The sequence below is a fragment of the Halomonas sp. AOP43-D1-4 genome (genome assembly GCF_052446175.1).
Classification (GTDB): Bacteria; Pseudomonadota; Gammaproteobacteria; order Pseudomonadales; family Halomonadaceae; genus Vreelandella; species Vreelandella citrativorans.
The window spans coordinates 1-101,572 of record NZ_JBQSVY010000013.1 but is presented as its reverse complement, the minus strand read 5'-3'; the positions used below and the strand labels follow the sequence as shown (position 1 = coordinate 101,572).

General features: G+C 54.4%; 94 protein-coding genes. 38 read left to right on the top strand and 56 right to left on the bottom strand.

Annotated elements, in window-relative coordinates:
- Positions 1 to 607: TonB-dependent receptor plug domain-containing protein (locus ACT3RQ_RS14590; protein ID WP_444680748.1), on the bottom strand; the 607-nt coding region annotated here is incomplete at its 3' end.
- Positions 608 to 790: 183 nt separating this feature from the next.
- Between ACT3RQ_RS14590 and ACT3RQ_RS14585 the strand changes: the two genes are divergently transcribed.
- The 5 genes from ACT3RQ_RS14585 (at position 791) to ACT3RQ_RS14565 (ending at position 6,922) form a co-directional block, all read left to right on the top strand.
- Complete coding sequence (locus tag ACT3RQ_RS14585; RefSeq protein WP_444638982.1) at positions 791 to 1,705, top strand: LysR family transcriptional regulator; 915 nt, start codon at positions 791 to 793, stop codon at positions 1,703 to 1,705.
- A gap of 78 nt (positions 1,706 to 1,783) precedes the next feature.
- Positions 1,784 to 2,677 carry an AEC family transporter gene (locus ACT3RQ_RS14580; RefSeq protein ID WP_172117536.1) on the top strand — a complete coding sequence of 298 codons (894 nt, stop codon included), beginning with the start codon at positions 1,784 to 1,786 and terminating at the stop codon, positions 2,675 to 2,677.
- Positions 2,678 to 2,776: 99 nt separating this feature from the next.
- Positions 2,777 to 3,955 (top strand): PQQ-dependent sugar dehydrogenase, encoded by a 1,179-nt coding sequence (locus ACT3RQ_RS14575; protein WP_444680747.1) that lies wholly within the window; start codon positions 2,777 to 2,779, stop codon positions 3,953 to 3,955.
- 109 nt (positions 3,956 to 4,064) lie between these two features.
- Complete coding sequence (locus ACT3RQ_RS14570) at positions 4,065 to 5,510, top strand: sensor histidine kinase (protein WP_444680746.1); 1,446 nt, start codon at positions 4,065 to 4,067, stop codon at positions 5,508 to 5,510.
- 11 nt (positions 5,511 to 5,521) lie between these two features.
- Positions 5,522 to 6,922: a sigma-54-dependent transcriptional regulator gene (locus ACT3RQ_RS14565; protein WP_193057013.1), complete on the top strand. Its 1,401-nt coding sequence runs from the start codon at positions 5,522 to 5,524 to the stop codon at positions 6,920 to 6,922.
- A 288-nt stretch (positions 6,923 to 7,210) separates the two neighbouring features.
- On the opposite strand, the gene ACT3RQ_RS14560 is transcribed toward ACT3RQ_RS14565, so the two are convergent.
- A complete protein-coding gene (locus ACT3RQ_RS14560; RefSeq protein WP_172117531.1) occupies positions 7,211 to 7,618 on the bottom strand; it encodes a hypothetical protein in 408 nt (135 codons plus the stop codon).
- Between the two features lie 384 nt (positions 7,619 to 8,002).
- Here ACT3RQ_RS14560 and ACT3RQ_RS14555 point away from each other — a divergent pair, with 384 nt between their 5' ends.
- The 4 genes from ACT3RQ_RS14555 to ACT3RQ_RS14540 all read left to right on the top strand — a co-directional run bounded on the left by ACT3RQ_RS14555 (position 8,003) and on the right by ACT3RQ_RS14540 (position 12,864).
- Positions 8,003 to 9,205, top strand: coding sequence for a quaternary amine ABC transporter ATP-binding protein (locus ACT3RQ_RS14555; RefSeq protein ID WP_444680745.1), 1,203 nt, complete (start codon positions 8,003 to 8,005; stop codon positions 9,203 to 9,205).
- Positions 9,205 to 10,035, top strand: a complete 831-nt coding sequence (locus ACT3RQ_RS14550; protein ID WP_444680744.1) for an ABC transporter permease — start codon at positions 9,205 to 9,207, stop codon at positions 10,033 to 10,035. The genes ACT3RQ_RS14555 and ACT3RQ_RS14550 overlap by 1 nt, the downstream gene beginning before the upstream one ends.
- A gap of 152 nt (positions 10,036 to 10,187) precedes the next feature.
- Positions 10,188 to 11,060 carry a glycine betaine ABC transporter substrate-binding protein gene (locus ACT3RQ_RS14545; RefSeq protein ID WP_172117528.1) on the top strand — a complete coding sequence of 291 codons (873 nt, stop codon included), beginning with the start codon at positions 10,188 to 10,190 and terminating at the stop codon, positions 11,058 to 11,060.
- A 160-nt stretch (positions 11,061 to 11,220) separates the two neighbouring features.
- Positions 11,221 to 12,864 (top strand): BCCT family transporter, encoded by a 1,644-nt coding sequence (locus tag ACT3RQ_RS14540; protein WP_444680743.1) that lies wholly within the window; start codon positions 11,221 to 11,223, stop codon positions 12,862 to 12,864.
- A 63-nt stretch (positions 12,865 to 12,927) separates the two neighbouring features.
- Here the strand turns inward: ACT3RQ_RS14540 and ACT3RQ_RS14535 are convergent, their stop codons facing one another.
- The 6 genes from ACT3RQ_RS14535 to ACT3RQ_RS14510 form a co-directional block, all read right to left on the bottom strand.
- Positions 12,928 to 13,653 (bottom strand): 3'-5' exonuclease, encoded by a 726-nt coding sequence (locus ACT3RQ_RS14535; protein WP_444680742.1) that lies wholly within the window; start codon positions 13,651 to 13,653, stop codon positions 12,928 to 12,930.
- Position 13,654: 1 nt separating this feature from the next.
- On the bottom strand, positions 13,655 to 15,565 hold the full coding sequence (locus ACT3RQ_RS14530) for a DUF294 nucleotidyltransferase-like domain-containing protein (protein ID WP_444622282.1): 1,911 nt from the start codon (positions 15,563 to 15,565) through the stop codon (positions 13,655 to 13,657).
- 128 nt (positions 15,566 to 15,693) lie between these two features.
- The gene (locus ACT3RQ_RS14525; RefSeq protein ID WP_172117524.1) at positions 15,694 to 16,086 is read right to left on the bottom strand and encodes a DUF4168 domain-containing protein; all 393 of its coding nucleotides are present in this window, start codon (positions 16,084 to 16,086) and stop codon (positions 15,694 to 15,696) included.
- Between the two features lie 260 nt (positions 16,087 to 16,346).
- The gene (gene mtgA / locus ACT3RQ_RS14520; protein ID WP_172117523.1) at positions 16,347 to 17,063 is read right to left on the bottom strand and encodes a monofunctional biosynthetic peptidoglycan transglycosylase; all 717 of its coding nucleotides are present in this window, start codon (positions 17,061 to 17,063) and stop codon (positions 16,347 to 16,349) included.
- A gap of 8 nt (positions 17,064 to 17,071) precedes the next feature.
- The gene (gene fghA / locus ACT3RQ_RS14515; RefSeq protein WP_442353459.1) at positions 17,072 to 17,926 is read right to left on the bottom strand and encodes an S-formylglutathione hydrolase; all 855 of its coding nucleotides are present in this window, start codon (positions 17,924 to 17,926) and stop codon (positions 17,072 to 17,074) included.
- Positions 17,927 to 18,016: 90 nt separating this feature from the next.
- Entirely contained in the window at positions 18,017 to 19,126 is a 1,110-nt protein-coding gene (locus ACT3RQ_RS14510; protein ID WP_444680741.1) for an S-(hydroxymethyl)glutathione dehydrogenase/class III alcohol dehydrogenase, read from the bottom strand.
- A gap of 160 nt (positions 19,127 to 19,286) precedes the next feature.
- On the opposite strand from ACT3RQ_RS14510, the gene ACT3RQ_RS14505 reads away from it, so the two are divergent.
- Both ACT3RQ_RS14505 and ACT3RQ_RS14500 read left to right on the top strand, forming a co-directional pair.
- Entirely contained in the window at positions 19,287 to 20,183 is an 897-nt protein-coding gene (locus ACT3RQ_RS14505; protein ID WP_444680740.1) for a LysR family transcriptional regulator, read from the top strand.
- A 176-nt stretch (positions 20,184 to 20,359) separates the two neighbouring features.
- Positions 20,360 to 21,931 (top strand): AbgT family transporter, encoded by a 1,572-nt coding sequence (locus ACT3RQ_RS14500; protein WP_192527424.1) that lies wholly within the window; start codon positions 20,360 to 20,362, stop codon positions 21,929 to 21,931.
- A 125-nt stretch (positions 21,932 to 22,056) separates the two neighbouring features.
- Here the strand turns inward: ACT3RQ_RS14500 and rpoD are convergent, their stop codons facing one another.
- From rpoD to rpsU, 3 genes are all read right to left on the bottom strand, one after another.
- On the bottom strand, positions 22,057 to 23,913 hold the full coding sequence (gene rpoD / locus ACT3RQ_RS14495) for an RNA polymerase sigma factor RpoD (protein WP_172117518.1): 1,857 nt from the start codon (positions 23,911 to 23,913) through the stop codon (positions 22,057 to 22,059).
- 224 nt (positions 23,914 to 24,137) lie between these two features.
- Entirely contained in the window at positions 24,138 to 25,988 is a 1,851-nt protein-coding gene (dnaG, locus tag ACT3RQ_RS14490) for a DNA primase (protein WP_441679245.1), read from the bottom strand.
- A 175-nt stretch (positions 25,989 to 26,163) separates the two neighbouring features.
- Positions 26,164 to 26,379: a 30S ribosomal protein S21 gene (gene rpsU / locus ACT3RQ_RS14485; RefSeq protein WP_008956349.1), complete on the bottom strand. Its 216-nt coding sequence runs from the start codon at positions 26,377 to 26,379 to the stop codon at positions 26,164 to 26,166.
- Positions 26,380 to 26,614: 235 nt separating this feature from the next.
- On the opposite strand from rpsU, the gene tsaD reads away from it, so the two are divergent.
- Entirely contained in the window at positions 26,615 to 27,664 is a 1,050-nt protein-coding gene (gene tsaD / locus ACT3RQ_RS14480; RefSeq protein ID WP_444680739.1) for a tRNA (adenosine(37)-N6)-threonylcarbamoyltransferase complex transferase subunit TsaD, read from the top strand.
- Here the strand turns inward: tsaD and plsY are convergent, their stop codons facing one another.
- A complete protein-coding gene (gene plsY / locus ACT3RQ_RS14475; protein ID WP_172117515.1) occupies positions 27,665 to 28,237 on the bottom strand; it encodes a glycerol-3-phosphate 1-O-acyltransferase PlsY in 573 nt (190 codons plus the stop codon). It lies immediately after the preceding gene.
- 78 nt (positions 28,238 to 28,315) lie between these two features.
- Between plsY and folB the strand changes: the two genes are divergently transcribed.
- Together folB and folK are read left to right on the top strand one after the other, a co-directional pair.
- Positions 28,316 to 28,687 (top strand): dihydroneopterin aldolase, encoded by a 372-nt coding sequence (gene folB / locus ACT3RQ_RS14470; protein WP_444680738.1) that lies wholly within the window; start codon positions 28,316 to 28,318, stop codon positions 28,685 to 28,687.
- A 4-nt stretch (positions 28,688 to 28,691) separates the two neighbouring features.
- A complete protein-coding gene (gene folK / locus ACT3RQ_RS14465) occupies positions 28,692 to 29,237 on the top strand; it encodes a 2-amino-4-hydroxy-6-hydroxymethyldihydropteridine diphosphokinase (protein WP_444680737.1) in 546 nt (181 codons plus the stop codon).
- Positions 29,238 to 29,256: 19 nt separating this feature from the next.
- Here the strand turns inward: folK and ACT3RQ_RS14460 are convergent, their stop codons facing one another.
- The 7 genes from ACT3RQ_RS14460 to ACT3RQ_RS14430 all read right to left on the bottom strand — a co-directional run bounded on the left by ACT3RQ_RS14460 (position 29,257) and on the right by ACT3RQ_RS14430 (position 37,204).
- A complete protein-coding gene (locus tag ACT3RQ_RS14460) occupies positions 29,257 to 30,378 on the bottom strand; it encodes a polynucleotide adenylyltransferase (protein WP_444680736.1) in 1,122 nt (373 codons plus the stop codon).
- A 2-nt stretch (positions 30,379 to 30,380) separates the two neighbouring features.
- Positions 30,381 to 31,199: a symmetrical bis(5'-nucleosyl)-tetraphosphatase gene (locus ACT3RQ_RS14455; RefSeq protein WP_444680735.1), complete on the bottom strand. Its 819-nt coding sequence runs from the start codon at positions 31,197 to 31,199 to the stop codon at positions 30,381 to 30,383.
- A 191-nt stretch (positions 31,200 to 31,390) separates the two neighbouring features.
- Entirely contained in the window at positions 31,391 to 31,768 is a 378-nt protein-coding gene (gene apaG / locus ACT3RQ_RS14450) for a Co2+/Mg2+ efflux protein ApaG (protein ID WP_193057005.1), read from the bottom strand.
- The gene (gene rsmA / locus ACT3RQ_RS14445) at positions 31,765 to 32,595 is read right to left on the bottom strand and encodes a 16S rRNA (adenine(1518)-N(6)/adenine(1519)-N(6))-dimethyltransferase RsmA (protein WP_193057004.1); all 831 of its coding nucleotides are present in this window, start codon (positions 32,593 to 32,595) and stop codon (positions 31,765 to 31,767) included. Before rsmA ends, apaG begins: the two co-directional genes overlap by 4 nt.
- A 41-nt stretch (positions 32,596 to 32,636) precedes the next feature.
- The gene (gene pdxA / locus ACT3RQ_RS14440; RefSeq protein WP_444638998.1) at positions 32,637 to 33,695 is read right to left on the bottom strand and encodes a 4-hydroxythreonine-4-phosphate dehydrogenase PdxA; all 1,059 of its coding nucleotides are present in this window, start codon (positions 33,693 to 33,695) and stop codon (positions 32,637 to 32,639) included.
- Entirely contained in the window at positions 33,696 to 34,721 is a 1,026-nt protein-coding gene (locus ACT3RQ_RS14435; protein ID WP_172117507.1) for a peptidylprolyl isomerase, read from the bottom strand. It abuts the gene before it with no gap.
- Between the two features lie 35 nt (positions 34,722 to 34,756).
- Complete coding sequence (locus ACT3RQ_RS14430; protein WP_444680734.1) at positions 34,757 to 37,204, bottom strand: LPS-assembly protein LptD; 2,448 nt, start codon at positions 37,202 to 37,204, stop codon at positions 34,757 to 34,759.
- Positions 37,205 to 37,274: 70 nt separating this feature from the next.
- Between ACT3RQ_RS14430 and ACT3RQ_RS14425 the strand changes: the two genes are divergently transcribed.
- The 4 genes from ACT3RQ_RS14425 (at position 37,275) to speD (ending at position 40,493) form a co-directional block, all read left to right on the top strand.
- Complete coding sequence (locus tag ACT3RQ_RS14425; RefSeq protein ID WP_444680733.1) at positions 37,275 to 38,285, top strand: aminoglycoside phosphotransferase family protein; 1,011 nt, start codon at positions 37,275 to 37,277, stop codon at positions 38,283 to 38,285.
- Positions 38,282 to 38,941, top strand: a complete 660-nt coding sequence (gene murU / locus ACT3RQ_RS14420; protein WP_444680732.1) for an N-acetylmuramate alpha-1-phosphate uridylyltransferase MurU — start codon at positions 38,282 to 38,284, stop codon at positions 38,939 to 38,941. The genes ACT3RQ_RS14425 and murU overlap by 4 nt, the downstream gene beginning before the upstream one ends.
- Positions 38,942 to 39,048: 107 nt before the next feature.
- A complete protein-coding gene (locus ACT3RQ_RS14415; protein ID WP_087112043.1) occupies positions 39,049 to 39,468 on the top strand; it encodes an OsmC family protein in 420 nt (139 codons plus the stop codon).
- A 230-nt stretch (positions 39,469 to 39,698) separates the two neighbouring features.
- On the top strand, positions 39,699 to 40,493 hold the full coding sequence (gene speD, locus ACT3RQ_RS14410; protein WP_193054468.1) for an adenosylmethionine decarboxylase: 795 nt from the start codon (positions 39,699 to 39,701) through the stop codon (positions 40,491 to 40,493).
- Between the two features lie 87 nt (positions 40,494 to 40,580).
- Here speD and lpxL read toward each other — a convergent pair whose 3' ends face one another.
- The 12 genes from lpxL to ACT3RQ_RS14350 form a co-directional block, all read right to left on the bottom strand.
- Positions 40,581 to 41,495 (bottom strand): LpxL/LpxP family Kdo(2)-lipid IV(A) lauroyl/palmitoleoyl acyltransferase, encoded by a 915-nt coding sequence (gene lpxL / locus ACT3RQ_RS14405; protein ID WP_172117502.1) that lies wholly within the window; start codon positions 41,493 to 41,495, stop codon positions 40,581 to 40,583.
- Positions 41,496 to 41,504: 9 nt separating this feature from the next.
- Positions 41,505 to 42,605 carry an alanine racemase gene (alr, locus tag ACT3RQ_RS14400; protein ID WP_444680731.1) on the bottom strand — a complete coding sequence of 367 codons (1,101 nt, stop codon included), beginning with the start codon at positions 42,603 to 42,605 and terminating at the stop codon, positions 41,505 to 41,507.
- Positions 42,606 to 42,717: 112 nt separating this feature from the next.
- A complete protein-coding gene (gene rpoS / locus ACT3RQ_RS14395) occupies positions 42,718 to 43,692 on the bottom strand; it encodes an RNA polymerase sigma factor RpoS (RefSeq protein ID WP_444628472.1) in 975 nt (324 codons plus the stop codon).
- A 158-nt stretch (positions 43,693 to 43,850) separates the two neighbouring features.
- Positions 43,851 to 44,915 carry a peptidoglycan DD-metalloendopeptidase family protein gene (locus ACT3RQ_RS14390; protein WP_444639003.1) on the bottom strand — a complete coding sequence of 355 codons (1,065 nt, stop codon included), beginning with the start codon at positions 44,913 to 44,915 and terminating at the stop codon, positions 43,851 to 43,853.
- A 17-nt stretch (positions 44,916 to 44,932) separates the two neighbouring features.
- Positions 44,933 to 45,892 (bottom strand): DUF368 domain-containing protein, encoded by a 960-nt coding sequence (locus tag ACT3RQ_RS14385; protein WP_444680730.1) that lies wholly within the window; start codon positions 45,890 to 45,892, stop codon positions 44,933 to 44,935.
- The gene (locus ACT3RQ_RS14380) at positions 45,889 to 46,566 is read right to left on the bottom strand and encodes a protein-L-isoaspartate(D-aspartate) O-methyltransferase (RefSeq protein WP_172117498.1); all 678 of its coding nucleotides are present in this window, start codon (positions 46,564 to 46,566) and stop codon (positions 45,889 to 45,891) included. Before ACT3RQ_RS14380 ends, ACT3RQ_RS14385 begins: the two co-directional genes overlap by 4 nt.
- Positions 46,553 to 47,299 carry a 5'/3'-nucleotidase SurE gene (surE, locus tag ACT3RQ_RS14375; RefSeq protein WP_193054465.1) on the bottom strand — a complete coding sequence of 249 codons (747 nt, stop codon included), beginning with the start codon at positions 47,297 to 47,299 and terminating at the stop codon, positions 46,553 to 46,555. Before surE ends, ACT3RQ_RS14380 begins: the two co-directional genes overlap by 14 nt.
- A 36-nt stretch (positions 47,300 to 47,335) precedes the next feature.
- On the bottom strand, positions 47,336 to 48,376 hold the full coding sequence (gene truD, locus ACT3RQ_RS14370; RefSeq protein ID WP_444680729.1) for a tRNA pseudouridine(13) synthase TruD: 1,041 nt from the start codon (positions 48,374 to 48,376) through the stop codon (positions 47,336 to 47,338).
- Positions 48,369 to 48,857: a 2-C-methyl-D-erythritol 2,4-cyclodiphosphate synthase gene (gene ispF / locus ACT3RQ_RS14365; protein ID WP_444631447.1), complete on the bottom strand. Its 489-nt coding sequence runs from the start codon at positions 48,855 to 48,857 to the stop codon at positions 48,369 to 48,371. Before ispF ends, truD begins: the two co-directional genes overlap by 8 nt.
- Entirely contained in the window at positions 48,857 to 49,564 is a 708-nt protein-coding gene (gene ispD, locus ACT3RQ_RS14360) for a 2-C-methyl-D-erythritol 4-phosphate cytidylyltransferase (RefSeq protein ID WP_192527405.1), read from the bottom strand. Before ispD ends, ispF begins: the two co-directional genes overlap by 1 nt.
- A 34-nt stretch (positions 49,565 to 49,598) precedes the next feature.
- Positions 49,599 to 49,952, bottom strand: coding sequence for a cell division protein FtsB (gene ftsB / locus ACT3RQ_RS14355; protein ID WP_444628463.1), 354 nt, complete (start codon positions 49,950 to 49,952; stop codon positions 49,599 to 49,601).
- A 52-nt stretch (positions 49,953 to 50,004) separates the two neighbouring features.
- Positions 50,005 to 51,168, bottom strand: coding sequence for a GNAT family N-acetyltransferase (locus ACT3RQ_RS14350; protein ID WP_444628462.1), 1,164 nt, complete (start codon positions 51,166 to 51,168; stop codon positions 50,005 to 50,007).
- A 217-nt stretch (positions 51,169 to 51,385) separates the two neighbouring features.
- Between ACT3RQ_RS14350 and ACT3RQ_RS14345 the strand changes: the two genes are divergently transcribed.
- From ACT3RQ_RS14345 to ACT3RQ_RS14335, 3 genes are all read left to right on the top strand, one after another.
- The gene (locus ACT3RQ_RS14345) at positions 51,386 to 52,741 is read left to right on the top strand and encodes an aldehyde dehydrogenase family protein (protein WP_444680728.1); all 1,356 of its coding nucleotides are present in this window, start codon (positions 51,386 to 51,388) and stop codon (positions 52,739 to 52,741) included.
- Between the two features lie 191 nt (positions 52,742 to 52,932).
- Positions 52,933 to 53,142, top strand: a complete 210-nt coding sequence (locus ACT3RQ_RS14340) for an EAL domain-containing protein (RefSeq protein WP_444680727.1) — start codon at positions 52,933 to 52,935, stop codon at positions 53,140 to 53,142.
- Positions 53,142 to 53,993, top strand: coding sequence for a MurR/RpiR family transcriptional regulator (locus ACT3RQ_RS14335; RefSeq protein WP_193054458.1), 852 nt, complete (start codon positions 53,142 to 53,144; stop codon positions 53,991 to 53,993). The genes ACT3RQ_RS14340 and ACT3RQ_RS14335 overlap by 1 nt, the downstream gene beginning before the upstream one ends.
- 26 nt (positions 53,994 to 54,019) lie before the next feature.
- On the opposite strand, the gene ACT3RQ_RS14330 is transcribed toward ACT3RQ_RS14335, so the two are convergent.
- Positions 54,020 to 54,373, bottom strand: a complete 354-nt coding sequence (locus ACT3RQ_RS14330; protein WP_193054457.1) for a RidA family protein — start codon at positions 54,371 to 54,373, stop codon at positions 54,020 to 54,022.
- A gap of 71 nt (positions 54,374 to 54,444) precedes the next feature.
- Positions 54,445 to 54,927 carry an Lrp/AsnC family transcriptional regulator gene (locus ACT3RQ_RS14325; RefSeq protein WP_172117488.1) on the bottom strand — a complete coding sequence of 161 codons (483 nt, stop codon included), beginning with the start codon at positions 54,925 to 54,927 and terminating at the stop codon, positions 54,445 to 54,447.
- Between the two features lie 234 nt (positions 54,928 to 55,161).
- Between ACT3RQ_RS14325 and ACT3RQ_RS14320 the strand changes: the two genes are divergently transcribed.
- The 4 genes from ACT3RQ_RS14320 to ACT3RQ_RS14305 all read left to right on the top strand — a co-directional run bounded on the left by ACT3RQ_RS14320 (position 55,162) and on the right by ACT3RQ_RS14305 (position 58,755).
- On the top strand, positions 55,162 to 56,856 hold the full coding sequence (locus ACT3RQ_RS14320; protein ID WP_444665837.1) for a 2-isopropylmalate synthase: 1,695 nt from the start codon (positions 55,162 to 55,164) through the stop codon (positions 56,854 to 56,856).
- Positions 56,857 to 56,982: 126 nt separating this feature from the next.
- Entirely contained in the window at positions 56,983 to 57,369 is a 387-nt protein-coding gene (crcB, locus tag ACT3RQ_RS14315; protein ID WP_444680726.1) for a fluoride efflux transporter CrcB, read from the top strand.
- On the top strand, positions 57,366 to 57,755 hold the full coding sequence (locus ACT3RQ_RS14310; RefSeq protein WP_444680725.1) for a fluoride efflux transporter FluC: 390 nt from the start codon (positions 57,366 to 57,368) through the stop codon (positions 57,753 to 57,755). Before crcB ends, ACT3RQ_RS14310 begins: the two co-directional genes overlap by 4 nt.
- A gap of 31 nt (positions 57,756 to 57,786) precedes the next feature.
- The gene (locus ACT3RQ_RS14305; RefSeq protein WP_444680724.1) at positions 57,787 to 58,755 is read left to right on the top strand and encodes an arsenic resistance protein; all 969 of its coding nucleotides are present in this window, start codon (positions 57,787 to 57,789) and stop codon (positions 58,753 to 58,755) included.
- Here ACT3RQ_RS14305 and cfa read toward each other — a convergent pair.
- The 3 genes from cfa to ACT3RQ_RS14290 all read right to left on the bottom strand — a co-directional run bounded on the left by cfa (position 58,752) and on the right by ACT3RQ_RS14290 (position 62,451).
- Entirely contained in the window at positions 58,752 to 59,912 is a 1,161-nt protein-coding gene (cfa, locus tag ACT3RQ_RS14300) for a cyclopropane fatty acyl phospholipid synthase (RefSeq protein ID WP_444680723.1), read from the bottom strand. The genes ACT3RQ_RS14305 and cfa overlap by 4 nt on opposite strands.
- A 168-nt stretch (positions 59,913 to 60,080) precedes the next feature.
- On the bottom strand, positions 60,081 to 60,938 hold the full coding sequence (locus tag ACT3RQ_RS14295; RefSeq protein WP_444680722.1) for a universal stress protein: 858 nt from the start codon (positions 60,936 to 60,938) through the stop codon (positions 60,081 to 60,083).
- 22 nt (positions 60,939 to 60,960) lie between these two features.
- On the bottom strand, positions 60,961 to 62,451 hold the full coding sequence (locus ACT3RQ_RS14290; protein WP_444680721.1) for a SulP family inorganic anion transporter: 1,491 nt from the start codon (positions 62,449 to 62,451) through the stop codon (positions 60,961 to 60,963).
- Positions 62,452 to 62,974: 523 nt separating this feature from the next.
- Here ACT3RQ_RS14290 and ACT3RQ_RS14285 point away from each other — a divergent pair.
- On the top strand, positions 62,975 to 63,988 hold the full coding sequence (locus tag ACT3RQ_RS14285; protein ID WP_444680720.1) for an isocitrate dehydrogenase: 1,014 nt from the start codon (positions 62,975 to 62,977) through the stop codon (positions 63,986 to 63,988).
- 263 nt (positions 63,989 to 64,251) lie between these two features.
- On the opposite strand, the gene ACT3RQ_RS14280 is transcribed toward ACT3RQ_RS14285, so the two are convergent.
- Positions 64,252 to 64,902, bottom strand: a complete 651-nt coding sequence (locus ACT3RQ_RS14280; protein ID WP_087111990.1) for a peroxiredoxin — start codon at positions 64,900 to 64,902, stop codon at positions 64,252 to 64,254.
- A gap of 165 nt (positions 64,903 to 65,067) precedes the next feature.
- The gene (locus tag ACT3RQ_RS14275) at positions 65,068 to 66,099 is read right to left on the bottom strand and encodes a CNNM domain-containing protein (RefSeq protein ID WP_193056998.1); all 1,032 of its coding nucleotides are present in this window, start codon (positions 66,097 to 66,099) and stop codon (positions 65,068 to 65,070) included.
- Between the two features lie 476 nt (positions 66,100 to 66,575).
- On the opposite strand from ACT3RQ_RS14275, the gene ACT3RQ_RS14270 reads away from it, so the two are divergent.
- Complete coding sequence (locus ACT3RQ_RS14270) at positions 66,576 to 66,713, top strand: hypothetical protein (RefSeq protein WP_172117478.1); 138 nt, start codon at positions 66,576 to 66,578, stop codon at positions 66,711 to 66,713.
- Between the two features lie 98 nt (positions 66,714 to 66,811).
- Here the strand turns inward: ACT3RQ_RS14270 and ACT3RQ_RS14265 are convergent, their stop codons facing one another.
- The 9 genes from ACT3RQ_RS14265 to ACT3RQ_RS14225 all read right to left on the bottom strand — a co-directional run bounded on the left by ACT3RQ_RS14265 (position 66,812) and on the right by ACT3RQ_RS14225 (position 74,949).
- Entirely contained in the window at positions 66,812 to 67,279 is a 468-nt protein-coding gene (locus ACT3RQ_RS14265) for an S-ribosylhomocysteine lyase (RefSeq protein WP_193054445.1), read from the bottom strand.
- Between the two features lie 48 nt (positions 67,280 to 67,327).
- Complete coding sequence (locus ACT3RQ_RS14260) at positions 67,328 to 67,675, bottom strand: putative quinol monooxygenase (RefSeq protein ID WP_444680719.1); 348 nt, start codon at positions 67,673 to 67,675, stop codon at positions 67,328 to 67,330.
- A 46-nt stretch (positions 67,676 to 67,721) separates the two neighbouring features.
- Positions 67,722 to 68,414, bottom strand: a complete 693-nt coding sequence (locus ACT3RQ_RS14255; protein WP_193054443.1) for a haloacid dehalogenase type II — start codon at positions 68,412 to 68,414, stop codon at positions 67,722 to 67,724.
- Positions 68,415 to 68,532: 118 nt separating this feature from the next.
- Positions 68,533 to 69,966, bottom strand: coding sequence for an aspartate aminotransferase family protein (locus ACT3RQ_RS14250; protein ID WP_444631456.1), 1,434 nt, complete (start codon positions 69,964 to 69,966; stop codon positions 68,533 to 68,535).
- A gap of 185 nt (positions 69,967 to 70,151) precedes the next feature.
- Complete coding sequence (locus tag ACT3RQ_RS14245) at positions 70,152 to 71,648, bottom strand: NAD-dependent succinate-semialdehyde dehydrogenase (protein ID WP_172117475.1); 1,497 nt, start codon at positions 71,646 to 71,648, stop codon at positions 70,152 to 70,154.
- A gap of 220 nt (positions 71,649 to 71,868) precedes the next feature.
- Positions 71,869 to 72,345, bottom strand: a complete 477-nt coding sequence (locus tag ACT3RQ_RS14240) for an Lrp/AsnC family transcriptional regulator (RefSeq protein WP_193057172.1) — start codon at positions 72,343 to 72,345, stop codon at positions 71,869 to 71,871.
- A gap of 8 nt (positions 72,346 to 72,353) precedes the next feature.
- Entirely contained in the window at positions 72,354 to 73,370 is a 1,017-nt protein-coding gene (doeB, locus tag ACT3RQ_RS14235) for a N(2)-acetyl-L-2,4-diaminobutanoate deacetylase DoeB (protein WP_444680718.1), read from the bottom strand.
- 48 nt (positions 73,371 to 73,418) lie between these two features.
- Positions 73,419 to 74,618 (bottom strand): ectoine hydrolase DoeA, encoded by a 1,200-nt coding sequence (gene doeA / locus ACT3RQ_RS14230; protein WP_444680717.1) that lies wholly within the window; start codon positions 74,616 to 74,618, stop codon positions 73,419 to 73,421.
- A gap of 163 nt (positions 74,619 to 74,781) precedes the next feature.
- Positions 74,782 to 74,949 carry a hypothetical protein gene (locus tag ACT3RQ_RS14225; protein ID WP_444639025.1) on the bottom strand — a complete coding sequence of 56 codons (168 nt, stop codon included), beginning with the start codon at positions 74,947 to 74,949 and terminating at the stop codon, positions 74,782 to 74,784.
- A 104-nt stretch (positions 74,950 to 75,053) separates the two neighbouring features.
- Here ACT3RQ_RS14225 and ACT3RQ_RS14220 point away from each other — a divergent pair, with 104 nt between their 5' ends.
- From ACT3RQ_RS14220 to ACT3RQ_RS14210, 3 genes are all read left to right on the top strand, one after another.
- Positions 75,054 to 75,989 carry a 2-hydroxyacid dehydrogenase gene (locus tag ACT3RQ_RS14220; RefSeq protein WP_444639026.1) on the top strand — a complete coding sequence of 312 codons (936 nt, stop codon included), beginning with the start codon at positions 75,054 to 75,056 and terminating at the stop codon, positions 75,987 to 75,989.
- A gap of 255 nt (positions 75,990 to 76,244) precedes the next feature.
- Positions 76,245 to 76,940, top strand: a complete 696-nt coding sequence (locus ACT3RQ_RS14215; RefSeq protein WP_444680716.1) for a hypothetical protein — start codon at positions 76,245 to 76,247, stop codon at positions 76,938 to 76,940.
- A gap of 15 nt (positions 76,941 to 76,955) precedes the next feature.
- Positions 76,956 to 77,882, top strand: a complete 927-nt coding sequence (locus ACT3RQ_RS14210) for a lysine exporter LysO family protein (protein ID WP_444680715.1) — start codon at positions 76,956 to 76,958, stop codon at positions 77,880 to 77,882.
- A gap of 198 nt (positions 77,883 to 78,080) precedes the next feature.
- Here ACT3RQ_RS14210 and ACT3RQ_RS14205 read toward each other — a convergent pair whose 3' ends face one another.
- Positions 78,081 to 80,267: an OsmC domain/YcaO domain-containing protein gene (locus ACT3RQ_RS14205; protein ID WP_444680714.1), complete on the bottom strand. Its 2,187-nt coding sequence runs from the start codon at positions 80,265 to 80,267 to the stop codon at positions 78,081 to 78,083.
- Positions 80,268 to 80,526: 259 nt separating this feature from the next.
- On the bottom strand, positions 80,527 to 81,123 hold the full coding sequence (locus ACT3RQ_RS14200) for a TetR family transcriptional regulator C-terminal domain-containing protein (protein ID WP_444639030.1): 597 nt from the start codon (positions 81,121 to 81,123) through the stop codon (positions 80,527 to 80,529).
- A gap of 241 nt (positions 81,124 to 81,364) precedes the next feature.
- On the opposite strand from ACT3RQ_RS14200, the gene ACT3RQ_RS14195 reads away from it, so the two are divergent.
- Genes ACT3RQ_RS14195 through ACT3RQ_RS14170 form a run of 6 tightly spaced genes read left to right on the top strand, consistent with a single transcriptional unit; the run spans position 81,365 to position 89,867 of the window.
- Complete coding sequence (locus ACT3RQ_RS14195; protein WP_444639089.1) at positions 81,365 to 82,540, top strand: efflux RND transporter periplasmic adaptor subunit; 1,176 nt, start codon at positions 81,365 to 81,367, stop codon at positions 82,538 to 82,540.
- On the top strand, positions 82,540 to 85,635 hold the full coding sequence (locus tag ACT3RQ_RS14190; RefSeq protein ID WP_444639031.1) for an efflux RND transporter permease subunit: 3,096 nt from the start codon (positions 82,540 to 82,542) through the stop codon (positions 85,633 to 85,635). The genes ACT3RQ_RS14195 and ACT3RQ_RS14190 overlap by 1 nt, the downstream gene beginning before the upstream one ends.
- Entirely contained in the window at positions 85,635 to 87,035 is a 1,401-nt protein-coding gene (locus ACT3RQ_RS14185; protein WP_444639033.1) for an ATP-binding protein, read from the top strand. The genes ACT3RQ_RS14190 and ACT3RQ_RS14185 overlap by 1 nt, the downstream gene beginning before the upstream one ends.
- Before the next feature lie 17 nt (positions 87,036 to 87,052).
- Positions 87,053 to 87,757, top strand: a complete 705-nt coding sequence (locus ACT3RQ_RS14180) for a response regulator (RefSeq protein WP_172117464.1) — start codon at positions 87,053 to 87,055, stop codon at positions 87,755 to 87,757.
- Positions 87,758 to 87,772: 15 nt separating this feature from the next.
- Positions 87,773 to 88,462 carry a response regulator transcription factor gene (locus tag ACT3RQ_RS14175; protein WP_444680713.1) on the top strand — a complete coding sequence of 230 codons (690 nt, stop codon included), beginning with the start codon at positions 87,773 to 87,775 and terminating at the stop codon, positions 88,460 to 88,462.
- A gap of 1 nt (position 88,463) precedes the next feature.
- Complete coding sequence (locus ACT3RQ_RS14170) at positions 88,464 to 89,867, top strand: sensor histidine kinase (protein WP_444680712.1); 1,404 nt, start codon at positions 88,464 to 88,466, stop codon at positions 89,865 to 89,867.
- Here ACT3RQ_RS14170 and ACT3RQ_RS14165 read toward each other — a convergent pair.
- Genes ACT3RQ_RS14165 through ACT3RQ_RS14150 form a run of 4 tightly spaced genes read right to left on the bottom strand, consistent with a single transcriptional unit; the run spans position 89,836 to position 93,889 of the window.
- Positions 89,836 to 90,846 carry an AbrB family transcriptional regulator gene (locus ACT3RQ_RS14165; RefSeq protein ID WP_444680711.1) on the bottom strand — a complete coding sequence of 337 codons (1,011 nt, stop codon included), beginning with the start codon at positions 90,844 to 90,846 and terminating at the stop codon, positions 89,836 to 89,838. The two genes, ACT3RQ_RS14170 and ACT3RQ_RS14165, sit on opposite strands and share 32 nt — an antisense overlap.
- 4 nt (positions 90,847 to 90,850) lie before the next feature.
- Positions 90,851 to 92,359, bottom strand: coding sequence for a tripartite tricarboxylate transporter permease (locus ACT3RQ_RS14160; protein ID WP_444680710.1), 1,509 nt, complete (start codon positions 92,357 to 92,359; stop codon positions 90,851 to 90,853).
- 9 nt (positions 92,360 to 92,368) lie between these two features.
- Positions 92,369 to 92,821 (bottom strand): tripartite tricarboxylate transporter TctB family protein, encoded by a 453-nt coding sequence (locus ACT3RQ_RS14155; protein ID WP_172117459.1) that lies wholly within the window; start codon positions 92,819 to 92,821, stop codon positions 92,369 to 92,371.
- A 51-nt stretch (positions 92,822 to 92,872) separates the two neighbouring features.
- Positions 92,873 to 93,889, bottom strand: coding sequence for a Bug family tripartite tricarboxylate transporter substrate binding protein (locus tag ACT3RQ_RS14150; protein ID WP_444639038.1), 1,017 nt, complete (start codon positions 93,887 to 93,889; stop codon positions 92,873 to 92,875).
- 244 nt (positions 93,890 to 94,133) lie between these two features.
- On the opposite strand from ACT3RQ_RS14150, the gene ACT3RQ_RS14145 reads away from it, so the two are divergent.
- Both ACT3RQ_RS14145 and betT read left to right on the top strand, forming a co-directional pair.
- Positions 94,134 to 94,547 (top strand): hypothetical protein, encoded by a 414-nt coding sequence (locus tag ACT3RQ_RS14145; protein ID WP_193054415.1) that lies wholly within the window; start codon positions 94,134 to 94,136, stop codon positions 94,545 to 94,547.
- A 204-nt stretch (positions 94,548 to 94,751) separates the two neighbouring features.
- On the top strand, positions 94,752 to 96,800 hold the full coding sequence (gene betT, locus ACT3RQ_RS14140; RefSeq protein WP_444680709.1) for a choline BCCT transporter BetT: 2,049 nt from the start codon (positions 94,752 to 94,754) through the stop codon (positions 96,798 to 96,800).
- Positions 96,801 to 97,007: 207 nt separating this feature from the next.
- Here the strand turns inward: betT and exaC are convergent, their stop codons facing one another.
- From exaC to ACT3RQ_RS14125, 3 genes are all read right to left on the bottom strand, one after another.
- Positions 97,008 to 98,528, bottom strand: coding sequence for an acetaldehyde dehydrogenase ExaC (gene exaC, locus ACT3RQ_RS14135; RefSeq protein ID WP_444680708.1), 1,521 nt, complete (start codon positions 98,526 to 98,528; stop codon positions 97,008 to 97,010).
- 94 nt (positions 98,529 to 98,622) lie between these two features.
- Positions 98,623 to 100,905, bottom strand: coding sequence for an ATP-binding protein (locus tag ACT3RQ_RS14130; RefSeq protein WP_444680707.1), 2,283 nt, complete (start codon positions 100,903 to 100,905; stop codon positions 98,623 to 98,625).
- On the bottom strand, positions 100,895 to 101,407 hold the full coding sequence (locus ACT3RQ_RS14125) for a molybdopterin-dependent oxidoreductase (RefSeq protein ID WP_444680706.1): 513 nt from the start codon (positions 101,405 to 101,407) through the stop codon (positions 100,895 to 100,897). The genes ACT3RQ_RS14130 and ACT3RQ_RS14125 overlap by 11 nt, the downstream gene beginning before the upstream one ends.
- Positions 101,408 to 101,572 lie beyond the last annotated feature (165 nt).

Here is a 101,572-nt window from a genome sequence, read left to right as displayed (position 1 = left end):
AAGTATCGCCCACCAGCGGCCCACTTAGGTAGAAGTTACCTTGACGGCTATCGCCTGAAGAACTGCTTTCCTGCAGCACGGTATCGACCTGAAGGTTGCCATGCCATTGCTGGGCCACCTTGCGAGTGATCACGTTGATTACCCCACCAATAGCGTCTGATCCATATAGAGTCGACATGGGCCCACGCACGATTTCAATACGTTCAATAGCTTGTAGGGGCGGCAGCCAATCCTGTTCGAAACCAGCGCTACCGTTCGGGCGCGATTCACGCGAGCTCTGCGGACGACCGTCTACCAAAACCAGCGTGTACTGGGCAGGCATACCGCGAATGGAAATGTCGTGCCCGTTATCCCCCCCTCCGCCTCCGGTTACCGTTACCCCCGGTACATCGCGCAGCGCGTCCGTAATATTTTGGTAATGGCCTCGCTCCAACTGCTCGCGAGATAATACGCTAATGGAAGCGGGGGCGTCCTTTATCTGCTGTTCGAAGCCCGAAGCGGTCACCACCATATTGTTTAATGTCTCAGACTGCTGGGCCAGCGCGGTGCTTGTTGCCAACGAGGCAACTGTAGTTGCGAGTAGCGTTAGACGAAATGAGTTAGGCATGTTATTTCCATTGTCTAAAATAATTAAGCTGAATGGTAACTATTAGCATTATCATGTTACCTACAAAGTTCCACCATGGGACGGCACGGGGTGTTCGGTAATACGCAACCTAAATGCCAATTATTTTCATTCCACCTCAAAAGTGGCACAATAGACGCTTCTTAATTGACCTGTGGCGCGACCATGTATGACTTTGACGAACTGGCTGCTTTCGCGGATGTAATGGCGACCGGTAGCGTGACACGCAGTGCGCAAAAGCTGGGGTTAGCAAAATCAACACTGAGTCGTCGTATCAGCCAGTTGGAAGCACGGCTTAATCAGCCACTACTACGCCGCCAGGCCAATCGTTTAATTCCTACCGAGGCTGGCCTGCTCTTTCATACGTACTGTACTGAATTGCTCTCGATGGCAAGCCACAGCCAGGAAGCCTTGGCCGAGCTGCGCGAAGAAATTAGTGGCAAAGTCACGCTGGAAATCCATGGGGCCTTGGCGCGAAGCTGGATGGCCCCTGTGGTCAATGCCTTTTTAAACAGTTACCCAAAAGTAGAGCTAGAGCTTCGAACCCGCGAAACACCGCCCACCAAAATGCATAGCAATAGCGTGCATGTATGGCTGGGCTTTACCAATGAATGCGGGCTTAACCAGGAGTGTCTGGGCCATTTAACCCGCGGGTTATATGCCAGCCCACGCTATCTGGCCGAAAACGGGTCACCAACCCATCCTGATGAGTTACCCCAGTACGCCTGGATCGACTTGCTCAACACGGCATCCAACGGACTAACGCTCCATCACGCCAGTTACGGTGATTATCTTTTCGACCCGCCACGCTCGCGCCTGCGCGTCGATTTGACCGCGCTGCATATCGACGCCATTGCGGGCCATCAAGGGATAGGTCTACTGCCCCACTGGTTAGTTAAACGGCGTGAAGAACATCACCCTGGCGAGCTGGTCCCTTGCCTGGTGGGCTGGGAGCCTACGCCGCTGCCCATTAATTTACTTTACGCTTACGGCCACCAACCTCGGCGAACCAACGCGTTGCTTGATTTTTTACGCCAGCACGTTCCCGTGCAGTGGCAACGCACAGCCGTAAACGCTTAACGAATTTTGCGTATTCGCCTTGCCTATTAGCAGGCTCATTAACGACAATAGGCAACCCACGATTGCCAAGGACCGTTAATGCTTGCCGAACTGTTTGCTGTTATGGCCCCCGTACTTGCCGGTGCGGGGTTAGGTTTTTTGTGGATTCGGCTAGGACACCCTTATCCTGTCGATTTTGTTACTCGACTGGTTTTCAACATCGGCACGCCCGCGCTGGTGTTGGCCTCGCTTGCGGGTGCCGACATAGATGCCGACACCTTTGGTCGCACCATGCTGGCGACTGCGCTGGTGATCATCACCATGGGGCTAGCGACCTTTGCTGTTGCCAAGCTGCTGGGCCGTGACTGGCGCGTTCTGCTGTCTCCCATGATGTACCCCAATACCGGCAACATGGGGCTACCAGTGGTTCTTTATGCATTTGGTAGCGCTGGTTTTGCTTATGGCATCACGGTGATGGTAACGGTCTCGCTGTTCCAGTTCACCCTGGGCTCTGTTCTCAACAGCCAAGGCAACCCGCTAAAAACGCTCGTTAAGACCCCGACGGTATATGCCATTTTAATTTCCATGGTGCTGCTGCTAACCGATACCTCACTACCGCCTTGGCTTGGCAACACCGTGGGCCTTATGTCGGGCTTTACCGTACCGTTGATGCTGATCACCTTGGGTGTTTCCTTGGCGAGTATTCAGGTAAAAAGCCTGCGTTCCGGGTTAGGGTTTAGCCTCGTGCGCATACCGTTGGCGGCGGTGGCGGCCTGGTTCATCGCAGGCTGGGTAGGGCTTCCGCCGCTGGCGCAAGGCATTCTCGTTTTACAAATGTGTATGCCCGTGGCGGTGTTTAACTATTTATTTGCCCAGCGTGCCCGGCGTGAGCCAGCTTATGTGGCCAGCCTGGTATTTTGCTCGACCCTGTTAGCACTGATCTACCTACCGATACTGTTAGCACTCCTAATGCCTTCTCTTGGTGGGGAATGAGCCCAATAGGAAAAGTCCCTGCTAGACTGATGAAAGCCTTATTGCAAGGTTCGCCCCGCTGAGGTTCCCCTTGGGCTCATCACTACAGGAGAATGCGCTATGCATGTGGAACAAAACGCCAGGCCGGTTAATTCATGGCCATCAACCGTTTTGGGCGGACTGCTGCTAACCAGTGCAGTGGGTACGGCGCACGCTGACGTTGTCCATGAATCTATCGAAACCGAGCATCTAGCCGTCGCCATTGAGCGGGTAGCCTCGGGGTTTGAACACCCTTGGGCGGTGGCATTTCTTCCGGATGGCCGCCTCCTGGTGAGCGAGCGCAACGGGCAACTGAATCTGGTAGATTCGCGCAGCGGTGAATACCAGGCGCTGGAGGGCATGCCAACGGTCAATCATCATGGCCAGGGTGGCCTGCTTGACGTGGTACTGCACCCGGATTTTGCAGACGGCAGCGGCGAACACGACTGGATTTACGTTACCTGGAGTAAACCCGACGCTAACAACAGCCGTACAGCACTTTCCCGTGTTTACTGGCAAGATGACCAATTAGGCGATGTAGAGCATCTGTTTGAGCAGGATCGTGCCTCGGCTCCCGGTCGCCATTACGGCTCACGCCTGGCCTGGTTAAACGATGGTACGCTGCTTATGAGCGTTGGCGACCGGGGTTCGGAGCCCTCCAGAGCGCAGGCGCGCGATGACCACGCAGGCTCTACGCTGCGCTTGACCGAAACAGGCGGTGTACCGGAAGACAACCCGTTTGTGAATGATGCCAGCACCCGAGATGAGATTTACTCGCTAGGTAATCGTAATATTCAAGGTATGGCCGTATTGAAAAACGGTGAGCCGTGGGTATCGGAACATGGCCCGCTCACGGGTGATGAGCTGAATCACATCAAGGCAGGTACTAATTACGGCTGGCCTGACGTAACGCTCGGCAACGATTACGCTACCCAACAACCCATGGGCGAAAAGTCGCTGCCAGGCATGGAAGACCCGAATTATGACTTTGAAGGACGTTTTGCACCATCCGGCTTAGCCGAAGTCAGAGGAAGCACGTTTAACGCTTGGGAAGGCAACCTGCTCGCAGGTGGTTTAAGCAGTGAACAGCTGCTACGCCTCACGCTGAATGGCGATGAAGTTACTGAAAGTGAGCGTATTCTTGATGGTCATATTGGCCGTATTCGTGATGTGCGCCAAGGCCCAGACGGCGCCATTTACTTGCTAACCGATGAGCGCCAAGGCAGCCTTTATCGGCTACTGCCTGCAGAATCCCCTTAATCCGGCGATTCTTTGATGGCCCCTATGTTCATAACTCTATTCATCAACCGCCGTTTCTACTGATAATGCTTTTCACTGATGAAACGCTTAATGCCACCATGGAAGCAGCATGCGACTTCGTAATTTAATTATCATCACCGTCATCGTACCGCTGTTTGTTGTATTGGTGGTGTTCAGCTTAGTGGCCATAAAATCGCTGGAAGACAATGTTCGCTCCAAACTGCAAACGGAAGTCGAGATCATTACTCGGGCGCTTAGCACCTCACTGAGTGGTGCGGTTTCCCGAGACAGCCCAACACCGCTAGAAGAAGCACTGCAATCGGCGTTTTCGTTCCATCGAATTTATGGCGCTTACGTCTTTGACCTTCAGGGGCGCGAAGTTTACGGGCTGGGCTTAGGCAAAGACCTTTTCTCTCCCGAAGAGATCCGCCAGGTAATTGAGCAGGATGACCTTTACAGTAATTATCGCCAGTATGATGGCTGGACCTATTACTCGGCCATCATCCCACTACGCACCCAGGATGGCACCGTTCATGGTGCACTTCAGGTTAACCGCTTAAATACCGGCATCGAAAATTACACCGGGTTTATAAGTATTGTGGCGGTTCTGGTGTTTGTCATTGGCGCAGCTGGCATCGTCTTTAGCATTTGGTGGGGGTTTAGGCGCTATATTGAACGTCCGCTTAATCGTTTATTGCACGTTATGCTACTGGTGGAAGACGGTGATCGTAGCCAGCGTGCGACGATAGACGGCCCGGCTGAGTATAGTCGGCTTGCCTCAGGTTTAAATGGCATGCTCGACGCCATGGCTGAAAAAGATCACGATATTGAAGAGCGTCAACAGCGTGAAATTGAGCTCGAAAAGCGCCTGCGTAAATCCAAAAAACTGGCAGAGCTGGGTGTTCTTGCAGCCGGCGTCGCCCACGAAATTGGCGCCCCCCTTACGGTTATTAACGGCCAGGCCCAGCGGCTAGCTCGCCGAAACGTCATTGGCGATGAGGAACGGGCCAAACTTGTCCGCATTCGCGGCGAAGTTGAGCGAATTGTCGAAATAGTTCGTCAATTAATGGAATTAGGCCGACAGCATAATGTCGAAAAAGGCGAGCTGGCGCTAGATCGGTTAATTCAAAATGCCAGCGATTTAGTAGAAGAGGAGCTTGAACCGCGAAATATCCGGTTGGATATCCATCTCCCCTCGCCCACGCCTTATTTACTGGCGAACGAACAGCAAATCGTTCAGGTGCTTACCAATCTACTGCGTAATGCAGCGCAAGCACCTAACGTAAGCCATATTCGCGTACGCGTACGTACGCATGATCATGAATTAACGCTCTATGTAGAAGACGATGGCCCAGGCATCCCTGCTAGCAACCATCAGCACGTTTTTGACCCATTTTTCACTACCAAACCGGTGGGTCAAGGCAGTGGCTTGGGGCTCTCCATGGTGCACCGTATTATTAATGACCACGGCGGTACGATTGGTGTGTTTGACAGCGCTCTTGGTGGCGCTGGATTTGAAATCACACTTCCACTTAGTGAAACCGCATCCGCTTGAGGACAACATTTGTGACCCATCAGGAACATCCTTTACCTTTGCTGGTAGTGGAAGATGACCCCGCTATCCGAGAGCTTTTAGAAGAAGAGTTGAACGATGCGGGCTATCAAACGCTTGGCGTGCCCAGCGCTGAAGAGGCCATTGCCCTACTAAGCCATACCCCTGTGGCCATGATGATTACCGATGTACGCCTGCCGGGGATGACGGGCATTCAGTTGCTGCAGCAAATTCGTCAAAGTGGCAGCGAATTGGGGATCATCGTTATTACCGCTTTTGGCACTATCGATCAGGCCGTTGAAGCGCTCAAGCTTGGCGCCAACGACTTCCTGACCAAGCCACTTGACCTTGATGCTATCCGTGAGGCGGTCTTTCGGGTGCTGGAGCGCCAGCGTCTATCGCTTTCACACGATACAGAGCTCAGCCACTTTCACGGCATTGTGGGCAAAAGTAATGTTATGCAGTCGCTGTTTCATGACGCATCGCGATTGGCTAAAAGTAATGCCCCCATTCTTATTTTGGGAGAAAGCGGTACCGGCAAGGAGCTTTTGGCGCGCGCCATTCATCAGGAAAGCCCTCGCCATGAGGCCCCTTTTATCCCCGTCAACTGCGCCAGCATACCTGCTGAGCTGATGGAAAGTGAGTTTTTCGGCCATGTGAAAGGCGCCTTTACCGGGGCCAATGAAGCGCGCAAAGGGCTTTTTCATACCGCTCAAGGTGGCAGCCTGTTTTTGGATGAGATAGGCGAAATGCCAATCAACCTCCAAGCCAAACTGCTCCGGGCGCTTCAGGAAAAAACCGTGCGCCCGGTCGGCGGCGAGCGAGAAGAAGCTGTGGATGTGCGCATCATCGCGGCGACCCACCGCAACCTGGATAAAGAGATTGAGCAGGAGAGCTTTCGTAGCGACTTGTTTTATCGTCTGGAAACCTTTTCACTGCGCATTCCCCCCCTGCGTGAACGGGGCAGTGACATTGAACATCTGATTTTTGCGTTGATTGATAAACATGCGGAAGCGCAAAACAAGCAGATTGAGCAAATTGAGCCCGAGGCACTCAACAGCCTGCTGAATTACACCTACCCCGGTAACGTCCGCGAATTGGAAAACGCCATTATGCGAGCGGTAACGCTCAGTGAAGAGGGTCTTTTGCAGCACCAGGATTTACCCGAACGCTTGCGCGAGAATTCTCATCCGGAAGCCAGTGCCGAGATCACGCCGACATTAAGCGGAGAAGTACTGCCAGGGGCACAGTTACCGACGCCCTCGCCCACTCGATGGCCTAGCCTGGAGGAAGTGGAAAAGCGCTATATTCGAAAAGTGCTCGAAGCGACAGGAGGCAACAAACGCCGAACAGCGGAGCTTTTGGGTATCGCTCGACGCACACTCTATCGCCGTCTTGAAGATAGCGAAGAGTAGAAGTAGAGCAATAGGACTGGTTCAACGGGACTAGACCAACAGGACTCTGTATGAAAAGGCCAACAACAGTGCCTTGATGCGTGTTTTATCGACATAGCCAGGCGCTTCTACGATGCAAGCGTCTGGCTGCGATAACGCGGGTACACGGCTAGCGACCCTTAGTAGCATCATACTTCAGCGCAAAAAAACCCTCGCAGGCGCGAGGGTAAAGATGATAAACCGTGTGGAGCAGCCGCAGGGAACGAACAGCTGAAGCGGCTTATCATCGTAGGGAACAGTACGTAGGTATTAGCCGTTAGTTAACTCATCATCATTTTCTTCATCGGCGGCTCCTGGCATGGGATCTGTACCTTCACCAAAACCGGGCTCTTCTTCAACATCCTGGGTACGCGCCTCATCTTCAGGCTGTATTGACTCTTGCGGGACAATTGCTTCATCGTTATCTGCTGAACCCGTGCCTGCTGGATCAGCGGGATCTGCGGCTTGATCCGTTGAGGAAGGCTCTTGGGTCATGGTGGCATCCTGCTCAACGTCAGGTGCTGCACTTTGCTCCATGGTTTCAGGCTGTTGGGCAGGCGGCAATTCTTCTTCATTGTCACCACAGCCAGCAAGCAAGAGGACACTGGCAGCAGTTGCGATCATGCACAAAGAAAGTAGACGTGGGCGCTTCGCTTTTACATCCGCGTGCTTATTCATAAAATTCATCTCCTTGAAACCTGCAAAAAACATCCTGAATCACTATCCTAAACCAAGCACACACCAAGCCAACTCAATGAATTATTAAAAATAATAATTAAAATCAACACCTTAAAAGAAACAATCACTATTAACAATCAACCACGCGTGGGCGCAAAATGACACATGTGGCATTTCTTGACCGCGCTTAAAGAGGCGTTGTGACACAACCCTCTCATTTATGTATAATATTTTTTAATAAATATACAACCATATACTGTTTTTTCATTATGAATGCTTTGTGTGGCTGCTTTATACAGAAGGTGGTGCTGCTTTTATGTAAATGGCGGCAAATCAGAAAGAGCAACCATACAAAGCGCCTCATACACATAAAAGGCATCGCCTATGGATGAGCAACGTCCTGTTAAAATTAGAGTCCGAGGCTTAAGTAAGGTCTTTGGTAAACAACCTCGAAAAGCATTAGAGCTACGCGACCAGGGTCTTAAACGTCCAGAAATCCTTGAACAAACAGGCCAGACACTCGGCCTTTCCAACATATCCTTCGATGTTTATGAAGGTGAACTCCTCGTCATCATGGGCCTTTCGGGCTCAGGCAAATCGACACTGATCCGCTGTCTTAATCGCCTGATTGACACAACGGAAGGTGAGATCATCATTGATGATGAAAACATCCCCACCCTGAGTGAAAAAGCGTTACTGGAGTGCCGACGCCGCCATTTCTCGATGGTCTTCCAAAATTTTGCGCTGTTTCCGCATCGCACGGTGCAAAAAAACGCAGAGTTTGGCTTGGAAATACGCGGCATTGATAAAGCCGAGCGTCATAAAATCGCCCATACCGCCCTTAAACAGGTGGGCCTGGATGGCTGGGAGAACGCTTATCCCCACCAGCTTTCAGGGGGAATGCAGCAGCGCGTTGGCTTGGCCCGCGCACTGGCTAACGATGCCAGCGTACTGTTAATGGATGAAGCATTTTCAGCGCTTGACCCCTTGATTCGTAAGGACATGCAACTGGAACTTTTGCAGCTCCAAACCAAAATGCAAAAGACCACGGTCTTCATTACCCACGATTTGGATGAAGCGCTGAATATCGGTGATCGAATCGTGCTGCTTAAAGATGGCGAAGTCGTCCAAATTGGCACTCCTGAAGAAATTCTGACCCAACCTGCGGATGATTATGTGCGTCGGTTTATCGAAGGGGTCGACCGCTCGCGTGTGCTAACGGCCGAGAGCGCTATGCGCCCACTGCGTAGCACCGCGCGTGATAGTGATGGCCCCCGCACGGCACTTCACCGCATGCGGGACCACGCAATTGACTCTATCTACGTAACTGACCGTGACCGCCGTCTGCTCGGGCTACTGGAAGCCGAGTCCGCGAGTACTGCTATCAAGGAAGGCGCCGAAAAAATCGCCGACTACCTGACTCAGGACTTCCGCAAAGTGTCCCCCGACGAGCCGTTGCAGAACCTGTTCGCCATGTTTAGTGAAAAGAGCTTTCCTATTGCCGTGGTAGATGAACAGCAACGCCTACTGGGCGTTGTGGTGAAAGGCGCGGTACTGGATGAATTGGCACGAGCAGGAGAACCGTAATGGACATTCCCCGTATCCCGCTAGGCAGTTGGATCGAAGGTGGCCTCACTTGGCTAACCAGCGAATACTCTGTGGTTACTCGCGGCATTTCACGCTTTACCCAAACCGGGATTAACAGCCTGAATGATGGGCTGATGTGGCTACCGGAGTGGGCACTGCTGGCCATTATTGCCCTGCTTTGCTGGAGGCTTGCAGGCCCGCGCTTGGCACTGGGGGCGGTCCTTGGCTTGGCATTAATCTGGAATATGGGCCTTTGGGAACCCATGATCGAGACGTTAACGCTGGTGGTGATCGCAACCGTCGTTGCCGTTGTCATTGCACTGCCTATCGGCATTACCGCAGCATTATCGGAACGCCTTTATCGCCTGTTCATGCCGCTGCTGGATTTTATGCAGACCATGCCTGCGTTCGTCTATCTGATACCGGCCATTCCCTTTTTCGGCATTGGTTCTGTGTCCGCCATTTTTGCCACGGTTATCTTTTCCATGCCGCCCGCCATTCGCTTTACGACGCTCGGCATTCGTCAGGTACCTACAGAGTTAATAGAAGCTGCGGATGCTTACGGCGCCACTCGAAGCCAAAAACTATTTAAAGTGCAGCTACCGCTCTCGTTACCTACAGTGATGGCGGGCATTAACCAAACGATCATGCTAGCGCTCTCCATGGTGGTTATTGCCGCGATGATAGGTGCCGATGGGTTAGGCAGCGAAGTATGGCGTGCGATACAGCGCCTGCGCCCAGGCGATGGCTTTGAAGCCGGTATTGCCGTTGTTATTCTGGCCATGCTGCTTGACCGTTTAACGCAGTCGTTACGCAAGACCTCAAGGTAAGCTGACTGGAATACCCAACGACAACGAGAAAATGAGAAGTAGCTTGATGGGGTGTTAGCCCCTTTGACTTGATGAGCTTTATTTTCACGACCATGCTGAATTGCCTAATATGATGTTATGTTAAGGCAAACAATACAAAAGGGAGCAAGTGAATGAAAACACGTATGCTAAATCGTCGTATCCGTCTGGCCTCTGCCGCATTGATTGCAGGTACTGGGTTAGTCGTAGGCAGTGCCGCTCAGGCACAGGATCAAGGCACCATCAATCTTGCGTATGTTGAATGGTCATCAGAAGTAGCCTCTACTAACGTCGTTGCTGCGGTGTTGGAGCAGGCTGGCTACGAAGTAGACATGACTTCGCTTTCCGCAGCGGCCATGTTCCAGGCACTTTCAACCGGTGACGCCGATGCGATTGTTGCCGCATGGCTGCCAACAACGCACGCTGAGTATATGGAGCGCATTGGTGACCACGTCGAAGACCTGGGCCCCAACCTGGACGGCACCAAACTGGGGCTCGTCGTACCGTCTTACACAGACGTTGACTCGATTGCCGACCTTAATAGCAACGCAGACCTCTTTAACAGTGAGATCATCGGTATAGACCCTGGTGCAGGCCTGATGGGCTTGACAGAGCAAGTTGTCGATACCTATGACCTTGATCTTCGCCTGCGCAGTGGCAGCGACGCCACGATGGTGGCAGCGCTTAGTAACGCCATTAATAATGAAGAAGATATCGTGATCACCAGCTGGACGCCCCACTGGATGTTTGCACGCTGGGACCTTAAATACCTGGAAGATCCAGAAAACGTATTTGGAGGCGCTGAGCAAATTCATACCGTTGTACGTAACGGTTTTGCCGATGAAATGCCAGAAGCCTACGCGATTCTCAATGCATTCGAATGGACCCCAGAGCAAATGGGTGAAGTAATGCTGATGAATCAGGAAGACGGAAGCGACCCCTACGAGAACGCCAAGAAATGGGTCGAAGAAAACCAGGATGTGGTTGAGCAATGGCTAAATAGCTAATCGCTATCCACCACTGTGCCGACGTCAGTTGATACTGGGGTCGGCACCTTTGTTTGCACTTACAAAACAGTTCCAATAAAACAGCAATATAATGCTTGTTAATATATAGTTAAGCAAAACGACACTACGCGTGTTTTCTAATTAAAACGGAGAGGTACTCGTGGATAAACAAGAGCCCAATAGCTCCCCTGAGGAGCCAAAATCCCCTGAAGGCATACCCGCTCCCGATGGGGCGGCAAATCTGATCGATACCGACTACGTTGTTGGTCAGGACAACATCACGACCAATAAAATGGGCTTTGACCTTGACCTGCACGGCAAGGTGTTTAGCATTTCAGCGATTATTGTACTGCTATTCGTGGTCTTGACGCTGGCGCTGCAAGACACCATTGCGCCGGTATACGATTCCATTTTCAACTTCCTAACCGGCAACCTGTCCTGGTTTTTTATCACGGCTGCCAACATATTCGTTATTTTATGTGTTGGTTTGATTTTCTCCCCGTTGGGTAAAATCCGCCTTGGTGGCGTCGACGCCAAACCGGATTACACCTATATGGGCTGGTTCTCTATGCTGTTTGCCGCTGGCATGGGCATTGGCTTGATGTTCTTTGGCGTAAATGAGCCACTTACCCACTTCGGCACCGCCTTTGATGGCAGTAATTGGGCACCGCTGGGTGGCGCCGAAGGCAACGCTGCAGCAGCCACATCGCTAGCCATGGCAGCCACCATTTACCACTGGGGCCTGCACCCTTGGGCGATTTACGCCATCGTGGCACTTTCGCTGGCCCTGTTCTCGTTCAATAAAGGCTTGCCGCTTTCAATGCGCTCGGTGTTTTACCCCATTTTGGGTGAGCGCGTTTGGGGCTGGCCAGGCCATGTGATCGATATTCTGGCGGTGTTTGCATCGCTGTTTGGTTTGGCTACGTCACTAGGCCTAGGTGCCAGCCAGGCGGCAGCGGGGCTTTCGTATTTGTTTGGCGCGCCTGAAAGCGATGTCACGATGATTCTATTGATCGTCGGCATTACCCTGGTGGCGATTGCATCCATTGTTGCTGGTGTTGATAAGGGCGTGCAACTGCTCTCCAAGATCAACATCGCCATGGCGGCGTTGCTACTGTTCTTTGTGATTGCGGTAGGTCCGACTCTGTTCATCGCGACGGGCTTCTTTGAAAACCTGTGGAGCTATGCGACTCACTTCACCGCGCTTTCAAACCCGTTCGGCCGTGAAGATGCTAACTTCAGCCAGGGCTGGACAGCCTTCTACTGGGCATGGTGGATATCCTGGTCTCCGTACGTCGGCATGTTTATCGCCCGCGTATCACGTGGTCGTACGGTCCGAGAATTTTTGATTTCCGTACTTATTATCCCCTCAGTGGTATCGGTACTTTGGATGACGACCTTTGGCGGTACTGCCATTGATCAATATGTGAGCCAGGGTATTAGCTCCGTGCGCGATGCGGGTGTCGACCTTCAGCTGTTCCTGATGTTGGAGCAACTGCCACTGGCGCAAATTACCTCCTTCATAGCGATCTTGCTGGTCATTGTCTTCTTTGTCACCTCCTCCGACTCAGGCTCGCTGGTGATTGACTCCATCACCGCGGGCGGCAAAGTGGACGCCCCCACACCGCAACGCGTGTTTTGGGCGATTATTGAAGGCGCCATTGCCATTGCGCTACTGCTGGGCGGCGGCCTTACGGCGCTACAAACCATGGCCGTTTCTACCGGGTTCCCGTTTACCATCATCCTACTGGTGGCGTGCTACGCGATCGTCAAAGGTTTGATGAGCGAACCCAAAGCAGTGTAATTAATCGGTACGCATGACCAAAACGGGCAGCCCAAGGGCTGCCCGTTTTTTATTAGTACCGTGCTAACACCAGATATTTTTTAAAGGCGTATCTGGCTGATAATGGGTGGCGATTTGTGCCTGGAGAAGCTCTGCCGTTGCCAATGCATCGACCAGTGCATGATGCCCTTGGTAGGCAGGCAAACCATAGCGGGCACGACTAGCGTTTAAACGTATTGAAACCGGGGGACGTCCCAACCAACGTCGAAAACGTGCCCATAACGTTTGTCGATGTATCCTCGCCTCGAGCGACATCGTATCGATCATCGGGAACATCACCCCCTCGCCACGCCGTGCTTTAATCGCCGTATCCAGGAAGGGCCGCTCAATATTGCGAAAGTGAACCACGACCAAATGGCCCGCGAGCGCGTCCAACAACTCATCCAGCACCACGTCCAAATCCGGGGCATCTGCCACCTCGGAATGGGTAATATGGTGGAAAGCTATCGAGGATTCAGACAGCGTTCTGGTGGGCTTGACGACCCAATAACGGCGCTCCGCGAGCTTGATACGATCCAGTGTAAACGGCACGACGCCCATACTGACAATGGCATGGCGCCGCTCATCCAAACCAGTGGTTTCCAAATCCAGCGCAACCATCGGCACGTCAGCAATGGGGGTATCACCAGAAGGCAGTGGTGTGGCAAAAAACCGCTGGATAGCAGGGTCTTTCGCCTGGCGCTCACGCTGCGCCATATAGTCAGTCCAGTCGGGCTGGGTGATGCGGTGACGCGGGCGAATGTCTAGCATGTTAGTGCCTCTGCCGTTGAGCGGGCACCGGGTAACGGAACTTTAAAAATTTCTGAGCATTGCTAAGCACATGAAAAGCATCCTTCAGCGTATGCCGCTCGCTGTCCTCTACATTTTCAGGCTCAATATTGTTATCTGGCTCTCGGTCTTCCTGAATATCGATCATCTGGTGGCGCAACCGCGTCATACATAAAAACTCAAACGCATAGCTCAGCTTATCGCTAACGCCTGGAGCTAATAGCTGGGTATCGCTTATATCTTTTAGTCGCTGAAACGTATTTTGCGCTTTGGAACCACATGCCAGCGCATGGATACGGATTAGATCAACCATCGGCGCTGTGCCACGGCGTTTCAGGTTAATTGAATTGTTATGCTTGCCATCTTTTTCCATGACAAAGGTACGGAAGAAGCCAAGCGGCGGCGTACGGTTTAACGCGTTACGCGCCATTGCCGCTAAAAACAACGGCGATTCAGCAGCTCTACGCGCAATTAGGTCCTGTAGCGTTTCAACAAAATGTTCTTCGCCATAGATGCTATCAAGGTCAAAGAAGATAGAACTCTGCAGCAGCTTTTTAGGCGTCGGATTGGAAATCCAGTCTTCAAAATAGTCTTTCCAAACGCTCAGCGGCTGACGCCACTCTTGATTGGTGGCCATGATATCGCCTTTGCAGTAGGTATAACCGCAGGCATCCAGCCCATCGCTAACAAACTTGGCCAGCGCATAAAAATAAGCATCATGCTCTTCAGGGATAAAGTCATCAGACAAAATGAGCGCGTTATCCTGGTCAGTCACAATGCTTTGTTCATTGCGTGCCATTGAGCCATTAACCATAAAACAGTAAGGCACCGGCGGTGGCCCAAGCTCAGCTTCGGCCAATTCCAGCAGGCGCCGGAAGAAGCTACGCCCCACCGTTGAAAGCGCGCTGCCCACCATCTGCGAGTTAGCGCCCTCCTGAACCATGCGTACAAACGCCGCACTAACATCAGGCGCCAGCTTGGCAAGCCCTTGTGCGCTGGACTGATTGAAAACATTGCTGACCAGGTAGAGTCCGCTATGCGTTTCATAGCGAATAATATCGGAAAGGTGCACCACGCCAACAGGCCGCTGCCGATACAGCACCGGCAAGTGATGAACATTGTTGCGCAGCATGGTCAGCATGGCCTCATATATCGACGCATCCGACTGTATGGTAATCAAATGAGAGGACGCGACATCGCCAATCGCGGTTTGTGGTGAAAGCCCCTCTGCCACGACCCGGGTTCTAAAGTCACTATCGGTAAAAATACCCACCATTTTCCATTTGGCGCCCTCGCTGTCTTGAAAACTGTAGCGCGGGCTGCCGGTGCATTGGGTGAGCACAATGGCCGCTGATGCCTGGGCATCGTTAATTTGCTGGGCAACCTGCTGAAGGCTGGTGGTGGATGCCACCATGACGGGATAGCGGGTCACCAGTTTGCGAATACGCGTGACCATCATATCGTTCGACTTTTTTTGTTGCTCGGCAACCGTTTCAAGCCGTGGCCGCTCAAGCTCTACAAAGTCAGCGAAGTTATCGTCCTCTTCGCATAAGCGCTGAAAGACATCGTTGGGAATAAAATAGATCAGCGTGTCTTCAATCGCCTGGGCCGGGAAGCGCACTTTGTGATTCCGCAATAAACTAAAGTGGCCAAAAATATCCCCCTCGCCTAATCGGTTATAAAGCTCACCCTGGCGGCGATACACCTCAACGGCGCCACTTCTTATAAAGCACAGCTCACTAACGATATCATTTAGCTCCAGGATCTCGCTGCCCGTTTTGAAATAGCTGACCTCAACGCGCTCGGCAATCGCATCAAGCAGCTCATCCGAGAGACCATCAAAAGGAGGAAACTGGCCCATAAATTGGCGTATTTCAAGTAGCTCTACGTCCATGTGATCTCCCAAGACGTGTCTAATAGATAAGCCGAGTTTGGCTCGGTTCATCACTAGCGTAAACCCTGGACGCAAAAAAAGCCCGACACTGGGTGTCGGGCTTTGATGGTGTATCAACTAGCGATGGCTTAGGACTGGTTTGCCATCTCTTGAACACGCTGCATCATTTCCGGATCTTGCTGGATAGACTGACCGATAGCATTGAAGGTATCGACATCCAAGCCGCTGTCTTCAACCACTTCGATCATACGATCGTTAGCTTCGGCGCGAACTTCCTGTTGGGCTGACTCATCTCCTGCTTCCTGCAGACGCTGTGTATACTCTTGCGAGATCACGGCGATTTCTTGAGAAGCATCGGCGAACTGCTGTAACTGCTGGTCAGAAAAATCCTGGGCGGGTGCTGCTTGCTGAGTAGCCATGGGATCCTGAGCCGGGTCCTGCGCTTGCTGGGCGTTGGCAGTAGATGCCATTAAGCCAGTGGCGAGCAGGGCAGCAGAGAATAGAGCAGTTATACGTTGCATAGTAAGAAACCTCATTGACGCGATATGAATGTGGTAAGTGTGACGCAAGGATTCAGCACAGGTTCAATTTTTTAAGTAAGAGAACGTAACAAAATGAAGTTACGATAATAACAACACACATAAAAATATATCAAAACAGTTTATATTCAATCACTTATACAAAAAAATACCGCTATCATTTTGAATAATATTCGCGCACTTTTTTATAAATAGAAGCGCATCAAGGGAAGAAGCTGGCTTTAGCTCTTTAATCCAGCCTTCTATAGCCGTTCCAGGTACCCTACTCCGCCCAGGTTATGCATCTGCTGGCGTACCCATTGGCTACGCCTTTCCACTTGGGCGTCAGGTCGAGAGGCGCTGCGGGTACGCGGGCTGGGGAGGATGGCCGCGAGCAGGCTTGCCTGGCGCTCCGTCATCGCTCCACCGGAGGCGCCAAAATAGTGTTGCGCTGCGGCTTCCAGGCCAAACACGCCGCTATCCCATTCAGCGATATTCAGATACACCTCAAGAATACGCTGTTTGCTCCAGAAAATTTCAATCAACAGCGTGAACCAGGCCTCTAACGCTTTGCGCGTCCAACTGCGCCCACTCCACAAAAAAACATTTTTGGCTGTTTGCTGACTCAGCGTGCTGGCGCCGCGCAAGCGGCCGCCATCACGACTGGCTTCCCAGGCGCGTCGCAACTCAACAAAGTCAAAGCCTCGATGCAGAGGGAAGCGCTGATCTTCAGCAGCAATCACCGCCAACTTGGCATTGCTGGATAAATTGTCCCAGCTTCGCCACTGATGCTGAATGCGAATAGGTTCGCTGTTTACCCAGCTCTGTATTTTGCGCTCCACCATGATCATGGAGCCTGGCAAGGGCACAAAACGAAACAGAATGACCAGCGCCACAGAAAGGAGCACAAAAACCAGCACGCCGCGCCACACAAGACGCCATAGCTGACGAAGAAAGCGGCTCAGCGTACGTTTAAGCATCGTTATCCTTAAGATTTCATAAGATGTTCCGCATGATAACGTAGATGCTCCTCAATGAACGAGGCAATAAAGAAGTAACTATGGTCGTAACCTGGCTGACGACGCAGTGTCAGCGGATGATCATGCGCGTCACATACAGCTTCAAGCCGCTCGGGCTTGAGCTGCTCTTCTAAAAACTGGTCCGCCTCGCCCTGGTCAATAAACAGCCGTTGACGCGAAGCGCCATTAGCGACCAATTCACAAGCATCGTACTGACGCCAAGTGGACGGATCCTCACCCAAATAGCTGGTAAACGCCTTTTGACCCCAAGGGCAGTTCATCGGGTTCACAATCGGCGAGAATGCTGACACCGAGCTAAAACGCCCTGGGTGACGCAACGCTAAAATTAATGCCCCGTGGCCGCCCATCGAGTGGCCGCTAATCGACTCACGCCCGTTTACCGGGAAGTGCTGGCGTACAACGGAAGGCAACTCTTCCACGATATAGTCGTACATTCGATAGTGTGGCTTCCACGGCGCTTGGGTAGCGTTGACATAAAAACCTGCCCCCGAGCCAAGGTCATAACTATCGTGCTCACCCGGTAAGTCTGTGCCACGCGGGCTGGTATCCGGACAAACGATGGCGATCCCAAGCTCTGCCGCTATCCGCTGGGCGCCCGCTTTCTGCATGAAGTTTTCATCGTTGCAGGTAAGCCCGGACAACCACCATAAAAGCGGTACACGCTCGCTTTCGGCTTGAGGCGGTAAGTACACCGCAAATTCCATATCGCAATCCAGCGCCCGAGAGTAATGGCGGTAGCGTTTGTGCCAGCCACCAAAACTGCGATTGGCAGACACCAGTTCCAGGGTTTCACTCATGCTCATGGGGCAGGCTCCTTGCGAAAAGAGAAGCGCGGCAGTGCTGCCTGCCGCGCTTTATCAGTAAATTAACAATACAGACCTGTTAATAACGACCTAGTAATGCAGAACGGTGCGGATGCTCTTGCCCGCATGCAGCAGTTCAAACGCTTCGTTGATTTTCTCAAACGGCATATCGTGAGTAATGAAATCATCAATATTAATTTCACCGTTCATGTAACGCTCAACGTAGCCTGGCAGTTCACTGCGGCCTTTCACACCACCAAACGCGGAGCCTTTCCAAACGCGCCCGGTCACCAGTTGGAACGGACGTGTGGAAATCTCCTCCCCCGCACCGGCGACGCCAATCACGATCGATTCGCCCCAGCCTTTGTGGCAGCACTCAAGCGCTGAGCGCATCACATTGACGTTACCGATACACTCAAACGAATAGTCCACGCCGCCATCGGTCAAATCAACAATAACCTGCTGAATGGAGTCGCTGTAATCCTTGGGGTTTACAAAGTCAGTCGCGCCAAACTGCTTGGCCAGCTCAAACTTATCCGCATTAACATCAATGGCGATAATTCGACCCGCTTTCGCCATGACCGCGCCCTGGATCACCGCCAGACCAATCGCACCCAAACCAAAGACTGCGACGGTAGCGCCTGGCTCTACTTTTGCAGTGTTGAGTACCGCGCCAATACCGGTAGTCACGCCACAGCCCAGCAAGCAGATTTTATCCATCGGGGCTTCTTTGGAAACCGCTGCTAACGAGACTTCAGGAAGTACGGTGTATTCGCTGAACGTGGACGTTCCCATGTAGTGGTGCAGCATCTTGCCATCCAGCGAGAAGCGCGAGGTGCCGTCGGGCATTACGCCTTTCCCTTGGGTGGCACGCACGCTGCCGCACAGGTTGGTTTTACCTGACAGACAGAATTTGCACTTGCCGCACTCAGCGGTATATAGCGGAATAACATGGTCGCCTGGCTTGAGGCTGGTCACCCCTTCACCTACTTCCTGAACGACACCGGCGCCTTCATGACCCAGCACTGAAGGGAAGAGTCCTTCCGGGTCAGCGCCCGACAACGTATAAGCATCGGTATGACAAACGCTAGTAGCCGCCATTTTTACCAACACTTCGCCCGCTTTTGGACCTTCCACATCAATTTCAACCAGCTCAAGCGGTTTACCCGCCTCTAACGCAACGGCAGCACATGATTTCATAGTGTCACTCCTTAAGACAGTGGCGCAGTAAGTCGCCTGAACAGATAACGTATTGCTCCAATAGCGACAGTGTAAGGTAGCTAGAGGTACTAGAAAAAGCGGGATATACTCATAACATTATTGCTACTGAGCAACAATCACCTACAACGGATGAACCTCCATGCAGCGCTGGGATCGTGTCGAAGCCTTTATTGAAGTGGTCAGACTGGGCACATTTTCTGCGGCCGCAAACCATCTAAAAGTATCAACCTCGCATATTAGCCGCTTGGTGAGCCAGCTTGAAAACCAGCTCGGCATTCAGCTTCTCTACCGTACAACGCGTCAAATACGCTTAACGGATGCAGGCGCTCTGTATATGGAGCATTGTCAGCATCTGTTTGATGGATTGAAAGATGCTGAGCAGGCGCTGAGCGAACTGCAGGCCAAGCCTCGGGGCCTGCTTAAGCTGACCTCAGCCACTACCTTTGGCGAGCGTTATATCGCACCACTGGTGAATGAATTTCAATGCCTACATCCTGATCTTGAAGTGTACATGCATTTTACCAACCGGCCCGTTGAACTCATTGAGGAAGGCTTTGATATCGCCATTCGCATGGGCGTATTAAAGGATTCAAGCCTGATCGCCAGGCGCCTGTGCGACCGACGTGAATATATTGTCGGCTCCCAGGATTACTTTCGCCAGACACCGCCCCCACACACGTTAGCAGAACTTGGCCAACATCGTTGTCTGGTAGGTTCACGGCCTAATTGGCTGTTTGATAGCAACGGCCAACGCCGCGAAGTACGCGTAGAAAGCTGCTGGACAGGTAACTCCGGCCCCGCCCTGCTGGATGCCGCGCTTAAGGGCCTAGGCCTTGCCCAACTGCCCGACTATTACGTGGCGCCTCACCTTGCAAGTGGCGAACTCATCGCCGTACTAGAGCCCTTTCAGCATCATGATACGGCGGTCTGGGCGGTTTACCCCCGCCACCGCCACTTGTCCCCCAAGATTCGTCAATTGGTCGATTATCTGGTGGCCAATATGTCGCGAGTACTGCCGAACACGCCATCACTTTAACGCCAGGGCCGACCTTTCGCTTGCCATAGTCCTTCCTGCGCTTACGGCATTTCATTTTTTAAATCCCGCTATACGTAAAGCCGTTTGCGCCCTTATACACTTCAACGTAGTGTCATCTTTTAGCCCCAATGGGCTTTTTTTTTGCTACAAACCTCCACTCTAACGACATAAAACTTATGACACCCCCTAAAAACCATGAAAAAAACCTAAAGCGTGGCGCGTTTACCCGCTTTCTCGATAGCGTTGAGTGGCTTGGCAACTTGCTCCCTCATCCGGTCACGCTATTTGCCATTTTATGTGTCCTTGTGGTGATAGCCAGCGGTATTGCCGGTGCCTTAGGCGTGTCAGTTGCCGACCCACGCCCCGCTAACGAGGGCGAATGGATTGCGGTTAATTCCCTCCTTAACGCCGAAGGCTTACGCCGACTGGTCACCGAGATGGTGACAAACTTCACAGGCTTTGCGCCTTTAGGCACTGTGCTGGTTGCCATGCTGGGCGTTGGCGTAGCCGAACACTCAGGGCTACTTTCTGCCAGTATGAGAGCGTTGGTGCTTAACCGCTCACCCCGCATCGTTACCTATGCCATTGTGTTTGCGGGCATTATGTCCAACATGGCGGCCGAGCTTGGTTACGTTGTACTTATTCCTCTGGCCGCCATGATCTTCCATTCGCTTGGCCGCCACCCTTTGGCGGGTCTCGCTGCGGCTTTCTGTGGTGTTTCCGGCGGCTACAGCGCCAACCTGCTCATTGGAACCGTCGACCCGTTACTTTCTGGCATTACCCAAGAGGCCGCTCGCCTACTGGACCCGGCTTATGTGGTAGGCGCTGAAGCAAACTGGTTCTTCATGTTTGTCAGCACCTTCTTTGTAACCTTGATCGGCGGCCTGGTTACCGAACGTATCGTGGAGCCGAAGCTTGGCAAATACGATGCCGCTGATGCCGATAGCGACATTGGTCAGCAGTCCATGCAAGGGCTTTCCGCTGAGGAGAAGCGAGCGCTAAAAGGCACGGGGTTAGCCACGCTGGTGCTTATTGGCTTAATTGCCATGACCGTGGTACCTGAAAATGGCATCTTGCGTAATCCAGAAACAGGGCTAATCAGCGGCTCGCCCTTCTTGAGCGGCATTGTGGTCATTGTAGCGGTCTCCTTCTCACTACTGGGCTTCATCTATGGGCGCCTGGCAGGCACGATGCACAATGATCGTGATGTGGTAAATGCCATGGCCAAAAGCATGAGCAGCCTTGGGCTGTATATTGTGCTGGTCTTCTTTGCCGCTCAGTTTGTGGCGCTGTTTAACTGGAGCAATTTTGGTACCGTGACGGCCGTGGCGGGCGCTGATCTGCTGGAGTCGCTTGGGTTACGTGGCCCGGGCCTGTTTGCGCTGTTTATTTTACTGTGTGCGTTCGTCAACCTGTCGCTGGGCAGCGCATCGGCGCAATGGGCGGTGACCGCTCCGATTTTCGTTCCCATGCTGATGCTGATGGGCTACGCGCCAGAGGTAATTCAGGCGGCCTACCGGATCGGTGATTCTGTCACCAACCTGATCACCCCAATGATGAGCTATTTTGGGCTGATACTGGCGGTTGCTACCCGTTATCGCAACGATATGGGCATTGGCACACTGGTCGCCTTAATGTTGCCCTATACGCTATTCATGTTGATCGGCTGGAGTTTACTGTTCTTTGTGTGGGTGTTTTTGCTGGGTCTGCCTGTTGGTCCGGGCTCTGCAACTCACTACACGCTATAACAAAGGCTCAACGGCATCAGGATTCTTGGAGTGCTTGACACTAGATAGCAAAAAGCCCGCCGTTTAAAAAACGGCGGGCTTTTTTTACGCTAGACACTAGCGCCTGAGCACTGACCTAGACTGGCTTACTCGTCCAGGAACGAACGTAGCGGCTCAGAACGGCTAGGGTGGCGAAGCTTGCGCAGCGCCTTGGCCTCAATCTGACGAATCCGTTCACGGGTTACGTCAAACTGCTTGCCCACTTCTTCAAGCGTGTGGTCGGTATTCATATCAATACCGAACCGCATGCGCAGTACCTTGGCTTCACGTGCGGTGAGGCCGCCCAGTACGTTACGCGTCGCTTCAATCAAGCCTTCGCCGGTGGCCATATCGATAGGCAGCAGCATGGTGCCGTCCTCGATAAAGTCGCCCAAGTGCGAGTCATCATCATCACCAATCGGCGTCTCCATGGAGATCGGCTCTTTGGCAATTTTGAGCACCTTACGTACTTTGTCTTCCGGCATTTCAAGACGTTCGCCGAGCTCTTCCGGGGTCGGTTCGCGGCCCATTTCCTGCAGCATCTGGCGCGACACGCGGTTAAGCTTGTTGATCGTCTCGATCATGTGAACCGGAATACGGATCGTCCGTGCCTGGTCGGCAATTGAGCGGGTAATCGCCTGACGAATCCACCAGGTCGCATAAGTAGAGAACTTATAACCCCGACGGTATTCGAACTTATCCACTGCCTTCATCAAACCGATGTTGCCTTCCTGAATCAAATCAAGGAATTGCAGACCACGGTTGGTGTACTTCTTGGCAATCGAGATAACCAGACGCAGGTTGGCCTCAACCATCTCTTTCTTGGCGCGGCGTGCTTTTGCCTCACCAATCGACAGCTTGCGGTTCACCTCTTTCAAATCCGCCACGGTGAGCTGCACCATGTCTTCTTCGAAAGCAATTTTACGCTGCGAACGGGCGATATCAGAACGTAACGGCTCAAGACGGTCAGCGTATTTGGGCTGCGCTTCCTGGAACGCATCCAACCACTTGGGGTTAGATTCGCTACCCGGGAACGATTTGATAAACGTCTTGCGCGGCACTTTGGCTTTTTTAACACAAAGCTGCATGACCGCTTTTTCCTGGGCACGCACTTGCTCAACACTAATACGTACCTGGCCCACCAGGCGTTCAAAGTGTTTTGGCACCAGTTTGATCGGCGAGAACAATTCGGCAAGACGAGCCTGCTCGGCTTTCAGCTCGGCGCTGCCGCGACCGTGCTTGGTAAGCGCCGCTCCGGCTAACGCATTTTGCTCGCGAATTTGCTCAAAACGCGCCCGCGCCTCTTCAGGGTCCGGACCGCCTTCGCTGGCGTTGGAATCTTCGTCATCCTCCTCGCCATCGCTGTCGCCGTCTTCATCGTCGCTTAAGTCGGTGGCTACCTCAGGTTCAGGCACATCCGCTTCGGCAACGCCGGGGATACCTTCATCGGGGTCGATAAACCCTGAGAAAAGATCCGACAGACGGCCAGGCGCTTCTTCATCCTGAGTAGCGTCGTAAGCATCCAGAATGGAGGCGACAGCCCCTGGCAAGTAGGCCAGTGCCGACATGACTTCACGTGTACCCTCTTCGATCCGCTTGGCAATTTCGATTTCGCCTTCACGGGTCAAGAGTTCTACTGTGCCCATTTCACGCATGTACATGCGGACTGGGTCTGTGGTGCGACCCACGTCGCTTTCCACGGCAGCGAGTGCCGCAACGGCCTCTTCCGCAGCGGACTCGTCCGTGGAGTGATCCGACATCATCAAAGTGTCTTCATCAGGCGCTTCTTCAGCGACACGGATACCCATGTCGTTGATCATGCCAATGATGTCTTCCACTTGATCCGGGTCGGCGATATCCTCGGGTAGATGGTCGTTGACCTCGGCATACGTCAGGTAACCCTGCTCTTTGCCGCGCGCGATCAACTCCTTCAGACGTGACTGCTGCTGCGCATTTCCAGCCATAGAAACCCTATCTCGACGAAGAAGAATGAAACACCTGGAGCGCTGAATCGATTAAACTCAACAAGCCGAACAGTATAGCGTAAATAGCTGTATTTTTTCCAGCGAAACGTATTTGCGCGGTCATTCAGGTGTGTTAGGTTGTTCGGTTAGGCCAGCACTTGGTGACTGACCCTATATCTGGTGTTGGTGAGAGAAAAATTCAACCCCCTCTCTCCGAACACCGGTCAAAACCGCTGGGCCAACTCGACTACCAAGCCGGCCAAGCGCTGACGCTGCTGTTTATCCAATTTCTGCCCAGCGCGTTCCTGAGCCAACAACGCCTCGTACTCTTCCTGGGGCGAGCGCTTACGTTGCTTCTGCTGCAAGTGCTCAACCAACCCCCTTAACTCTGCTTCTCGTGCTGCCTTGGGGATCAATAACTCCCGCGCGGCAAACTCTGCCAGCACCGCGCCCTGTGGCGTACCCTGAAAATGCGCCAGCACGACCTGCGGACTGCGATAGCGTCCGGCCTGCAAGAGCACGATCAAATCGCGACAGAGCGGCGTATCCGCATCATCAGGCAGCCACTCCAGATTATCCGGCAAGGCTGACACTACGCTCGGCTCGTGCAGCAGAAGCTGCACGATGCGCCCAACGGGCGTAAGCACCCGGTTACGTGCACGTGACGTAGCTCCAGTAGAGCCCGCCTTTACAGTACTCGTCTGCTCCGCGCTATCTTCGACAACAGGTTCAGCCGCCTCCCAATACGCTTGCCCCTTGGGTGCCGCTGTGCGCTTATCCAACAGCGCTTGCAACTGCTGTTGCGCCAAGCCACTACGCTTGGCAAGCGCTTCAAGCAGTAACGATTTGAGCATGCCATCAGGTACTTTGTTCAACGCTTCAAGTACCTGGCTTGCAAATCGCTCGCGCCCCTCCACCGTGTTTAAATCACGGCCCTGAGCCGCCTGCTCAAACAAAAACTCCGACAGCGGCATCGCACAGGTAACACGATCCTTAAACGCTTCGGCGCCTTCACGACGCACCAGCGTATCCGGGTCATCACCTTCTGCCAGAAATAGAAAACGCGCCTCACGACCGTCAATCATCAACGGCAGCGCGGTTTCCAGTGCTCGGCTGGCGGCCTGGCGGCCAGCGCGGTCGCCGTCAAAGCAGAACACCACTCGGCTGACCAAACGAAACAGACGGCTTAGATGATCTTCGGTCGTCGCGGTTCCCAGCGTAGCCACCGCGTTATGGATGCCGTACTGCGCAAGCGCCACAACGTCCATATAGCCTTCTACCATCACCAGCTGCTCAAGCTTGCTGGATGCCTGGCGCGCTTCATAAAGTCCATAAAGCTCGCGCCCTTTATGAAACACTGGGGTTTCTGGTGAGTTGAGGTATTTGGGCTGCTCGTCGCCCATCACTCGCCCACCAAATGCAATCGTCCGCCCTCGTAGATCGCGGATCGGAAACATCACCCGATCCCGAAAACGATCGTAAGTACGCCCCGTATCTTCACGATGGATCAACAGGCCATACTCAATCTGGACAGGTTCTGATATCTCCCGCTCACCAAGGTGCTGCTTGAGCGCTTCCCAACCGCCAGGCGCGTAGCCTATGCCGTAGGCACTGATCACCTCAGCAGAAAGCCCTCGGTTTTCCAGATATTGCTGGGCGCCTTGCCCTTCGCGCATTTTAAGGCGCTCGCGATAAAAGCTTGCCGCAAGCTCAAGCAGGTTAACGCCCTCTTTGCGCTTTTTTTCACGCTGATGCGCACGCGGGTCGTCAGCGCCTTCGCGCGGCACGTCAAGACCCAGCCGCCCGGCCAACTGCTCCACCGCTTCAGGAAACGGCAATTTGTCGTATTCCATCAAGAAGCGTAGTGCATTCCCATGCACGCCACAGCCAAAGCAGTGATAAAACTGCTTATCAGCACTTACCGTAAACGAAGGCGTTTTTTCCTGATGAAAAGGGCAAAGACCCGAGTAGTTCCGGCCAGCCTTTTTAAGCTGCACACGCTCACCAACCACTTCCACCACGTCAACGCGGCTAAGCAAATCGTCAATAAAACGCTGGGGAATCTGGCCTGCCATTTACAACGGCACCCTCGCGCATGTGCGCTAAACGCTTGCTTAACGTCATCTGGCGGACTGCCCAATCACCTTAAACAGCGTAGAAAACTGAAAAAACAAACGGCCACCTAGTGGCGGCCGCTTGGCATCCCTCTTGAGACAACCAGCTAACCGCTCTGGCTCTCTCGGGTACGGATCAATAGAGCCGTTCGAAACGCTTTTGCTCACGCTGAACTTTCTTGGCGTGGCGTTTTACGGCAGCTGCCGCTTTGCGTTTACGCTCAGCAGTCGGCTTCTCATAGTGCTCGCGACGGCGTACTTCAGAAAGAACACCAGCTTTTTCGCAAGAACGCTTGAAGCGACGCAGGGCGACGTCAAACGGCTCGTTATCACGTACTTTTACAGAAGGCATTAAGCACTCACCTACCTTAAGGAGTCTTGAGTTCGAAAGTACGTACACCATCATCGCATTATTGCGAGGAACATAGCGTACGACCCAGTTTTTACAGCGCACGATAGTTTAGTCGTGGTTGGCAATGATTGCAAACTGCACCCCTGACATTGTGTAATCAATGCCACCTTTATGGGCGTTAGACATGTTAAAATTTTGCCTTATGCAATCTGTTAGCCCTCTGTAGAGACTTCCTATGCGTGTGCTTGGCATCGAAACTTCCTGCGACGAAACCGGCGTTGCTCTTTATGACACCTCCCGCTCAGGGGGCGATGGCCTGCTGGCCGATGCGCTGTATAGCCAAATTGCCATGCACGCCGAGTATGGCGGCGTGGTACCCGAGCTTGCCTCACGGGACCACACGCGCAAGCTGCTCCCTTTGATTGAGCAAGTGTTAAGTGATGCCAAGCTGACAAGAGACGATTTAGAGGGTATTGCCTATACCGCAGGCCCGGGGTTGGTAGGCGCGCTCATGGTGGGTGCCAGTACGGCCCACGGTATGGCCCGTGCACTAGGCATTCCGGTATTGGGCGTGCACCACATGGAAGGTCATCTACTCGCTCCCATGCTGGAAGACGATGCGCCAGCGTTTCCTTTTGTGGCCCTACTGGTATCTGGTGGCCATACCCAGTTGGTGGAAGTCCAAGGACTTGGAAGCTATCAGCTATTGGGTGAATCCGTTGATGATGCGGCCGGTGAAGCGTTTGATAAAGCCGCTAAAATGCTCGGCCTTGCTTATCCCGGCGGCCCGTTGGTGGCCAAGCTTGCCGAACAGGGCGACCCCAAACGGTTTCGTTTTCCACGTCCGATGACTGACCGGCCGGGGCTTAATTTCAGTTTCTCAGGGTTAAAAACGCATACCTTAACGGCCATACGTCAGTTGGAAGCGGCTGACGAGCTTGACGAGCAGGCGCGCGCTGATGTGGCCCGCGCCTTTGAAGAAGCCGTGGTCGATACACTGGTCATCAAATGCCGCCGGGCGCTGGACCAAACGGGGTTAAAACGGCTGGTGGTGGCTGGCGGGGTGAGCGCCAATCACCGATTGCGTGAGCGTCTGGCCCTTGAGTGTCAAAAACGTCAGGCAAAGGCCTACTATCCTCGCGGCCGGTTCTGCACAGATAACGGCGCCATGATCGCGTACGTGGGCGCGCAGCGCCTGGCCGCTGGCGAACAGGACAAGGATGGCGTTATGCAGGCTACGCCGCGCTGGCCGCTTGATCAGTTGACGCCTCCCAACACCGAATAATTAGCGACGCCCCAGGCGCGGCTCATCGCCGCGTCTTAATCTGCGAATATTAAGCCCATGACGCAGCAGCACCAGTAGACTCAAACCGCCCACTACGCCCACATAAGCAGGCGCCAGCCAGATACAGGCAAGCGGCGCCACCAGCGCGCTTAACAAGGAAGCCATTGCCGCGGTTTTTAAGCGCCACGCCAGCAAGGTCCACACCCCCACGCTCACCAGTGCAACACCCGGGGTCAGCACCAGCAACACGCCCAGCGCGCTGGCGACGGCCTTTCCACCACGAAATCCATACCATACCGGGTAGCTATGCCCCAGTAATACCGCCAGCCCAATCAGCCCCTGCCAACTGACCGGTAACGCCATTAATTTACTGGCAAGCACTATGGGTACGCCTTTTAACGCATCCAGCAAAAGCGTGGCGCCCGCCAGGCGCGGCCCATAAAGGCGTAACACGTTAGAAAAACCGGGATTACCGGAGCCACAGCGACGAGGATCGCCCACTCCCGCTATCCGGCAAACACTAATCGCCGCCAGCCAACTGCCACTTAAATAGCCGAACACTAACCACGCCATGGCGCCTTTTCCGTCCTACTGTCGTTTCGTTTCATCCTAACGTACAATCGCCCGCTTGTTGTCGCCGAGGAAGAGCTTGTGGACCGCATTTTGATCGAAGCACTCAAGGTAGACACCGTGATTGGTGTTTACGATTGGGAGCGCACCATTCAACAGTCGCTTAGCCTGGACTTAACCCTGGCGACCGATATTCGCCCGGCTGCCGCTACTGACGATTTAAGCTTAACGCTAGACTATGCGGCTATCTGCCAGCGTATCCAACAATTCGCTGACACGCATCAATTCGCGCTGGTGGAGACCTTCGCGGAACGCCTGGCTGACTGCCTGCGCAGCGAGTTTTCCATTACCTGGTTACGCTTGCGGGTGCGTAAACCCAGCGCGGTGCCGCAAGCGGCGAGCGTAGGCCTTGAAATTACACGTGGCGAGCTACCGGAGGCCACAAGGACATAATCTCATGAGCCTGGTTACCGTCAGTTTAGGCAGCAATATTGATCCTGTGCGTCATATCCGCCTGTGCCTCGATGCACTTTTCGATACCTTCGGGCCTTTAAATGTCTCGCGCGTTTTTGAAAGCGAGCCGGTTGGTTTTAGCGATACCCGTAATTTTTATAACCTGGTAGTGGCCTTCGAAAGTAACTGGTCGCCGAGTGAATTACAGGCATGGGCCAAGGCTTTGGAAATTATTCATGGCCGTAAGCAGGGCTTGGACAAATACAACCCTAAAGCGCTGGATATCGACCTGCTAACGGTGGGCAACCTGCGGGGCGTCGTTGAAGGTGTTGCACTGCCCCGCGCCGAAATGACCGAAAGCGCATTCGTGTTACAGCCCTTGGCGGAGCTGCTACCTAACGAACGGCACCCGGCTTGCAACACGCCTTACGCCACACTTTGGAATAATTTTTCGCTGGGGAGTCAGCGGCTTTGGGCGGTAGATTTTACTTGGGGTAACGCCTGGATATCGCACGCGGAGCCTGCGCTCTGTACGTCCCAGGCTCGCTAAACCTCTTCTGCTTGGCTAATCATTCGCTTAACACATCACTGACCGCTTGCTGGCGCTGTTCACGTAGCGCCTGGCCTAATTCAGCCCCCTTGAATCCCTGGGCGATGAGCCCCTGCGGGCTAACGCTGCGAGCCGCTAGCCAAGCAGCCTGTAGCGGCTGGGCATAATCTTTTTCAATAACACCGACTAACGTGAGCTGTGTGGCGACCTGGTCAGGCTTACGAAAACCATCCAGGCGTTCCAGCCAATGCAGCACGGCTATCGCCTCTAGAGGCTCTTTTAGCAGCGAAAGAGTCAACGCGACATAGCGTGCCAACTGCGCTACAGCATTGGGTAAACGTAGCGCTGACGCCAATGCCTCGCGACCCGCGTCGTCCAGCACGCTCACCAGTAATGCATAGCGCCAATGCGCCAGCGGCGTTGGACTATCGTCAGGTACGTACTGCAGTGCGGCCAAGCCGCTCTGCAGTTTTTCTGCTGAGAACGGCCACCATATTGCCAGCGCTTCACACTGCGCCAACGTCGTGAAGTAAGCTTCGGGGCTGGGTTCACCCAAGGCTTTTTCGGTTTCGACCCATACCCGTTCAGCGGCTAAATGCTCAAGCTCACCACTGCGGCTAACCTCGGTCATCAGTGCCAGGGTTTCAGAGGCGATAGAGAACCCCAGCGACGCATAGCGGGCTAAAAAACGTGCCGTACGCAGCACCCGCAGCGGGTCTTCACCAAACGCAGAAGAAATATGCCGCAGCACGCGTTGTTCGATATCCTTCTGGCCATCAAAGGGGTCAATCAGCGGCCCATCGACCCGTTGTGCAATGGCATTCACGGTCAGGTCGCGACGCAGCAGGTCCTCTTCCAGCGTTACTTCGGGGCTGGCATGCACTTCAAACCCGGAATATCCGTGCCCGGCTTTTCGCTCCGTACGCGCCAGCGCATACTCCTCCGCTGTATCAGGGTGCAAAAACACCGGAAAATCTCGCCCCACGGGCTTAAAGCCGCGCTGGCGCATAGCCTCTGGGGTAGCGCCCACCACCACCCAGTCGTTGTCATACACTGGCCAGCCCAGCAGCGCATCGCGAACAGCGCCTCCCACGCGGTATACGTCCAGCCCGGCAATGCGCGGATCATTTGAGTGCGCCATTACTACCGCCCTCCTCGTTGCTGGCTGGGTACGCTCATTCGCTCACCGGTATCTATATTAAGCGCGGTTAACGTCCCCCCCCACACGCAGCCCGTATCCAACGCGTCTACCCGAACCCTGGCGCCCCGAGTCTTTCCTTCTAACGCGGCCCAGTGCCCAAACAGGAGATGTGGGTCGTCGTCACGGGCATACTGAAACCACGGCGCAAAGCCAGACGGGGTGCTAGCGAGTCCCTCTTTAGCAGCAAACTCCAGCCGCCCTTGGCTGTCAAGAAATCGCATACGTGCCATAGCGTTAACAATAAAGCGCAGCCGGTCCATTCCCTCCAGGTCCTCTCGCCAACAATCAGGCTGATTACCAAAAAGCTCGGTCAAGAAATGCCCTGACTGCTCGCTGGCAAGCGCTTGCTCGACCTCACGGCTATAAGCGACAGCCTGCTCTATGCGCCACTGAGGCAGCAAACCGGCATGCGTCATTAGAGTATTGCCTTGCTGCACTGCAAGCGGCTGGCACTGCAGCCAATCCAGCAGTTGCTCGCGATCTGGCGCATTAAGAATATCGTTGAGGGTGTCGTGCTTTTTTTGCCTGCCACCGCCACGCGCGACCACCAACAGATGAAAGTCGTGGTTGCCCAGCACACAGCGTACCGAGCCGCCCAGTGCGTGCGCTTCGCGTAAACACTCAAGGGAGCCTGGCCCACGGTTGATCACATCGCCCACCAGCCACAAAGTGTCGTGCGAGGGATTAAAGTTCAGGGCTTCAAGTAGCGTCATAAACTCGGCGTAGCAGCCATGCAAATCGCCAATCGCGTAGGTACTCATGCGCGGGCCTTATATAAACGAGGGCATTAAACATGCATATTAAAACGCGCACATTACACATGCTGCGCGGTGTACGATTGCGCTCTGAGCGCCTGTCCTGGCAAGAGCCCCATACTAAACCAGCACTGTCTGGCCGTCAGACTGAACTCAACAATGCTTTAATGCAGTATTCGCGATGGTGATCACTAACGTTAGTGCAACTGGCGCGGCACAGCCAAGCGAAAAGGCGCTACGGGCACTTCAAAGGCACGCTGGGTATAGGTGTTCAACAACGTATAGGCACCTTCCATCACGCCCACCGGTGTTTGCAAAATCGCCCGACTGGTATAGCGAAAGCGCTGACCGGGGCCGATCAATGGCTGCTGCCCGACCACGCCCTTGCCACGCACTTCCTGACTATCGCCGCTGCCCTGGGTGATTTTCCAGTAACGTGCCATCAGCTGTACGCTATGCGGGCTTTGATTATGTACCGTCACGGTATAGCTAAATACGTAGCGTGATTCCACGTCGCTGGATTCTTCGGCACAATATTCAGGCGTTACACTGACGTCGATGGCTAAACCACTCACCCGTTTTCACTCCCATCACTACCTGGCCTTTCATCAGCAGCCACACGGTTAGCAATGGTTACATACTCAGCAACCGTTAGCGTTTGCGGGCGGCGCGTGGGGTCAATACCCAGCGCTTCTAACGTTTCAGGGCTGACGCGTCCTTTAAAGTTATTACGTAAGGTTTTACGGCGTTGGCCAAAGGCTAGCTTTACCAGCTCAAACAGGAGTGCCGGGTCGTCGGCTACGTGCGGCAAACTTGCGTGCGGTGTGAGGCGCACAATGGCAGAGTCGACGTTAGGCCGGGGCACAAAGGCCTCGGGCGGTACGATAAACAGCTGGTCGACGTGGCAGTAGTACTGTGCCATTACAGAAAGCCGCCCCCAATCCGTACCGCCTGGCTGGGCAGCCAGCCGCTCAACGACCTCTTTTTGGAGCATGAAGTGCATGTCGGCAACCGCATTACCGGCCGTGAGCAGATGCACGATCAGAGGTGTTGAGATGTTATAGGGCAGATTGCCGACGACACGCAGGGCGGGGCCATCGCCTTTCAGCGCCGCGAAGTCAAACTTCAGCGCATCGCCTTCATGGATAATAAAGTCGGGGTAGTTGAAGAACTGCACGCGTAGGCCCGGAATCAAATCACGGTCCAGCTCAATCACCTCAAGCTTCCCTGCCGCCTCAAGCAGTGGCGCGGTCAGCGCGCCTTGGCCCGGCCCAATTTCAACAAGACGGTCGCCTTCCCGCGGCCCAATAGAGCGCACAATACGCGAGATGATACCCAGGTCACGTAGAAAGTTTTGACCGAAGCGTTTGCGAGCACGGTGCTGCTGGGGCACTTGAGACATCTAACAGAATTCCTTGGAGGTATTTTTCAATCGTGGAGGCGTTACGCCTGGCGGGCCGTTTGGGCGCGCTGTTCGGCAAGACGCCGCGCAAGCGATAGTGCAACGCGCAGGCTACCAGGGTCAGCCACGCCTTTACCCGCGAGGTCAAGCGCGGTGCCGTGGTCTACCGACGTACGCACTAGCGGCAAGCCCAGCGTGATATTAGCAGCTTGACCAAAGCCAGCATACTTAAGCACGGCCAAGCCCTGGTCATGGTACATCGCCAGCACGGTATCAACACCCGCCAAGTGGCGAGGCGTAAACAGCGTATCGGCAGGAAAAGGGCCTTGAATATCCAGCCCCTGCGCACGCAGGGATTCAAGTGCGGGGATAATCGTCTCTTGCTCTTCATGGCCCAAATGGCCATCTTCGCCCGCGTGAGGATTTAGCCCGCATACGGCAATACGCGGCGAGGCAATGCCAAACTGATGCACTAGATCATCGGCCAACAAGCGGCTAATCCGGGTTACCCGCGCGACGGTAATCGCATCGGCGACCTGGCGCAGCGGCAAGTGTGTGGTGACCAATGCAACGCGAAGATCACCACTGCCTTGCCAGTCCGCTGCGTTGGCGTGTAACGCGGCATCGGTTGCCAGCATCATCACGACCTCGTCAACACCGCAGGCATCACGCAACCACTCTGTATGCCCTGTGAATCCTGGGTAGCCACCTTCAATGATGACGCCTTTATGCAGCGGTGCGGTGACAATGGCGGCCGCCTGGCCTGCCTGACAGGCCGCCACGGCCAGCTCAAGCGTGGCAAGCACATACCCTGCATTGGCCGGGTTAAGCACGCCAGGCGTTGCGGGCTCATTCAACGCTACGGGCCAAACGGGTAACTGCCCCGCGCAGGCGGCCACTTCCTGGCCTGGGCTTGTTTCCACCAGCGCCACATCAAGCCCTAGCGCAGCGGCCCGCTGGCGCAACATATCAACATCACCAATGGCGACGGCCTGCGCCGGCAGATGGCCCTGCGCGGCCAGCATAAGCACTAGCTCAGGCCCAATACCCGCAGGCTCTCCCGTGGTGATCAGCAGCGGAAGGTCAGCGATTTGGCTCATTTAAAGGCGAACATCCACAAAGGCTTCCGCGCGAATTTCCTGCTGCCAGACTTGCAGCTCTTCATTGGCGCGGCGCTGGAAAATGGCCTGACGCACTTGCTCCTGGCGGCTCTCATTGGTCACGTTCTGACGACGACGCTCTTCAACTTCAATTACGTGGTAGCCGAACTGTGAGCGCACTGGCTCGGAGATTTGGTTAACGTTCAGCGTCTGCAATGCTTCCTCAAACGCCGGTACGGTTTGGCCAGGACGCACCCAACCCAGCTCGCCACCGTTAAGCGCACTGCCGCTGTCGTCACTAAACTCACGTGCTACGGAGGCAAAGTCAGCGCCTTGCTGTAAACGCTGACGCACCTCCTGGGCCCGGGCACGCGCCTGCTCTTCACTGCGCGTTGGCGTTAGCTCAACCAATACGTGACGTGCGCGGATCTCTTCGACAAACGCCTGATCGCTATTTTGATTGCCCTGTTGATCAAGCACGCGCTGAACATCACGGTCGCTGACCGATACGCGCTGACCAACCTGGCGCTGCTGCACTTGGCGCATCAACATTTCACGCCGAATGTCTTCACGCACCTCAGCAAGCGTCATGCCATCGGCTTCTACCGCGTTTGCGAACTGATCCAACGTCATGTTGTTGGATTCAGCAATCGTACGCAGCTGACGGTTCAGCTCGGTATCATCGATGCTTAGATTGCTGCGATTTGCCAGCTGTAACTGGATTTCATCCAGTATCATCCGTTCAAGCACTTGCGCCTGAAGCGCAGAGCCTGGCGGAAGCGAGCCTCCCTGAGCTTGCGCTTGCTGCTCTATCTGAGCAACACGATCGTCGAGTTCACTGCGCATAATAACGCCATCGTTAACCACGGCAACGATGCTATCGATCGGCTGGCGCTGGGTGGACTCAAAATTCTGCGCTTGCGTGACCAGTGGAGCGGCAAGCGTGCCTGCGCCCATGCACAGCGCGATAACGCTCGCGGCCGACATCGTTTTTGCATGAGCTAGCAGCATATTTCTGGTTTTCATAAAAAGTCTCTTTCAGTCGCCATTCAAGAACGTCGTTACAAGGGAGTAGGACGGTAACCAGGAATGGTCCGTTCAAAATAGCTGTCAGCCTCTTGGCCAACGCCGCCCAAGCCACGGAATACAAAGCGTAAAAATAGCCCGCGATCGTTGAAGTCATCTGCAACACGCGCAGTGTCGTTATCATCCACCCACTCGCGCCAAACAATCTGCACGCCGTAGCAGCAGTCGTTCCATTGTACCCCTGCCAGTTTTTCAAGCGCACGATCATTGGTTTGGTCGTGAAGATACCGGCCTATCAGATCCACCCTTGGGCTGGTTTTCCAGGCAAATGACACGTCCCACTCTTCGCGGTTGTAATCACGAAAGCCATCATCGCCTGGTAACGTATCAGGGTCGAAGCCTTCGATCTCCCAACGGTAACCCAGGTTCACTACATGGCCTTCAGGGTGCCGATAACGCAGGTCAAAGCGAGTGCGTTCCGTCTTTTCACGGTGATCATCGTAAAGCCATTCGTAGCCGGTACTCCAGCGATCATTGATCTGCCAGTCCAGCCGGGTTACCAGAGGCGAACGATCACGCGTGGCCTGATAGTAACGCTGCGGGTTAACGTAAGGGTCTTCTTCTGGCCGCGCTGGCAGGGTATCCGGGTCTCCGTCACTATCAATACGGCGGTCCGAAAAATAGAGACTTTGCCCGATACCGAATGTTAGCCGATCACGGCCACTGTCATCTTCGATAAAGCGCGTCTGCACACCCACTGACACACGGTTAAGATCGCCGACCCGATCCCCGCCGGAGAAGCGGTGGGGCGACCACAGTTGGTCCCACGAGAAAGCCCGCTCACGACTATCGAAATCGGGTAGCTGGGTCTGGTTCTTGCGGGGTACATAGGCATAGTTAAACCGCGGCTCCAGCGTTTGCCGGTAGCCGCGATTTCCAAGCTCCAGTTCACGCTCAAATACCAGGCCGCCATCCACCGACGTCACCGGCACAGTTCGACTTGGTGAGGTATTGCGCTCCGTTTCACGGTCACCGTAGTCCAACTCGTAGGCGGTATACCAAAGCTCAGCCCGTGGTTCGATATATCCCCAGGGCTTTTCTTCGCGCCAGCCGACGGCCGGCGTTAAGTGTAGACGCGTGCCGGTTGCCGCCTCGCGTTCCGGCACCAGCCGCTCATCCACGTCACGCCAAAAATAGGTCGCGTTGGAGCGCCATTCGCTGAAGAAGCCACTGCCTAGCTGCCAATTGGAATTCGCGGTCAGGCTGGGCAAGCGGTAGAACGGCTTATCGGAGTCGCTAAGCGGGTCTTCAAGGCGCTGAAAGCCTTGCGCCCTGGCATCGAGATACCACTGGTCACCCTGATAATCTATCTGGGCAAGCCGCTCAAGGCTTACGCGGTCGCTCCCTCCAAACTCATCACCGAAGTCGTCGAAATAGCGGCCGTCACTGGAAGCGCCATAGCGCAACCGATAATTGCTGCGGCTGTTGACTCGGCCCGCATGGCGCGCATCGACATACCAACGGGTTTCGCCAGCAAAGCGGTCACTACCACTGTTACCTCCGTCGTCCCTACTTAAGTAGCCCCCCTCAATGGTTCCCTCGCTTTCCGAAAACAGGTAGCGGTATTCGCCGTTGAGCAGCAACCCACGGTCACTCATCCAACGCGGCGTAATGGTGGCGTCGTGATTAGGGGCGATATTCCAGTAAAACGGCTGTGCGTAATTAAATCCATCTGACGAAAACCCGATAGCCGGGGACAACAGCCCCGTGTGACGCTTATCGTCGATAGGGAAGCGCAACCACGGCCAGTAAAAAACAGGCACGTCTTTTACTTTTAAGCGGGCATTCGTCGCGGTACCAAACCCCGATTCCTGATTTAGGCGTATATCACTGCTCACCAGCTCCCAGGTATTGGCGCCGGGCTCACAGGTCGTAAAGGTGGCATCTCGCAAGCGATACTGAGACTCGCCTGTTTGCTCAAGCTGACTTGCCTGGCCACGCAAGCGCTCTTCATACAGCACATAGTGGCTGTTACGCACACTCGCGCGGTCTTCATTGAGCATTAGGGTGGCGCTGTCGCCACGCACCAACGCTTGGCCATCACGCAAAGCGAGATTCCCCTCAGCATCCACCTGCTCACGGTTTGCGGGTAAATAAATGCGTTCGGCTTCTAATTCCGAATTACCACGTCGCAATACCACATCGCCTCGCAGCAATGCCTCGCCATCGGCGGCGTAATCTACGTCCTGGGTTTCAACTGACAGCGTTTCCGGGTTCTGCTCTACAGGCAACCGGTAGCTGGGCATCACGTATCGGCCACGGCACAACTGTTGTGACGCTTCATCTCCTTCCCAGGCCTGCCAGTCAAGCGCTTGTGCGGGCAGCGCTTGATTCTGAGCCACCACCGAGAACGAGGCGCTAGCGAGCAAACTGCCCATCAGCGTATGCGCAACCGGTATGATGCGCGAAAATCGCTTGCCCATGTTCGTTATCCTTGGCATCCAGAATAGGTATTATACAGCCCGCATGATGCCCGACCAGCAAGGAGCTTGCATGTCCTCTTTACGGATTGATGCCCTCACCCGATGGGCCGCAGAACAAAATAGCCTAAATCCGGCGTTGATTACCCTCTCACCAGCGGGCGGCGACGCCAGCTTTCGGGGCTATTTTCGTCTAACACTACCTAATGGCGACACCCAAATAGTCATGGATGCACCGCCTGCTCAAGAGGATTCAGCCCCTTTTGTTACCATTGGCCACCGCTGGTACGCGGCGGGCTTACCCGTTCCCAAAATTTATGCCGCGAATTTAGACGACGGTTTTTTACTGCTGGACGATTTAGGCAGTACCCCCATGCAGGACCGGTTTACCGATAGTGCTGCGGTGATTCAGTATCATGAAAAAGCACTGGGCTTGATTGCCGAGCTGCAAAACAGGGCCAGCCCAACCGCGCTTCCCGACTATGATGCTGCGCTATTGGCTCGTGAACTCGACCTGTTCCCTGAGTGGTGCATGGATAAGTGGCTGACGCTACCTTGCCCATCAAGCTGGGAGGCACTGCGCACAGACCTTATTCACCGGGCGCTTCAACAACCGACGGTTAGCGTTCACCGTGATTTTGATGCCATGAACATCATGATCAACCATGACCGCTTATATATGATCGACTTTCAGGACGCCGTGGCAGGGCCGATTAGCTACGACGTTATTTCCTTGCTGCGAGGCCGCTATTGGCGCTTGAGTGCGGCCCAATTCGCCGAGCTGGCCACCCTGTTCTATCGCCAGGCCCGCAGCGATGGGCGCCTGTCCAGTGTACTAACAGAGGCCGACTTTATTACCCAGTGCCACGCCATGGCCGCTCAGCGTTCGTTAAAAGTGTTGGGGATTTTTTGTCGGTTAACGCTACGTGACCACAAACAGGGCTACCTGGCACGCTTACCCCACTTCCTGGATCACCTTGAAGAAAGCCTGAATGGCCTGCCCGAACACGCCGCCTTTGCCAACTGGGTAAGGCTCACGCTGCGCCCAGCCATTCTGCAACGCCTGGCGGAAGAGCATCCATGAAAGCGATGATATTAGCGGCCGGTTTAGGCAAGCGGATGCGCCCGTTAACCGACCACTGCCCCAAGCCCCTGCTCCCGGTCGCAGGGAAGCCGCTGATCGTTCATCACCTGGAGCGGCTTCAGCGGGCAGGTATTGAAGACGCCATTATTAATGTCAGCTATCGCGCCGAGCAAATCATTCAAGCGATAGGCGATGGCCGGGCCTACGGTGTCAATATTCAGTGGAGCCATGAGGCCACGCCGCTTGAAACGGGCGGAGGCATTCAAAAGGCGCTACCGCTGCTGGGCGAGGAACCCTTTCTGCTGGTCAATGGTGATGTGTGGTGTGACTACCTGCCCGCCAACACTCAGCTAAAAAGGGGCGATCTGGCGCACCTGATACTGGTGAATAACCCTGACCATCATCCTGAAGGCGACTTTGCCCTGGATAAGGGGCGCGTTCTTAATCAAGGTGCACAGCGTTATACCTATGCCGGTGTCAGCATTATTCATCCCAGGCTGTTGGCTGGCCAGCCCACCGAGGCGTTTGCGCTCGCGCCACTATTAAAAAATGCGATGCATGAACAGCAGGTGTCAGGGGAACACTTCGCAGGACACTGGGTTGATGTAGGAACACCCGAACGCCTTGTCGCCCTGGAGCACTTTTTAAGCCAGTAAATCCCCTTGTTATAAGAAGGCCCAGAGTGGGGATTCAAACAGTGCGCCAGGCAAAGAAATGTTATGCTGCGCGACTTACCTGTCGTCGCCAAGATAAGGAGAGCCACGTGAAAGCAAGGGTAAAATGGACGGATGGCCGTCAATTTATCGCCGAGTCGGGCAGCGGGCACAGCGTTGTGATCGATGGCCCACCCGACCACGGCGGCCGCAATACCGGGCCTCGCCCCATGGAAATGCTGCTGATGGGCATGGGCAGCTGCACGGCGTTTGATATCCTGAATATTCTCGATAAAGCCCGTGCCGATGTGACCGACTGTGTTGCCGAACTGGATGCTGAGCGCGCCGATGAAGTGCCTGCCGTATTCACCAAAATTCATGTTCACTTCGTGGTCACAGGCCGAGCGCTAAAAGAGAAGCAAGTTGCACGTGCCGTAGAGCTTTCCGCCGAAAAGTACTGCAGTGCGTCCATTATGCTTGTCAAAGGCGGTGTTGAAATTACGCACTCCTTTGAAATTGTAGAGGCTTGAGACAGAGCGACGACGCTCGCTCCTTCGGCCTACGATGCAGCACAGCGAAAAAAAATGCCCTGCCTGGATGCATCCCCTGCCCCGGCCGGGCATAATACGCCTCCTTGTATTCCCCCTGACTGCCCTGCAAGTGCTTTTAGAACATGCGCACCACGTATGGCATTAGGTTTTTTCTCGGTTCCGGCGCTGGCTCGTCGGGGTGTCTTCATCAGCCATAGGGAGGTTCGGACATGACAGATAGTCTCCGACTCCACGGGTTCAATAACCTGACCAGCTCGCTGAGCTTTAATATTTACGACATCTGCTATGCCAAGACCGAAGAGCAACGTACCGCTTATATCGACTATATCGATGAGCTGTACAACGCCGAACGGCTGACGCAAATTTTGAAGGATGTCACCAATATTATCGGTGCGCATGTGTTGAATATTGCCCGTCAAGATTATGAACCTCACGGGGCAAGCGTCACCATTCTCATTGCTGAACATGAGCTTGATGAAGCCAACCCTGAAAACACAGAACCAGGCCCTGGTCCGCTGCCTGAAACCGTGGTTGCCCATCTGGATAAGAGCCATGTCACCGTACATAGCTACCCGGAATCGCATCCTGACAACGGCATCAGCACCTTCCGTCTGGATATCGACGTATCAACGTGTGGGCATATCAGCCCGCTGAAAGCGCTGAACTATCTGATTCACAGCTTTGATTCTGATATCGTCACCATGGATTACCGTGTGCGCGGCTTCACCCGGGACGTCGACGGTAAAAAGCTGTTCATCGATCACGAGATCGCCTCGATCCAGGATTACCTGGCGGAAGATACCAAGCAGGCGTATCAGATGATGGACGTGAACGTGTATCAGGACAACATGTTCCATACCAAGATGCTGCTGAAAGACTTCGAGCTCGACAATTACCTGTTCGGCAAGTCGCGTCGCGACATTACGTTTGAAGAAGCCCGCGATATCGAAAGCCGCCTGCGCAAAGAGATGCTGGAAATCTTCTACTCACGTAACCTGGAGTAACGCCTGAGTAGCTAACACAGCCATAAAGAAGCCGGCATTGCGCCGGCTTCTTTGTATCTAAAAAAACCGTATCTAAAAGAATCGTATCTAATAGAAACCTTCATCCCCTTCAGGGCGCGTTTTGAAGCGCCGATGCAGCCACAGGTACTGCTCGGGGTGCTTGCGAATGGCACGCTCAATAAACTGATTAACCCGCGTTGCGTCGTTAACTTCATCGTTACTGGGAAAGTTTTCAAACGCTGGCAGGCACTCAATCGTATAGGTGCGGTTATCCGGGTTGCGATGAAACATCAGCGGCACCACTGGCGCGCCCGTCATACGAGCGATTTTAGACGTTAGCCGAATGGTGGCCGCCTGCTGACCAAACAAGGGGGCAAATACACTGACATCCGGCCCAAAATCCTGGTCGGGTGAATACCAGACAATATGCCCTGCCTTGATACGTCGCACCACGCCGCGCAGATCGTGTCGATCAATCGCCTGGCCGAAAATACGTGAACGAGCACGCGTCATAAAGCGCTCGAAAAGCGGGTTATTATGCGGGCGATATACGACATCCGCCGGAAAGAACAGCGAGTGCAGCGCGCCACCCAAATCAAGCGTTGAGAAGTGGATCCCGACGACCAACACCCCTTTGCCTTGGGCCTTGGCATTCGCCAAGTGCTCCTGGCCATGGTACGCCACTCGATGACGGAATCCTTCTGCCTCCCGACACCAGCCAGTCGCGGTTTCCACCAAGCCAATACCGTTAGCAATAAAGGTATCCTTCACCAACTTTCGCTGTTCATCGGCACTCTTTTCCGGGAAGCAAAGCGCCAGGTTGGTGGCCGTAATGTCCCGCCGCCGTTTGGCAAAGCGCCATGCCAAAAGCCCGATGACCTTGCCTACCCAAAGCTTAATACTCCAAGGTAGCCAAGCCGCGATATACATCGCACCGATGGCAAGCCAGGTTCCCCAGTAGCGTGGGTGAGCAAACGACGCTGGATACTCTTTTTTCGACATACGTACCACCTACACTGAAGACTCTTGATAACGTCTGGGTACGCGTGGCAACACCCCGGTAAGCAGGGTATAGCTGATCGTATCGCAGTAGCGTGCAACCTCATCGACGGCTAACACTGCCCCATTGCTGGCCGTTCCCCAGAGCACCACCTCGCAGCCAATGGCAGCATCTTGTATATCGGTCACATCAACGGTCAACATATCCATCGACACTTTGCCGGCGATAGCACAGCGCTGCCCATTGACCAGTACCGGCGTACCGTCCACCGCATGGCGGTCATAACCATCGCCGTAACCTGCGGCCACCACCGCAATACGTGACCGGCGCGGGGCGCGCCAGCGCCCTCCGTAGCCGACGGGTTCACCTTCGTTAATCTCTCGCAAACCGATAATTTCCGAACGCAGACTCATGACCGGACGTAATTGCTGCGTGGTTGGGGTGGCCACTTCCAGTGGGTCACTGCCATAGAGCATGATGCCTGGTCGGTTCCAGTCACCATGGGCATCAGGCCAGGCAAGCGTCGCCGGTGAATTAGCTAAGCACAAAGGCGCATCAAGCGCCTTGGCCAGGGCCTTTAAACTCAACAGCTGCTGATTAAAATAGTGGCCGTCGCTGGCATCAGCGGTCGCAAAATGGCTCATTAAATGCAACGCCGTGACCTGTGGTGCATTGGCCAGGCACTGCCAGACCGCCTCCGCCTCCGCGAGGCCAAACCCCAGCCGATGCATACCCGAATCGACTTTTAACCAAACGGGAATGGGTTGGCTTGGCGAAAATGCCAGCAGCGCGTCTACCTGCCATGCGCTATGAATGGTGGTCCACAGTGTGTAGCGCTCCACCAGCGGTAACTCATCGGCGCTAAAGATACCTTCTAACAGCACAATAGGTTTGCTGATGCCGCTGTTACGTAGCGCAATCGCTTCTTCGATACACGCCACCGCAAACGCCGGGACGTGGCTTTCCAGCGCATGAGCACACGCTACAGCGCCGTGGCCATAGGCATCCGCTTTGATAACCGCCACCGAGCGGCTTTGTGGCGCGCAGCGGCACGCCAGCTGATAGTTGTGACGCAGAGCATCCAAATCGATATGGGCCGCTAGCGGGCGCATTGCGTATCTCTCTTATACATAATAAGTCATCAAAAACAGCCCCTCTAACAACAACGCACCGAGTATAAACTCGGTGCGTTCAGGCCGTGCCTACGTAGCCACGCTGTCTTGGCTAGCTTTCGAAAATCGCCTCTAGCGACAGGCCTTGCTTTTCAAGTGTACGGCGTAGTTTCTTTAATGCCTCGACTTGAATCTGTCGTACGCGCTCGCGGGTCAGGCCAATTTCAGCGCCGACCTCTTCCAGGGTGGCCGCCTCATGGCCGCGCAAACCAAAACGACGCACAACCACTTCGCGCTGTTTATCACTTAGCTCATCAAGCCAAAGATCCACGTGTTCACGCACATCACCATCTACCAGGCAACCTTCTGGGCCTTGAACATCGTCATCGGCCAGGGTATCAATCAACGGTTTATCGCTCTCTCCACCCATGGGGTAGTCTACCGAGGAGACACGTTCATTGAGGCCAAGCATTTTCTTGACCGTAGCAACCGGTTTGTCGAGATGCTCAGCAATCTCTTCAGCGGTCGCTTCATGGTCAAGTTTTTGTGTCAGCTCACGCGCGGCACGCAGATAAATATTAAGCTCTTTCACCACATGTATCGGCAGACGAATGGTGCGCGTTTGGTTCATTAGCGCGCGTTCAATAGTCTGTCGAATCCACCATGTTGCATAGGTTGAAAAGCGAAACCCACGTTCAGGGTCAAACTTTTCAACGGCACGAATAAGCCCTAAATTACCCTCTTCAATAAGATCCAGCAGCGTCAGCCCACGGTTTAGATAGCGCCGGGCAATTTTAACCACCAACCGCAGGTTAGACTCGATCATTCGAGAACGACCAAGCGGATCCCCCTTTCGCGCCAGGCGGCCATAATAGACCTCTTCTTCTGGCGTCAAGAGCGGCGAAAATCCTATTTCATTGAGGTAAATTTGCGTCGCATCCAGGCTTTGAGTCGATTGCCGGTCCTCACGTCCTAGTGCTTTCTCAAAAGCTTCCTCTTCCGCTGCGACATCGTCGTCAACGTTTTCCAACGCTTCTTCGGCAGCATCCAGGTCAACCTCCTGTAGGTCCTTCTCCAGCATACTCATAGCCTTACCCCCGTAGTATCGCCTGCCCGCCTTTTAATATTTAAAGGTAACCACGCTTACGTGTGCGTTACTGGTGTTATTATTGTTATGTGGGCCAGCTCGTAAGGGGCTGGCTCAACAAAACCTTGCCGCTACTCGCTTATCGGGTACTCCACTGATTAGCGTGCAGGTAAAAATTCCATAGGATCCTGAGGCTGACCATCACGGCGCACCTCAAAGTGCAGCCTAACGCTTTCTGCATCACTGTTTCCCATGGTGGCGATCACTTCGCCTGCTTCAACCACGTCATTTTCACTAACGTTTAAGCTGTCATTATGCGCATAGGCACTTAGGAACTGATCGTTGTGTTTAAGAAGAATAAGATTACCGTACCCACGTACGCCACTCCCCGCATAAACGACAATACCCGGGCCTGCGGCTTTGACAGGTTGCCCCTTTTGTCCGGCGATATCAATCCCGGCGGTAATCGAATCACCTTCGCCGAAGCTACCCGCGACTTGCCCATCTGTCGGCCATTGCCAGTTGATCGTCTCTGCGGGCGTGAACGTACGTGATGAGCGATCCGAACGTTCCTCTGGAGCAGCCACAGGTGTTTCGGATTGAGCAACCACCTGTTCCTCAGGCTCCGATGCTGGGACCGTTTCTGGCTCAGGCTCAGGCTCGGGCTCAGGCCTTGGCTCGGTAGCAGGCACCTCGGGTTGAGAGGGAGACTCTTGCGGCGCACTGTTAGTTGACGCTACCTGCTGAGCACTTTCAACCGCTTGTTGTTCAGGGCGCTCAGCGTTTAAACGCTGAGCGCGTTCAATCGCCGATTCATCAGGCAGTAGCCAATCAAGTTCCTGGTCGTTACTGGCTACTGCTGTCGCCTGCGGGTTGAGCCCGGTTGCGACGACGCCGCGCGACTCATTCGGCGTGTTTTGCGCCTGATTTGCGGGCTGGGAATTATTTCCAGCCCCTGCCCCTTCACGTAATGCAATCATCTGTCCGGGATGGATTTGGTAGGGCGCGTCAATATTGTTGATGGTGGCTAGCTGGCGGTAATCCAGATCATGCTGCCAAGCGATGCCATACAGGGTATCGCCTGGTTTGACGGTATATTGAGGCGAGTTTTCCACCACGCGACTCGCTTCACTCAAGTCACGTACTTGCGGGGTATTGTGCTGCTGATTGGCACACCCGCTAATTGCCAACACCAAGGCTGACATCATGAAGACTTTACGCATGCAAACCCTACTCCTTTTCAGCGCTGGGCCGTATTAGTTGAATCTAACGTGGTCGACTTCCCTGCCCGACGGTTCAATAGCATGACCAGCAATATACCAACGGCCATCAGCAGCACCACGCCGATAATCTGCGCGGAAGCGCCGGTCAACGCCGCATAATCACTGGGCAGTAAATAACGATACTCCAAGGGTATCATTTGCCCGCTTGGGCCAACCTGATAACGCAACAGCTCGCGCCATGGCCACAGAACCGGCAACGAGCCAATAATAAACCCTAAAAGCAATTGCATCGTAAAGCCATGATGACGTCTTAACAGCCAGGATAATAGCCGCGAAAACAGCGCAAGGCCTATCACACACCCCATACCAAACAGCATAATAATAGTGATGTCGAAACTGCGAATAGCCCCCATTATCGTGCCGTAGAGCCCCATCGTGAGCAACAAAAAACTGCCCGACACGCCTGGCAACAACATGGCGCTAATCGCAATACATCCCGCCACCATCACAATCGTGGCTTCATTACCGAGCAATAGCACCAAGGGCATTAAGCTCGGCAGCATTCTGGCTAACAGTAAACCGGCCAACAACGGAAATAAATACCAAAATTTCCAACGGTCTCCCGCTTGGGCGACCACCATTCCAGAGGCGGCGACCAGCCCGAAAAAGAAGCCATCAAGCAGCAGGGGGTGCGCTTCCATCAGCCATAGCGCCAAGTGCGCCACGCTGACCAGGCTGATGCCGATACCAGCCAGCAAAGGAATCAAGAAGGCCAGGTTCAAGTGCTTAACGAGGGCACGCCACCCATCACGCTGCCAAACCACCAGCGCGCCAGGACCAAACTGCTTAATGGTATTGATCAGCTCTTCATAAATTCCGGTAACAAAGGCAATCGTGCCCCCGGAAACTCCGGGTATGGCATCTGCGGCCCCCATCCCGGCACCTTTAAAAAAAATCCCCAAGGATTTACGCTTCAATCCACTACTCCTTGCAATAAAGGTACAAAACGCACGGGCTCAAGCCGCCGCTTCTCAAAAGCATTCCCACTGCGCTTTATCTGGGTAAGCCATTGGCTGCCATCAGGCGCTTCCAACGGCGCAATCAACACCCCATCGCGACTTAGCTGCTCGAGCAATATCTCAGGCAGTGTCTGCGCACAAGCCGTCAATAAAATAACATCGAACGGTGCCGCCGTTGACCAACCCTCGCCGCCATCGGCAACGGTTAGCGTTACCTCTGCGCCCAAGCGCCAAAGGCGATCACTCGCTCTCTCATGCAAGGCGTAAATACGCTCAATGGAGTAAAGTTCCTTCACTAAGCGCGACAAAATCAGCGTTTGATACCCGGAACCGGTACCCACTTCCAACACACGGCGTGGCTCAGCTTTCACAACCAGTTCTGTCATCCGCGCCACGGTAAGCGGCTGTGATAACGTCTGCCCAAAGCCGATAGGCAGCGCCGTATCTTCATAGGCACGATGCGCCAAAGCCTCGTCAACAAACAGATGCCTGGGCTCGCCAGCCATCACATCAAGCACATCCGGATGTCGAATCCCCTGTTCGATCAACCGATCAATCATGCGATCCCGGGTACGCTGAGAGGTCATCCCCCGCCCGCGCCGCTCAATGGGCGAAATATCAGGCAAAGGCATCCAACCAGTCCTGTACGTCACGGCACGCAGGGTGGCGCGTCAAGTCAGTTTGCAGCGGCGTAATCGATACATACCCTGCCTCGATAGCGGCAAAATCGGTATCTTCACCGTCATCCGCATTGGCAGCAACCGGCGCAATCCAGTAGCGCGTCCGCCCACGAGGATCTTTGATCGCAAGCGGTTTTTCAGCCGGGCCACGATATCCAAGCCGGGTTACCTTAACGCCTTTGATGGCTTCCCACGGCACATCTGGAACGTTAACGTTGAGCAGCGTTCTGGGCGGCAAGGAGAGTTGATCGGCGGCACCAATCAGGCTGGATGCCACTTTCGCCGCGGTGTCAAAGTAACGATCACCGCATAGCGACATGGCAATCGCGATCATGCCCAGGTTGCGGCCTTCCATGGCCGCGGCCACCGTGCCTGAATAGAGCACGTCATCGCCTAAATTGCCACCGTGGTTAATCCCTGAAATAACCAGATCAGGCCGCTCATCCCACACGCCATTTACGCCCAAGTAAACGCAGTCAGCGGGCGTACCATCCACGCTATAGAAACCATTTTCCAGCGCGGTTAATGAGAGCGGGCGCGATAATGTCAGCGAGTTACTTGCCCCGCTACGGTCACGGTCCGGGGCAACGACACGCAGCTTGGCATGAGCCTCCAGCGCATCATGTAACGCTTTCAGCCCTGGGGCGTAAACACCATCGTCGTTAGAGAGCAGCAGTCGCCGCATTGATGCCTCCTTGTTGATCAAGCGTAATCTGGCGGCTTACGCCATATCCGGGTGATGAATGAGTTCACCGATAACGGCGGTAGCAAAACTGCCTCGGGGTAGCGCAAACGAGAGTAGCACGGCATCAGATTCCCTAGTGAGCTGGGGCGCCGTTAATCGCATACGCAGTGCCCTATGGGAGCGTTTCACACCGCTGGCTTCCAAACCTTTACACAACTCAGGATGCTGACGGGCTAGCTGCGCCTCGTAGCGCCCTGCGTCATCAACGGCGTTTTCACCAATGCCCCAAAGCGCCGCGGTTGGATGCACGTCCAGCTCAGCAGCACGCGTTATCAACGACTCGTCCACCGTGTCGACGCCGAATACGCTTTGGGTGCCGTCAAGCATCACGGTATCGCCTGGGATAGGCTGATGCCAGTTGCCGTCCGCCAAGCGAGCGCTTAGCAGCTCATTAAAAAGAAAGCTTCGCGCAGTAGAGAGCAGCATTCCTTGACGGTCGTCACGTTTGCGCCACCCCCGTGCGAGTAGTGCCTCGGCACGCTGTAAATTACGCGCCTCAGGGCCGAAACGCTGAGGGCCAAAATAGTTGGGCGCCCCGAACTGGCAAAGCGCCTGCCAGCGATGAACGAAATCATCCGCCGTGATCGCGTCGCCACTCAATCGTAACGTAAACGCGTTAGTGCGATGAACGCCACGTTTTAGTTTGCGTGGGTGACGCACGCTTTCAAGCACCGTGATGCCCAACCCACCCAGTGCTGATATCAAGTCAGCAGGCGCGTCACGCCCTGGCAAGTGAATGCTTAACCATTGGCGCGTCACGGCTATTCGGTCCTTCATGCCTGAATAGCCAATATCTCGCGGGGTCACACCGCATAATCGGCTGACACTTTTCACCACATCCAGCGTGGTCTGATTGCGTTTTTCAATCCGCAGCCAAAGATGCTCACCATGCGATTCGGGCGTGAAGTCCAGCTGCTCGTCAACCAAAAAATCCTCAGGTTGGGCCCGATAATGCCCCGGCTTGGGCGGCCCAAACGCAGCATCCAAAGAGCGTGCCCACTGAGGCAGCTTACTCATTCAACGCCTCAGGCTGGCCGAGTAAAACCACCGTTTCAGCAGCAATGCCTTCCCCGCGCCCGGTAAACCCTAGCCGTTCCGTCGTGGTGGCCTTAACGTTTACCTGGCCCAAGGAAACACTCAAGGTGTCAGCAATGGTTTGACGCATTGTCGCAATATGCGGCGCCATTTTGGGCGCTTGAGCCATCAGGGTCGCGTCCAGGTTTACAACTTCATAACCTTCCGCCCGAACCAGGCTCATCACATGGCGCAGCAGCATACGGCTATCAGCGCCTTTCCATTCGGGGTCGGTATCGGGAAAGTGATGGCCAATATCGCCCAGCGCGCAGGCGCCTAACAGCGCATCGCTGACCGCATGAAGCAGCACATCGCCATCGGAGTGTGCGACAAAGCCCTGTGAAAACGGCAGCTTAACGCCACCAATCATTAAGTGGTCGCCGGGGCCGAACCGATGAACATCAAAGCCATGACCAATTCGCATTAAGCCTCCTGAGTAAACGTATCTGATTGTGCTGACAAAATGGCGGCGGCGAGGGCAAGGTCATCCGGATGCGTCACTTTTAAATTATCGCGCCGCCCGCTAACCAGTTGTGGCTGCCTACCCAGCGCCTCGACCGCTGACGCCTCATCGGTCACCATGCGTTTTTGATGCCGGGCACTCTCAAGTGCCTGGCGCAATAGCCCGTAATGAAACCCCTGGGGTGTCAGCGCATGCCAAAGCCCTTCCCGGGGTTCTGTACAGGTACTTTGTTGTTCGGCGTTGGCCCGTTTCATGGTATCTGCTACCGGCATCGCTAATAGCGCCCCGCCGGTGTGATGAGTCACCGCCTGATACAGGGCATGCAGGTCGTCCGTGGTAATACACGGGCGAGCCACATCGTGCACCATCACAATATCGTCATCCTGTGCGGGTATGGCATGTAGCGCATTGAGTACGCTATCCATGCGTTCGATGCCGCCCGTTACGCGCTGCCAGGCCGCAAAAGGAACCCATTCAGCCTGAAACCACTGATCATCGCTGTCCAGGCAGAGCACTAACGACGCCTTGGGAAACGCCTCGTAAAGTCGCGCCAGAGTGTGCACCAGTATTGGGTGTTCACCTAACATCAGGTACTGTTTGGGTTTATCGGCTCCCATACGACGCCCTTGCCCGGCGGCAGGCACGATCAGCCAAAGCGTTTTTTTCAAAGCCGCTTACCTGACATATTCACTGTTTGTTTACTCACTGTGCCGATTGCTCACGATCTAGTCGTGGTTGGACCACCAGTCCTGCGTTAATACCAATCAACTCGGTCGTTATGGCAACACCCGGCACCCAGAAAAACTGTTCATCGCTACGCACCATGCCCATATCACTTCGGGCCCGCTCTTCAATAGCGTCCAGCCCGGTCTTAAGATCGGTGACCTCGGCCGCTAAGCGTGCGTTTCGCTCGCGCATGGGCAAGTTGGCCTCTTCCTGTGCAGCAACGCGCTGCTCGACTATTTGCAGGTCACGCCAGCCACCATTACCTAACCAAAGCGTGTACTGGAGCAAACCCAGTACGACAAGTAACGCTACCACAACCCATTTGTGCATCACCGATCTCCCAAGGCAGTAACGGCGCGCATTATGCCACTATGCAGAACCATCAGCGAGCCGCAGGCACTTTAAAAGGCAGCGCTTGAAAAGCCGCCTCACGATACGCGCTCACTTGGGCGCCCTCCGCTTGGCAAAATTGGGCAACACCCGCCGCCAAGCCGGGATGGTTCATATAGTGCAGCGAACGAACGCGTTGAGGGGCGAAACCGCGTACTAACTTATGTTCCCCCTGGGTACCTGGGTCAAAGCGCGTCAGCCCATTCTGCAAACAGTACTCAATGCCTTGGTAATAGCAGGCTTCAAAATGCAGACAATCGGCCTCCACTTCACTTCCCCAGTAGCGGCCATACAGCGTGTGCTCACCACGAAAATAGAGCGCCGACGCAACCGGTTGGCCATTCAACTGCGCCTGCACCAGCATCAATGTTTCGGGCATGGTCTGGCGTAACCGTTCAAAAAAGGCATGATTTAAATAGGGCGAACGACCGCGCTCCAGATACGTCATTGAATAACAGCGATAGAAGTGCGTCATTGTTTCCTGGGTGATCTCCTGGCCCTCCAGGCGCACCACATTTAGCCCCTGTTCGGCCACCAAGCGCCGTTCACGCTTGATCATTTTTCGCCGTTTGGATGTCAGGCTTGCCAGGAAACCATCAAAGTCGCCAAAACCTGCGTCCTGCCACTGGAATTGAAGCCCTTCGCGGACCGTTAATTGGGGAAACTGCGCCTGCCAGGCCGTCACGTCATGCTCATCGGCAAACAATAAATGCCAGCTGGAGAGCGCCTCCTGGTGACAAAGCGTTTGCCAGGCTGACGCTAACAGAGCACGGATAGCCTCAGCATTTAGATGGCTAGCAAGTAGCGTGCGCACCCCCGGAACGGGAGTAAACGGGATAGCGCTGAGCGCTTTAGGGTAATAGGTGCCACCGGCTCTTTCGAACGCTTCCGCCCACCCCCAATCAAATACATACTCACCGTAAGAGTGATGTTTACGGTACATGGGCAGTGCGCCTACTAATTGGCCTGCTCGCCAAACGCAGGCATGGCAGGGCTCCCATCCTGTCTCACGCCTCACCGAGCCACTCGCCTCCAGCGCATGCAAAAATGCATGGCGCAGAAAAGGCTGATCGTGGCCGACCAAGGCATCCCACTGGCTTGCCTCAATGTTTTCCATGGCGGATAGAGTAGAGAGTTCTAACGAGCACGCAGACATGATATCTCCCAAGAGCAAAGCGTTGGCGCCCTGTTATCCCGTCTTACTTTATCATTAACGCAGCGTTACCCTTACTATCGACTTAGCTATCGTCTTAACTATCACCTTAACTATCGTCTTAACTACCGTCTTAGCCTTACGACACGAGCATTAACGTAGCGCTTACAAGCCACTATTGCGCCCCAAGACATCCAGGTACGGAAGATAAGGAGCGGTTATGCAGCACGATTTAACAGGTATCTTTAATGCCCAACGACACGCTGTTGATCAAACGCCTTTTCCAACGCTAAGTGTTCGTCGCGCACGATTGGCACGTTTAGCGCAAATGACCAAGCGTCATCAGCATGAGATTGTGCGGGCTATTCAAACGGACTTTGGCCAGCGTAGCGACACAGAAATCCACTTGGCGGAAATTAGTGCCGTGCTACAGGCCATACGTTATGCGCGCCGTCACCTCTGGCGCTGGATGCGCCCCTGGCGCGTCGGTGTGCCTTGGCGCCTGTTACCGGCACAAGCACGCATAGCCCCGCAGCCATTGGGCATCGTTGGGGTTATTTCCCCCTGGAATTACCCGTGGAGTCTTGCGCTACTGCCCGTTATTGACGCCTTTGCCGCCGGTAATGTTGTCATGCTAAAGCCCAGTGAGCTAACACCTCACACCAGCACCTTGCTCGCTCGCTTGGCTTGCCAATATTTTACCCAGGATGAACTCGTCGTCATTCAAGGAGATGCATCGACCGCTCAGGCATTTAGCAAGCTTCCCTTTGATCACCTGGTGTTTACCGGTTCGACCAGCATTGGGCGTCACGTAGCTAGTGCTGCGGCAGCCAACCTTACGCCTGTGACCCTAGAGCTAGGCGGTAAATCCCCCGCGCTGGTGGCAGGTGATGCCGACATGGATAAAGCGGCCACGGCCATTATATTCGGCAAGGGACTTAACGGTGGACAAACGTGTTTGGCACCCGACTACGTTCTTGTAGAAAGCCGCCATCTTGAGTCCCTGGTTAGCGCACTAAGCCGTGCTATTGTCCAGCAGCGCCCTGATAGCAGAGAAGCAACCAGCCCGATCAATGATGCCCATCGCGCACGCGTAGAGGGCCTGCTGACAGAAGCCCGTGACCACGGCTGTCGAGTCATTGATCACGGCAACCATGCCCCTGCGCTGGTTATCGACCCCACCCAAACACTTTCTGTGATGCACGAAGAGATTTTTGGCCGCGCGCTTCCCGTTATCGGTGTTAAAAATATGGAGGCGGCGATTGAGTTTGTGAATGCACGTCCGCACGCTCTAGTGGTATATGCGTTTACTAATGATAAAACGCTTCAAACGCGGTTACTGCAACAGACTCGTTCCGGTGCGCTTGTCTTTAATGAAACACTGCTCCATCACGCGGTCCCCACCTTACCGTTTGGCGGCATCGGTGAAAGTGGCATGGGGGCTTATCATGGGCGCCACGGTTTTGAGCGCTTTAGCCATTTACGTGGTGTGTTTTATCAAACGAAACACGCTACCAGCAGGATTCTGCAGCCGCCCTACCGGCGCTGGCTTATGAAACTGCTTCGTTTACGTTAAAGCTTATTCATTAGGGGCTGTTGACGTTTCATTGCAGAGATATTGGCAGGATAAGAGCAACCCCGCAGAGTAGAGGCTCCGGCACTGATTGCCGAGTTACCTTCTGGCGCGGCGCTAGTGGCTGATAAAGGCTATAACAGTGGTGCTATGCAGCCCCTAATAAAAACGCCGTTGATCGCCAACTTGCCGTTATGATTACCCAATTAGCCTACGCGGTGGGTTGTGATATTGTGGCAGAAGGGATTGGAACCGCCGAACAAGCCGCCTATTTACACTCTATCGGTTGCGAAGCAGCGCAAGGGGACTATTATGCTCGACCACTGCCAGCCAATGTATTTGTTGCCTGGTGTAAAGATTGGACATCACAACTTCCGCCCCACACTGCTTTGGAGCCTGCTTAATGGCGCATGACTTGCTTGACCGCTTACGCGAACGCTTAGAAGAATTAAACCGCTCCGAGCGTAAAGTTGCTAACGTGATCCTGGACGATCCGACAGCCGCTACCAGCTTAAGCATCGCAAGCCTGGCCCAAGCCGCCAGTGTCAGCGAGCCAACCGTTAACCGGTTTTGCCGCAATTTTGGCGCCAAGGGATATCCCGACTTTAAAATCAAGCTCGCGCAAAGCCTGGCGGGTGGGACACCCTACGTGACCCGCGCCGTTGAGCCCGGCGATACGGCGGCCCAATACACGCAGAAAATTTTTGGCGCCACCATTGCCGCGCTGGATGAAGCCCAGCGTGATATTGATATGGCGGCCATTGAACGAATGGTCGACTACCTAACCCAGGCAAAACAGATTCACTTTTTTGGGTTAGGCGCATCAGGTGCCGTCGCTCAGGATGCTCAGCATAAGTTTTTTCGGTTCAATCTACCGGTCATGGCCTACGCCGATGTATTGATGCAGCGCATGGTGGCGGCGTCCTGCCATACGGGCGATGTGGTGGTGATTATTTCCTACACCGGACGCACCCGTGAGCTGGTAGATATCGCCCGTGTAGCGCGCGAATCTGGCGCCGTTGTGCTGGGTATTACAGCCCCCGCGTCACCGCTTGCCAACGAGTGCAGCGCCACGCTTAACGTGGCAACCCCTGAAGACACCGACCACTACATGCCCATGACGTCAAGGGTGATTCAGCTTACCTTGATTGACGCCCTGGCCACCGGCGTCACACTACGGCGTGGCGAAGACTTCTTACCGCACTTGAAAAAAATCAAGGACAGCCTGCGCGACACCCGCTTTCCGCTGGACTAGCTCAACCAGCTAGAAAGGCTTCCGTTCTATACAGCGGTGGTCACGGTTATTTCTACTTTTAACTCGTCGGCAGGCATCGGGGCACATACGCAGGTGCGCGCTGGCGCGTAGCCTTCGGGCACCCAGGCATCCCACACCTCATTCATGGCGACGACATCGCTGCCGTCCTTGAGATAAATCGTGGCGCTTAATAGCTGCTCACGGCTTGAGCCGATCTCTTTTAACAGCGCATCGACACGCGCCAGCATGCTTTCTGTCTGCGCCTTAATATCGCCATGACGCGCCTCAGGCCCCGCGACCTGACCACACAAATAAGCAACCCCTTGGTGGATAACGGCGCGACTCATGCGGGCCTTGGTATCGTGACGTTCGATCGTCATAGAGCACTCTCCTAAAAAATGGGAAAAAAACAGTGTAAACGGCGACTCAGTGACTGACCACGCTTTCCTGTTCAGCGCTGTGTGGGTACCGGCCGATGTTCAAAAACCCGGCGTAACACAAAGCTGGTATGCGCCCCTGTGACACCTTCAATACGGTTAATAACGTGCAGCAGTAAATGCTGATAATCATCCATATCCTGGACTAAAATCTTTAGCTGAAAGTCGGCAGCCTGCCCAGTAATGATCAGACATTCGATCACGTTGGGAATTTTTCGGATGTGGCGTTCAAAGTTCTCAAACCGCTCGGAGGTATGCTGGTCCATGGCAATATGCAGCAGTACCATCAGTTGGTAGCCCAACTGGCGAGCATCTACCTCGGCGCGATACTGCATAATCAAGCCGTGCTCTTCCAGCGCACGCACCCGGCGTAAACAGGGCGATGCCGAAAGGCCAATTCGATCAGCCAATTCCTGGTTACTGATCCGCCCTTCTTGTTGCAGAATCGTCAAAATTTGGCGGTCAAAACGGTCAAGCGTCAATGGCGTCACCGACATAAACAGCAGCCTCTGCTAAGAAATTATAAATTATTAAAACATACTGCCAATTAATGCCATTTTTATTCATTTTTAGCAACAACCTAGCGCTATAAACCCGTTACACTATTCACACTGCCAAAAGCAGTTAACGGTTGTGTGCCATACTCTGCATCATGAGTCTGCACCGATGAACAAAGGCCTACCCACAAGCGGCCAGTTTTCCAAGTCATTAACCCCCTTAGGAATCTCATCATGTCTGCTTTCGATCATCGTAAATATCGCCCAGCACCGCGCGTTCCTGCGTTTAACCGCCAATGGCCTGACCGTGACCTTGATCGTGCGCCGATCTGGGTAAGTGAAGACCTGCGTGATGGTAACCAGGCGCTGCTAGAGCCGATGACCGTTGAGCAGAAAAAGCGCTTCTGGCACCAGATCGTTAAGGTGGGCATTAAAGAAGTCATGGTGGGGTTCCCTTCCGCCAGCCAACCCGACTTTGATTTTGTGCGCTGGTTAATTGAAGAAGATCAGATTCCTGAGGATGTCACTATCGCGGTGCTGGTGCAGTGTCGCGAGCATTTGATTGAAAAAACCTTTGAAGCTTTAGTGGGTGCCAAGCGCGCTATTATCCACCTGTATAACTCGACCTCGACCATTCAGCGCGAACGCGTGTTTGAGATGGACCGCGACGGTATTACCGATATTGCCGTTCAGGGCGCTACCTGGGTTAAACAGTATGCCGAGCGCTATCCAGACGTTGCCTGGCGTTTTCAGTATTCACCGGAGAGCTTCTCCAGCACCGAAATCGACTTCTCGCTGGCGATTTGTGAAGCGGTGATGGACGTTTGGCAGCCAACGCCTGAGAACAAGTGTATCCTCAACCTGCCGACGACCGTCGAAGTGGCTGGCCCTCACCACCATGCCGACCAGATCGAATACTTCTGCCAGCACATCAGTCGTCGCGATAGCGTGATTATCTCGGTGCATACCCACAACGACCGAGGCGGTGCAGTAGCCTCAGCCGAACTTGCCTTGCTTGCCGGTGCCGACCGTGTGGAAGGCACGCTGCTGGGTAATGGCGAGCGTACCGGCAACATGGACATCATCACGCTGGCCATGAACCTTTACAGCCAAGGGATTGATCCTAAACTTGATCTTTCCAACCCGGATGAGATCATTCAGGTCGTTCACGAGTGCACCGGCATTACCATGCACCCACGCCACCCTTGGGTAGGTGAAATGGTGTATACCGCCTTCTCTGGTAGCCATCAGGATGCGATTCGTAAATCCCTCAAGCACCAGAAGCCCGACGAACCGTGGCAAGTGGCTTACCTGCCGATTGATCCCCACGACATTGGCCGCGACTACCAGGCCGTGATTCGAGTCAACAGCCAGTCCGGCAAGGGCGGCATGGCCTTTTTGCTTGAGCGCGACTACGGCATCAACCTGCCACGCTGGATGATGCTGGCCTTGGCCCCCTATGTACAAAAAGAGAGCGAAGAGCGCGCCAGCGAACTCTCAAGCGAGATGATTCGCCAAGTGATGTTCGATAACTTCACCCAGGAAACGCCACTGTCGCTGGCAGACTACCAGCTTTCCAAGGGCCAGCACGAAGGGCTTGAAGTGACCTTGTGGCAAGGTAGCGAAACCCTGCGCCTGTCTGGTTCCGGCAACGGTGCCATGTCGGCCTTTACCGATGCCTGGCAGAAGCACTCCGGTGTTAACGTGACGATTATCGACTACAGTGAGCACTCGTTGGGCGGTGGTAGCGAAGCCAACGCAATCGCCTTTGTACAGTTGAGTATTGATGGCCAGCGCATTTGCGCCGTTGCCGAAGATAGCGACACGGTTAGCGCTTCTTTGAAAGCCCTGATCTCGGGCATCAACCGCGTCGCCACTACAAACGCGGAGGCAGCGCCAAGCCATCAGGGCAGCGTCCTGCCAGCCTAACGATCTATAAGTAATACACTAATGCCTTGCGCGGCTACCCACGCAAGGCATTTTTCTGCGCCTTGAAAACGCATGTTAGAATTGGCCGCTTATCGAAGACCCCTTTTGTTAGTCAGTGGAGAAAACATGGGTCCAGGCATCGCAAGCGTACTGCTTATCGCACTGGGCGGCGCACTCGGGGGAATGGCCAGGTTTGCTCTTTCCAACCTGTTAGCGCGCAGGCTGGGCAAGGCGTTTCCTTGGGGCACGCTCGTGGTTAACGCGACCGGCGCGCTGGCCGCAGGCTGGCTACTGGGCCGCCAAGGCCTGCCTGACACACCAACGGCGTTCTGGCTGTTTAGCGTAACTGGCCTACTCGGCGGCTATACCACGGTCTCATCGTTTAGCCTGCAAACTCTTGAACTTTGGCAAGGCGGTCAATCGGGTCGTGCAGCACTCAACGTGGGCGGCACACTGATGCTGGGCATTGGCATGGCAGCGTTGGGCTGGGCGCTGGCAGGGTACCGCGTATGAGGACTTGGAAATGCTACCTTGCCGTCGGGATTGGTAGCGGCCTGGGCAGCGCACTGCGCTACGCCGTATCGCTTGTCTCCCAAGCGGCCTTGGGTAGCTATTTTCCTTGGGGCACGCTGATCGTCAACGTACTGGGGTCAGGTTTGATCGGCTGGATAGCCACCACCGCGCTACGTGCGCCCCATGGCAGGCTAGCCTACTGGCACCCGCTGCTCGTGGCAGGTTTTTGCGGCGGCTTTACGACCTTTTCACTGTTTAGCCTGGAAACGCTGCATTTCCTTCACCATGGGCAAGGCTGGCTAGGAATTTCATACGTGCTGGTGAGCCTGCCGCTATGGCTATTGGCCGCCATGACGGGCGAGCGCTTGGCACTTCGCCGCCAATAGACACTCAAGAAAAACCACTCAGAGAAAACCAATGCGCGAGCAGATGGAAAAACACCAGTGCTGGATTTACCTGGTCTGCATTGGCCTAGGGCTGGCCTTGGGCGTTGTGTCACCGGCGCTGGCTGATGTGCTGGAGCAGTTACTGTGGCCACTGTTAGGCCTTCTGATGTACGCCACCTTTAGCCAGATTCCTTTGCTTAGCGTGGCGCGCGGCCTTACCGACGGCCGCTTTATGACGGCGCTGCTAGTGGGCAACTTTATCGCCATTCCGGCCTTTCTGGGGCTGGTGGTCGCTTGGCTGCCGCTCTCACCTGCGGTATTGGCCGGCGTATTGCTGGTACTGCTGGTGCCCTGCACTGATTGGTTTATCAGCTTTACTCACCTAGGCAAGGGAGATACGCCCCGCGCTGTCGCGGCCGCTCCGCTGCTGTTATTGGTGCAAATGGTGGCTCTCCCTGTCTATCTCTGGCTCTTTCTGGGATCAGAGTGGTTTCATCTGGCACTCTCCACCTCACTAATTGTTGCCTTTGCGGGCCTTATCCTGCTTCCCTTGGCGCTTGCCGGGCTAACGGAATTTGCGGCTACTCGGCATAGGCGCATCAAGCGCGCCATCTATCACCTGGGCATACTGCCCGTGCCACTGCTTGCCTTTGTGGTCTTTATTATTGCAGCGTCACAGGTCAATCACTTGGGCGGGCTGTATCATGTGATGGCTCAGGTCATGTTGGTCTTCATGGTTTTTTTGGTGTTTGCGGGCTGGCTGGGGCGTGCGCTGGGCAGGCTGTTCCGTTTGCCAACCGCCAGTGCCCGCACGCTGGCTTTTAGCTTTGGCACACGCAACTCGTTTGTCATGCTGCCCATCGCCCTGGCTCTGCCTGGCGCATGGCAACCCGCAGTCGTAGTGATTATTTTTCAGTCACTGGTAGAGCTTTTTGGAATGATCTTCTATCTACGCTGGGTGCCCGGTAAATTGCTGCCTGACCGTGAGCGAGGCAGCTAGCTAACCCGCGCGTATCCTCCCGCTACACCCTGTTTGCTGAATACCAGTTGCCACAGCTGAATCTCACGTGCTCTAAAGGCTCCCGCACAACTCAACAGGTAGTAGCGCCACATACGATAAAACGTTGGATTAAACTGACCTTTAAACTGGGGCCAATTGGCTTCGCTATTGTGATACCAGGCCATCAGCGTTTTATCGTAGTCAGCTCCAAAGTTATGTATATCTTCCACCACAAAAAGCGTTTCAACCGCATCGGTAATATGGCTTAAGGTAGGCAACTCGCCATTCGGAAAAATGTATTTATCGATCCAGGGATCGGACATGGTCGTACCAAGGTTTTTGCCAATCGTATGAAGCAAGAAAAGACCTTCATCCTTTAGGCAGCGACTGACCACTTCCATATAGGCGCGATAGTTTTTACGGCCCACATGTTCGAACATGCCAATACTAACAATACGATCAAATCTTTCCGTTTCATCGCGGTAATCCTGTAAACGGAACTCTACCGGCAAGCCTTTTTTGATCAATCGTTTACCAAAATCCGCCTGCTCTTTGGAGATGGTCAGGCCGACACACTCAACGCCATAATGCTCGGCTGCATAAGCCATAAAGCTCCCCCACCCACAGCCGATATCAAGTACGCGCATACCCGGTGCTAACTGCAGCTTTCGGCAAATTAAGTCCAGCTTCGCCTCTTGTGCTTCATCTAGTGTGCACGCGTCTTTCCAATAACCGCAGGTATACGTCATACGCTGGTCAAGCATGGCCGCATAAAATTCATTGCCAAGATCGTAGTGCTTCTCGCCCACTTCCCAAGCCCGCTTAACGCTTTGTCGGTTTAACAACCGAGTACGCAACGCGTGATAAATCAATTGCGTGGGCTTAATACGTTGATGCAATTGCGCGCGCAGCAAGCGGGTAAAAAACACGTCCAACTGATCGCAGTCCCAATGCCCCTGCATATAGCTTTCACCTAAGCCCAGATTGCCACGCGCCAGTGCATTTTCGATCACACCAGGCGCTTTAAGCTGCATATCCCAAGGGCGATCGCCGTTGAACTGTATATCAGCCTGGGCCATTAGGCTGGCTGCAAAGCGATGAGAGGAAGAGGTGGGATTAAACGGCTGTGATGTTCGTTCAAGCGTGGGTAGATTCACGTCAGGCTCCTTACGCTACTCAAGAGATGAATAGTTCAAGACACTCTTAAATAAACATAGAAGCTCATTTCAGCATTTGCAGCTTTTAACGTTACCTTCTATTCATTGTTAAAAAGCCGCTCTGCCAACCCGTAGCAAAGCGGCTTATCATAGGAAAACGAAGGAGACTTAGCGCAAAATAAGAACGGGGATACGGCTGCTACGCAGCATCGCAGTCGTCGTGCTGCCAACCAACAAGTGGCGGATGCGCGAGTGCCCATAAGCGCCCATGACCAAGAGGTCAATGGCGTGCTCTTGCTCGTAGGTTTGCAGCGCATCATCTACGTTGCCGTTGCGGATAGCGCCTTCTGCCTTGTGGCCTGCTTCACGCAGGATACCTAACGCCCAACCAAGCTCCAGGCGATTCTCTGCATTGTCCGTATCCACCAGTAGTACATGGCACTCGCTGCCTGAAAACAGTGGCGAACGGGCTAGCATTTCCACACCTTTTCGAGCCGTTTTGCTGCCATCATACGCAATCAATACTTTTTCAGGCTGCTTGAACGTGTCGGGCACCATCAAAATAGGGCGATGCATTTCACGCACCACCCGCTCGAGGTTGGAGCCAAGATGCTCGCTGGCTTGATGAGCCGTCTCGCCGCGCTTACCCATCACCAGCAGGCGCATTTCATTTTCAAGCCCGACCAGTGTTTCCACCAAAGTACCGTTCAGTTGGCGAGTAACGGCGTCGCTAACGCCCTCTTCAACGGCGCGCGCCTGGGCTGCTTCCAGCATCAACCTGCCCTGTTCGCGGTTGACCTTGGCACGCTTCTCATCAAGGCCCATCAATTCCTCCAGCAAGCGCTCGCGGGCGCCAAAAAACAGCTGGCCCGAAAGATCCGGCTCGCCTGGCACTTCTGAATGGTTATCGGCCACATGCACAAAGGTTAACGGCGCGCCCAGCGCAAGGCTTGCCCAAGAAGCGTAATCGCAAACGCCTTGTGAAAACCGGGAACCATCAATTGCGGCAACTACATGTTCCGGCATGCTGCTCTCCTTTATTAGATCCTTAGTGGCCATCCATCAGTTTTTCGACCGCCTTTTGATCGTTGTGCATCGCGTAGCGGTCAACCACCGTGGCGCTGGCTTCGCTCATCCCAACCAACACGACATCAGTACCTTCACGGCGGAACTTGATAACGACCCGATCAAGTGCCTGTACAGCGGTAACATCCCAGAAGTGCGCGTTGGATACATTGATCGTTACCTTGTCCAGGCTCTCCTTGAAATCAAACGCCGCCATAAAACGCTCGGAAGAGGCGAAGAAGACCTGCCCAACGACCTGATACTCACGCTCCCGGCCCGCCTCTATCTCAGTAGAGCCGATGTACATGATATTGCCAACTTTATTAGCAAAAAACAGCGCTGCCAGCAGCACGCCAACAAAGACCCCGATCGCCAGGTTATGGGTACTTACGGTCACAGCGACCGTCGCTAACATGACAATATTGGTACTGAGAGGATGCTTTTTAAGATCCCGAATCGACGCCCAGCTAAAGGTGCCTATCGATACCATGATCATGACAGCCACCAGCGCGGCCATGGGGATTTGTGATACCCAGTCGGCTAGAAACACGACCAACAGCAGCAGTACAACGCCCGCAATCAATGTGGATAGCCGCGTACGGCCACCGGATTTAATATTGATCACCGACTGACCAATCATGGCACAACCTGCCATACCGCCCAGTAATCCGGCGCCAATATTGGCAATGCCCTGGCCTTTGCACTCGCGGTTTTTATCACTCGATGTGTCGGTCAAATCGTCCACAATGGTCGCTGTCATCATCGATTCCAGCAGACCCACCACACACAGCATCAAGGCGTAAGGCAGAATAATCATCAAGGTTTCAAGGTTAAGCGGGACATTCGGCCACAGGAAAATCGGCAGCGTATCAGGCAGTTCACCCATATCACCCACCGTGCGAATATCCATGCCACTCACCATATACACAATGGTTAACACCACGATGCACACCAGTGGCGAGGGTAGCGTTTTACCGATCACCGGCAGATAAGGGAATAAATAGATAATGCCCAAACCGGCCAAGGTCATGACATACACATGCCAAGTGACATTGGTTAGCTCAGGTAACTGGGCCATAAAGATCAAAATGGCCAGCGCATTCACAAAGCCAGTAACGACCGAGCGCGACACAAAGCGCATTAGCTCAGCGAGTTTTAAATACCCGGCGATAATCTGCAGCACCCCGGTTAGAAGTGTTGCCGCCAGCAAGTACTCAAGGCCATGCTCGCGCACCAGCGTGACCATCAATAGCGCCATGGCGCCAGTGGCCGCAGAGATCATCCCCGGCCGCCCACCGGTAAAGGCGATAATCACCGCAATACAGAACGAGGCATAAAGACCTACTTTCGGGTCGACGCCTGCGATAATCGAGAACGCGATCGCTTCGGGAATCAGCGCCAGCGCGACGACCAGGCCCGAAAGGGTGTCGCCTTTAATATTGGAAAACCACTCATGCTTGCTGAAAAGTGCCATTCAGGGAGTCCATCGTTATTGATTAAACAAGACGCGCTAACTCCGCCCCACAGGGCCAGATGTCACGTCATTCAAAACCAGATTGTATGAGTCAGGCTGCAGGATGAAGACGCCAGGAGCGTCAGTAGCCAAATAACGGCAATAGAATGCCGTAACGCCGTGGAAGCGCTTTCGCGCCATGGCGTTTTCGAAAGAGGGAATACCTAGGGTGGAGTCATCAACCCAGTGGTAAGTACTACAGATGTTGCCAATGAACGTTTCACTGCGCAGATGCCTTGCCGAGATATTTTACGAAGTTACCCTGCCACTGAAGGTTAAGCGGCAGAACCGGCGCAGAGTTTACCAGCAACCTACCTCTTCTGCACCCCGGCGCACTTGAGGTCTGGCTGTATACTTAAATAGTCAGCGCAGGATGCGCTTCGGCGTCACCATCGCTACCATGGGCATCAAGCGCATAAGGCGCCATCATTGAACCTGGTCAACATTTCGACCAACGCGTTCCCATCTTCCAGAGGAGTAGCACATGAGCCATTCAATTGCGGTGATTAAAGGCGATGGCATTGGGCCTGAAATTATGGATGCCACCCTGCGCGTGCTCGATGCGCTGGAGTGCGGCTTTGAATACGAGTTTGTGGATGCAGGTCTGTCAGCACTGGAAAATCATGGAACGTTGATCCCCCAGGCATCGCTTGATGCCATAGAGAAACACGGCATTGCATTGAAAGGCCCGCTGACCACGCCCATTGGCAAGGGATTCTCCTCCATTAACGTACAGCTACGCCGTCACTTTGACCTTTATGCCAACGTACGCCCGGCAATCAGTTTTCCTGGCACTCGTTCGCGCTTTGAAGACATCGACATGATCACCGTACGCGAAAATACCGAAGGTGCGTATTTGTCTGACGGTCAGGAGATGATCGACGACGGCAACACCGGCATTTCAGTGATCAAGGTAACCCGTAAAGGCTCCGAACGTATTGTGCGTTATGCGTTTGAGCTGGCCAAAAGCAGTGGCCGGAAAAAGGTCACTGCAGTGCATAAAGCCAATATTATCAAGACCAGCTCTGGGCTGTTTTTGGATGTGGCGCGAGAGATCGCAAGCGAATATCCCGACATTGAGTTTCAAGAGATGATTGTCGATAACGCCTGTATGCAGTTGGTGATGAACCCGCATCAGTTTGATGTGGTGGTTACCACGAACCTGTTTGGCGATATTCTCTCAGACCTGTGTGCAGGCCTGGTGGGCGGGCTGGGCTTGGCACCTGGCGCTAATATTGGTGAAAGAGCGGCAATTTTTGAAGCGGTACACGGCTCCGCCCCTGACATTGCGGGTAAAAAGCTCGCCAATCCCTGCGCTCTATTATTGGCTGCCGCGCAGCTGCTTGATCATTTGGGCATGGCAGACAAAGGCGAAATTATCCGTCACGGCATTCGCTCAGTGTTAGAGACCCGCCGTGACATGGTCACACCCGATATGGGCGGCACGGGCAACACCGATACCTTTGCGCAAGCGCTGGTTGAGTACATCCACGCCTAACTATTCAGCTTGAATACGTTTCTTTAATAGCTATCTGCGCCCTTTCATCAAGGGCGCTTTTGGTTACGAGCCCTGCTTGCTCACTGCTAGCCAACCATCGCGGAAGCTCAGCGGCTAACCAAAGCCTTAAACTAACAGACCAGCGTATCAACAGCGCTTAAACAACGTGTGTTAGCAACATCGTCATGGGTTATCAGGCGCCATTAAAAAAGCCCCAAGGCGTTAATAACCCTGGGGCTTTTAAGAACGCTATGACTGCGCGCTTATTTTAGCGATGTTTTACGCAGGTAAGGCAGCACCGCGTCAAACTCACCAAATTTTTGCTTGGCATCGTCATCTGAAACACTTGGCGGAATAATCACATCCTGGCCAACTGTCCAATCAGCGGGAGTCGCCACACCGTGCTTAACGGTTGCCTGCAGGGCATCCAGAGCACGTAGAATTTCAGCGAAATTACGCCCTACCGTCATGGGATAGGTCATGGATAGCTTTAGCTGCTTATCCGGCCCAATGATAAACACCGAGCGTACCGTGGCGCTGTCGGCTGGCGTACGGCCATCCGGCAGATAGGCATCTTCGGGCAGCATATCAAACAGTTTGGAAACCTTAAGGCCTTCATCGGCGATGATCGGAAAATCAACGTCGCTGCCGCTATACCGGGTGATATCGTCGGCCCAGCGTTTGTGATCCTCAACGCCATCAACCGACACACCAATCACTTTAGTACCGCGCTTTTTCCACTCGGCGCTTAGCGTGGCTACAGCACCAAACTCCGTGGTGCAAACCGGTGTAAAGTCCTTGGGGTGTGAAAATAAAATAGCCCAGCTATCACCAATCCACTCGTGGAACTGGATAGGCCCTTGGCTAGTTTGTGCTTCAAAATCGGGAACGACCGCATTAATACGTAGTGACATTGTGCCTCCTTCGCGGGTGATTACTGCTTTTAATACCTTAAACCACCTTTAAGCAATCCACTATAGAACATTTAGTGCTAAGAAAGCGAATATTCACCCGTGCTATTGGCTGACGTTCAAAGGACAGCTCCCGTCACTTTTGAAGTACCCTTTCGCACGGCTAGCCTAAGCGCTAGCATTGGGGTCTTTATGCTTTACACGTGTCAGCCAGCGCTGCTTGGCGTGATGCCTTAAATTAGCCACGCTGTCAGTCTCATCAATGATGTCCTGACCCAGGATGGTTTCAATAATATCTTCAAGCGTAATAAGGCCTACAAAGGTGCCATGCTCGTCATACACAACGCGCATGTGCAGATGGTCCTTGAGCATTGAAGCAAAAACCTGCTCTACATTGTGCGCAATATCGACACTGCCAATGGGGTGCATAAGCTCGCGCATGGTTTTGGCGTCATCGGCGTGATATGTATCGGATTTATGCACATAGCCAAAGGCCATTTCACCGTTATCCATAACGGGAAAGCGCGTAAAGGATGTCTTACCGTACTGCTGATCAAATGTTTTGACGTCCATGTTAGGGGGCACTGTCACGCATACCGTTCTTGGCGTCATGGCCTGGCTTACGGCAATGTCATGCAAGTTAAGCATATTGATGATGGTGCGCGACTCGTCGGCATCCAACACCTTTTCCTCAAGCCCTACGCGCGCCAGCACTTTGATCTCATCACGTAGATCAACATCATGCTCTGACGTGCCCAGCCGACGCGTAATCTGCTCCGACATCCAGATAAAGGGCAGTAACCCCACTATCATCGGCTTTAGTAAACGCGGCAAAAGTGGTGCCAGCCCGCGCCAATAAGTGGCGCCAATCGTCTTGGGAATAATTTCAGACAGCACCAGAATCAGCATTGTCATGACAGCAGACACAATGGCAATGGAGGCTTCGCCGAATACCACTGCCGCTTGCGCGCCCACTGCCGTTGCACCAACGGTATGCGCAATTGTATTAAGCGTCAGTATCGCCGCCAAAGGCCGGTCAATGCTGGTCTTAAGCTGATTAAGCGAGGCATGCAGCTTGGGTTTCTCTTCTTTTAGCCTGGCAATATAGCTGGGCGTAATAGAGAGTAAAGCCGCTTCAAGAATAGAACACAAAAAAGACAGTGCGATGGAAAGCGTGGCAATCGTGATGAGAAGGAACATGAGAACCTGAGGTGGTGAGTATAAGTGTTTATAGGAGCAATCTAGATGTCTGTCAATAGACCTCTGTACGCCTTTTCAGGCATGGATAGCGCTCCCTGCTGGCTCAATTTCCTCCTCTCTATAGCTGGTACTTGTCATCTTCGTTACGCAGTTAGACGGTATAAAGGGTAAGCATCACCGCATGTTTTGTGATGAACTGGAAGTCAGCAGCGCCGAACATCAACAGCTTTGGCACTCATTAGCGGCAAGGGGATAGCCGTCAGGGACATTTTTGTCGCGTACGTGCGAACGAAGAAGTCTGGTTAGAGGCGACGTATGTGCCTATACGAAATTTTCGAAGCCATGTGACGTAAATCCTGAAAGTAGCGAATGATGCCACCCAGCATCATCAAGAATCTCAACGGCAAAAGGCCGTGGCTAAAGGCGCTCAATGACTCAATGGCCGTCATACCCTTCAAGGGGAAATACTCAAAGCCATGCAACAGGTCATTCAACAAAGCAAAGCCGGTCAATCCAGGGTTAGCGAAATTGATGCGATTGTGAACAAGATTCTCCACGACGCTCAGGACGTCGCCCGCTCTATTGAGCAACTGGCCGCTGATACGCGGTTATAAGAAACACTCAAACAAAAACGCCTCCGTGAAGAAGGCGTTCTTGTTTTCTCTGCAGCGGCGTCAAACGACGGTCTTAAAAACGGTTTGAAAAGGCCATTTTATGCAAACACTTGCGTCCATTCGCCACGCTTGGCAAGCAGGTCACGGGCGAGCTTCTGGGCGCCTTCCAGGCTGTGGCTCGCGGCCCAGCCGCACTGCATTTCGTTACAGGCAGGCACTTCAGTGGCCACCAGAACGTCGTTCAGCGTTTGCTCAATGATGGTTAACACGTCGTCGTAGTTATCGTGATTGATCATCGCAATATAAAAGCCGGTTTGGCAGCCCATCGGGCTGATATCGACCACTTTATCGGTATGATTACGCGATAGTTCAGCCATCAAGTGCTCAAGAGAATGCAGCGCTGGCATCTCCATGTGCTCTTTGTTTGGCTGGCAGATACGCAGATCATATTTATGAATCTGGTCGCCGTTCTGGCCCTGTTTGATATCAGCAAGACGTACATAAGGCGCTTTAACCTTGGTATGGTCCAGGTTAAAGCTTTCAACGTTCATTTTTTTTTCGGTCATGGTTGCTCCGCGTTTATCGGTGTCGTGGACCCATTCTACACGCTGGGGTTATACCTTGGGGGCATCAAAATTCCACGGTTCATCGGTATACACGCATACGTTGGCATCTTCGATATCGCCATCCGGTGATTCAACGTGCTTGGCAAAGAAGTCCTGGATCTCTTTACGCTGACAATGTGCTTCAAACTCCTCACGGCTCGCCCAGATTTCATGGAATACAATCGGGTAACTGGTGCCTTGAGCGAAGGGATTATCGATCTGGCGGGTCACCGTGTAGTGAATGCAGGCATCTTCCCGGTGTGTGTTTGGCTCCAGCGCCTGAAGCGCTTTGAACACCGCTTCTTCTTTGCCTGGTTTGGGTTTGAAGCCAGCAATACAGTAAATTTTCTCTGACATGATCGCGTCCTGATATATGAATCGTACGTCATTATGCGGCTTGTTCTTATCGGTTAACAACCTGGCAAATAATACGCTCGGCCAAGGCCTCCAGGTCAGGCACCGTCATATCAGGCTCAATGCCCCAAGGATCAAAGGGCGCATCGGAATGACGCCGCACCCAGGCACTTCGCAGCCCGGCATGGGTTGCACCAATCACATCAAAGGCGTTGCTTGAAATTAACCAGGTATGCTCAGGGCGCGCTTCCAGCTGTGAGCGAAGATAGCTATATACCGCCGGGTCTGGCTTAAAGCGCTTGATATCATCCACGCTGATCACCGCATCCATGTGGCTTTCTACACCGGCACGTACCAGCAACTGAGTTACCGCCTCCGTCGTGCCATTGGAAAACGCCACGCAACGAATGCCCGCATCACGCAACTGATCAAGCGCATCCACCACATCCGGGAAGGCTGGAAGCTCTGCATATACATCCATGAGGTGGTCGTGGTCATTGTCAGAAAGACCTGCTTGCAGCGCGCGGCTGGTAAACACCAGGGCTTCTCTCGTGCATTCTGAAAAAGGCACATAAGCGCCCATTAAGGCATGCCGAAAGCTGTACTCAAGTTGCTTTTCCCGCCAGCGCTTGGCAAATTCTTCTGCGTTGGAGGCATCGTTAAGTCGCCGTTCGAGTTCCGCCGTAACGCCTTGGGTATCAATCAGCGTGCCATATACATCGAAAGCCAATACCGGTTGCATAGCCACTCCTAACGTATCCGTTCACCGTCACTGTATTTAGTAGCATAGCTTCCCACCCCAAAAACAAAAACGCCGCTGCATAAGTAAGCAGCGGCGTTACCAGATCAGCGTCTTTTCATTAAATCGTCAACGCAGCTTCCTGATGGCCCGCTTTTAAATCGCCTGAGCGGGTAAGTTCATCGGTTACCCGGTCAATGGCGCGCTTGGCACGGCCAATCACGTCATCAACTTCTGAGCGGTTAATGGTCAGCGGAGGCGCAAAACCTAAAATGTCGCCTTGGGGCATGGCGCGAGCAATCAGGTTCTCTTCCATGGCGGCGGCGGCCACTCGCGGTCCTACTTTGAGGGCGGGGTCAAAGTGCAGGCGCTGCTTGGCATCCGGTGAGAACTCAAGCGCAGCCATTAAGCCAACACCGCGTACATCCCCCAAGAGCGGATGGCCTTCAAACGTGGCCTTAAGCTGCGCCTGGAAGTAGGCACCGGTTTCAGCCGCGTTGCCCACCAGATTTTCACGCTCGATGATATCCAGGTTGGCAATACCGGCGGCACAGCCCAGCGCGTGGCCAGAGTAGGTCCAACCGTGACCGATTGGGCCAAACTCACCCGTGCCCTGCTCAAGCACTTGCCATACTTTTTCACCCACAATCACGCCAGAAAGCGGCTGATAGGCGCTGGTCAGGCCTTTGGCAATCGTGACCAGGTCCGGCTTCATGTTGTAATGGTGGCTACCAAAATCAGAGCCGGTACGCCCAAAGCCACATACCACTTCATCGGCAATCAACAGTACATCGTACTTGGCCAATACCGCCTGAATCGCATCCCAGTAACCTTCGGGCGGCGGCACAATACCGCCTGTGCCCAATACCGGCTCGCCGATAAACGCCGCCACCGTATCCGGGCCTTCTTCGAGGATCATCGCTTCCAGCTTGTCGGCACAGAAGGAGGAAAATTCAAGCTCCGTCATGCCATGCTGCTCGGCGGCACGCAGGTAGTAGTGCGGCGCTTCAGTATGACGAATGGTATCAATCGGCAGGTCAAAGTGGTCATGAAACGCCTTAAGGCCGGTCAAGGAACCAGAAGCAATGCCCGAACCATGGTAGCCACGCATACGCGAGATGACTTTTTTCTTCTGCGGGCGGCCGAGTACGTTGTTGTAGTAACGCACAATTTTCAGCTGGGTTTCATTAGCGTCACTGCCCGACATGCCGTAGTAGACCTTGGACATGTTCATGCCAGCGATTTTCAGAATACGCTCAGAAAGCGCGATCTGCGGCTCGTTCGAGTGGCCGACATAGGTGTGGTAGTAAGAGAGCTCCATCGCCTGCTTGTAAATGGCTTCGGCAATTTCCGTGCGGCCATAACCGATATTAACGCAGTAAAGCCCGGCAAAGCCGTCGATAAATTCGCGGCCATCCTTATCGACAATATTGATACCTTTACCGCCGGTAATCACACGGCCCGGCGCATCGCCATGGGCGAAGTCACGCAGGTGGGTAGAGGCGTGAAAAGTGACTTTGCGGTCGCGTTCGATCAGATCCTGATGTTGGCTCATAACGTTCTCTCTGTACGATAAACCTCCCCGATCAGCGGGAAGGAATTTGAAATATTGCGGGCTTCACGGCTGGTTAGTCACACGCGAACACGCTGTAAACCCATCCCTAGGCGCTCGGCTTTTTCATCCCTGAAAAAGACGGTTCGCTTAGCGCCTAACTAGCCTCTACTGCGAAACTATCTACTCTAGCTCCCTGATACAGACCCCAGCGCGCCTAAGCAGTAATACTTGGTTTCGAGATACTCGTCGATACCGGTGGCGCCGCCCTCACGGCCAAGGCCAGACTGCTTCACGCCGCCAAAGGGCACCGGTGGGCCGGTCATCTTGACGGAGTTTACACTGACCATGCCGTACTCCAGCGCACGCATCAGCTTCCAGATCCGGCGAATATCATGGGTATACACATAGGCCGCCAAGCCATACTCGGTATCGTTGGCAAGCTCAATAACCTCTTCGTCGCTCGAATAAGCGGTAATCCCGGCCACCGGGGCAAAGTTCTCTTCCCGCCAGACTTTCATTTGTGGCGTTACGCCTGTTAGCAACACCGGCATAAAGAAGTTTTCGCCCGGCGCTTGGTTCTGGTCTCCCATCACCAGCGTGGCGCCCCGAGAAATCGCGTCATCGACAATCGAGGCGGCCTTCTCTACGGCCTGGCGGTGAATCAGCGGGCCAAGATCTATCTCGCCCTGCAAACCATTGCCGACGGTTAATGCCGCCATGCGCTCGGTAAACTGTTCAACAAAGGCGTCATGAATGGATTCGTGCACCAGAATCCGGTTGGCCGCCAAACAGTCCTGCCCCGCCGTTTGAAACTTGGCGTCTACCGCCGCGTAAGCCGCCTCTTTGGGGTCCATATCCGGCCCAACGATAAACGGCGCATTACCGCCCAACTCCAGTGAAAGGCGCTTAACGGTTCCCGCACTTTGCTCCATTAACAGGCGACCAACGCGGGTGGAGCCGGTAAACGACAGCGCCCGGATGCGTGGCTCGCTGCACAGTATTTTAGAAACCTCGGCAGGCTCACCCAAGACAACGTTAAAGATACCGTCCGGTATGCCTGCCCGCTCGGCTAATTCTGCCAGCGCCAGCGCTGAAAAAGGCGTTTCATTGGCCGGTTTCACAATCACCGGGCAGCCAGCAGCCAGCGCGGCCGCCGCTTTACGGGTAATCATTGCCAGCGGAAAATTCCACGGCGTAATCATCGCGGCAATACCAACAGGCTCTTTAATAGTGCCCAGCGAGGCATTAGGAATATGGCTGGGGATCGTTTCCCCGTAAGTGCGCTTACCCTCTTCCGCAAACCAACGCACGAAACTTGCTCCGTACTCTACTTCGCCCCGCGCATCGGGCAGCGGTTTGCCCTGCTCCAGGGTCATGATGGTCGCCAGGTCTTCGCGGTTGGCCTGAATCAAATCGTACCAGGCCAGCAAGCGCTCGCAGCGTTCATCGACACGCAGTGCGCGCCAGTGAACAAAGGCTGCCTCAGCGGCATCCACCGCCGCGGTAATCTGCTCGGCCTCAAGCAGAGGAATATGCCCGATCGCTTCGTTGGTTGCCGGGTCATACACCGCTTCTTCACGGCCACCTTCCCCATGCGTCCACTTGCCATTCACATAAGCGTACTGGCGAAACAGGCGCGGATCTTCTAGCCGTTTAACCAGCGTGGTCGATAGTGTGGTCATGGGCACCTCCCCTGGTTGAAGCCATTAACCGGCGACAAACCGTTGCACGTTGACGATTGAAAAGACCGGCTTTTGGTCGATCCTTTCGATGTGCCTAGCGTAAGGGAGAAGACGCACGAAGTGTTTTTGAAAACCAGGGCTTATCGTGCGACTTTTTTTGTCTATGGACGTTTAGCAGCGTGTTTTTTTGGAGGGAACGCGTGAGGGCCAAGAAACGCCGTTAAAGAACGTTGTCAACATCAATGCCCATCGGTTGACGCTTAACCGTTTTGGTCACGATATAGGTGAAGTAACGCTCAATGCCCGCTTCGGACACCAGCCATTTATCCATGAGCCGCTGGTAGCTATCAATTGTGCGGGCTTCAAACTTCACCAGATAATCAACCCCACCGCCGACGGCGACACATTCGGTGACCTCTGGCGTATCCATGACCAAAGCTTCAAAGCGCGCAAAGCTTGCGGCGTTGTGGGCTGTAAGCTCAATTTGCACCCACACAGGGTTGCGCGGCACCAGTACATCGGCATTGATGCGTGCGGTATAGCCCTGAATGACCCCGGCTTTTTCTAGGCGTTTAACCCGCTCCCAGCAGGGGCTGACCGAGAGGTTAATCGCCTCGGCCAGTTTGGACTTGGTGATCCGCCCATCACGGGAAAGGATATCGAGAATTTTAAGATCAAAACGGTCGAGTTTTATCATGCCTTGGGCTATGCCTCCAGGCGGTCGACGACATCGGCAATCACCGCAATGGTGTCCCCCATATTGACCAGGGCCGGGGCGCGCCGGGCCATCAAAATGCCATCGCGTTCGGCGCGGTAAGCAACCGGCTCGCTACCGGTACGGGTCATATCGTACACGTAAGCCAACACCTGCCCTTTGGTCACGGTATCGCCCAGCGCCACGCAAAGCTCAAGTACGCCGGAGTGCTGGCTCTGTACGTAGCAGCTGGCGTCAGGCATATCGAGATAGACCTGGCCGCCTTGCGGCATATCCACCTCGCCCTCTAGCAGGCCGTAATGGGTCAGAAAGTTACGTACGCCGCGCTCGGTAATCGCCATACTTTGCGGCGTGGAGGTGCCACCACCGCCAAGCTCTGTGGCCACAAACACCTTGCCTTGGCGCTCGCAGGCAGTATCGAAGAGTTTTTCGGCATCCAGCTCAAACATCACCATGGCGTAAGGCGCACCAAACGCTTTGGCGCCTTCCAGCGCGGCCTGTTGCTGGGCTTTGTCATCCAGCACATGAGAAGCACCAAACGGCAGAATATCCAGCGTGCGGCCCCCGGAGTGTAGGTCCAGTACCACATCACTCATGGGCACCAAAACGCGGGTAAAGTAGTCGGCAATTTGCAGCGTTACGCTGCCGTTGGGGTCACCGGGGAAACTGCGGTTAAGGTTGCCCTTATCCATCGGCGATGTCCGCTTGCCAGCCATAACGGCGGGCGTATTCATGCACGGCACAATAATCACCCGCCCACTGACGTCCTCTGCAGTGAGCGTATTGGCTAGCTTGAGCAGCGAAGTAATCCCCTCGTATTCGTCGCCATGGTTGCCCCCGGTTAATAGCGCCGTGGGGCCTTCGCCATTTTTCACCACGGTAATCGGGATCATTACCGCCCCCCAGGCCGAGATATCGGTGGAGATGGGCAGCTTTAAAAAACCGTGCTGCACGCCGTCAGCATCAAAGTCGACAGTCGCGGAAATCGGGCTTGGTCGCAGGGTCATAACGACTCCTTAATCAGTTATAACGGCTTATTTTTTAACGACTTATCATCATTTAACAAATAACTGCCGTGGAAAGTTGGCCAGCGTCTCGCAGCCTGTTTCAGTAATCAGGATGCTTTCGGTAATTTCCAGCCCCCAATCCTCCACCCAAAGCCCAGGCATAAAATGAAAGGTCATACCGGGTTGCAGGATGGTCTCATCCGAAGGACGCAAACTCATGGTGCGCTCGCCCCAGTCCGGTGGGTACGAAATACCGATAGGGTAACCGCAGCGTGCGCCACCGCGGTCAAAACCGTATTTATCCATCGCCGCCCCCAGCGCCATGGCGATATCCGCCGTTCTATTTCCCGGCTTAGCAACGTCCAGGCCGTTTTCGATACCTTCCAGAAGGGCTGATTCAGCGCGAATAAAGTCGGTCGGCGGTCGTCCCAGAAATACGGTGCGCGACATGGGCGCGTGATAGCGCTTGAATACTCCGGCAATCTCAAAGAACGTGCCCTCGCCTTCACGAAACGGCGTATCGTCCCAGGTCAAATGTGGAGCAGCGGCATCTTTACCGGTTGGCAGCATGGGGACAATGGCAGGGTAATCGCCGCCATACACTTTCCCATTTTCATCGAAAAAGCCTTCTATCCCCACTCGGTAGATTTCCGAGACCAGCTTACTCTTGGGAAGCCCTGGCTCAATGACTTCCAGAATACGCGAGTGCATGCCTTCAACAATCTTGCCGGCAATGCGCATATAGGCGATTTCCTGAGGCGACTTGATTGCCCGGCACCAGTTCACCAGCGCATTGGCGTCGATAAAGCGCGCGTGGGGCAGCTCGCGTAGCAGACTCTGGTAGGCTTTGGCGGTGAAATAGTAGTTATCCATCTCCATACCCACTACGCCGGTATGCCAGCCGCGATCAGGCAAGATCGACTGCGCCAGATAATCCATCGGGTGCATATCCGGATTTTGAACGTAGTAATCCGGATAATAAGTAATATTAACTGGGTCAATCCAACAGGTGCGCAGCGCGCCGTTAGCGTCCATACGACGCCCAAACCATACCGGCTCGCCTTCCAGGCCAACCAGTACACATTGGTGGACGTAGAATGACCAGCCGTCGTAGCCGGTCAGCCATGCCATATTCGACGGATCACTGACGATCAATACATCAATGCCGCGGCCGGCCATTTCAGCACGCACCTTCCACAAGCGCTGTGCATACTCTTCACGCGTGAAGGGCAGGAAAACCTGAGTCATCGGGCAACTCACCATCAAAGATCACCAAGAACCGGTGCGCGTTTTTTACGCCAAGCAACGGGGCACAAGGGCGACCAGGCTACCGCCATGGAAGGCTTGCCAATGTCGTCTTAGCCCGATACTAGCACCACCCCGTGGTTGCGGGTCAAAGCCTTTATTTAACTCATGTTGCCGGCTCTCTTAACCGGCCACGCAAAAGCTTCAGCACCGCGCGCTCACCGGGGCCAATCAACGGCTTATTTTCAAGTTTGTTTTCAACCAACTGCCGAAAATTCTCCCATGTACGGCCACCCCGGTAGCTCTCCACCACAAGGAGATCAATGTAGGCCAAACGCCTCGTTCTATCGTGACGCGTTATGACTTGCAGCGTGCAGACAACCTCCCCATGATAAATAAATAGAGTGAGAAACACCCATTCACCACGCAGGAGCCGAAATGAAGATTGTTGTGCACACCGATGATGCCACTCAATGGCGCGATGCCCTTTCCAAAGCGCTTCCTAACGCAACGGTCGTGACCAGCGACGCTCCCGAAGAGACACGACAAGATGCTGACTATCTTGCGGTATGGAAAGCCCCTGCGTATCTCTTGAAAGAGCAGACTCGGCTTAAAGGCATCATCAACCTGGGCGCAGGAGTAGATTACTTACTCGGCACGCCAGGGCTGCCCGCCAATATTCCCATCGTGAAGCTGCGCGATGCGGGCATGAGCGAGCCAATGGCCGACTACGTACTGTATGGCGTCTTACATTTTTACCGCAGTATGGACCGTTACACCGCTCAGCAAGCCAACGCTGAATGGCAGCCGCAACGCTTGGCAGATAAAGCTGATTGGCCAGTAGGTGTACTCGGCCTCGGCGCTATCGGCGCGCACGTTGCCAGCGCCTTGCAGCAAGCGGGATTTCCGGTGCTGGGCTGGAGTCGTTCACCCAAAACCATCACAGGTGTACAGTCCCTACATGGTGAGGAAGGACTGGACGAGCTTCTTGGCCAAGTGCAGAGCGTGGTGACTATCCTGCCCGACACCCCCGCCACGCACGGTATTCTCAACGCCCAGCGGCTCGCTAAACTGCCCAAGGGCGCCAGCGTGATCAACCCAGGCCGAGGCAGCTTGATTGATGAACAGGCGCTTCTTGAGGCACTGGGTGATAACGCTACGCCAGGCCACTTGCGCGGCGCGTTGTTGGATGTTTTTTGTGAAGAGCCGCTGCCCGCTAAAAACCCCTTATGGCAGCACCCCCGCGTCATCGTCACCCCCCACATGGCAGCGCCCACCCCGGTGAACGATGCGATTGACCAGGTCATTGCCTACCTGCATGCCTTTGAGGCGGGTGAAGACCTGCCTACGGTTAACCCCACACAAGGATACTAAGTCCGTTAAAACCAGCATGGGCGCCTCTGCCTACACGCAGCGGGAGGCGCTTCTTTCATAGTGATACACCGACCGCATCACGTGCGCATCAAATGTTAAGATACCCACTAAAGGCGCTCGAAATATATGCCAGGCCATGGAAATGCATGACAGATATGCAAGCAGGCCTTTGAACCCAAGACGGCTCAGCTTATTGGGTTTATTTGCAAACAGCGCTAGCTAGCAGGGACCGCTTGCTCATTAAGGAGAATCAGGATGCGACTCGCCCGTTTAAATGTTGTATCGGCTTGTATACTACTGGGCACCGCTTGGCTATTACTCAGCGCTGTACCGGTCAATGCAAGCGAAGAAGCCGCCAGCAATCTTGCAGACATAGTGCCATTTAAAGCGCAATACCGGCTGGAAACCCGCAACTGGCCCAGTGCAACGATTACCCATACGCTCAGCCAGGAAGGCCAGCATTGGCTAAGCGATATGCGCTTTTCATTGGCCATAGTCAGCGGCCAGGAGTACAGCCGCTTTTCAGTGGGTGAGGACGCCGTCCGTTCACTGCTTTTTAGCAGCAGCTACTCGCTTCTTGGCGTAGGCGACAGCTACCGGTTAACCGATAGCGATATTGCGGCGCTTGATCGTCAAGCCGCGCTGGTTGATCTCTCTCGGCGTGCAGGCCATGAAACATGTACACAAAGCGCACCCTGTGATCTCGATTTTGTTGACCACCGCGGCCGAGATGAGCACCTCCAGTACTACGCCACACCAGGCACGCACATCGTCAACGTGCCCGCTGGTGAGTTTGAGGTGCGGCAGGTCATTTTGACGGATATCGAAAAGCCCGACCGCCATCTGGAAATCAACTTTCACCCAGACTGGCCCGGCCTGGTTGTCTCGGCGGAGTATCAAAAAGAGGGTCGCCGCCAAACCCACATTAGGCTTACTCAATTTAACCCTTAAGGCGCCACACCCTACATGCTGTCTGGATTATTGATTGTTCTTCTGCCTCTGATAGTGGGCTATTTATTACGCATTCGCTCTACTTACCTCCAGCAATTGATCAACCGTGCCGTTAGCGGCTCGGTTTATCTTATTTTGCTCTTCATGGGGGTAAGTCTTGCCGGGCTTGAAAATCTAACCAGCCAGCTTTCGCGGCTGGGGGGCAATGCCTTGCTGCTGTTTAGTATTACCACGGCGTTTAACCTGGCCGCTTTATGGTGGCTGTCTCGCCGGGTAGCCCTACAAACGGGGGATTCACCTGTCGTTAAAAACGCACCGACCAGTAAGCTGGCCGCCATGCAAGGCTCGTTACTCTTGCTGGCCGTAGTGGCGGTCGGCGTTATTACAGGCCTGCTGCTGGGCCCAAGGCTAGGTGATACGCTTTTTACCGCCGCAGACCTGTTAGCGGAATGGGTGCTTTACGCGTTGCTAGTGCTGATCGGCTGTCAGCTACGCAACTCCGGCATGCCGCTTAAGCAAATTCTGCTCAACCGGTTAGGACTTGCGATTGCGATAACGCTGGCCGTTAGCTCGCTACTGGCGGGATTGGCTGCCGCCCCCTTGCTCTCTCTTAGCTGGAATGAAGGGCTCGCCATAGCGTCAGGCTTCGGCTGGTACTCGCTGTCGGCCATTTTAATTGGTGACCAGCTAGGGCCGCTAATGGGCGGCGTGGCATTTTTTAACGACCTTTCCCGGGAACTCCTGGCGTTTATTTTGATTCCGCTAGTGATCCACCGCCACACCGCCCTTGCCATTGGCTATGGCGGTGCCACATCAATGGACTTTACTCTACCTGTGATTCAACAGCACGGCGGCGTCGCCTGCGTGCCCATCGCGGTGGTTAGCGGATTTATTCTTTCGCTGCTCTCGCCCCCTTTGATACTGTTTTTTCTCTCGCTTTGACGCTTTATTGCACGCTACAAAAACGCTGTGAGCTACCCCCCCCACACAGCGTTTTAAAACTACTCCCGTTTAATACGTGCTGTAGCTCTCCAGCTTGCTGTTTAGGTGCATACGAACGTTAGCGCTGCGGTCATCAAGGGAGTGCTGAATGCCATCGGTGTCATGCATTTCCATTGAACAAGTGAAAACGGGAGGCGATTAAGCGCCTGCTTTTGCCGCCCGCGCGGCGTGAAGCTTCTTGTAACTTTCAATCAAACGTTGATGACGCTCCAAACCATCAAGCTGCATGTTGGTGGGCGTCAGACCGTAAAAGCGCGCGCTGCCTTCCACCGAGCCGACAACCGCCGCCATGGTCTCTTCGCCAAACATGCGCTGGAAGTTAGGCAGGTAGTCGTCGATTTCAAGCTCGTCGTCCAGGGCAATTTCCAGCGCCGCATTCATCGCCTGGTAGAAGAGACCACGTTCAACGGTGTTGTCGTTGTACTGCAGCAGCATCTGCACGCAATCAAGTGCTTCTTCATGACGGCCAAGCGCCAAGTAGACCAGAAGCTTAAGCTCCAGAATGGTGAGCTGGCCCCATACCGTGTTTTCATCAAACTCAATGCCGATCAGGGTGGTGATATCGACGTGGTCATCCATCTGGCTCTCTTCGAGGCGCTCGACCAAATCGGTGAGCTGGTCATCCTCTAATTGATGCAGATTGAGAATATCCTCACGGTAATCAAGTGCCTTGTTGGTGTTATCCCAGATCAAGTCTTCAATCGGATACACCTCAGAGTAGCCCGGCACCAGAATACGGCACACCGGCGCACCGAGATCCTCATGGACCGCCATGTATACCTCGGCCCCCAACTCCTCGAAGAGGCCGAATAGCGTTTCGGCCTCTTCTTCGTTGGTGCCGGAGAAATCCCACTCGCTGAACTCGAAATCCGCCTTGGCACTGAAGAAGCGCCAGGAAACCACACCAAAGGAGTCGATAAAGTGTTCAACAAAGTTGTTGGGCTCGGACACAGTCTGCGAGTTGAACGTTGGCAGCGGCAGGTCGTTCAGGCCTTCAAAGCTGCGACCCTGTAAAAGCTCGGTCAGGCTGCGCTCAATCGCCACTTCAAAGCTTGGGTGGGCGCCGAAGGAGGCGAACACGCCGCCGGTGCGCGGGTTCATCAAGGTCACACACATCACCGGGAACTGACCGCCCATGGAGGCGTCCTTTACCAGCACAGGGAAGCCCTGAGCCTCAAGCGCCTTAATGCCTTCAACAATATTTGGGTACTTCGCCAGCACATCTTGCGGTACATCCGGCAGGGTCATTTCCTGCTCCAGAATTTCCCGTTTGACCGCCCGCTCGAAAATTTCCGACAGGCACTGCACCTGAGCTTCCACCAGCGTGTTGCCCGCGCTCATGCCGTTGCTTAAGAACAGGTTTTCGATCAGGTTGGAGGGGAAGTAGATCGTCTCGCCATCCGACTGACGCACAAAGGGCAGCGAGACAATGCCGCGCGCCTCATTGCCGGAGTTGGTGTCAATCAGATTCGAGCCGCAAAGCTCGCCTTCCGGGTTGTAGATCGCCAGGCAGTGCTCATCGAGAATTTCAGTGGGCAGCTCGTCATTTGGCCCCGGTTTAAACCATTTCTCATTGGGGTAGTGCACGAAGTCGCTATTGGCGATTTCTTCACCGAAGAACTGGTCGTTGTAGAAGAAGTTGCAAGATAAGCGCTCAATAAACTCGCCAAGCGCCGAGCACAGTGCGCTCTCTTTGGTGGCACCTTTACCGTTGGTAAAGCACATGGGCGAGGCCGCATCGCGAATATGCAGCGACCAGACATGAGGCACGATATTACGCCAGGAGGCGATCTCGATCTTCATGCCAAGATCAGCCAGCAGCGCGCTTATATTGGCGATGGTATCTTCAAGGGGTAAATCCTTTCCCTCGATATAGGTGCGCTCGCTGCCTTCCGGGGCGCCCATCAACAGCGCCTGGGAATCCTCATCGATATTCTCGACGGTTTCGACCTGAAACTCGGGGCCGGTTTGAACGACCTTCTTGACCGTGCAGCGATCAATCGAGCGCAGAATGCCCTGGCGATCCTTCTCGGAAATATCTTCGGGAAGCTCGACCTGAATCTTGAAGATCTGCTTATAGCGGTCTTCGGGGTCGACGATATTGTTCTGCGAGAGGCGGATGTTTTCGGTAGGGATATCCCGCGCGTTGCAGTACACCTTCACAAAGTAGGCGGCACACATGGCGGATGACGCCAGGAAGTAGTCAAACGGGCCAGGCGCCGAGCCGTCGCCCTTATAGCGAATCGGCTGGTCTGAAATAACGGTGAAGTCGTCGAACTTGGCCTCGAGGCGGAGGTTATCGAGATAGTTGACTTTGATTTCCATGAGCGGGCATCCAGAGCAATGAGTGTGCCTGGGCGGTTGAAAACAGAGCCCTCGGCGAATTGCCACCCATTATCCAGTTTTTGACCCGCTTCGTCTTGGTAAGTCTCGTTAAGCGCTTATTCAGCACTGAGCAGAAACGCCCATGCTTCGCATAGCAGCACCTCAGGGAAGGCTTTAGCAACATAGTGGCCGCGAGGCAGCGCTTTGCCTTCCACTCACGCCACTCGCTTAGTGCATCAAAGCAGGGGCGTTTGAAGGGTTAATCAGTCACTGGCGACGTCAGCACCTGCTCGAACAGCAGCTTTTCAAACACTTCCATAGGCGCGTCTGACTTCAGCGTCTTGGCACGCAAAATTGCCCCTTCCCAGCCTGAAAGAATAAAGCTTGCCAACTGATGCGGGTCCAGTGCTTGAGTGAGAGCCCCCTGGGCCTGGGCTGCCTGCAGGCAGTGAGCAAAGCGTGCTTCCCAACGCAGGAACGCGTGATTAAGCGCCTCGCGAAAGCGAACACTCTGCCCCGCCATCTCCTGACCTAAATTGCCGATCAAGCAGCCGGCCGCATGGTCGCGCTCGCTCATGTAAGCGCGGCTGGTGGCAAAGTAGTGCTTCAGGCGGTCCAGAGGGGGTGTCATCGGATCTTCAAGCAGAGCGACCAGACTAGCATCATAGTCGTTGGCAAACCGCTCAATCACCGCCAGGCCAAAATCTTCCTTACTGGAAAAGTAATGGTAAAACGACCCCTTGGGCACGCCGCAGGCGTTAAGTACGGCATTAATGCCCGTTGCATTATACCCTTGTTGGGTAATCAGCTCAGCACCAGTATCAATTAACTTATCGCGGGTGGCGGTGTTTTTCATACGCTTGCACAAGACTCATCGGCCGGACGGTATTTATGAGAAATAGGTGTCGTGATAAGTCGCAGGCGTTTAGGTTAGCGAAGAGTTGCACGCTATTTTCATAATGCTTACCTAATCTCTGCGAGCCAGTGCGTGATGCTAGCATGATACGCTTCTTATACCGGAATTTTCGCTTTTACTACGTTTTCGCTCTTGCAACGGGTACTCCGTGTTAATAAAACCTCATGACTCTTTCTCCTCGATGCAACAAGGCCGTGTCCGTTTAGGCGCCGTGCTGGCCCTGTTGGTGTTTGCCATCGGCTTAGCCTGCGCCTGGTGGATTATCAGCCAGCCGCCACGTATTGAGCGGCGGGCTCCCCCGCCACCCACGCCGCCTGTCGTCAATGTCATGACAGTCGAACAGAGCGCCCTATCGCCTCTACTGAGCGGCTTTGGGCGAGTAGAAGCCGAGCAGACAACCCAGCTGGCCAGCCGCGTGGCAGGTCAGTTGGAACGCTTTGGAGAGGGCGTTTTTCCAGGCCAGGTCGTTGAGGAAGGCGCGCCCGTTGCATATATCGACCAGGCCGATTTGCGCCTTGCCCTGGAGGACGCCGAGGCCCAGCTAAGCAACGCCCAAGCGCAGGTGGCACTTGAAAATGCCGAACAGCAGCGCGCCCGTAGTGAGTACGAGTCGTTTGGGCGCCAGCTTTCCGCCGAGCGACGCTCGCTGGTCCTGCGCGAGCCTCAACTTCGCCAGGCCCAGGCTCAACTGACTCAGGCACGTGTAATACGCGACCAGGCAGCGCTCAACCTTGAGCGCGCAACACTGACCGCCCCGTGGAAGGCGATGGTGCAAGAGCGCTTGGTGGGCGCTGGCAGCCTGCTAAGCCAAGGAACCGAGGTGCTTAACCTGGTCGGTGTTGAGCAATTCTGGGTGCGCGCCTCGTTGCCCGGCGATGCACTTGAATGGCTGGCGCCGGGTAGTCAGGTCACGATTACCAGCCGTGGCTGGCCAGAAGGCGCTTCGCGGGAAGGCGCACTGATATCGATTTTACCTAATTTGGAAGAGAGCGGACTTCAGGCACAGCTGTTGATTGCGGTGAATGACCCATTGGCACTGGATACCGATGGCCCGGCGCTGCGCTTGGGCGATGTAATGCGAATAGCCTTTCAAACTCAGGCGCAGGAAGACCTGATTGCCCTGCCCTCAGCGGCGCTACGCCCGGGCGAGCGCGTTTGGTGGGTGGACGATGAAGACCGCCTACACAGTACAACGGTGTCGCTTGCCTATCGGGGTGAAAATGAAGCGCTGGTGCGCAGCGGCCTGGAGGCTGGCCAGCGCGTTGTTACTTCAGGACTTGCCCAGCCCCAGGAAGGACAACAGGTTCGCGTTCGCTCGCGCAACGATGCGCCCACCCGTGATGAGGAGAGCAGCTAATGCGTCGCGGCCCGCTTGCCTGGATGATTGACCATGGCGTTGCGCCTAACCTGCTGATGCTGCTGTTTATCGTGGGGGGCCTTATGGCATCGCTCGCGATTAAAAAAGAGGTCTTTCCTGAGTTTGAAATTGAAATTGTTCAGGTCAGCATCAGCTACCCCGGCGCCACGCCAGAAGATGTCGAGCAGAGCCTACTGCTCCCCGTTGAAGCGGCGGTATCGAATGTAGAAGGTATTGATGAGCTGACCTCCAGCGCTGGTGAAGGCAGCGGTATGGTCAGCGCGACGCTGATTGACGGCGTCGATGTGATGCGCGTTTATCAGGATATTCAGCAGGCAGTCAACGCCATCACTACCCTACCCAGTGCCGCCGACCCGCCCCGCTTCACACTAGCGGGCAGATCGCGCAGTGTGGTCAGCCTTCAGGTTTACGGCTCGGTTGGGCTTGCCGCCCTTCACGACGCCGCCGAGGATGTGCGCGCTGAACTGCAGGCCGCTGAGGGTATTTCACGCGCCGAGCTTTCGGGTAATCGCGAGCGCGAGATCCAGATTCACCTGGATGAAGAAGCTATTGAGCGCTACGGGCTTGATCATCAGCAGCTTGCCAGCCGCATTGGGGCTGAAGCGCTGGACCTGGCAAGCGGCCAACTCACCACGGCTGAAGGCGAATGGCTGGTGCGCTACCAAGGCCGACGCAACAGCGCCGCCGAGTTTGCCGACCTGCCAATCCTTACCACTGCCCAAGGCACGCCCATTTTGCTGGGTGATATCGCCCGTGTAAGCAACGGCTTTGCCGAAACGGATCGTGAAGAGTTTTATAATGGCGAGCCGGGCCTGTCGGTCAACATCTATCAAATTGGCCACCAAACCCCGACCAGCATTTCCGAGGCGGTCTACGGCGAACTGGAGCGCTTGCGAGCGGGGCTACCGCCGGGCGTTAGCCTGGACGTTGCACGCGACAGCTCGGAAATATACGAAGACCGCTTAAGCCTGCTGCTAAAGAATGCCTGGATGGGCCTGGCGCTGGTGATGGTGCTCATGGCGCTGTTTCTTGAAGCGCGGCTAGCATTTTGGGTCACGCTGGGTATTCCTACGGCCTTTTTGGGCGCCATGCTATTTCTGCCCTGGATCGGCGTCTCGCTGAACATGATGTCGATGTTCGCCTTCATTATCGCGCTGGGGATCGTGGTGGATGATGCGATCATGGTGGGCGAAAATATCTACAGCTATCGTGAGGAAGGCTACTCGCTGCGCGATGCGGCGGTCAAAGGGGCAGGTGAAATTGCCGTTCCGCTCACCTTTGCCATTTTGTCGAATATCGTGGCGTTTCTGCCCCTGCTGTTTTTACCCGGCTTTTTGGGCATGCTGTTTGCCACTCTGCCCGTGGTGGTCGTCACGGTGTTTTTGATCTCCTGGGCCGAAGCGCTGTTTATCCTCCCCTCCCACTTGGCACATAGCCGTAAACCGCGTGAAACACCGGCCTGGCAACGGCCGCTGGAAGCGTTGCGCCAGCGCCTGCAGGGCGGACTGCATCACTTCACATACCATCAGTTTGAGCCGTTTCTACAACGCGCACTTAATCAACGCTTACTGAGCGTCTCCATCGGTGTTGCGGTGCTGGTGGTAGTGCTGGCATGGTCCATGAGTGGGCGGCTGGGCTTTTCACTCATGCCGCGTGCCGAATCCGATCAGGTTCAGGCAACGGTGACGCTGCCGATTGGCACCAATATCAGCGTTAGCCGAGAGCTTAGCCAACAGCTACTGGACGCCGCCCAGCAGCTGAGCGAGCGCGAAGAGACGCTAACCTTTAGCAGCACGCGCAGCCGCCTGGACGGCGAAGAGTTGCAGGTACGGCTCGATATCGCAAGTAGCAGCCTGGACGCCTGGCCGCCTTCACGTATTGCAGGTGAATGGCGCGAGCTGGCAGGGGATTTAATTGGCGCTCAGTCGGTACGTTTTGAGTCAGATTTTGGTGGCCCCGGCAGCGGCGCTGCGCTTAGCCTGCGCTTATCTCACCCCGATACCCAAGTGCTGGAAGCCGCCGCCGCCCGGTTGGCCGAAGTGCTTGGTGAGTATGGGCTGACCGATATTGACAGCGGGATTGGCGATGGCAAACCCCAGCTTGAAATGCGCCTTTCTGCGGAAGGCCGAGCGCTGGGCCTGACCGGCAGCGACCTGGCCCAGGCACTGCGCGGACCTTTACAGGGCGCCACGGCGGTTGAGCAGTTTGTGGGGCGTAGCGAGATCAGCGTAGAGGTGCGCCTGCCCGAAACCGACCGCGCGAGCTTAAACGAACTTTACCGCATGCCCGTACGCACGCCCGACGGGCTTAGCGTGCCGCTTTCTCGCGTGGCAGATATTACCTTAAGCCAAGCCTCAAGCAGCCTGCAGCGTATTGATGGTAGACGCATTATCACCGTGACGGCGGATTCAGAGGGCGACCAAACCATTAACCAGGTGCTGGCCACCCTTCAAGAAGACGTGTTCCCAACGCTTACAAACTCCTGGCCGGGGCTTGAGGTCAGCCTGGGCGGCCGCCAGCAGGATACCGCCGACAACCTGGCAGCCCTTCGCACCGCCATGTGGCTGATGCTGGCCGCACTTTACGCACTGCTGGCGATTCCCTTCAGAAGCTATTTGCAGCCCTTGCTGGTGCTTGCAGCCATTCCGTTTGGCGTTGTTGGTGCTGTGGTGGGCCACATGATTATGGGGTTTGGGCTTTCGATTATCAGCTTGCTGGGCATGCTGGCGCTTTCCGGCGTGGTGATTAACGATGCGCTGGTACTGATTGATTACGCCAACCGCAAGCGGCGCGAAGGGATGGCGCCTCGCGCAGCCATTGTGGCGGCGGCGACCCGGCGCCTGCGGCCTATCATGATGACCACGCTTACCACCTTTCTGGGCCTGGCGCCCATGATTCTGGAAACCTCGCGACAGGCGCGTTTTATGATCCCCATGGCGATCTCGCTGGGCTTTGGCATGATCTTCGCAACGGCCATTTTGCTGATACTGGTGCCCTGCCTTTACCTGGGTCTGGAGAACTGGCGCGAGCGACTTAGCATGCCTCGGCAACCTCTTCAGGAGGGCACTTCCTGATGGCCGTTACCTTGCCCACTTGGCGTCCTTCCCGGCTAGGACTAAAGCTGTTCTCGGCCATACTCAGCGTTAACGTGGCCATTTCCGCCACCATGTTTCTAGCCGTTTCCTACAGTATCGACCGTGGTTTTATCGACTATTTAAACCAGGCCCAGGAACGCCGTGCCATGCTGCTGGCCGATGGTTTGATTACCCGCTGGGAAACCCAGCAGGACTGGCGCTGGCTTGAACACAACCCGGAACGCTGGCCGCATATCGTGCGTTTTGAACTGGGTCAGGAACATCGTGAACGCCCCTCCCCCTTGGGCGAAGCGCAGGATTTTGCGCTGCGTGCGCCAAACGGTGAGTTTGTGATTCCGCCCATGAATGGCCGTATGGGCCCCGGCGATTGGCGCTGGCTCACGCTTCACAGCGACAGCGAGGCCATCGGCTCGTTGGGGTTTCGCCCTCCTCAGCAGATGATGGAGCGCATGGAAAATCGCTTTCTAGAGCTGCAACAGCGCAACCTGGTAATTATTGTTATCTCGATTGGACTAGCGTCGCTGCTGCTGGCCGCCGGGCTCTCGTGGTGGTTAAGCCGACGTACGCGGGCACTGGCTATCGCCACGCGGCGGCTTACTGAAGGCAACTACCATACTCGCCTACCTGAACGTGGTCGGGATGAGCTTGCCCGTTTGGCGCGAGACTTCAACGTACTGGCCGCCACGTTAGAAGCCAACCGTGACGCCCGTGCACGCTGGGTTTCCGACACCGCCCACGAGCTGCGTACGCCCTTGGCCGTGCTGCGTGGTGAAATTGAAGCCATGCAGGACGGCATTCGCCCACTGAATCAGGAAAACCTCAGCTCGCTGGCACAGGAAGTTGCCCAGCTTGAGCACTTGGTCGCCGATTTACGCCTGCTTTCGCAAAGCGATGCTGGCGCGCTTGATATTCATCTGGCCCCCATGAACCTTAGCGACAGCCTGGCCAGCCGCCTTGAAGATGCGGACCGCTGGCTCAATGGCAGCGGCCTTACACTGACGACGCACATTGCCCCCGACGTAATGATTCGAGGTGATGCCCAGCGACTGCATCAGCTGTGGAATAATCTGCTGGATAACAGCTGCGCCTACACCGATGCACCAGGCAAACTTCAAGTAACGCTCAACATTGAGCGTGCCCAGGCGGTGATTGTTTGGCAGGATAGCGCACCGGGCGTTCCGGAAAGTGAGCTTTCCCGGCTTACCGAGCGCCTTTACCGTGTTGAAGGGTCACGCAATCGGGCAAGCGGCGGTAGTGGCCTTGGGCTATCCATTGCAAGCGCCTTGGTGATTGCGCACGGTGCAACGCTTGAGGCATCCAATGCGCCGCTAGGCGGGCTTTGCTGGACCTTACGTTTTCCGTTACTGACTTCCCATTAATGACAAGCGAGTCCGCCATGTTCCAAGACGCCCCGCTATTGATTGTTGAGGACGAGCCAAAAATTGCCCGCCTCATGGATGATTATTTAAGCTCTCACGGTTTTAATGTTGCAACGCTGGGTCATGGCGACGATGTGATACCCTGGTTGCAGCAGCACCCCACCACGTTGGTGCTTTTGGATGTCATGCTGCCCGGCAAGGATGGTTTGACGCTCTGCCGGGAAATACGTCAGGCGTGGCCTGCTATCGCAATTATTATGGTGACCGCCAAGGTGGAGGAAGTAGACCGCCTGCTAGGACTGGAGTTGGGCGCCGATGACTATATCTGCAAACCTTTCAGCCCCCGCGAAGTAGTCGCCCGCGTGAAAGCGGTACTACGCCGCAGCCAAGCACTTGCCGAACAGGCCCACACCCCTGAGGCAGCGGTTTCAACCCCGGTGACCCTCAATGACGATGGCTGGCAGGCGCTAGCCAACGGCCATGACCTGGGCCTCACCGCGGTTGAGTTTCAGCTGCTGCGAGTAATGATGCAGTCACCTGGACGAATCTTTAGCCGTGAGCAGCTAATGGACCATATGTACCGAGACAACCGGATTGTTTCTGAACGCACCGTCGACAGCCATATTAAAAAGCTGCGCAAAAAAATCACCGAAGCCCTCCCCGAGCAGGAGATCATTCGTTCGGTGTATGGGGTAGGGTATAAATATCAGCCCGAGGGCTAACCCGCAGGATTAAACATGAAGGCGCTTATAGTAGAAGATAACGACAATTTAGCGCGCTCGATGGCCACAGCACTTAGCGAGGCAGGATTCAACATCACCGTCGCTAACGACGGCGCACACGCACTCCCAATGCTCGTGCAGGGTGGTTTCGATCTGATGGTATTGGATTTGGGCCTGCCTGAATTGGATGGTATTAGCCTTCTACGCAAATTGCGCCATCAGCAGAACACTATCCCCGTGCTGATTATTTCCGCCAGAGACACGCTGGACCAACGCATTTTAGGGCTTGAAGAGGGCGCAGATGACTACCTTTGCAAGCCCTTCTCACTTGATGAAGTAGTAGCCCGAGCCCGGGCACTGGTCCGGCGTGCCAAGCATTTTGGTGGTGAAACGCTTAGCTGTGGCCGTCTGGCATTTTTACCCGACGCAATGGAGCTAAGAATTGATGGTCAGCCTGTAACGCTGCACCGCCGAGAGCTGGAAGTAATGGAATATCTGATGATTAATCAAAATCGACTCGTCAGTAAGGACCAGATTATTGATCGGCTTTCCACTATGGGCGAGCCAGTCAGCTATGCAGCGGTGGAGACTTATATTTCACGCATCCGCAAGAAAATCGGCTACGACTTCGGCTTGAAAACGGTCCGCGGTTTAGGCTATTACCTGGCCCCCAAAGAAGCCTCCAACCAGGAATCCGACGCCTGATATGCTTGCTATCAAATCGATAAAAAGCCGCCTGCTGCTGTGGATTGGTTTACCGTTTGCTGCCCTGGCATTTCTGGCGCTTCTTTCAAGCTATCTATTGCTGACACGCCAGATTAACGAAACCTTTGACGATATGCTGCTCAATGCCGCCGAGCGCTTGGAAAGACGCATCTACACGGTAGACGGCGCGCTACGCATTAATATGCACTATTTTAGTATTAGCACCCTAGGTAGTCGTGGTGAAGGCAAAATATTCTATCGGATGCAGGAAGTAGACGGCGATATGATTGCTGGCTTTCAAGGCCTGGGCGACCCGCCTACTGACCTCTCTGAGCCGGTTTTTTACGACGTGACGTACGCGGGCAACGAGCTACGCGCCGTCGCCCTAACGTTTCCTTTTAGCCGGGGCCGCGAGAACATCAATATTGAAGTGATCGTTGCGGAGTCCAAAGAGGCACGCTACACGCTTACCAACGACTTTATGGTGACACTCACCGGGTTGACGATTGTTGCCGGAATTCTTGCCATCACCATCGCTCTACTGGCGATCTATCGTGGATTAGCCCCGCTTAATACCGTAAGCCAGGCGCTTAGCCGCCGCTCTCCTCATGACCTTCAGCCGCTTGAAGACGACGCTCCAAAAGAGATTCGCCCACTGATTCTCAGCATTAATCAGCTGATGCTACGTATCCGACGCAGCATTGAGAGTACACAGCAATTAAATGCCGATGTGTCCCATCAGTTGCGAACGCCCATTTCTGAAATACGTGCGCTAACCGAAATCTCGCTAAAAACGACCCAGGAACCGGCCGTTCGAGCCAACCTTATTGAAATACAGCGTATCTCGGAACATGCCAGCCATACGGTCCAACAGCTTTTGAAATATGCCAAGACCCGCAGCGAGCTGATGGATGAAACCCATCTTGAAGCCGTTGATCTGGTGACAATATGCCAGGATGCCTGTGCGCAAACCGCCACCAGCATCTATCAGAAAGGCCAGGAGCTGTCGTTCGATCAGCCTCATACCATTTCCAAAGTGCTGGGCGATCCGATCATGCTGCTCTGGTTGGTGATTAACCTGATTGAGAATGCCAGCCTGCACGCAGGAGGCGCTGAAGCCTACCAGGGCCCAATCGATATCGCCCTAACAACGCAGCAGCAACAGGTAATATTGACGGTGAGCGACCAAGGAATCGGCGTGGAAGAGACGCAATTTGGCAAGCTGACCGAGCGCTTTTCCCGCCACAATCCGCACGCCCCCGGCAGCGGATTAGGCCTTGCCATCGTGGAGCAGATCGCCACCGCCCACGCCGCTCTCCTCTCTTTTAATAACCGACCACAAGGCGGTTTCGCCGTGACGGTGGCGTTTCCCGCTATGCAGCCGCCTGCTTTGCAATACGAATGACCAGCGGGGTCATAAAGATCAGCAGTAACAGGCGCAAGACATGGTGCGACACTACATACACCGGGTCGATATCCATCACCATGGCGATGACGGCCATCTCCCCGACGCCGCCGGGAATCAGCGCCAGCAACACCGCCACAAAAGAAAGCTGGGTCATGCTGGCGACCAGCCAAGCCATGAGCGCTGCGACAATCAGGGCAAACAGTGCATACACCATCCCAAACCGCCCCACGCTGACTACCTGAGACCAGTGGGTTCCTGAGAAACGCGCGCCGACCGAAGAGCCGAGCACCAAAAAGGCCGTGAACACCGTCCAGGTGGGCAGCGAGTAATCCATCCCCAGGTTCGCGATGATGGCGCCTGCGGCCATCGGGCCTAAAAACTCCGGAATGGGAATGCGCAGCAAGCGGGCAAGCCACCAGCAAAGCGGGACCAATAACAGCGGCAGCGCATCCATCAGCGAGAGCGATACGGGCGAGCTTTGCAGCGTGACATCATCCACAAAGAAGCTTGCCAATAGTGCCGCCCCAGATACCACGGTGACCAGACGCAGCGAGTGCGCGATAGCGATCCAGCGCACATCGCCATTGGCACGCTCAGCAAGCACTAGGGCTGAATTCATGCTCCCTGGGTAGGCGCAGAACATCGCATCCATGGGCCCTACGTTGGCGCGGGTAAAGATAAAGTACCCGCCCACCAGCATAAGCCCCATATAGACCAGCATTGCCAATACACTTGGGTACCACTGCACCAGACTGACCAGTTCACTGGCCTGAATGCGGCTCCCGATAAAGAGTCCCAGCAGGGCAATAGCCACACGGTGCAAGCGCTTATCAACGCCGGTTTTAACACCGCCAAGCGATACCGCCATTACCATAAAAAGTGCGCCCAGCATCCAGGCCAGGGGCAATGAAAAAAGGGTGGCAATAACGCCACCCAAGCAACCCAAGGCTAACGTTTTCAGCGTTTTTTTTGCCATTATGTTACGCCTGTTTGGCCGCACGCCAGGCACTAAAGCGCGCCATTAACGGCTGGCTAAACAGTGAAATCAATAGAAGTCCTAGAATCCCCAAGGTCACCGGGCGCTCGAAGACATAGGTGATATCCCCGCCGCTGATTTGATACGAATGGAGCAGTGATTTCTCCGCCAGCGAGCCCAGCAGCATACCGATAACGGCGGCAGGCACCGAGTAGCCATAATGGCGAAAGATCCAACCAATCACTGCAAATACCAGCACAGTGGCGGGACCTGTCATATTGCCGGTCAAGCCAAACGATCCCATAACCGCGAGTACCAGTACCGAGGGAATCAGGTAGCGCATGGGTACTTTGACGATGTTAGCCAACAGCGGGATAAACAGCAGACCCACGACCACCAGCAGAAATACCTGGGCGAAGTTGGCAAAAATAATCGCGTAGACCACATCGGTTTGCTGACGAATAAACTGCGGCCCGCCGGTGATGTTATGCATGGCAAACGCAGCCAACATTACCGCCGTTGCACCACCGCCGGGAATGCCAAGCGCCAGCAGAGTAGCCATTGAGCCGCCTTCAGAGCTGCTGTTAGCGGCTTCTGATGCCACCACGCCCTTCGGGTTACCCTTGCCAAACGAGTCAGGATCTTTATCACGACGCTTGGTTTCAATATAGGAAAGCAAGTTGGAAACCGAGGAGCCAACGCCAGGCACGGCCCCTACTAACACACCTATCAAACCACCACGAATCATCACAACCGGATAGCGCATTGCCATCTTACAGCCTTCAAATATCTCGCTGATTTTCACCTTACGCGAATCGGCGGATTCAATGATGAAGCCTTTGTTGGCAAGCTTGAAAAGTTCTGAGGCCGCAAACATGCCCATCATGGCAGGAATAACCGGAATACCATCAAGCAGATACGTTTGCCCCATGGTGCCACGCGCCAGACCAATTTCACTAAACCCAATGGTTCCCACCAAGAGGCCGACAAAGCCCGCCACCAAGCCTTTAAGTACCTGCTCGCCCTTCAGGCTCGCAATCAGCGTCATGCCCCACAGGATGACCACAAACATTTCGGAAGGGCCGAGCCTCAGCACCAGATAGGAGAGCGGCTGAATCATGAAAAAAAGAACGAGATAACCCATCAGCGCGCCCACCACGGAGGCAGCCAACGCCACGCCCAGCGCCTGGTTGTGCTGCCCCTTGCGCGACATCGGGTAGCCATCAAAGGCGGTGGCAATGGCCGATGAAGTGCCCGGGATATTCATCAAAATGGCAGGAATACCCGCGCCGAACGAACCGCCGGTAAAAATAGCGGTTAAGAACAGCATGGCCTGAATGAAATCCATGTACATGGTCATGGGCAGGAAGATCGCCATGGCCATGGAAATCTGCAGCCCCGGCGTTGCGCCAAAGATTAGCCCCAGCACAATACCGGGTATTACCACGAGCCAGGGGCCAAAATTAGAAAAGAGCAGGTCCAGACCCTGCTGTACTGCGCCAAAATCAATCATATTGCCTCCTTAACTGGGTAGCAGTAGCAGTGTCATGGGATAGGGCAGCATCTGGGAGAAGAAGAACGCCACGGCGAACCCAAACGCTGCGCTAAAGCCCACCACCGCTAACCAGTTACGCTCACCTTTGAGGATCAAAAAGAGCGCGATGAACAGCACGGTCGCCACATCAAAACCGAGCGTTTCGAGCGATAACACATAGGCACCAAACAGAACTACGACGGGCAGCGTTTGATGTAACGGTTCCTCGTCGGCAGCGATGCTGAATAGCGTCCCTTGCTTTAGGCGTAGCACCAGCTCAATGGCAATAATCGACAGGACAATGACTGAAAGCGGCAGTATCAGGAGCAAATTCTGGGGTTGTGCCGAGACGCTGATCGCATCCAGCAAATACCACAACGTAAAGGAAGCCAGACCGATGAGAACTAAAAAGTCCCCATAGTCACGTTTCTGTGCAGACATGGTTCAACTCCAGGCTGGCCACATGAAAGTTGACCAGCCATGACAGGAAGATCAGTTAAGCAGGTGGGCGTATTTTTCAAATACAGCGTAGTTTTCGCGCATCAGCTCGTTGGCACGCTCAGGTCCAATCCAGACACCGCCCATTTCATTACGCTCAAGGTGTTCTTGAACATCCTTACGGGCCAGCGCGCTCTGGATAGCTGAAGCGAATGCTTCAAAGCGCTCAGGATGCTGACGCTCAACTTCGCTAGTGACCGCAAAACCACGCATCGAGCCCTGCAGTACCGGAACTTCTACGTCCATCGGTGCCAGCGCTTCGTTGATCGTGGGGGCATCCCACTGGTCGATGCGCTCGTCACTCACGATGGCAAGCGGCGTCAAGAACTCACGGATTCCTTCACTGCCCTGGGCACTGATAGAAACGAAATCCACCTGACCACCGGCAACCGCTGAGCGGGCTTCACCACCGCTGTTGTACGTCACCAGGTTAAGGTTTTCTTGAGGAATACCAGCTTCTTCCAGCAGCAAACGGATCATCAGGTGACCGGCTGAGCCTTGAACCACCGCGCCACGCACCTGGCCGCGCTCTTCGCGAATCGCTTCCAGCAACGAAGGAAGATCTTCGTATCCGCTATCTTTATTGGCGGCGATCAGATCCAGGTCAAACCACTGAAAGTTGATATACGAAAAATCATCAACACTAAAGTTGGCACCACCGGTCAGAATCGAGTTGGCCAGGTAAGGAGCAAAGGTTGAGGCATAGGTGGTGTATCCATCGTCCGGCATGTTCAGCACGTAGTTGGATGCGACCTGAGTTCCTGCGCCTGGACGGTTAGTCACTTGCACTGGCACGCCAATCTCTTCAGCGATATAGCCTGACATAATACGCGCCAAACGATCAGCACTACCGCCGGTACCAAAGCCGACGACCATATTGACCGGGCGCTCAGGATAATCATCTGCCGCAGCGGCAGGCATGATTAACGCGAGTGACGCGGCAACAACCGTGGCACCAGCGAGTAGTGATTTCATATTGAAGCTAAACGGAGCACAGATTTTCTTGGGCATAGCGAGTTCTCTTTTTTATAGAATTATAAAGTCTTCAAACAGGCTACTGCCTGCGGAGGACAAAGCTATCCCACAAACCTTTCACCAACCTTGCATGACGCAAAAAGCCAACTAAAGTCTAACCATATAACCGCTATACGTCAGATATTCCCCCCTGCATCATCACCGTTATTGCACACTCCGTGCATACGGTTTGCACTCCCCCGCTCGATACTGACATTGTCAACTTACCAGGAGGTACGTTATGAAAATGTCATTACGCCAAGTGTTTGCCCCGGCTCTGCTGGCTATCGCGCTAACCCCACTTGCTGTGGTTGCACAGGCAGACCAGCATGAAGGTCGTCATTCAGGCGCTGACCGCGAAACCTTCTCGCAGCGCATGGAAGAGCGCCGCCATGAAGTGTACGACCGCGCCGGTTTGAACGAGGAGCAGCAAACGGCCCTCAACGAGCTAAACGCAGAGCATTTCCAGGCCATGCAGGCGTTGCGTAAAGAGCACCAGGATAAAGTTGCGGATATTCTTTCCGAAGAGGAGCGTGAGTCTTTAAAGAACGCCATGAAAGAAATGCGTGACGAGCACCACAGGGATGGTAGAGGCCACGGTAGACACGGCCCGCGCGATCAGCATGAAGACGCTACGGAAACCGCTAGCGAGTAAGCGCTTTTTTACTGTTAAGTCTTGTCAAGACGCCTGGCTTTTGCCGGGCGTTTTTGTATGCGCGCCTTGCCAAAACCTCACCGACCATTTCCTATCCCTATAAAGACTGATTTGTAGTAAGCGCTTAAACAGCGTATTTTATATTGAACGTTCATTCAAAATAAAATGTTTCATCACTTGTCTCAACCAATGGAGTCCGCCTGCATGGCGAAAGACAACCCCTCCCTGCCCTCTCGCGACCGCCTTAACCCCGTGGTTTTTCATGGCAGTATGGCCGGCATATTGATATTTCTGGTGCTCACCCTGCTGTTTACCCAACAAGCTGGTGCATTTTTTAATGCAGCGCTTGCCTGGGTCAGTACCACCTTTGGCTGGTACTACATGCTGGCGATTGTGGCCTATCTGGTCTTTGTCGTGGTGATTGGCATGTCGCGGTTTGGCAGCATTCGCCTGGGCCCCGATCATTCGCGGCCTGAGTTTTCATTGCTTTCCTGGTCTGCGATGTTGTTCGCTGCAGGTATCGGCATTGATTTGCTGTTTTTCAGCGTGGCTGAACCGATTTCTCACTACCTGGCACCGCCCGACCTGACACCCGAAAGCCAGGCCGCGATGCGTAACGCCGTCGTTCAAACCTATCTGCACTGGGGGCTCTCCGGCTGGGGGCTGTACGTGTTGATGGGTATGGCGCTGGCCTACTTCAGCTATCGCCACCGTTTGCCGCTAGCCATTCGCAGCGCGCTCTACCCGCTTCTGGGCAAGCGTATTTATGGGCCTATCGGTAACGCGGTGGATATCACGGCGGTGGTTTCTACCGTATTTGGTATTGCCACCAGCCTCGGTATTGGGGTCATTCAGCTTAACTACGGGCTGGCCTACATGTTCGATGTACCGGAAACGATTACGGTACAAATTCTTTTGATTGTCCTGGTGGTCATACTGGCAACCATTTCCGTGGTTACCGGGGTCGAAAAGGGTATCCGCCGCTTATCCGAGTTCAATATGCTGCTGGCACTCAGCCTGATGCTGTTCATACTGTTTTCAGGTGACACGCTGACACTGCTCGATAAGGTAGTTAACAACGCCGGTGACTATCTTTCCGGCTTTGTGGCGGCAAGCTTTGACACGCACGCCTTTACCGATGATAGCGCCCAGGAGTGGAAGATGGGCTGGACGATTTTCTTCTGGGGTTGGTGGATCGCCTGGACACCGTTTGTGGGTCTTTTCCTGGCACGTATTTCTCGTGGTCGCACCATTCGCCAGTTTGTCGCCGGTGCGCTGTTTATACCGCTTGCCTTCATCATGGTATGGATGTCGGTATTGGGTAATAGCGGTATTGAGCTGGTCGCCAACCAGGGCGTGGCAGCACTCGGCGAGCAGGCGCTTAATACACCGCAAACCACGATTTACACCCTACTTGAGTACTATCCTTACGCAGCCATCACGGCAGCGGTTGTCACAATCCTGGGCGTTGTGTTCTTTATTACCTCCGCTGACTCCGGCGCGCTGGTGCTGGCTAACTTTACGTCTATCTTAAGTGACGTTAACCACGATGCGCCCATCAGGCTGCGCATTTTCTGGTCGGCGGTGATTGGCTTGATCACCATTGCTCTACTGATGGCCGGCGGGCTTAACGCTCTGCAAAGCGCAGTAGTGATTACCGCGCTACCCTTCTCGGTGGTAATTTTTGCGGTCATGGTGGGGATGTATAAGGCGCTAAAACTTGAAGGCAACAAGGCCGATGCACGCCGCGCCATTACCGGCAGCGCTCCAGGCGGCGATTGGAAGGAGCGCCTAGATCGCGCCTTGGACACGTCCAACCGAGCTGGCGCTGCTGCAACCATCAAGCACTCGATTCGCCCAGCAATGACCCAGTTTGCCCAAGAGCTTGAAAGCCGTGGCCAGCCCGCCAATGTGAGTGAAGAGCAGTTGGAAGGCGAGCCGCTCCCCAGGCTAACGCTGCAGGTGGATTTTGGCGATGCCACCAGCTTTGTCTATCAGGTGTATCCACACCGGATGCGCACACCGAGCTTTATTGAAGCCGACGATGACTTCTATGTGCGCCTGGATGTCTATCTGGCTGAAGGCGGGCTGGATAAAGACCTGAACGGTTATACCCGTGGCCAAGCGATTGGCGACCTGGTAGGCGAGTACGAGCGCCACCTGCACTTTTTGACCCTGGCAGGCCAGGAACGCGGCACCGTACAACCCATGCCTGGCAGCATCGGCGAACCGCCGGAGAATGCTCAGCTGTAACTGTGATCGCATTTACCCAAAAGACGAATCCCGGCCTATGTGCCGGGATCTTTTGTACCTAAATGTTCGGGCCTCGCGCCCCCAAGGCTGAGAATCAACGGCAGAGAGGGTGTAACCCATCATTCGTCGCAAGCGGGCTGTCAATTAGAGCGTCAGAGGGGCAGATAATACCGCTCGGCACCATGCCGAGCGGGGAGCGGGCGCGGATTAGAAAAACCCGAGTGGATTGATGTCGTAACTGACCAGTAGGTTCTTGGTTTGCTGATAGTGCTCAAGCGCCACCTTGTGGGTTTCACGGCCAACGCCGGACTTCTTGTAACCACCAAATGCCGCATGGGCGGGATATTGGTGGTAGCAGTTGGTCCATACGCGACCAGCCTGAATGCCCCGCCCCATGCGAAAGGCAACGTTAATATCCCGGCTCCATACACCTGCACCCAAGCCAAACTCGGTGTCGTTGGCGATCGCCAGCGCTTCTTCTTCATCCTTAAAGGTGGTGACCGCCACCACCGGGCCAAAGATCTCCTCCTGGAAGACGCGCATCTTGTTGTCGCCTTTCAGTAGCGTCGGCTGGATGTAGTAACCCTTGTCGTAGCTGGGATCGAAGCTTTCTTTATCTCCACCGGTCAGAAATTCAGCGCCTTCCTCACGGGCGATATCCATGTACGACATGATCTTGTCGTACTGCTCTTGAGAGGCTTGAGCGCCTACTTGAACGTCGGTATCCAAGGGGTTGCCACGCTTAATAGTCTTGGTGCGCTCAAGCACCTTGACCATAAATTCTTCGTACATGCTCTCTTGAATCAGTGCACGTGAGGGGCAGGTGCACACTTCGCCCTGGTTAAAGAAGGCCAGCACTAGGCCCTCTACCGCTTTATCGATAAACGTCGGCTCGGCGTTCATGATATCGGCAAAGTAGATATTGGGTGATTTACCGCCCAGCTCCACGGTGGAAGGAATAATGTTTTCAGCGGCGCACTTAAGAATATGTGACCCCACCGGCGTGGAACCGGTAAAGGCGATTTTGGCGATACGTTTGCTACTGGCCAGTGCCTGGCCGGCTTCTGCACCGAAACCATTGACGATATTAACCACACCCGGCGGCAGCAAATCACCAATCAATCCCATCAGCACCAGCAAAGACGCGGGCGTTTGTTCGGCGGGTTTAAGTACTACGCAATTACCGGCGGCAAGCGCGGGGGCCAGCTTCCAAACAGCCATTAAAATAGGGAAGTTCCAGGGGATGATCTGCCCCACCACGCCCAGCGGCTCATGAAAATGATAAGACACGGTGTTGGCGTCAATATCGGCAGCGGAGCCTTCCTGCGCCCGAATGCAGCCCGCAAAGTAACGGAAGTGATCAACCGCCAAAGGAATATCAGCATTCAGAGTTTCACGCACGGCCTTGCCGTTATCCCAGGTTTCTGCCACGGCCAACTTTTCAATGTTCTGTTCAATGCGATCAGCAATTTTTAGCAGGGTATTGCTACGCTCAGCGGCAGAGGTTTTCCCCCAAGCAGGTGCAGCCTTATGGGCGGCATCCAGGGCTTTATCGATATCGTCAGCAGTAGAGCGCGGAATTTCGCAGAAGACCTGACCATTTACAGGGCTAATGTTATCGAAATACTGCCCATTAACGGGCGGTACAAACTCACCTCCGATGTAATTGCCATAGCGTTTTTCAAACGAGACGACGGACCCATTATCACCCGGATTGGCATAAATCATGAGAAGGCTCCTGAGGATTATGATTATTAAACGTGCCCTAACAGTATTGTTTATTATTGCCCATGACGATATAGCTTGATGCCGGGGTTAGCCCTTATCCCTTGGTAGAAGACTGCTTCTGCCGCCAACGTTTGAGTGCGCTGTGGGTTCGTGCTGCGGTGTGGCGCACTACACCAAGTGATTCATCAAGCTGGCTTTTTGTATTTCCCTCCTCACGAGCTAACACTTCAAGTCTTTTGGCCTTCGCCGCCAGCGCCTCTGCGCCCATACTCAGCGACTCCCCACGAAGCTGATGTGCCAACCTGACTATCTGCTGCCGTGCCTGTTCGCTAAAAGACGCTTCCGGCGTGGCAAGGTATGCGCTCAACTGGGACACATAGTCGCTGATCTGCTGATGATACAAAGCAACCAGGTTTATCAAGTGCTCATCGCCCAAACTCTCCTGAAGCATGATGAGCGTGTCAGCATTCAGTACATTGTGCTCAAAAACGTTGTGTTCAAAAACATCGTGCTCAAACGTATCGCCCTGCACCTGCGCAGGCAGCGTTGTCTTACGGGCTAGCGCTGACGGTGATAAATGCAGAGCAAGCACGTCACCAAGCGCCAGAAGCGAAAGCGGCTTGGTAATGTAGTCGTTCATTCCGGCAGCCAGGCAGCGCTGGCGGTCATTGCCTCCCGCTGTCATGGCAATAATGGGCACGTCCGCCAACCAGCCTCCTTGCTCGCGCAGGTGCCGCGTCACCATCAAGCCATCCATATCGGGCAGCTGTATATCCATAAAGATTAAGTGCACCGGCAAGGACGCCGCCATGTCCAGCGCATCCTGCCCATTCTCGGCACACACGACCTCGCACCCCAAGCGTGACAAAAGCCCGGTCGCGACTTTGCGATTAATGGCGTTATCCTCCACTAACAGCAGAGATGTACCCGCAAAGTTTCTCGTCTGCTCATTAGGAAGCACTGCCTCGACGGGCATCGCTTTAATCAGCGGCAGCTTGCACCAAAATGTACTCCCCTGCCCCAGCCTACTCTGCACACCCAACTGCCCGTTCATGGCTTCACTTAGGCGCTTACAGATAGCAAGCCCAAGACCCGTCCCGCCGTAGCGGCGAGCGACCGATGCCCCCGCTTGCTGAAAAGGTTCAAATAACGCCGTTTGCTGCTCTTCACTAATCCCGCACCCGGTGTCACTAACTTCCAGTAGCAGGTGCTCCACCGTTGAAGAGACCCGAACAGTGATCGCTCCGTGATCGGTAAACTTGGTCGCGTTCGCCACAAGGTTAAGTAAAATCTGCCTCAGACGCCCCGCATCAGCCATCACCCAACGCGGCACCAGCGGGTCGATATGCATGCTTAACGCCACCCCTTTGGCCCTCGAACGCGGTTCAAATAGCGCTACCACGCTATCAACCAAGGGCCTTAATTCAGTAGGTGACGCTTCAAGTGTTAAATGGCCTGCTTCAATTTTGGAGAAATCGAGAATCTCGTTGATCATGGCCAACAGCTGGTTGGCGCTCTCATGAATCGTGCGCGCGTAATCTTCTACCTGAGCCGAGCTTGCTGGCTCACTGAGCAGCTCGCTCATGCCGATCACGCCATTAAGCGGGGTACGGATCTCATGACTGACCATGGCCAGGAAGTCGGACTTGGCATGATTAGCAGCCTGCGCCTGCTCGGCGGTCACTTCCAATTGCTGGCTTAGTTGCTCCTGTCGGCGCCGGGCTGTCGCACTTTCACGCATTTCTCGGATCAGGAACGCAATGACCAACAACACAGCCAGGCTCATACCGACCAGCAGCGTCATTAATAATTTATAGAGTGCGCTTAACACACGGCGCTCTTCAGTGGCAGACTCCGCCAGGTAACCATTGATGGTGATGACAAACCGCTCGGTTAGCTGGGTGAGTGCTTCAAGCTCTGCTTCAATTAACACAATGGGCAGTTGATCCAGCACCTCATGAGGTGCAAACAAGAGGTCCAGCGGTTCCATCTGCTGGCCTATTTGCGTTAGCAACTGCCCCGCCCCTTCAATGTCAGTAATCAGTGAGTTGACTTCCCCCTCTTGAAGCAACATAAGACGGCTATACAAAAGTTCAAAACGCATATTCAGCTCGTTTTGTACCACCGGGGGCATCTCTGCACGGGATGCTGAAAGCAAGTGGTTAAGCAGCTGTACTGCATCACGATCGAGTTTATAGGCTACCCATGAGGTATCTTCGCGCAGACTTTGTGTGAGGTTGTCCTGCCGCCAAGAGGCCAGAGCAGCGACTACCAGCGCCGATGCAAACAGCAGTACGGTAATAATGGCCACCAGTTTAAGGCGGCGAGGGTAACGCAGCAGGCGGGGCGAGCGCACGTTGGCTCGGTTAAAGAACATCTATACGCCTAACCTGCCAAACAGCTCTAAAGCGCACTTTTTCACTTAACAGCGTCTCGTCCTGATCAAACGGGTAAAGCACCCAAAGAGGCCCGAACTCACGAATAGGAATGTGCTGGTTATTTCGTTTAAGTGCCAGAATGACGTCGTAATCATAAAAATCCTTGATCGGTATGTCAGCCACATAGCCGTTAAGGGCCGATACCTCTATCGCATCACCCTTGGCACCTACGTGCTCAAGCACATCACGTAACAACGGGCCTGAATATTGACTGACGCCACTTGTCCAGGGCGTACTCGTTTCAAACGCGTGCTGTGGCAGCCCCTCTAACATGTCAATATCAAAGTCGGCACCCTCTTCGGTGTTCACATTTACAATATTGCCTCTTACTTCCAGCAAAACGGTACCATCTGGTGTTTCCAAGGGGGTGGACTCATCGGCAAATCCAGCCAAGGGAGACCCTAGCACCAGCAGAACCCACCCCAGTAATAATGTTCTCACGATGACATCCTCATATAACTTTGCTCTATAGTTTTCTATTCAACTTTCGATACAGACACCCGTAGAGTATCGTGATCTGCCTGCCCAGGTCAGGAAAAAAATCGACTTTCTATATTAATTACAGTTAGATACACCTACACAGCCACTTAAAGACTACTATTTTAC

What these genes read in the sequence shown, in the direction of transcription:
- crcB (WP_444680726.1), top strand. Translation starts at nt 56,983, where the DNA reads ATGGGTCCAGGCATCGCAAGCGTACTGCTTATCGCACTGGGCGGCGCA.
- ACT3RQ_RS14255 (WP_193054443.1), bottom strand. Translation starts at nt 68,414, where the DNA reads ATGCAACCGGTATTGGCTTTCGATGTATATGGCACGCTGATTGATACC.
- ACT3RQ_RS14580 (WP_172117536.1), top strand. Translation starts at nt 1,784, where the DNA reads ATGCTTGCCGAACTGTTTGCTGTTATGGCCCCCGTACTTGCCGGTGCG.
- ACT3RQ_RS14555 (WP_444680745.1), top strand. Translation starts at nt 8,003, where the DNA reads ATGGATGAGCAACGTCCTGTTAAAATTAGAGTCCGAGGCTTAAGTAAG.
- ACT3RQ_RS14210 (WP_444680715.1), top strand. Translation starts at nt 76,956, where the DNA reads ATGCTGTCTGGATTATTGATTGTTCTTCTGCCTCTGATAGTGGGCTAT.
- ACT3RQ_RS14305 (WP_444680724.1), top strand. Translation starts at nt 57,787, where the DNA reads ATGCGCGAGCAGATGGAAAAACACCAGTGCTGGATTTACCTGGTCTGC.
- ACT3RQ_RS14530 (WP_444622282.1), bottom strand. Translation starts at nt 15,565, where the DNA reads ATGGACGTAGAGCTACTTGAAATACGCCAATTTATGGGCCAGTTTCCT.
- murU (WP_444680732.1), top strand. Translation starts at nt 38,282, where the DNA reads ATGAAAGCGATGATATTAGCGGCCGGTTTAGGCAAGCGGATGCGCCCG.
- ACT3RQ_RS14150 (WP_444639038.1), bottom strand. Translation starts at nt 93,889, where the DNA reads ATGCCCAAGAAAATCTGTGCTCCGTTTAGCTTCAATATGAAATCACTA.
- fghA (WP_442353459.1), bottom strand. Translation starts at nt 17,926, where the DNA reads ATGAGCATGAGTGAAACCCTGGAACTGGTGTCTGCCAATCGCAGTTTT.
- ACT3RQ_RS14185 (WP_444639033.1), top strand. Translation starts at nt 85,635, where the DNA reads ATGGCCGTTACCTTGCCCACTTGGCGTCCTTCCCGGCTAGGACTAAAG.
- ACT3RQ_RS14240 (WP_193057172.1), bottom strand. Translation starts at nt 72,345, where the DNA reads ATGATAAAACTCGACCGTTTTGATCTTAAAATTCTCGATATCCTTTCC.
- ACT3RQ_RS14435 (WP_172117507.1), bottom strand. Translation starts at nt 34,721, where the DNA reads ATGAAAACCAGAAATATGCTGCTAGCTCATGCAAAAACGATGTCGGCC.
- ACT3RQ_RS14290 (WP_444680721.1), bottom strand. Translation starts at nt 62,451, where the DNA reads ATGGCACTTTTCAGCAAGCATGAGTGGTTTTCCAATATTAAAGGCGAC.
- ACT3RQ_RS14190 (WP_444639031.1), top strand. Translation starts at nt 82,540, where the DNA reads ATGCGTCGCGGCCCGCTTGCCTGGATGATTGACCATGGCGTTGCGCCT.
- ACT3RQ_RS14275 (WP_193056998.1), bottom strand. Translation starts at nt 66,099, where the DNA reads ATGTTCCTTCTCATCACGATTGCCACGCTTTCCATCGCACTGTCTTTT.
- ACT3RQ_RS14280 (WP_087111990.1), bottom strand. Translation starts at nt 64,902, where the DNA reads ATGTCACTACGTATTAATGCGGTCGTTCCCGATTTTGAAGCACAAACT.
- ACT3RQ_RS14545 (WP_172117528.1), top strand. Translation starts at nt 10,188, where the DNA reads ATGAAAACACGTATGCTAAATCGTCGTATCCGTCTGGCCTCTGCCGCA.
- pdxA (WP_444638998.1), bottom strand. Translation starts at nt 33,695, where the DNA reads ATGAGCCAAATCGCTGACCTTCCGCTGCTGATCACCACGGGAGAGCCT.
- mtgA (WP_172117523.1), bottom strand. Translation starts at nt 17,063, where the DNA reads ATGCTTAAACGTACGCTGAGCCGCTTTCTTCGTCAGCTATGGCGTCTT.
- ACT3RQ_RS14220 (WP_444639026.1), top strand. Translation starts at nt 75,054, where the DNA reads ATGAAGATTGTTGTGCACACCGATGATGCCACTCAATGGCGCGATGCC.
- ACT3RQ_RS14500 (WP_192527424.1), top strand. Translation starts at nt 20,360, where the DNA reads ATGACACCCCCTAAAAACCATGAAAAAAACCTAAAGCGTGGCGCGTTT.
- doeB (WP_444680718.1), bottom strand. Translation starts at nt 73,370, where the DNA reads ATGACCCTGCGACCAAGCCCGATTTCCGCGACTGTCGACTTTGATGCT.
- ACT3RQ_RS14265 (WP_193054445.1), bottom strand. Translation starts at nt 67,279, where the DNA reads ATGACCGAAAAAAAAATGAACGTTGAAAGCTTTAACCTGGACCATACC.
- ACT3RQ_RS14460 (WP_444680736.1), bottom strand. Translation starts at nt 30,378, where the DNA reads ATGGCGCACTCAAATGATCCGCGCATTGCCGGGCTGGACGTATACCGC.
- ACT3RQ_RS14165 (WP_444680711.1), bottom strand. Translation starts at nt 90,846, where the DNA reads ATGGCAAAAAAAACGCTGAAAACGTTAGCCTTGGGTTGCTTGGGTGGC.
- ACT3RQ_RS14575 (WP_444680747.1), top strand. Translation starts at nt 2,777, where the DNA reads ATGCATGTGGAACAAAACGCCAGGCCGGTTAATTCATGGCCATCAACC.
- ACT3RQ_RS14550 (WP_444680744.1), top strand. Translation starts at nt 9,205, where the DNA reads ATGGACATTCCCCGTATCCCGCTAGGCAGTTGGATCGAAGGTGGCCTC.
- ACT3RQ_RS14510 (WP_444680741.1), bottom strand. Translation starts at nt 19,126, where the DNA reads ATGAAATCATGTGCTGCCGTTGCGTTAGAGGCGGGTAAACCGCTTGAG.
- ACT3RQ_RS14285 (WP_444680720.1), top strand. Translation starts at nt 62,975, where the DNA reads ATGAGCCATTCAATTGCGGTGATTAAAGGCGATGGCATTGGGCCTGAA.
- ACT3RQ_RS14560 (WP_172117531.1), bottom strand. Translation starts at nt 7,618, where the DNA reads ATGAATAAGCACGCGGATGTAAAAGCGAAGCGCCCACGTCTACTTTCT.
- ACT3RQ_RS14160 (WP_444680710.1), bottom strand. Translation starts at nt 92,359, where the DNA reads ATGATTGATTTTGGCGCAGTACAGCAGGGTCTGGACCTGCTCTTTTCT.
- rpsU (WP_008956349.1), bottom strand. Translation starts at nt 26,379, where the DNA reads ATGCCTTCTGTAAAAGTACGTGATAACGAGCCGTTTGACGTCGCCCTG.
- ACT3RQ_RS14390 (WP_444639003.1), bottom strand. Translation starts at nt 44,915, where the DNA reads ATGCGTAAAGTCTTCATGATGTCAGCCTTGGTGTTGGCAATTAGCGGG.
- ACT3RQ_RS14270 (WP_172117478.1), top strand. Translation starts at nt 66,576, where the DNA reads ATGCAACAGGTCATTCAACAAAGCAAAGCCGGTCAATCCAGGGTTAGC.
- plsY (WP_172117515.1), bottom strand. Translation starts at nt 28,237, where the DNA reads ATGGCGTGGTTAGTGTTCGGCTATTTAAGTGGCAGTTGGCTGGCGGCG.
- ACT3RQ_RS14430 (WP_444680734.1), bottom strand. Translation starts at nt 37,204, where the DNA reads ATGGGCAAGCGATTTTCGCGCATCATACCGGTTGCGCATACGCTGATG.
- ACT3RQ_RS14175 (WP_444680713.1), top strand. Translation starts at nt 87,773, where the DNA reads ATGAAGGCGCTTATAGTAGAAGATAACGACAATTTAGCGCGCTCGATG.
- lpxL (WP_172117502.1), bottom strand. Translation starts at nt 41,495, where the DNA reads ATGTCGAAAAAAGAGTATCCAGCGTCGTTTGCTCACCCACGCTACTGG.
- folK (WP_444680737.1), top strand. Translation starts at nt 28,692, where the DNA reads ATGAGCCTGGTTACCGTCAGTTTAGGCAGCAATATTGATCCTGTGCGT.
- alr (WP_444680731.1), bottom strand. Translation starts at nt 42,605, where the DNA reads ATGCGCCCGCTAGCGGCCCATATCGATTTGGATGCTCTGCGTCACAAC.
- ACT3RQ_RS14335 (WP_193054458.1), top strand. Translation starts at nt 53,142, where the DNA reads ATGGCGCATGACTTGCTTGACCGCTTACGCGAACGCTTAGAAGAATTA.
- ACT3RQ_RS14525 (WP_172117524.1), bottom strand. Translation starts at nt 16,086, where the DNA reads ATGCAACGTATAACTGCTCTATTCTCTGCTGCCCTGCTCGCCACTGGC.
- tsaD (WP_444680739.1), top strand. Translation starts at nt 26,615, where the DNA reads ATGCGTGTGCTTGGCATCGAAACTTCCTGCGACGAAACCGGCGTTGCT.
- betT (WP_444680709.1), top strand. Translation starts at nt 94,752, where the DNA reads ATGGCGAAAGACAACCCCTCCCTGCCCTCTCGCGACCGCCTTAACCCC.
- speD (WP_193054468.1), top strand. Translation starts at nt 39,699, where the DNA reads ATGACAGATAGTCTCCGACTCCACGGGTTCAATAACCTGACCAGCTCG.
- ACT3RQ_RS14585 (WP_444638982.1), top strand. Translation starts at nt 791, where the DNA reads ATGTATGACTTTGACGAACTGGCTGCTTTCGCGGATGTAATGGCGACC.
- rpoD (WP_172117518.1), bottom strand. Translation starts at nt 23,913, where the DNA reads ATGGCTGGAAATGCGCAGCAGCAGTCACGTCTGAAGGAGTTGATCGCG.
- ACT3RQ_RS14345 (WP_444680728.1), top strand. Translation starts at nt 51,386, where the DNA reads ATGCAGCACGATTTAACAGGTATCTTTAATGCCCAACGACACGCTGTT.
- ACT3RQ_RS14260 (WP_444680719.1), bottom strand. Translation starts at nt 67,675, where the DNA reads ATGTCAGAGAAAATTTACTGTATTGCTGGCTTCAAACCCAAACCAGGC.
- ACT3RQ_RS14145 (WP_193054415.1), top strand. Translation starts at nt 94,134, where the DNA reads ATGAAAATGTCATTACGCCAAGTGTTTGCCCCGGCTCTGCTGGCTATC.
- ACT3RQ_RS14570 (WP_444680746.1), top strand. Translation starts at nt 4,065, where the DNA reads ATGCGACTTCGTAATTTAATTATCATCACCGTCATCGTACCGCTGTTT.
- ACT3RQ_RS14170 (WP_444680712.1), top strand. Translation starts at nt 88,464, where the DNA reads ATGCTTGCTATCAAATCGATAAAAAGCCGCCTGCTGCTGTGGATTGGT.
- ACT3RQ_RS14350 (WP_444628462.1), bottom strand. Translation starts at nt 51,168, where the DNA reads ATGTCTGCGTGCTCGTTAGAACTCTCTACTCTATCCGCCATGGAAAAC.
- ACT3RQ_RS14330 (WP_193054457.1), bottom strand. Translation starts at nt 54,373, where the DNA reads ATGACGATCGAACGTCACGATACCAAGGCCCGCATGAGTCGCGCCGTT.
- exaC (WP_444680708.1), bottom strand. Translation starts at nt 98,528, where the DNA reads ATGATTTATGCCAATCCGGGTGATAATGGGTCCGTCGTCTCGTTTGAA.
- ACT3RQ_RS14535 (WP_444680742.1), bottom strand. Translation starts at nt 13,653, where the DNA reads ATGCTAGACATTCGCCCGCGTCACCGCATCACCCAGCCCGACTGGACT.
- ACT3RQ_RS14215 (WP_444680716.1), top strand. Translation starts at nt 76,245, where the DNA reads ATGCGACTCGCCCGTTTAAATGTTGTATCGGCTTGTATACTACTGGGC.
- dnaG (WP_441679245.1), bottom strand. Translation starts at nt 25,988, where the DNA reads ATGGCAGGCCAGATTCCCCAGCGTTTTATTGACGATTTGCTTAGCCGC.
- ACT3RQ_RS14425 (WP_444680733.1), top strand. Translation starts at nt 37,275, where the DNA reads ATGTCCTCTTTACGGATTGATGCCCTCACCCGATGGGCCGCAGAACAA.
- ACT3RQ_RS14245 (WP_172117475.1), bottom strand. Translation starts at nt 71,648, where the DNA reads ATGACCACACTATCGACCACGCTGGTTAAACGGCTAGAAGATCCGCGC.
- truD (WP_444680729.1), bottom strand. Translation starts at nt 48,376, where the DNA reads ATGAGTAAGCTGCCTCAGTGGGCACGCTCTTTGGATGCTGCGTTTGGG.
- ACT3RQ_RS14250 (WP_444631456.1), bottom strand. Translation starts at nt 69,966, where the DNA reads ATGAGCCAACATCAGGATCTGATCGAACGCGACCGCAAAGTCACTTTT.
- ACT3RQ_RS14155 (WP_172117459.1), bottom strand. Translation starts at nt 92,821, where the DNA reads ATGTCTGCACAGAAACGTGACTATGGGGACTTTTTAGTTCTCATCGGT.
- rsmA (WP_193057004.1), bottom strand. Translation starts at nt 32,595, where the DNA reads ATGTCTCAAGTGCCCCAGCAGCACCGTGCTCGCAAACGCTTCGGTCAA.
- ACT3RQ_RS14320 (WP_444665837.1), top strand. Translation starts at nt 55,162, where the DNA reads ATGTCTGCTTTCGATCATCGTAAATATCGCCCAGCACCGCGCGTTCCT.
- ispF (WP_444631447.1), bottom strand. Translation starts at nt 48,857, where the DNA reads ATGCGAATTGGTCATGGCTTTGATGTTCATCGGTTCGGCCCCGGCGAC.
- rpoS (WP_444628472.1), bottom strand. Translation starts at nt 43,692, where the DNA reads ATGAGTATGCTGGAGAAGGACCTACAGGAGGTTGACCTGGATGCTGCC.
- ACT3RQ_RS14130 (WP_444680707.1), bottom strand. Translation starts at nt 100,905, where the DNA reads ATGTTCTTTAACCGAGCCAACGTGCGCTCGCCCCGCCTGCTGCGTTAC.
- ACT3RQ_RS14340 (WP_444680727.1), top strand. Translation starts at nt 52,933, where the DNA reads ATGATTACCCAATTAGCCTACGCGGTGGGTTGTGATATTGTGGCAGAA.
- ACT3RQ_RS14505 (WP_444680740.1), top strand. Translation starts at nt 19,287, where the DNA reads ATGCAGCGCTGGGATCGTGTCGAAGCCTTTATTGAAGTGGTCAGACTG.
- ACT3RQ_RS14195 (WP_444639089.1), top strand. Translation starts at nt 81,365, where the DNA reads ATGCAACAAGGCCGTGTCCGTTTAGGCGCCGTGCTGGCCCTGTTGGTG.
- ACT3RQ_RS14325 (WP_172117488.1), bottom strand. Translation starts at nt 54,927, where the DNA reads ATGTCGGTGACGCCATTGACGCTTGACCGTTTTGACCGCCAAATTTTG.
- ACT3RQ_RS14180 (WP_172117464.1), top strand. Translation starts at nt 87,053, where the DNA reads ATGTTCCAAGACGCCCCGCTATTGATTGTTGAGGACGAGCCAAAAATT.
- surE (WP_193054465.1), bottom strand. Translation starts at nt 47,299, where the DNA reads ATGCGGCGACTGCTGCTCTCTAACGACGATGGTGTTTACGCCCCAGGG.
- doeA (WP_444680717.1), bottom strand. Translation starts at nt 74,618, where the DNA reads ATGACTCAGGTTTTCCTGCCCTTCACGCGTGAAGAGTATGCACAGCGC.
- ACT3RQ_RS14455 (WP_444680735.1), bottom strand. Translation starts at nt 31,199, where the DNA reads ATGAGTACCTACGCGATTGGCGATTTGCATGGCTGCTACGCCGAGTTT.
- ACT3RQ_RS14380 (WP_172117498.1), bottom strand. Translation starts at nt 46,566, where the DNA reads ATGCCTTTGCCTGATATTTCGCCCATTGAGCGGCGCGGGCGGGGGATG.
- ACT3RQ_RS14205 (WP_444680714.1), bottom strand. Translation starts at nt 80,267, where the DNA reads ATGGAAATCAAAGTCAACTATCTCGATAACCTCCGCCTCGAGGCCAAG.
- ACT3RQ_RS14310 (WP_444680725.1), top strand. Translation starts at nt 57,366, where the DNA reads ATGAGGACTTGGAAATGCTACCTTGCCGTCGGGATTGGTAGCGGCCTG.
- ACT3RQ_RS14295 (WP_444680722.1), bottom strand. Translation starts at nt 60,938, where the DNA reads ATGCCGGAACATGTAGTTGCCGCAATTGATGGTTCCCGGTTTTCACAA.
- ftsB (WP_444628463.1), bottom strand. Translation starts at nt 49,952, where the DNA reads ATGCACAAATGGGTTGTGGTAGCGTTACTTGTCGTACTGGGTTTGCTC.
- ACT3RQ_RS14200 (WP_444639030.1), bottom strand. Translation starts at nt 81,123, where the DNA reads ATGAAAAACACCGCCACCCGCGATAAGTTAATTGATACTGGTGCTGAG.